A 115,343-nucleotide genomic window follows, 5' to 3' on the forward strand; every position below is an offset into this window, starting at 1 on the left:
AACGCTTTTCCGTCAGGCTTGCCGTAGAAGTCCCAACCGCTACCGGCTTTGGCATATGGATCTGAGCCTTCTTTGTAACGCCAAAGGGTCTCTTTACCGTCAACGACTGGCCAACGAAGACCACGTGTTTGGTGATACACTTCATACGGCGCAAGATCGTGTGCTTTGCCGCGTCCAAATGAGGCGTACTCTTCAAAAATGCCTTTTTGTACGTAGTAACCGAAGTGGTGCGCATCGTCGTTGAGTTCGCGCGCTTCCTCGATTGGGTATTTATTGATCACGCCATTCGCGAACAGCATGTCATACATGGTTTTGCCGCGATACTGAGGGGCTTTGGCGAGCATCTCTTCTGTCCACACTTCTTCCATCTTGAAGCGTTTAGAGAATTCCATAATTTGCCAAAGGTCAGATTTCGCTTCGCCAACCGTACCGACTTGTTGATACCAAGCCTGTGTACGACGCTCTGCGTTACCGTAGGCGCCTTCTTTTTCGATCCACATCGCTGTCGGTAGAATCAAATCTGCCGCTTGCGCAGTGGCCGTTGGGTAAGGGTCAGAACAGACGATAAAGTTTTCAGGGTTACGATAGCCCGGTAAACGCTCACCGTTAATATTCGGACCTGCTTGCATATTGTTGTTACACATCACCCAGTAAGCATTGAGCTTACCGTCTTTGAGCATGCGGTCTTGCAGGACGGCGTGGAAACCCGGTTTAGGAGGAATGACACCATCAGGAATGTTCCAGATTTTTTCTGCAATCGCGCGGTGTTTTGGATTCGCGACCACCATATCAGCGGGTAGACGGTGGGCAAAAGTGCCGACCTCACGAGCGGTACCACACGCAGAAGGTTGCCCTGTCAGAGAGAATGGGCTGTTGCCTGGAGTTGAGATTTTACCCGTGAGAAGGTGGATGTTGTAAATCAAGCTGTTCATCCATACGCCGCGGGTATGCTGGTTCATCCCCATCGTCCAAAGTGACATCACTTTAGTGTTCGGATCCGCGTATTGTTTCGCTAGAGTGATCAAGTCTTCTTCAGATACGCCCGACATTTCTGACGCTTTGGCCGCAGTGTAAGGCGCCACGGATTGCTTATATTCATCAAAAGAGATGCCCGACATATCGCCGCTGTTTGGGTTAGCCGCAGCTTGTTGAAGCGGGTTATCGTCACGCAGACCATAGCCAATGTCTGTGGTAGCTTGCTTGAATGTGGTGTGTTTGTTGACGAAATCCCAATTGACGGCGTCGTTTTCGATGATGTAATTGGCAATAAAGTTGGCAATGGCCAAATCGGTCTGTGGTTGGAAGATGTACCCAGTATCGGCCAACTCGAACGAGCGGTGATAGTAAGTAGATAGCACATTTACCTTAACATGGGGATGGCTGAGGCGACGGTCAGTGATGCGAGTCCACAATACAGGGTGCATCTCAGCCATGTTTGAGCCCCAAAGCACGAATGAATCTGCGTGCTCGAAATCGTCGTAACAACCCATTGGCTCGTCGATGCCAAACGTGCGCATAAAGCCAACCACGGCGGAAGCCATACAGTGACGCGCATTAGGATCGATGTTATTAGAGCGAAGCCCGGCTTTCATCATCTTGGCGGCGGCGTAACCTTCCATTACGGTCCACTGACCAGACCCAAACATACCCACACCCGATGGGCCTTGTTTTTTCAGTGCTTCTTTCCATTTGTCGGCCATGGTATCAAAGGCAACATCCCAAGACACCGGGGTAAAGTCACCGTTTTTGTCGTACTTGCCGTCTTTCATGCGCAACAAAGGCTGAGTGAGACGGTCTTGACCGTACATGATCTTTGAGAGGAAGTAGCCTTTGATACAATTCAAACCTTTGTTGACCGGCGCTTCAGGGTCACCCTGAGTCGCGACCACTTTGCCGTTTTGTGTACCAACCAACACAGAACACCCGGTCCCGCAGAAGCGACAAGGCGCTTTGTCCCAGGTAATCGCCGATTGCTCTGAACTGGCGATCAGGTTGGTCGCTGTGGCAGGTAGACTGATGCCGGCTACCGCGGCGGCAGAGGCTGCTGCGTTTGCTTTTACAAACGCTCGTCTTGTCATCTTCATACTTCACCCTCGAATTGGGAATGTTCTTTTCCAGTGTTAGTTGTCACGTCATCGCCTAGGTCCGTTTCTATCTGGTGGTAGACCAACACAGTACTTAAGACGTTAGGTAGGTTGTTGATTTCGTCGATGGTATCGGTGATAAACCCTTGGTTTTGAGTTTCGAGCACCACCACCAGCTTGCCCTCAGGGCTGTCTGCATAAATTTCTGCGTTGGGCATTGCACTGATCGACTCCTTGACCTCGTTTAGATGGCTAGGCGCGGCGTGAACCACCAAGCTTGATATATGCACTTCATTCAGTGACATGTTGTTGTCCATTTTTATAATCAATTGCTCACATTGATGGATGACGAAGGGCAAACGGCAACACAGGCACCACAACCGCTGCACTTATCGTGGCTTATGTGAGGCTGGGCGACTTTGCCTACCTCTAATTTGAACTGAATGGCCATTGGCTCACACAACTCACCACAACTCCGGCACTCCACATTTTGTTTGGCTAAACACGTTTCATTGATGCTTGCCTTTACATGCCAAGGCGTATCAGCCTCAGGTAAAAAAATCGGTTCCTGACAAACGTCGGCACATCGATAACAGAATGTGCATTCGTCGATAGAGAAGTCGACAGTAGGAAATCCTCCGTCACCGCTGACAATAATCTGCGTGTCACAGACACGGGCGCACTCTCCACATCGGGTACACAAATCGGTAAAGCTTTGTGCATCCGCAACCCAAGGCAGGCGAATCGTATTGTCTGCTTGGCGAGTAAAAAGACGGCGTTTACTGAAATCGACCACGTTGCTATCCGTTGTGAACTGCACTTATGTAAGCGTAGCTCACATTTCCTATTAATAACTTGTCATTAACACACACATAAATTGTAGTTTTTGACATATTTGTATAAATAACCCTTTGGGGGTAATCAGATTATGTTGTTGTTTTAGATCAATAAATTTGGTTTAGTTTGATCACATATTTAGCCGAAAGCGTGAATATGATGACTTGGTGTGATGGGGAATAGGTGAGTAATAACGTGGTGAATGCATGCCAAGAAGCGTAAAAAAATCCGTCACTCGCACGATAGCGAAAGCCATGGGCTTGATCTTAGCCCTATCGGTCGTGACGACCAGCTATGCGATCATCACATTAGCGTCTAGCCTCAATGATGCTGAGGCAGTGAACGTGTCTGGCTCAATGCGTATGCAGAGCTATCGACTGGCGCACGACATCCAATCGCAATCTCAAGACTATCTCCAGCACATCGAGATGTTTGAACGCTCTATCTACTCCCCTTCGATGAAGGCGTTGCAAGGCTGGGGTGTTCCTGATGACATTACTCACGATTACTACCGGTTGATCATGCGTTGGCATGAGTTGAAAGCCGTGCTTCAGAGCGAAGATCGAAGCCATTATTTAGAGATGGTCGCGGGCTTTGTGAATCAAATTGATACCTTTGTGTTCAAGCTGCAACACTTCTCTGAACAAAAAATGATTCGCTTGGCCTGGGTGGGTGGTGCAGGGCTCGGTGGTATCTTGTGTGTGGGGCTGTTCGTTATTCACTACTCCAGAAAGCAAATCGTGAAACCGCTGAACGCTATGATGTTGGCCAGCGAACAGATTCAATCACGCTCGTTTGATGTGAAGCTGGATGTTTCAAGTGAGAATGAACTTGGTGTTTTGACTCGTACATTCAATAGCATGGCCAGCGATTTGGGCAATTTCTATCGAGGATTAGAGCAAGCCGTCAATGAAAAGACGCTTAAGCTCCAACATGCCAATGACTCACTGCAAGTGTTGTACAATTCATCGCAAGAGCTGACCGCTTCGAGGATCACGCAGGAAAACTTCGAGGCGATACTGCAACACATCGTCTCTCTTGAAGGGATTGTAGCGGTCAAAATGGAAATCTTCAGTGACGGTGAGCGACCGCTCGTGTTGACCAAAGGTGACGTTTGCCTCAGCTGTGACAGTGATTGCCAAAGCAAACCGTTGGCCTTAGATGGGGAAGCACTAGGCACATTGTACTGGAAAACATCACTGCCTTGCCCTGATCAAGCCTTGATCGATAACTTTGTCCAAATCCTCTCGCGCGCGGTGTATTACAACCAAGCGCAGAAGCAAGCGGAGCATCTCCTTTTGATGGAAGAGCGCGCGACGATCGCCCGTGAACTGCATGACTCGCTTGCTCAGTCTTTATCCTATTTAAAAATTCAAGTCTCGTTACTCAAACGGGGTTTATCCGCTCTGTCTCCCGGCGAAGCATCGCCGCACACTCAGAGCGTACTGAAGGATCTCGACGGCGGGCTATCCGCCGCCTATACCCAATTACGCGAATTGCTGACCACGTTTCGACTGACGATCAAAGAAGGCAGTTTTGGCCAAGCACTAAAAGAGATGACGGAGCAATTGGCCGATCAATCGTCAATCCGCATAGAGGTCGATAATCAGCTCTCCTCTGTAGAGCTTGATGCCAGTGATCAGGTTCACTTACTGCAATTGATCCGTGAAGCGACCCTAAATGCGATCAAGCACGCCAAAGCGACGCAAATCGATATCGCCTGCCTTGAGACCGACAATAACGTTGTGGTGTCGGTCTCTGACGATGGCATCGGGTTTGAACAGGCCAACGAAAAGCTCAACCACTACGGCATGAGTATTATGCAAGAGCGAGCGTCCCGGTTAAACGGCACCTTGGTCATTGAAAGCAAACAAGAGCAGGGGTGCCGCGTCATCCTCACGTACCCAAGAAATAAGGAAACAAGCAGTGTCACAATGTAGAGTTTTGCTGGTGGATGATCACCCTCTAATGAGAAGAGGGATTCAGCAGCTACTGAGTTTTGAGCCGGAGTTTGATGTTATCGCCGAAGCCAGCAATGGGACTGAAGCGGTGGCGAAGAATCACGAATTAAAGCCAGATTTGATCTTGCTGGACTTAAATATGAAAGGGATGTCGGGGCTTGACACCCTGAATGCACTGCGCGCCGATGACTGTGACGCCACTATTGTTATTTTGACAGTATCAGACAGCCCAGCAGACATCGAAGCGATCATTCGAGCCGGAGCCGATGGCTATTTGCTCAAAGATACCGAGCCCGATGAGTTGGTGTCGCTGCTCAAACAATCCATTCGTGGTAACAAGGCTTACAGCCGAGAAGTGGCGAAATACCTGCTCAAGCGAGAACACACTACCGATGTGTTTGATGAACTGACCGATCGAGAGCGTCAGATTCTCAAAGAGGTTGCCAAAGGATTTCGCAACAAACAGATCGCAGATACGCTGTTTATTTCCGAATCGACGGTCAAGGTGCACATGAAAAGTTTGCTGAAAAAGCTGCGCGTTCCGTCGCGTACCGCCGCCACCATCTTGTATTTGGAACGTTATGGTGACATTAAGTAAGTGCGACTAGGAATGCTTTAGCTTCAACACGCTGTCAGGCATAGAGAGAAAATAGCCTTGATACATATTGAGATCTAAGGCGCGCATGGCATCGAGTTGTTCTTGGGTCTCGATGCCCTCGATCACTACCTGACAGCCCAACGTTTTTGCCAATTCGATACCTGAAATCATCGCGGCTTGATTGCCTTGCATGTAGTCGAGCATCAATGAGCGATCCATTTTTACGATGTCAGGACTGAGTGTTTCCACCCTGGCTCGATTGGAGGCTTCCACACCATAATCGTCCACCGCAATATGAAATCCAATATCGCTAAGCTTCTTCATTGCGGTCTTCAATAAGGCTTCGTTGGCATGTTCATGCTCAACCACTTCAATAACGATCTGATCCAGTGCGAGCCCGAGCTCTTTTATCCGTGTGGCCAGTAGGCTTTCCGTCATATCAATCACCGCCATCGCATCGCCTACGACAGGAAGGATGTTGAGGAACAATTTGCGGTCACGAAATTTTGATTGGGCGAAGTTTCGAATATGAATCACGCGACTCAAGCGCTCAACATTCACTTTGTCATCCAATGGGATGCTGTCTGAGGAAAAAAACAGATCGGGTCTCACGGAACTGCCGTCTTTGCGGGTGATGCGCAGCAGTGCCTCTAAACCAACCATGCTGGTGTGTTTGGTATAAATCGGCTGGTAGACACTAGAAAGTGTCAAAGACTTATAGTGCGCAATGTACTGGCCATCTTCTCGCTGTTCGAGACATCGAGTAAACTGCTCTCGGGTGGACAGAATCATAAAAACGCCTTACCTCAAAAATACCACATGGCGATACAATCAAACGACTAAGCATACTGGAAAGTACCGATTTTGTCGCACGTTGGAAGCCAACCTTTTGTCTCAATAAAGATACAAGCATTATCAAAGTTGCGCCAAGTTTTCTTTGTTTTAGAAATGAATAAATATCCATTTTAAGATAGAGGTCTCATCAACGCTCATCAAAAAAATCTTTATTGCGTATGTATTTAGACATCAAATGATAGGAAAACGGACGGATAAGCCAGGACACAACACTGCGACCAAAGCGTAACCAATTGGGTGTGTTTTCGTAAATACGACCATTGTAGAGCCACAGCATTTTTCCAACGTGCATATAGTAGAAAGGAATAGGGGGCAGGAAGGTGACGATGTCGAGATCGCAGCAGACGCGATAGGTTTTGTGCACTAGCAAGTAGTGTCGATAGAATCGATAACCACCGACCGATGGCTGACCAAAGGTTACGACTCGTTTGATAACCTTAGGATGGCAACGCTCAAGGCGGTCAGCAATGACTAAGCCGACAGCGCCGCCGGATGAGTGCCCCGTTACCGTGATTCGTTTACCCTGTTCTATCAATGGCACGAGTATCGTGAGCAATTTGTCAAACACACTCATACCTAAGGTGTCGCTCTTATGACTTGGCGTGCTTTCTTGATTGAGTAAGTCGAAGTAGCCGGCGTGAATCGCATAGGGTAATTGAAAAGGCGCGCAGCTTTTGTGCCAAAGTTTAAGGTTAAGTAGCCAATCCCAAACATTGTGGGAGCCTTTGATCACCACAATGACTTCGTCTTTATCGTGGCTCCACAGCACACGAATCATAGGTTTACCAAAACGGTTATGAATAACGCGCTGGCCGTTTGGGGCAAAGCCATAGCGTGTCTGTTTTAGGACGCGTTGATAAGCAAGATTACACAGCACCGCGTAGCGTTCATACTGATAACGCTTCAGTTTTTTCATCGAGTCATTAAATCAGTGAGGGGATCGCTTTAGTATGCGCGCGCAGAGTGACGCTTCTGTGACAGTGGCGGAGTGGGAAAGGGATTAACTAAGCTGAATAACTGAATATAAATGCAAATACTTGCGCACCAGTTGCTGATCCGTTGAGCGACGCAGTGGATGGGTGAACTTAACGTAGTAAGGACTCATGCCAAATTGCTCTTCTAGTGTCGCCGCTAATTGTGAATCGCTCTCATATAAGCTCACCCCTTGAATACGGTAATCGTCTAACTGGTCAGGCAGTTGCCCCGTCCACCAGTGTAACAACTCGCGGCTCTGTTTACTGCGAGTGATCCAATGGTCAGACAGCAGGAGCACAAGGTCGTTGGGCTGAATAGCGTAGCTGTATTCGGCGTGCCATAGAGCGATGGACTTAAATAACTTCTTACGGTGGGTGGAACCTGCGCTGACCAGGTGAGACGTCATAATCCAAACAGTGCCCAGCTCAGAGCTCACTCGATAGTGGTGAGGCATCTCTTTGTGGGTCAGGCATTCTTGGGCAGTGTAATCACACGCGTGGCCAAACTCGGTGAGTGTGCGAGAAAGACGCCGCGCAAACGCCAAGCCCAAATGGTGCTCACTCATGCCTTTATTATGAATGGTCGGGTAGTGCTTTTCACATAAGGCCATACAGTCGGCTTGAAACTCGTTCACGCTTTGAATTAGCACATCCAGTAGCAAGGTGGGTTCTCCATTACTCAAACTCGCCAAATTAGAGTAACACGCCACTTTTAAATTAAGTTACATTTAATTGGCTAAAATTCAGGGGAAATGAGGGGTTTATGTCTAAGATTGAATTTACATCACAACAAAAACACGCGATGGCGCAGTCACTCCAAGACTATTTACATGATGAGTTGGAGGTAGAAATTGGCCAATTCGATGCCGAATTTCTCACCGACTTTGTGATTAAACAGTTTTCTGCCACCTTTTATAACAAGGGGTTAAGTGATGCCCAAGCCGTGTTTGAGCGTAAAGTGATGGATGTTGCGGATGAAATATACGAGCTAGAACAGTGGGAGCCTAAGTAATCAGGGATAAGTTCCTTCAAATTTTTTGAATGACTTCATCAATGCGACGACATTTCCAAGTTTGCGAACCTGTCCGATAATCATTCACAACGCAATTGATTATAAAAACGTGCTCAACCATAACTTTTTTGCTTGGGCGTCAACCAAAGTTGGAAGTATACAAATGAACAGCAGCCAAAATCATCCGCATAGGGTAAAGAACTACAACGGCGTCGCGCGAGCCATCCATTGGGTGTCGGCACTGGTTGTGATTGGTATGTTTGCGGTGGGGCTATGGATGGTTGATCTGAGCTACTACAGTGAATGGTACAAAACCGCACCGCATTGGCACAAATCAGTGGGTATTTTATTAGCCCTTGTCACTCTATTCCGATTTGTATGGAAAAATGTGACAGCGTCACCGCAAGTCGAAGGTGCAAAGATTGAAGTCCTCGGCGCAAAGTTGGCGCACCTAGCCATGTATGCACTACTTCTGACGTTGTTTGTGTCGGGATATCTTATTTCAACGGAAGATGGGCGAGGTATCGAAGTCTTCGGTTGGTTCACCGTCCCTGGTATGGGCGCTTTCTTTGAAGGTCAAGCCGATACCGCAGGGCAAATACACTTTTACGCTGCTTGGGCGTTAATCTTATTAGCCGCTGTGCATGCACTGGCAGCACTAAAACACCACTTTATTAACAAAGACAACACGCTACGCAAAATGATAGGAGCTTCAAAATGAAAAAGACGTTACTTGCTACCGGACTAGCTATGGCAATGGTACTGCCATTAGGCGCAAGCGCGGCGGATTACGTAATTGACACCAAAGGTGCACACGCATCGGTCAACTTTAAAGTTAGCCATCTAGGATACAGCTTCATTAAGGGTCGTTTTAACACCTTTGATGGCGAGTTCTCTTACGATCCTAGCAATGTTGAAGCGTCGAAAGTGACCGTGAATGTCGACACTCGTAGCCTCGACTCAAATCACGCTGAACGTGATAAGCACATTCGTAGCGCTGATTTCATTGATGCCTCTAAATTCTCAACCGCAACCTTTACGAGCACCAGCGTTGTCGATAAAGGGGACGGCATGCTAGAAGTGAAGGGCGACTTGAACCTACATGGTGTCACTAAACCGATTACGATCGACGCTGAATTTGTCGGCGCAGGCCAAGACCCATGGGGTGGTGAGCGCGCAGGATTCGTGGGTACAACACGACTAGAGCTTGCTGATTTTGATATCGCGGTGATGGGCGCATCAAGCTACGTCGATATGGAACTGCATGTCGAAGGCGTTAAGAAGTAATCATTTCTAGATAGAATGACATAGCCCTCCAATCGGAGGGCTTTATTGTTTCTATGATTTATGCAAGACGCTTTTCGTCTTGCGCATCAGTCTCGTATGGTGATTTTGACTCAAGTTTAGTCGTTTGTTGTAAGGCACGAAGAACTTGTGCTCGGGTCACCACGCCAACAAGACGTCCATCAGCCAGTACCGGCAAGACTGATGGGCGATTAGGGGGCGAATGCTTTGCACGTGCGGTCAGTGACGCAGAGTTGAGTTGCGTTGCATACCCCATGCTCGATGTCGGAAACAGCGCCGCTTTGTCGAGGCAAAAGTATTCTAATACATCAAGCAAGGTATCGCTTACCGACACCGCGCTGATCTCATCGTTCATCACCGTCACGACGCTTTGTTCCATTTGAGTAGGGTGCTGATGGCTCCACACCTCAATCATAGCGTCGTGAATCGAAAAGAATCCGATCAATTCATTCTGTGTATTGACGACAGGTGCGCCGTCGATGTGCAGCTCAAGAAGCGTATCAATGGCTTTGCCGATCGGAGTGTTAGCAACGAACTGAACCGGATGCGTGTCCATAATTGTCTCGATGGTTACGGTGTCTTCGCCGCGATAAAGGGTGTGGGCGCTGATCTTTTCGGGTTGAGTGATCGCCTGATTGGCCGTCGCTTTAAGCTGAGGCCGACGATAGATAGACCAGTTCGCTAAACCAACCAACACCGCGCCACCCACGATGTTGCCGAGGGTGACTGGGATTAAGTTTGCTGTGATGAAATGGCCGACCGTCAAGTCGTAAAACTGCGAAGCAGGCACACCGATTTGTGACCAAAAAGGCTCTGGAGCAAAGCTGTGGATGGCGATGCCAAGTGGCACCATAAACATATTAGCCACACAGTGCTCAAAGCCGCTGGACACAAACATTGCCACCGGCATCACCGTCATGGCAGCTTTCGTCATGGTATTGGCACTGCTAAAGGTCAACCATATGGCCAAACACACGAGAAGATTACACAAAACGCCCAGTGCAAATGCCTGAACGGGCGTGTGATGCAGTTTATGCTGCGCGATGTTCAGCGCATTTAGTCCCCACTGGCCTTGATCTAAGCCGTACAAGCCTGCAAAAAACACAATAATCAGCAGCAGTGAGGCACCGATAAAGTTACCCAAGTAAACCTTACCCCAAATTGACAGCATCTTGGTGGCACTGATTTGTCGGTTCGCCCAGGAAATGCTCGACAACACCGAGCTGGTAAAGAGTTCGCCGCCACAAATGACGATCAAAATTAGTCCCATACTGAATGCCAAACCGCCGACTAAGCGACTCAATCCCCAACCGGCTCCGGCATTATCGGTGGTCACCGTAATATAGAAGACGAACGCTAAACCGATAAATGCACCAGCCATGATCGCGAGGCTCAGTGTCATCGTGCTGGTTTTGTTGGCTTTACTGAAAGCAAACTTTTCCGCTTCCGCCATCATCTCGGCGGGTGAAAAAGAGACCTTCTCGTTGTGTGTTTGTGTCATCGCTCCCCCCAAACTCCTTTCAATGCAGACTATGCATCCTATTGTCCTTGTGGATTCATTGTAGGGTAGGCAAAGATTCAGTAAAGATAAAATTGATTAATGTTTTAATTACCATCAATTAAATTGATATAGATAAATAAAATAGCGATTAAGGGAGGGGGCGAAAAGAGTATCAGAAACATTGATAGGGAGAAGGGGTAAAACAAAACCCTCCAAAAGAGGGCTTTGCGCTGGTTATTGGAACTCAGAATTTGTGGTTTTTAATCATCCGATGCGCTTCGCGCTTAATACAATCCAATAACGGGTGATCTTCCATGTCTGCACGCCAGATAAATGAAATCGCTCGATTCATTTTAAGCTCCGGTACGTTCAGCGCGGCAAGTTCACCGCGTTCAATATAGGGTGCGACATCGAGGTAGGGGAGACATGACAGGTATTTACCATTGGCGACAAGCCGACGAATGACCGGAATGTGCGCGTATTCACGCCATACGTCAAGGTCAGGGATCAACGGCAACATCGCCCCTTCAAACACAGAGCGAGTACCGGCGCCGCCTTCACGCAGCACCCATTGGGCTTGCTCTAATTGCGCCAAACTGACGCGTTCGTTTTTGGCGTATGGGTGATGCGCTGAACTGATCACAACGAGGTGATCTCGGAACCACTCTTCTTGATGTGTACGGTTATCGTCACATCGACCTTCGATAATGCCGAGGTCATATTTATAATCGAGTACGCCTTGGATGACCTGATTGGTACTTTTGACATCCAAAGCGGTGCGGATCTCTGGAAAATCATTATCAATGGTACTAATTAGCTCGGGGACGAGGTGCTCCGCGGGAGTTTGGCTAGCACCAATATTGATATTGCCACTGAACAAATGTTGGTCATAGAAACCGATTTCGATCTGTTCTGCATCCTGCAGGAGCCTTTTTGCTCTCGGTCTTAGCCAGTTGCCCCAGTGGCTAAGGCGCATGTATTTACCCTGACGAATAAACAGCTCTCTGCCGAGGAGCTTTTCCAACTGGCTCAAGGACATACTCGCAGCGGATTGGGTAATGGCCAGTTTATCAGCGGCTTGGCTGACGCTACCCAGTTCGGCCACGGCATCAAATACCGCGAGTTGTTTCAAAGAATACCGCACCGTTTCTCCTCTTTGTTTCTATTCAGGCAAAGCATAATTGAGGCGTAGTCGCTCAAAATTGGGTAAGATTGTATATCAGAAAATCTGATTCAGAAATGAAAATAAATCAATTTTTCAATTTATTCCTGCTCTGTCATAGTCAGTGTTTCAGCTCTTGAATACTATACTATCAGAGTGTTAGCCCAGCGCTTCGAGATCAAGCTCCCATTGATGATCGTTGTGGCTTCGTCAGTCTGAAACACCCTATCAATCCGATTGATAACCCTTCTCTTGCTATAACGAAAAGCCTAAATTTTATTTCATATCAATAAAATTGAATCTAAAAATAAATAAAATCAAATTTACTAATACAATTGCACTTTGTAACATGGCGTCCAGCAGTGAGGTATGGGCTGCTGAGTTATTGAATTTTTGTTGGATTGGCATGGGATGCCGACCGCTATTTTTTAGGAGAATGTTATGAGTGCATTGTTAACCGTAAGCGACATTGTCAATTCGAACGCACCAGTATTACGTCAAGATACGCCCCTTTACGCGGCGATCGACCAGTTTTTACAACACAACACCAACGGTGCTGCCGTTTGCGATGAGCAGGGTAAGTTAGTTGGCTTCTTTTCGGCACATGACGTAATGACTGAAATGTGGTGTCAGGATTACATCCCCGACACTCAAGTAACGATTGGTCAATTGATGAAAACCGATGTGGTCACGATTGGCTTTGAAGAGCGCCTCACTGATGTTATGGAGTTTCTCGCGCTTGATAAAGACCAGATTTATCCAACAACCGCGATGGGTATTGCGACGCGTTTGAGCACCCTCTCTCTGGAAGAACGCGTCAAAAGCATCAAGGTGAATCGCCCACAAATTCTGCCCGTTCTTAATGATGGCAAGTACGTGGGTGTGGTTTCGCGTACAGAAGTGCTGCGTGCACTGCGCACCTTATTTAAAGAAGCGCCAACGGCGATGTCGCCTGTCAGCACACCTCAAGCAGACACCAGTGTCGCTTAATTCGAGTTTATAGTTGGAGTTATAATGGAACAGTTTTCCCATCTAGCGGCGTTTAATCATTACGTGTTGGCGTTTGTCGCTCTTTCGATCATGGTACTGGTGGCTCGCACAATTGTTGCAGGTACTAAGTACTCTTCACTGTTGGTGATCGTCGTGTTTGGTTTAGGCCTTGGATCCTTGTTGGTTCAAAGTGGTATGGCTCAACCGGGATTAACCGATTTTCCTGTGGTCGTGATGATGAGTCAAACCACCGTCATCGCTTTGATTGCCTCTTTCTTCGTTGGAGGACAAGAGATTAAGCGCCTGTTGTCAAACCACGATATGTCGGACGACAATTATTTCACGCCATCGAACAAAGAGATGGTGCTGGGAACGAACACCACTCAGTTCATGTTTATTGTGCGTGCGTTTCTATTATTGCTCGGTATCGATATGGCGGACGCGCTGCTGTCTGGGCGCGCGAGCCATTACCAATTGGGCGATTCTTACTTGCTGTTGGCTTACATCAGCCTGGCGATCGCGTTCATCTTAGTGGATAGCAAAGCGATTTTCGCCTGTAAACAGTCTTACATTCGCAAAGGGGTGGTGGAAGCCGTTGCGATTGTACTGGTACTGAAGTTTTCGTTGATGCTGTCTAATATCGTGCAAGCCTACATCGGTCTACCTCAGATTTTCTTTGCGATGATTTTGTCATCGGGCCTTGGCGCTATGCTGCCAAAGTGGAAGTTAGGTCCAACCATGAACTCACTGCTGTTCGCTGGTATTCCACTTGTATTGGCCGGGAGCTTCTTGGTCGGCGGCTCACACATGCTTGAAGCGTTCGCAATTCCGGGTCTATCAAGCGTGATCGTTTACGGTTTTGCAGGACAAGTGTTCTGGATGTTTGGTGGCTTAGCGCTGTTGATCTTTGTTGGTCGTGCTAACCATCTGAGAAACTTGGCACCGGGTATGGCAGGCGGTTTGTCTCACTCAGGGCTAACGGGCGCATGTACGGCAGGCGATTTCGGTCGCACTGCGGCATCACGAGCGCCTATCATGATCAACATTCCGTTTGCAGGTCATATCTTTGTGTTTACGATTCTTGCGGCGAGTGCTGAGAGTGGTTCACTGCTCGTACAATGGACATTGCCACTGATTTTAGTGGGGGGAGCATTTGTTTTCTTTGCACTGAAAAACCTACGCAATGCCGCTGGTAGCGAGGCCAAAGAGGTGAAAGGGTTGATGCTATTCTCCCTGGGTTGGCAAATTATGGCAGTCTTCGGCAGCTTTACCCTCCTGAGTTTGGCGGGAATGTCGTTGGAGCATGCATCAATGGCAGCGTCTTCAGGCTTATCTCACTTTGGCCTATTTGCTGCGGTGCAAGAGGGCATGTTTGGTAGTGCGGCGGCCAGCTTGATCACCTTCACTTTCGCGATGACTTTCTTAGTCCATCCACTCGTCTTCGGTATGTTCGGCAAAGCGGCGGAACGTGAGGGTGTGATGACAGAAAAAGTGGTTGGCGTGTTAGCCACCTTGGGACTTGCTGGTGTGGTTTACTCGACTATGTTGATCTAGCCCCCACGTCATTTGTCGATACAAAACATGGCCAAGCGTTACGTTTGGCCATTTTTGCTTTCTGTTTACTAAATCTGTTTAAATATCGATTGCGTCACTAATTAATGTAACGAATGAAACTTCGTTGCGTAATAATGTGATCAATGTAACTTAACAAGGCTGAGCATAGCGATATGATGGCGGCAATTTCTAACGCTACCGATTTTCTCTGTGAGGCATTATGACGACATTACTCGCGATATCGCTGACCACCGGCTTACTTTCCGGCCTGTGGGGCTGGATTGCCATCTCACTCGGTTTGCTGACCTGGGCAGGATTTCTAGGCTGCACCAGTTACTTTGCTTCTCCGACTTCAGGCTTAAAAGGCTTAGCACAAAGCTTAGTCACCAACCTAAGCGGTGTGTTTTGGGCAATGGTGATCATTCACGCTAGCCAGTTTGCTTCGCTAGAAATACTTGGCTATGTCATTACTGCGATTGTCGCTTTTTTCATGTGTATTCAAGCGAAACAGTCCTGGCTGGCTTATATCCCAGGTACATTCATCGGTTCGTGCGCGACGTTTGCCGCAAATGGTGATTGGCAACTGATTGTTCCATCGCTGATGTTGGGCGGCGTGTTTGGTTATGCGATGAAAGCGTCTGGCCTATGGTTGCAACAAAAGTCTCAATCCAATGGCAAATCCGCGTCAGCGAGAAGCAGCCAAGCTGTGAGCCAGTAGTGCGTTATTTCTACTTCCCCCCGATTGAGTATCTTCTTCGCACTCTCAACCTGAATGAGTGAGCCTTTTGATACAACGGCATCTCTTTGTGATTTGCCGTTTTTTCGTTTGTTGGTCATGCCGATTTATAACCTTAGGGCGTGTTGCCGTTCGCCATCGTAATCACGCGCTTTAATGTCCATCTAAGCAGTATTGGAATGCACTCGACGCCTTGCTCTTCACAATGGTGGACCAGTGCGAGTGCTAAGTCGGGTTTGGCGTATTTCTTCAGCACCCTCGCGACCACCTTTTTCGCGGGAATAGGATGATCCAAAGGCACCTTGATTTTTTCCTTGAAGAAAGATTCAAAACCGTTGTTGTAAAGATAGTGTTCGATGTCTCGATCGGGCAGCTCGGTGAGACGATGTCTTTGCTGATCATGCCCCAATTGCGCTTTTACCGCCGCCGCGTACTTTTTGCCGGCGGCATCGCCATCCGTCACCACATGCCAATCGATACCAAAGGCTTTAGCCACTTTGATCAGAGATTTCAGCCCCGACTGCGCAAACTCGATAATTTGCACGCCCTCTGCGGCGAGGTTATAGCCGCATTGATTGGCCAGTTCATTAAACAGCCACACTTCCGTTTCTCCCTCCACCAACAACCAACAACGCGCAAACAGCGCTCCGGATCGGTGAAAGCGAATGTGGAAACCAATCCGTCGAAGCTCATCGCGGCTAAAACGTTGTTCTGGCAAGTAGTAGGTGATGGTTTTATCGGATTGTCGCACTAGACGTCGCAGGCTGCGCATTGGCACTTGACCAAGTAACTCTCCACTGTTGGTGGTGAGAATCTTTTGCATTGGCAGCAACTGCAACAGCCCCCACGCGCGAGCTAGGTGGGTGGGGTGTAAACGACCTTCGGGATCTTCAATGATCAGCAGAGGACGTGCGCAGCGACGAAGTTTGTTTGGCCCTTTAGCCTGTAAATAGGCGTTGAGGAGTGTCATAAACAGTAACCGCGTCTGCTTATTGTGCGTTTCCGCGACGACCTGCGTAATGCTCTTGTTGCTGCTTGGAGCATTAAAGAAGATGCCGTCACGCTGCTTCCGCGGATTCTTACGACTGCTGGATTTAAAGGAGAAATAGTGATCGACCAACACGTTCATCGAGTTGAGGCTACTGCGCATTTCGCCTTTGTTGACATGGCCAGGGATAGCCATCAAACGGCGGCAAGTGTTATCAATGCGTTTCTCTGATCGTTCATTGACGCCGTTACCGTTGCTGAAAGGGCGTTCAAATCGGCGGGAGTCTTTTAACCGAATCACGGGGTGAAGTGACATCAACTCCTGAGCAAGCTTCTCTGAGTGGTGTAACGGCAAAGGATCCCCTTGATCGTTGAGAAAAGCATAGCGGGTCGAGATGGAATGCCCGTCGCGTGAAGCACTTAAACGGTAAATAATCCTTTGTACACCTTCCTCGTCGGTGATCCAGATCGGTTTGATTTTTCGATAGCGCCCGGAGCGAACTTCATTTTTATCCGTCGCGATAAGGCTGAGCACAATTTGTAAGTGTTGGGTTTGCGGATGAGCAATGGAGTAATCAACATGAAAGTCCGTCATTTCAAATTGATACGGTGTGCCTTCAGACGGCAAGGCAACGCTCAGTGCGTCGAGCAGTGACGATTTACCCCAGGTGTTTTCGCCAATCAGCGTGGTGAGTTCATCAAATGCGATAGATAAGCGGCGGATACCGCGAAAGCCAGAAATTTCGATTCGCTCTAATCTCATAGAGTCACTCCGTTTTGGCTATAGACAGTTTAAGCATAATCGAAAAAGTGTGGTTTAGCAGATATTTACCTCACAAACAGGCAATTATGCACAAGTCACACTGAGCGATGTATATCAAATGGCATGTTCAATAAAAGTGTGAAATATAATGAATCTGTCATACCGATTGCGTTAGGATGACGGGAAAAGAGAGTAAAGAAGACAGATAAAAACTATAACATGACAAAATTACGTATAGCACACATTAACGATACCCATTCCTATTTTGAACCCTCCTCGTTACAGCTCACATTGAACGTGAAAGGTGACACACTCACACCTTACGTCAGCGCTGGGGGCTTTGCTCGCATCGCCACTCGCGCCAAACAGCTGAGAGACGAGGCGCAACAGGCCGGTGATGCCTTCCTCTTTCTCCACGCAGGAGATTGCTTTCAAGGCACGCTTTACTTTTCGCTGTTTAAAGGGGAAGCAAACGCCACCATGCTCAATGCGCTAGGCATAGATGCCATGGCGTTAGGCAATCATGAGCTTGATATGGGCAACTTACCCGTCGCGCAGTTTGCCCAGCGAATCGAGTTTCCACTGCTTGCAGGTAACTGGGATCTGAGCCAAGAGCGCCAAGACAAACCCACACGCCTATCCGATAACCCAAAGGTTATCGCCTATCAATCCCCAACACGTACGGCTGGTTGGATAGAGAAAACGGTCGGGCAAAGTAAAGTGGCGATTTTCTCCCTAGCGTTGGATAAGATGGAAGACATCTCTAATCCAGATGTTGATACGCCGTTTGTCTCCACCATTGAAACCGCGCGGGCCACCGTGGCTGCCATCCATCAAGCGGGGATCCGCAATATTATTTTGCTTAGCCATATGGGCTACGACGCAGACTTGGATATCGCCAATCATGTCGATGGGATTGGCTTGGTGATTGGCGGCCACAGCCATCGCCTGCAAGGCGACTTCTCGGCGCTCGGACTTGCGAAAGACGTCGAATACGGAGTGAAGGTCAACAATACCTATGTTGTGCAAGCAGGCTATCACGCACTGAGCATGGGTCATTGTGACATTGAGTTTGATGATCACGGACAGGTGATCGCATTTCACGGAAAAAATGAGCTATTACTAGGCCGACAACTGTTTATTGATGCTTCGCGAAGTCAGGCGCATACAGAAAGCCGTTATCAAGCCGCGAGACATTTTATTGATGCGTATCCTCAAGCGGTGGTCTGCAAAAAAGATCCCACGGTCTATCAACTTTTAGAGCGCCAATACAGCTGTCATGTCCGCAGCCTACAAAACACATACATTGCGGATGCGGGTCGCTATCTTCGCCATGTGAGGATCCCTGATACGCAAGGGCCGAGCGAACTCGCGCCTCTCGTCGCGCGCTCTTTTGTCCATTCGATGCGCAAGCGCGGTATGACAGTGGATTTTGCCATTCACAATGCCGGAGGAGTGAGAAACTCACTCAATATTGGCCAAGTGAGTGTGGCAGACATTGCTGGCAAACTTTTGCCCTTTGCCGTTCCTATTGGCGTATATGAAATTGAGGGGCAGCATCTTTATCGCGTGATAGAAGGCGCCATCAACAACGCGCTCAGCAATGGAGTTGAAGGGACAGGGGATGGTTCTTACCCATACACGTACAACTTGCGCTTTACCTACAATGAATCGTCACCCATCGGTGAACGAATCACGCGGCTAGAGGTGAGAAGCTCAGGCAACCAATGGGTGAAAGTTGAACAAAATCAAACCTATGTAGGCACATCATCGGCTTACACCATGAAAGGGAAAGAAGGCTACGACGCCATCTTGAACATGGCTGGCGAGGGAGTGGTGACCCCCATGTCGATGGCCGATTGTTTTATCGAAATGCTCCAAGACTGTCCCGACACCCTCAATGCCAAGCACGTAGGGACATCAAAATCCAAATTGGCATAGAGTATGCTAAGCCATCAATGTCAGCAGAGAGACCGAAACGGTTTACGATAAGCGAACTCAAAGGTAAGACATTATGTGGCGTAAAGACTGGATTGATGTCGTCGTGGTGATCAGTTGGATAAGCGTTTGGTCAGCATTGGTGTATTTCGTACCAATGGGCACGATTTAACAGTGATGCTCACCGACGTGATGATCCCATTAAACATATAAGAGCGCACATTCACCGTGCGCTCTTTTCATTTTTGAGGATTCGTCATACCACCGCTGCGGAAAATAAACATTAGCAATTGTTATGGCTTTAAGCCAAATAATTCGATAAGTTATGGTTCTAACCTGCAAATTTCTATCAATCTGGTGGTAAATGACGCTACCGAGCGCTCACACAGCGATCAAGACAGTAAAAACGCCACATCAGTAGCAACGAGACGACGACAAGATGGATATCAACAAGTTAATGACGAAAATTATGCACGACCAGGTGTAAAAGTTTTGTAAACGGCGCAAGAGAGAAGAAATGTCTGTAGAAAAACTATGCACATTAACGAGAACTCTACGCACTTTTTAACCCCTTTGACGCATAATCCGTTTTTTGTTCTGTTAACGACTTGTTTTATTAGAAAATCTAATTTGAATAGGGAAATTTTGTCATTTTTTGGCCAACATAAGTTTGTCTATTATTAGCCCAACAAAACGTACAGATTTATAGAGAGGCAATCATGGCACAAGCAATGCAAATGGGCACACTAAACCCAACTATCTCTATGGACAAAAAAACCTACGCGGTTTCTTTCAAAGGATTGATTGCTCACTTACTCGATATTCTATTTACCGACAACAGCCATCCCCGCGCGTACTATGCGGATCAGCTGTCAGGTCACATGCAAAAGGATATCGGTCTCTACCGTTAACACCAAACTTTAGTACGAAAACGCCAGCTCACATCGAGCTGGCGTTTTGCTTTCTTAACGGCTCATTACTTCTTACGAGTAAATTCAGCAATCACGTACATCGACTGACCGCCGTTTGCTTTACCAGAAACAAGCTTAGGATCGTCACCAATGCTGATGCCACGGATAACCGTACCTTGCTTAATGACTTGGTTGGTGCCTTTTACGGGAAGGTCTTTGATTACCGTTACGTCGTCACCTTTCTTTAGCTCAACGCCATTGCAATCAAGAGGTTTGTCATCAGCAGACATACCTTGCATCGCCCACGTTTTCTGATCTTCTTCCATGTACATCATGTCTAGCGCGTCTTGTGCCCAGCTCTCGCTGTTGAGGCGCGTTAACTGACGCCAAGCGGTCACTTGTACAGGTGGAACTTGACTCCACATGCTGTCATTGAGGCAGCGCCAGTGGTTAATGTCTTTTGGCTCATCAATTTCTGATAGACACTTGTCGCAAACCATAATCGCATGATCAACGGTCACGTGACTGTGAGGCGGCACTGCATAAGCCGTCAATGGTGCGTCACTGGCGCACAATTCACACTTAGATTCACAACGTTCTAGCATAGTAGCTTCTGAAGACATAAAGGACTCACATTTGATGGGTGTTTAATCTAGGCGGCTTATTATGCACACTATCGGGTAAAAATAAAGGGCGTGAACGATCGTTCAGTTGATATATATTAAGTGACAGCGTCACAGATAAGCTTTACCTGAGGTATTCAAGTCGGCATAATTCTCGGGTGAATTATGCGCATACCTAACCAAAGGAACCCTCTTGGAACTCTTTTCTATCGACTTTCTAGGCAAGCCGCTGCGGGGCGAAGCCTCTATGGCAGGCTGGCAACAGATCTATTGGGACAACCACTTAGTGTCACAACTCGATGCCAATGCCGAGCACGGACACGAATCAAGCCACCAATTTGAGTTACGCAAAGGGGATGAGCGCTTGGCCTGCAAAGTGGATTTGACGTTACATTGGCAGCCGTTTTCACTTGAGGTGAGAGTGATACTCAACGATCAACTCTATTCAACCACCACACGCACGGAAAAAGACATTGAACGTCAGCAGCCGACGCGACCACCAAAGGCAGAAAGACGATTTAGCCTGATCGGCTTAGTCTCTTTGGGTATGAAAGCGCTAAAAAGCGCCAAACTGATTAAGGTTGTACTGGCATCAGCCAGTTTAGCCGCCTATTCATGGCTGTTCTCGTTTCAGTTTGCCTTAGCACTACTGGCTTGCTTAATCTTTCATGAATATGGGCACGTCAAAGCAATGAAGTACTTTGGTATGAAAACCAAAGGCATCTATTTAGTTCCGTTTCTCGGTGGTCTCGCTCTCAGCGACGAAAAGATCAACACTCGCTGGCAAGACGTGGTGATCTCAATCATGGGGCCAATGTTTGGCTTCATCCTTTCATTACTGTTGACGTTAGTCTATCTGCTCACAGGGGAAGCCTTCTTTGCGGGGTTGGCGGTGTTTAATGCACTGCTGAATTTGTTTAATTTGCTGCCTATTTTGCCTCTCGACGGCGGCCATATTCTAAAAAGCATCAGCTTCTCAATGAACAGCGTCGCTGGCATCGTACTGTGCAGTGCGGCAGCTGGGGCAGGGGTCTTGCTCAGCTATTCGCTCGGTCTAACCTTGTTTGGCTTCTTGCTCATCATGGGCATGCTTGAGATCGTATTGGAGTGGCGTGGCCGCCATGCGAGCCATTTATTACCGCTCGACCGATATGGACAAGTTGTTTCATCCATATGGTATGTGGGCTTGGTAGCGGGGTTAGTCGCGATTATTGCCTTCTTTGCTAATACGGGCGATGAGTTGCTACGCCTACCTCTATTGATATTGGGCACCTAATTGACCCGATACGTACCGCGCTATCACACTTACAGCATGAACTAGGTAGAAACAACGGGAGCATGCTCCCGTTGGTCATTGTGTAGAGTATGCACACTCAGCATTGTGGTTTGCTTACGCTGCTCGCTGGCAGCGTTTTCATTTTCGCGCTGAGATCATCAATACGTGTACTGTGAGAGGGGTGGGTCGAGAGTAGCTCAGGCGGCGTATTGCCCCCGGAGGCTTTCGCCATATTTTGCCACAGCGCGACGCTTTGTTTAGGGTCAAAGCCGGCTTTGGCCATCAATTCTAACCCAACGATATCCGCCTCGGATTCTTGGGTACGCCCGTAGGGCAACAGCACGCCATATTGAACGCCAACGCCAAGTGCCGCCATTGTCATGTCGCGATACTCTGAACTGCCCAACGCAATGTTGGTGATTTGTAAGCCTGCATTGGCGATTTGAGATTGAGATAAGCGCTCGTTACTGTGATCGGCGAGTACGTGCGCAATTTCATGGCCAATCACCGTTGCTAGCTGATCTTGATTGACCGCGACGTTTAACAACCCGGTGTATACGCCAATTTTTCCTCCGGGGAGCGCAAAGGCGTTGACTTGGTCACTGTCGAATACCACCACTTCCCACTCGTCAAATCCCGCTTGCTTGGGCACATGAGCCGTAATGGTTTTGGCAACGCACTGCACGTACGCGTTCGTTTTGGCATCGGTACTGATCGGCTGTTCGCTTTTCATCTGTTCAAACGACTGGGCACCTAACGAGCTCATATCTTGATCGGAAAATAAAATCAGCTGTGATCGCCCCGTCGGCGATGAACTACAGGCAGACAACGCGAGGCTTGCAGCGATTAAGGATAGCGACAAGCCGCGCTTATAAGTGATGTGCATGACGTTCTCCATCTAGGTAACGAATGTGCCAGCGTCGGCATTGTGAGTCATGACGCTTGAGTTATTCCGCTTCATTATGCTACAACGCGACTCTGTTTCCTACGCACCAACCGCGCGACAACGCTTTTTATTACGACGGATCACAGAATGAAAATATGGAAAAAAGAGATCGATCTGGAAAAACTCAATCAAACCTCAAAAAACACTCTGATTGAGCATCTCAATATCGTCTATACCGATTTTGGTGATGACTCCCTAACGGCCACCATGCCCGTGTGTCATTTTACCCACCAACCACTCGGTATGCTTCATGGCGGCGCTTCAGTGGTGCTCGCAGAAACACTCGGTTCACTGGCCGCAAACTTCTGTGTTGATAACGAAAGCTATTGTGTTGGACTTGATATTAACGCCAACCACGTTCGCGCGATGCGGGAAGGGCATGTCATCGGTACAGCCAGACCCGTGCATTTAGGCGTTTCTACACAAGTGTGGCAAATTGATATCACCGACGAAAGGCAACGACTGGTGTGCACCAGTCGCTTGACCATCGCGGTTAAGAAACATCGTGGAACGAAAGCTCATGCTGATTGAGTTCAGTTTAGGGAAAATCATCGCGACCCCCAATGAAGTGGTGATTAAGTTAGCAGGGCCGGGTAGAGTCACGTTGCAAGCCCAAGCGGACGCCGTCATGCTCTATGGTGGCGGTAACGTGATTGCGGTAAGAGCGTCTGAAGCTAGCTGGTCAATCTCGCTCGATAACGCCCATCAATTAACCCAAGTTGCTGAGCAATTAGGTATCGCAATATCATAGAACTCGGTATTGGGGTGAGATATCAAAACTTGCATGTGAGCTCATAAATGAGGAAACTAGTTTGGAATCCAAAACCAACGAATTTCCCCTTTATGAGTAGCCCAAGATTACGCGTCCAGTTCGAAACTTTATTTGAGCACTACCAAGGCAAAGATTGTGGTGTCCAACTAGAAGAGATCACAGAGATCTTATTCTGCACACGGCGAAATGCGCGAATCGTGCTGAATAAAATGGAAGAAGAGGGGTGGCTTGAGTGGCACCCAGCACCGGGGCGCGGCAAGCTCTCCCAGTTGGTGTTCAAACGTAGCCGCAGTGACGTCAGCGAAACTCTAGCTCGCCGATATTTAGATGAGGGAAAAATCAGCCAAGCGCTCAAAGCGCTCGATCAAGATACCGCTAAGTTAGCTCAAGTGATTGAAAGCTACTTAGGCGTGGTCCACCAGCAAGGTGAGCAGGTGATTCGCTTACCCTACTATCGCCCCTTATCCACTCTCAATCCCGCTAAAAGGGTTCGCCGTTCAGAGCTGCACATCATCACGCAGATATTCAGCGGTTTAACTAAAATTGGCGATCAAGAGCGTATCGAGCCGGATATTGCGCACAATTGGGAGTTGGTGACACCGCAGCATTGGCGCTTTTACATTCGTAGCGGGGTACGCTTTCACAACGGAGAGTTGCTTACTATTGAGCACATTTTGTCCGTCCTGCGCCGATTGAGCCAAAACACGCTCTTTTCTCATATCGAATGCGTTGAGTGTCGTTACGCTAACACTATTGATGTATACCTTTCTAGGCCTGATTACCATTTGCCTGTTCTGTTAGCAGAGTCGAGTGCGAAGATCACGTTGCCAGAGCGAGACCAACAAGACGATTATGACGCGTTTCCCATTGGTACAGGACCGTTCAAAGTGGTTCAAAATGATGCCAAACGTCTGGTACTTCAAGCGCACGATGGGTATTTTGGCTACCGACCTTTACTCGATCGTGTGGAAGTATGGGTGATTGAGCGTGCGCTCTCTTCAATGATTTTTCCGAGCCTTTCACAGCCAATTGCGACTGGCATTGAGCGTGTCACAGATAATGTCGAGCTGGACCCGGGTTGTACCTTTTTACTCCTCAATCGTAAAACGGGACTGGCTAAAGAGTCACAATGGGCAAGCTATTTCCATGACCGCCTAGCCACGCTCAATTTATTTAAACAAATTCCTGATGAGAAATTAGTCGAGTTGGGCGCTCTGCCGGCACATGGACTCAAGCCAGGTTGGTATCACCACATAAAAACCGACGCTGTCGAGGCTCCCTCAACAGAGCGAGAGGTGACGGTTGCCTACCAATCGCAACACCCGATGTTTCCGACTTTGGTTAAGTGTATAGAGCGTGTTCTCAAACAAGACAAGGTATCAGTTCGCCTCATTCGTTATGAGCACGAGACACCTGATCTCGCCGATGTGGATATCTGGGTTAAAGCGATGGGCATCACTAACAATCGTGATGATGCATTGGCTGCTTGGTTACTCAGCTATAGCGATATTGAAGCGATGAGCCAGTCAGATGACTTTCAATATTGGCAGCAACTTGTGATGGATTGGCAAAGTGATCAAAACCGGCCTTTTCCCGCTAAAGCACTAGGGCAGTCTCTTGTGGAAAGAATGCAGTTAATTCCGATGTTCCACTGTTGGTTGGGAGTGAGTAAAGATCAATGCGGTTCATTGCAAAATGCGCAGTGTAACGCGTTGGGTTGGTTTGATTTTAGTTCAGTGTGGGTGAAACCAGAACTCGGACAGCTATAGTCTCAAGCACTCACTGCTCAATGTTAACTATTTGTAATAAAGGTATGTGTTATCTCAAAGATAAGACGGATTTATGTGTCAAAAATAAATCATAGCGCAGCTTTTTTGAACTGAGTCGATAAAACTGGCAAAAAAGTGAACATTTGGACTTTGCACGACGACGTAAACTGTTAGAATTACCGAAGTTTAAATTCGGTATTTTCAACAAGTCAACGAGGTTCATAATGGAACTAGGTTTAATCGTCGCTTTCATCGTCGCTGCTGCGCTTATGGTTAAGAAAGAGATGGCTAGCTCAAACGCTTAATGGATTCCAACCCTTTTTTATTCACTTTTATTGGAAACCAAAAAAAGCTCCCTTTATTTAAAAGGGAGCTTTTTTGTTTTTGACGTCGTCAATATTTAGAATTCGTACTTAGCCGTGATTGCCCAGTTACGACCCGGTTGAGTGAAATCTTTGTCCTCTTCTACAAAGCCTTTGACATCATTCCACTCGTAATACTCTTCGTCCGTTACGTTGAAGAGTCCGGCGCGTAGCGTCAGATCTTTCATTGGTACGTAGTAAGCCGTTAGGTCGACAATGGTCGCGGCATCAATACCGATGTAATCTCCACGAGTTGAGCCTTCAGAGTTGATGTCTTTGGCTTTCTTCTCCGCGTTATAGGTGACAGTCAACGCGCTACCCCAAGTACCAGCAGGTGCGTCGTAATTGAGGCCAACCACAGTGTTCCATGGTGTCACGTCGTTAAGTGGTTTACCTTCTCCATCTTCACCCTCGGTGTAAGCCGCGGCAACACGCGTACTGATCCCGTTAAGTGGCAACTGCTCATCCCAATAGAATGTGTTTGAGAGCTCTATACCTTTGATGGTTGCTTGATCAATGTTGATGTATTGAATAACGGCGGGATCCGCTGGCGTAAATGAACCGCTGACCGTATCGCTAGAGATAAAGTTGTCGTAGTCACTGTAGAACACGGCCAACTCTGTAGCTGAGTTCTCTGTGTTATGGCGCCAGCCTAACTCATACGAGACACTCTTCTCTGCCTCAAGATCAGGGTTAGGTTTATTGATGTAGCCATAATTAGGGTTGCCATAGGAGTAGTACAACTCTTGGAAATCAGGGGCTCTAAAACCTTGACTCACTTGAGCAAAGAGTTTGTGCTGCTTATTCAGTGCATACACCGCACCTAGACGTCCAGTGAGAGCAGAATCGGAGAACTTTTGGTAATCAGACGCTGGGTTTTCACTTGGGTTTTCCGAGCTGTCGCCAGGTTTTGTCTCAAAACTGTCAAAACGGACACCTGGAGTCAGCGTAAGTTGACCAATGGTGATCGTATCTTCGATAAATAAGCCGTAGTTTCGTTCAGAGGCAGAAGGAATGTAGAAAATCGTTTTGTCATCATCAATCGAGTTGTATTCGTTATTGATGTTTTTGATATCTTTATCGGCAAACGACAGTCCGTAGACGAGGAAGTGCTCCGTTGAACCTAGGTTAAATCCTTTATCAAACTGCGCGTCAAACTGGAAGCCTTCGTCCGAATAGAGGTAATCTTTACGCTGCACGTTACCGGCCGTCGGTAAGAACATTCCGCCATTTGAGGTACGATTGGTCACGCCATTTTCTTCTTTGCTCAACCAATCCAACTGCCAGGTCACCGTGTCTGCAATAGACGCGTCTGCATTCCAAATGTGTTTAATGCCGATCTGCTGCTTGTCGGTCGTATCATCACCGTTGTAATCACTGTAGCTGTCGCTAATAAACTGCGTGTCTACCGTATCGTGCAAGATATTACCCGTAAACTCGAAACGGTGATCATCTGACGCTTGGTATTGAAGCTTAACCAATAAACTGTTAGCCGTGGTGTCTTGCTCATCAGGCTCGCCAAAGTTATCGACTTCATTCCCATCCCTGCGCGTGTAGGCGACGAGACTTTCTAAATTGCCTGTTTTGTTGGCAAGTGCAATCGACTCACTGAACGTATTGTCAGAAGATGAGAAATTGAACTTAGCATGGCCACCAAAATTTCGACCTTTCAGTAAATCACTCGGGTCGATGGTCTGAAAAGCGACGATCCCACCGATAGCGCCTGAGCCATAAAGGGAAGAGGCGGCCCCCTTAACCACTTCAACCGATTTTAGCAGGTCAGTGTCTACATCAATACGTGAGGAGTTGATAAAGTTGTACGACTGACCACCGCTTGGCGCGAACTGATTGGTTTGGTTGACGCCATCCACCAAAACTTGAATTCTGTTGCCTTCCATGCCGCGAATGTTGATGCCTTGCACACCTTGACGTGAGTTTGTCTGTACACTCACACCCGGTGTGTACTTGAACAAATCCTCAAGACCTGTGGTCATATTGCTTTCGATTTCGTCGTTATCGATCACCGCAACCGATGCAGCAACATCACTAAGCTGTTGATCAGTACGCGTTGCCGATACCACAACTTCGTCAAATAGGGCATACTCTTGTGCATACGCACTCGTTGTTAGGGCTAAAACAATCGAAGCCGACAATAGTGATTTCTTATACATTTATGATTACCTTAAATCCATTAGGTTTGGTTGAACGGCCTGAATTTTATTGGATCTAAATGATAATTACTATCGTTATCAATATCACCTTTGATTTGAACTTTTGGAATTAGAATGAATCCCAACAACATTTCATATATAAAACAAAAACTTAAACTTGTAGAATAGTCAGCGTACTAGTAAAAACAAGACTTCATTAGTGAGATATAGGTCACAATAATGATTCTCATTTATAGGAATGTAAGCGATGCAAAGCCCGATAACGTTAGAAGCCTTACACATATTGGACGCGATTGATCGAAGAGGAAGCTTTGCGGCCGCCGCGAATGAATTGGATAAAGCGCCATCATCTTTGAGCTATCAAATTCAGAAACTCGAGCAAGACCTCGATATCACCATCTTTGATCGCTCTGGGCACAAAGCGAATTTCACTGAGGCAGGCAAACTGATTCTCGAACGCGGTAGGGCGATATTGGCGGCGACAGAGAAACTCGTCAATGACGCCAGTGTGATAGCCAATGGGTGGGAGCTCGATATTACACTCGCGTTCGATGGCATCATTCCTGTTCACAACTTTTTCCCCCTTGTCGATGCGCTTGGCAATGTCAGTTCAACTCGAGTCAAACTGCAAGAAGAGATTTTAGCCGGCAGTTGGGAGGCATTGAGTACGGGTCGAGCTGACCTGTTAGTGTGTCCGAAACTGGATGCGCTTCCCCATGACGTTAAGGCTGAAACTTTAGGGGAAATGAAAATGATTTGGGTCGCGGCCAGTGATCACTATGTACACAAACGTTCAGGCGCATTTAATGAGTCTGCGCGTGAGAAGTATCGTGTTATTGCGATTGCGGATACAGCAAGAGAGCAACCGGCGATCAGCATCAATGTGATGCAGCGCCAACCGCGTTTAACCGTCACGACCTTTGCTGCCAAAGTCGATGCTCTGCGCAGTGGCCTAGGCATAGGAACGCTGCCTGCCGAACTGGCGCAAAGCTTGATTGAAAAAGGGGAACTCAAACAGATCACCGATACCGAAGCTGTCACCATCGACATCGTCTTAGCTTGGAAGCGCAATAAAATGGGCGAAGCCAAGTCTTGGTGCATCCAATACCTGAAGAAAAACTGGAAGTCTCTGGCAAAAATCTAATATCAACTCACGGATTTCAACACTTGGCTCCTTAATTCAAGGGTAACACCATATCCGCGACGCCATCTTCAAACTGAATATCAAGGGTGAAGCCAAGTTTTTGCGCCAGCATTAGCATACCGCGGTTGGTAGGCATGGTCATACCGGACATTTGCTTGGTGCCCTTATGGTGGCAGTAATCAATGATCTTTTTCATCAACACCTTGCCTAAACCGATCCCCTTAAGATCGGAACGGATCAAAATCGCGAACTCGGCGTCGGTGTTGTCATGGTTGATTAGTGCGCGTGACACGCCAATGATTTGCGGCTGACCTTGCTCTTCACGCACTGCCACAAACGCCATCTCTCGGTCATAGTCAATTTGTGTTAGATTCGCCAGCGCTTCATGATTAAATTCACCCACATCCGTAAAGAAGCGTTTGTAGAGATCCTCCTTGCTGACGTTGTGAATAAAATCCGCATGAAGCGGCTCATCTTCAGGCAAGATTGGACGAAGGAGTAGGGAGTCACCGTTTTTCAATGTAATCGACTCTTCATACTCTACTGGATACGGTCGAATGGCCAAACGCTGCTGGGCGTCGCCTTGATAGCGTCGTAATGTAAGATCCGCATCGAGGATAGTAAATTGTGAGCCATTTGCTAGTACTGGATGTATATCCAGCTCATGAATTTGAGGGCAATCCACCACTAATTGAGACAAACGAACTAAAAACTCAGAGAGCCCTTGTATGTTCATCGGTTCTGGGAGTTTTTGCAGACGTATCTTGCCATTTTTAATCGCAATGACGATAAGATAACGCGCCAACACCATATTCAACGGCGGTAAAGCGGCGGCCGCGTCAATCGCCTCGTCCCATTCGGAGCCACCTTGACCTATAAGAATTACTGGTCCGAAGGTATTGTCATGTTTGATCTTAATACGAATCTCTTCACCGCCGGCCAATTTCGCCATGCCCTGCACAATCAAACCATGAACATTGGCGGAAGGGTAAGAAAGCTGCGTTCGGTCCAGTATCGCTTGCGCCGCATTTGCCACCTCTTGACTATTTCTTAGATTAAGCATTACACCTTGTACATCGGATTTATGCGCAATGTCAGGTGAGCGAAGCTTTACCGCAACAGGATAGCCAATGCTTTCGGCGATATGCACAGCTTCACTCGCATCGGACGCAAGCCATGTCGGCAGCACATTGAACCCATAGTGCTTGAGTAATGTCCCTATTTGATGAGTATCGAGGTGGCGGACATCATGTTGCTCTAAGCGCTCATTGATCCATACTTTTGCTTCATTTCTATCATTGATCTCGATAGGTTCTGCGGTGGTTGGCGTTTCCATCAGCTGTTTTTGATTTCGTCTGTACTCGACCAAATGCATGAAGGCCACCACAGCGCTCTCCGGTGTACGATAGGTAGGAATGCCCGCTTGGGTAAACAGCAATCGCGCAGGTTTGGCGGTTAACTCGCCAGACCAATTCGTCAAAATGTTGAAACGTCGATGACGAGGATGAGCTCTGACCGCTTCGACAATCGCTCGTGCGGTCTGCTCCGACTCCGCCACGGCTGAGGGACTGTGCATAATCAAAATGGCGTCCGCACAATCTGTATCCATCAAAGCGTTAAGCGTATTCACATAGCGCAAATGGTCTGCGTCGCCAACCATGTCAATGGGGTTACTTTGGCTCCAGCTGGGCGGCAACGCGGAGCTTAAACGCAACATCGTTTCTTCAGACAACTGCGCAAGTTTGCCGCCACGTTCGAGCAGCGTATCCACCGCCATAATCGCTGGGCCACCGCCATTGGTAATGATGGCCAATCGTTCGCCGCGCAAAGGGACGGAGTGAGTCAATGTCTCAACGGCTGCAAACAGTTCATGTGAATTATTGACGCGCAGCATACCTGTACGTCGAATCGCCGAATCATAGATAATATCAAGCGTGTCATCGCCGCCAGTGTGTGCTTTTGCAGCAGCACGTCCGGCTTTTGTTCGCCCACCTTTGAGCACCAGTATTCGACGGTTACGTGACGCCGCACGCGCGGCAGAAAGAAACCGCCTGGCATCTTTGATGGTATCGACATAGAGCAAGATCGCATCAGTGTTGGTGTCGGTGCTGAGGTGATCGAGAAGATCGGCAAAATCGACATCGCTGGCATTGCCAATCGAAATAAATGCCGAAAATCCGATGTCTTTGTCGTTGGCCCAGTCCAAAATGGTGGTGCACATGGCTGCAGACTGGGAAATGAATGCGATTTTGCCTTTTTGCGCCATCACAGGGGAAAACGAAGCATTAAAATGATGCCAAGGGAGGATGAGGCCCAAGCTATTAGGACCGAGCAGGCGCATGCCAGCGGCCCGCGCTATCTCTAAACAGCGTGATTGATTAGTGATACCGTCTTGATCAGGGAGGTGCATGTCCGCCGAAAGAATGATCGCGGCCTTGACTTGTTTGTCGGCAAGCTGACGTATCAGCTCGACATTGTACTTCGCACTAGTACATAAAATCGCGACGTCCGGTACAATCGGCAGCGAATCAATCGTCGGGTAGGCGAGCACGCCACAAACAGAGGAATAACGAGGTGTGACAGGCATGATTGCGCCCTCAAACCCACCTTGTAGTAGGTTTTTCATCACGATGTTGCCCGCTCTCATCGGTCGCGAAGAGGCGCCGATGACGGCGACTGACGAGGGCTTGAGTAACGCAGCGATACTGGACATAACGTGACACTCCTTGAATCTAACTCTCTTTATGGTATCCGAGGTTAGACCCATTCGCTGCGTGAGTTTGACGTAGTTTTAATCAGATCACTGTGTTGCTCACTGACTTTGTGTCATGTGTCACAAGAGTCTTAGTATATAATTTCATTGTTGGGTTGATTATACGATTATCTAACGGCATGATTTACAGTAATTTCTAGTTTAAGGCATTCGAATATCCCATGAAAAAAATCGCAATAGTAGGCCTGTCCGTCGTTCTCTCCGCTTGTGTATCCAGTGATTACGTCACCGATGTCAGCTCAGAGAGCTACCGTGAAGATTACCAAACGGCATCTGTCGCCAAACCTGTCGTCTCTGAGCAGGGCATGGCAAAAGATGTGACCGAAAGTAACGTCAAGCCTAATGTTGTGAAAATGTCACCAGAATCTAGCAAGCAAGTGGTGAAAAAGCAGCCACAAAGCAAGCCTGCTGTTGCAATCATACCGCCGACAGCTAAACAGAAAGCGATGAATCCACGTTTTGGTTTTACGATTCAAGTCGCGGCCGTAGGGTCACAAACGAAAGTTGACCAGTTTGCTCGACAACTACCTCAAGGTGATCAACCGATTTGGGAAAACTACAAAGTCGTGAACGGCACAAAGTGGTACACCGTACTTTATGGGGATTATGCGACGCGTGCGGATGCCAAAAAAGCAGTGAGTGAATTACCAGCCGAACTGCAAGCACTCAAGCCATTTGTTAAGAGCATCGATGATATTAAGAACTCTCAGTACCCGACGCTCAACAAACTAAACTGATAGAATGAAAGGGGCCAAGCGCCCCTTTTTTCATGACTCTTCTTATTATCCGCTTAGAAATTCAACAACTAACCAACTAACTCGATATGAATAGACGAAAAACGTGTAAACGCTCCCGAGTTTTCATTAAGATCGGATAAGCCTCTTTGTTGCATTACGGAAAGACCATCAATGACGACCAACATCTTATTACTCTGTGGCGGCGGCTCATCTGAGCACGAAGTCTCACTCGTTTCAGCCAATTACCTGCAAGAACAACTTACCTTGACGGATGGGTTCAACGTCGTACGCGTTGAAATGCGCTCTGATGGCTGGCATACCGAAGATGATGAGTTAGTCTATCTCGATACCAATGCAGGCACCTTAAATACCGCAACAGATGCCATCACGCTCGATTTTGTCGTACCGTGCATACACGGTTACCCAGGGGAAACGGGTGATATTCAATCAATGCTCGAGCTATCAGGGATTCCTTATCTAGGCTGTGGACCTGAGGCGAGCACCAACAGCTTCAATAAGATCACCTCTAAGCTTTGGTACGACGCATTAGGCATCCCCAACACACCTTACTTGTTTCTCACAGAAAACACAGAAGAAACTTATCAGCAGAGTAAGCAAGCCTTTGAAAACTGGGGTAGTGTGTTTGTCAAAGCGGCGAGACAGGGCTCTTCCGTTGGTTGTTACAAGGTCACTAATATCGATCAGCTGCGTACAGCGATTGCAGACGCGTTCACATTTTCCGATCAGGTTTTGGTCGAAAAAGCCGTGAAGCCACGAGAACTCGAAGTGGCGGCCTACGAAATGGATGGCCAACTGCACATTACCTTACCCGGTGAAGTAAAGGCGCCTGCGGATGCCTTTTACAGCTACGAAGAAAAATACAGCGCAACGAGCCATTCCACAACGGATATTGTCGCGTCTAATCTCACCGAGCAGCAACAACAGATGATTCGACTCAACGCTGAAAAGGTCTTTACCCACATGAAGCTGCGTCATCTCTCTCGGATCGATTTCTTTTTGACGCAAGAGGGTGAGCTTTACCTTAATGAAGTCAACACCTTCCCTGGGATGACCCCAATCTCAATGTTCCCTAAGATGGTGGTCAACGATGGTGTGCCATTCCATCAGTTTCTCGCCAATTGCGTGACAACGTCACTCAATCAATAGGGCGGATCACTTTATATTTGAGCCTTTCATGCGCTGCTCGCACTGTATTACCAACATAGTAATAGGGCATAGCAGCGCTCCTCCAACGACCGTAGGTCTGAATCTCACGCGTTTTTATACCTTGTTTAGCTAACTCGATCGCTCCACCTACACGCAAAGACTGACCAGAAAAATCCAGTGCCAAGCCAAGCTTGTCACTCGCTGAGCGCATGATTCGGTATATTGAGGAGTCATCCAAAGGTGCGGTACCAAACCGACCATGTTTGTCTATTGCGACAAAAAGAGGACCGGGAGCCACACCACGTAAAATCAACCAACGATTGAGCTTTTCTGTCGCACCTATACTTAATCGATAATACTCATTGTCTAAGCTCAAAATCCCCTGCGATGCCTCAATCGTCACATTGTTAACAGTAAGCGATTTGAGCTCTGAACGTTTTAACAAGCACTCAAACATCACATGATAAATCGCTAAATTTCGAACATCGATTGGCGTATTCGAACGCTCAAGCTTATCAGTTAGCGCATCGAGCGAGGATTTAGTAAAGGCATGGCTTGATGTTGCATCCCCACGTTTTTCGTTGCTAAGTTCAGACATCAAGCGCCGAACAGAGTGGGTGTTGACGGGATCGTCGTAGCCCAATATACGGTGCATTAAACTTATGGTGACGCTGTAACGACGAATGGAGGCGTACTTTCTGTTTCTCGATTCCGACTGCAGAAATAACCGTACCGCTGTCGAGGCGGCTGGCAGCGCGACAACATGGTGACTAAGACAAAAGTTGTAGAAACGATTCCAATCGTTACTCATCGCCAAGACGGAATTGTGCGAGTATTGCCCATCGGTAACAAGGTTAAGGTCTTGAATTGTCGTCTGTTTGTTGAGTGCACGAGTCAATGTTTGTCTCATGCTGTTATCGGTCACTATTCGAACATTTTTTCTCATGGGTTCACTATAAAAACGCACAAACTCATATCGAGATACTTGATAAACAAGGAATTACAATTATCATTAATTTAACTCATAACTAAGACAATAAATACTATGCCAGTAGCGACTTATCGAGGTTTTAACCTTAAAACTGCCGGGAACTCTACAGAGATTTGGCAAGTGCAAATCAAAAACCACCAACTGCAAGGCAGCATGGCGGCGGTAAAGAAGAGTATTGATTGGTTTTGCGATACTGCGACCATTATCGATCCCCGCGAGTTCAGTTCCATCAACTCGAAACGTGAAGGTTCAGGCCAGCCAGCACAAGAGAATTTTAATGGCTTCACCCTAAAGAATGATACAGGCGAACCCAACGCTTGGTATTGTTTTTTCAATGGCAGGTTACTTAAGGGCGGAAAACTTGCCATTCAGAAGCACATAGAGGCATACTTGGTCGCGAAACAAAAAGCAGAGCAACAGAAGAAGTAATATGTCTTTAGTGTATTCAACAGAAGTTGGCCGAATTAAGCCAGATGAAGAGAAAGTACAACGCCCAAAAGGCGACGGTATTGTGCGTATTCAACGTCAAACCAAAGGCCGCAAAGGCAAAGGCGTGAGTATTGTCACTGGCCTTGATTTGGATGACGCGCCATTGAAACTCCTCGCAGCAGAACTTAAGAAAGTGTGTGGCTGCGGCGGTTCAGTTAAAGATGGCAACATTGAGATTCAAGGCGACGGGCGAGATAAAATCAAAGCCCATCTAGAAAAGAAAGGCTTTACGGTAAAGCTCGCTGGCGGTTAATGCTAAGTAATAAGCGGTTTGGTAATCGCAGATTAACAAACTGATTATTAGGTATTTTATGGTAAATTTAGTTATGTTTAATCAATGCTGTATTTAACCGTAAAGATCGAATAGGGAGCGTGGCTCCCTATATTTGAACGACCATATTTAACATAAGATAGATAATACGCACTCATTAACACGTTGAAATAGACCATCTGAGCTAAGGCTAAACACCGCATAAGCACCTGATACGCTTGTAATTCCTAGCCCGTTAAACTTTTTTGCGATCTGATTCCATAAAGCCTACGCTTCGTGCGACTTGGCTTTATCGGCCGCCAAGTAAACCAACACCATTTCTTTGTCCGCACAAACTTTCTCTGTTGACGATACTGTGCGCGACTTAAAAACGGCGCTAACCAAATCGCCTTTAGTTGGACGCCGTAGCACCTTAAATATCATCCACGTTTAACTCTCGTCGTATTGATTGTATTTGATTAAGCCCAACTCACGTTACAACGTCACCAAGGTCCCGCGTCCAAATAACTATTCAAATTTATAGGTTACTGTAAATGACAAGGCGACATCGTTGGTCAAAGTCCGCATCAGTGACGGCATCACCCAGAAGCATGATTAACTGGCAATAGTGAGCGCTTACACCGACCGACTTTCAGTTGTGTAATTAAATTACACCATGAAGCGGGAAGAAGTTAACAGCAGAATAACAAACCAACATAACCCATTGTAATTAATAAACTTAATCTTGATATTATTGATTTCGACATAACTTTCAGTTTCTGTAACCACTTTGTTTTAGGCAAAAAAAAGAGAGCCATTGGCTCTCTTTAGGTGGGTTATTGTTTGTTTTCTGCTGCGGCTTTGCGTATGTCATCGGCAACGACTTTTATTGCCTGCGCGGTACTCATCCCGCCTGCCATTAGCTCTTGAATCCGCTCTACGGCTTTTTGCTGCTCTTCGTGTGTCAGCGGTGGTAAATCATCAAACATAAAAAAGGCTCCTTTTTATAGGAGCCCGACTATAGTACGAATTATTCGAGGTGGCTAGCGCTACCCTCGCCTTTAGTAACTACCTAAGAAATTAATAAAGGCGCCCATAGAATCTTCATTGGTGTAGCTTGCACCAATATCGAGTTGGAACAGGTTCAATGGCGATATGCCTATACCTGCTGTCAGCGTGTCATCTTGATTGTCATACGCAAGATTGCGTTTCCATCCAGCTCGCAGCTTTAACTGACGCATGATATCAATTTCGCCACCAATTCTGAGCATTTGTGTATTGTCTTCAAAGTCGGTGTAACGTTTGTCTTCATTAAGGTCGTAGTCAACACTGATTGTCGCGTAGTCGGCGACTAAACCAAAACCGACGGTGTATTGCGGTCCTAGTTGATATTGATACGTACGCCCAGAGATTGGAGTCGCGTTAGTTTCGATGTCGCGACTGATCAAGTTGGTCGCAGAGATGCCTGCTCGTAACGGGCCATGGAACCACAAGAAACCTGCATCCATATTGAACATGGTTTCGCCAGTTCCGTTTTCACGTACGTCTGTTATATCGTAGTCAGCTAGAGATGCTTCATACACGTATGTGTAAATACGCTGCAGTTTTGGTGAGACACCAAACGCGATGTGTTGTCCGAGAAATGTCTGATATTTAGCTAGAGAGATACCCGCTTCCGCAACTCCGATAGAAACAGCACTGACAGAGCTATTTTGCGCATTTTCTAAAATACGTTGCTCCTCCGTGCCTGCTGTACTATCCGTTGCAATATCAGGAGTTGCGTACGACTCGGTGTATAACTTGCCGAATACATTGGCAGCGATAAAACTATTCGGAATTGCAAATGCTACTACGCCACCCATTTCCAACTTAGCTTGATCGCCTTGCAGATCATCAAGCGCTTGTCCTAACTCGTTAATTCTACTAGGGTCATTGGTCTCTAATAGGTCCGCCACTGTATCAAGATCATTCACCATATTATCTTGATCACTATACGAGAGACCAAAAGAAGGCACGATCATACCGACATCATCATTGCGACGGTAAATAGCGGTAAGCGCGGGATTGTAGAACGGTGCAGTGAGAAAATTGGCGGATACCACCCCTACGCCACCCATGGCATCACCACGTGCTTCAATGGCATAGTTGGCGGCAGAGGCTGACGTGGCAGCCAGAGCAATAGAGAGGCTCAACAGTTTAATTTTATTATCCATAGCGATATAAATCTTTTCAGTTCCATTCATTTATATCGTCTTATTGTCTATGAACTTTAACTATTCCTCTACAGAAACATCATAGGTTTTGCTGATAATTTGGGATTGTTCAACAATTATTGGCCCCTGCCAACGTTGTTGATTGATGGAAACGGCCAACACGTAACGACCTGCTGGCACGACATTCGGTTTCAGCGCAGTCGGAAAATCGGAAACATGTACCTCTGTCCAAATTTGGTTGTATTTGCCATCCACATAGTCATAAATCCCCGTTTCTAGCTTAGGCAATGGGCAGTGCGGGTTGAGTAATGCGGTGCGATCGATACTCCACTCGTCCTTTGATTTCCAACGAACATCAATCGCAGCATTGGGTTCGCCAAGCAGCACCCAAGCACTCCAAGAGGATTGGTCGGCAGCAGTGACGTCCAATCGATAGAGCCCCATAGGTAAACGACTGTTCAAGTTGTATCGCTTAATGTATTTACTCAGGCCACTTTCGTTACCTGGTAACTTAGTCAAAGTGTTGTCAGTGGATATATTACGAGATACCCACTGGGTTAATGCGATATCTCGAATGGGCTTTTCTGAATCCACTTCGACGATGGCTCGAAACGCATCGCGCCCAGGGCTTTCAATGTTAGTACGGCGGATGACAACCGAGGATATCCACGAGGGCGTGGGATTGGTATCTAGGCCTTTTCCACAGTCCACTTCAAGCGATTGAAGGAGTAACGAATTGAGGTGGCTTGATAAATTTGAGGTTGACTCGAGTTGCCAAACTTCCACCAATGAAGAAAACATACCCGACAAGTTATTGTTGAGTAGATGCTTATGAGCTTGAGTCAACGGTGTGTTGTCCTCAAACCAAGGCGCGGTATCGCTGAGTGCAGGTGCACTCGCAATGAGTGCACCCCATAAGAGAGCCCGTATCTTCATATTAGGCTTTCATTTTGTATCCAACACCACGCAAGGTCTCGATTTCTAGACCTGGAAGTTTTTGACGTAACTGCAATACATGTGTGTCAACCGTACGTGTGGTAGGAAAATGATTGTATCCCCAAACATGATCAAGCAATTCGTCACGAGTAAACACGCGGCCTAAGTTACTGGCTAAGAACAACAAGAGATCAAACTCTGTACGTGTTAAGGTGATGGATTCCTCTTTGTAGAAAACTTCACGGGTCGCTTTATCGATCACCAAGTCGCTAGTCGTCACTTTCGAGTCATCTTGAGCCTCGGCGTCCGGAGAGCGCAGCTGCGCACGAATTCGAGCAAATAGTTCCGCTTCAGCGAAAGGTTTGGTTAAATAGTCATTCGCACCGGCATCTAAACCTGTGACTTTGTCTTTTACCGTTACCAGAGCCGTCAATAAGATCACTGGAACATCTTTGATTTTTTTCCAATCGGTTAAGTGCGCTACAGAATCACCATCAGGCAATTGGCGATCAAGCACCACCAAGTCTGCTTTATCCCAGTACTGTGCCACGTCCGCAATGGTTTCAGAGTGAAAACATTCGTAACCTGCTTGTTCAAGGCTAACTAGTAGGCCGTCAGCTAAATTTTTGTCGTCTTCAACGAGAAGCAGTGTCTGTTTCACAGGGTATCTCCAATATAAATGTTGTCGGTGGGCCGATGAGGTTCATAGTTCCGCCCATACGTCCGACCATCGATTCAACTATGGTTAATCCTAAGCCCAGGCCGCTTTTACTCACAAAGGGTTTGCGCAAATTGCGCCAGTCTTTATGGGTTAACTGGCCTTGGTCTTTGACCTTTAGCGTAATCATGTCCACTGAGGTTTCAACCTCAAGTTGAACAGGAGCAACGCCATATTTAATGGCATTGCGGATTAAGTTGTCGATGCAAGTCCCTAGCCAGTAGACATTAAGCTTTGCCGCGACATCTTGGTTAATTAAGAACTCAACTTTGTCGCCAAATTCTTCTTCTAATTTGAACTCAAGCCATTCGCTGACAGATGGTACCCAATCTGCGGCCAATGGTTTGTTATCTGATTGCAAATAATCTTTACTGGCTTCGGCCAGTTGGCGCAATCGTCTAGAATCTTCACATAATCGACGAAATTCGTCGTACACTGACTCTGGCAGCTTTTCAAACTCACGACGAAAGCCTTCAACCGTCAAGGATAAACTGGCGATTGGCGTACGCAGTTCGTGCGTTAAGATCTGCAAAATCAGCATACGGCTTTTCATTTCTTGGCGCTTGGTGTTCCAGCGATACGTCAACCAACCCAGTACCAGCAAAATGTTCGCGACAACCAAAACCGCCATGCTGATTCGTAAGATCTCTGATTGATCTTCAATATCCCAACACAAATTGCCCCGCTGTGCGAAACAACGTACCGCCGTGGATTTCGGCTCTACTTTTAGACCACTCTGATCGACATAGGTTTTCCAAACATTGTCTGGATACACCAAATATTCATCATTATTGCGAAGCCAGAGTGCATTTCGATCCAAAAACATGCTGGATCCTGCCAATAGTGCCAACATGGCAGACTCATCCATTCTCTGCAATCGCCCTAATAAGGTCGTTTCTGGATCGAGCGGACGCTCTTTGATGTGCATGTATTGCGATAGCTCATCCAGTTTTTCCGGATGCAGTGCCACATAACGACTTGCGTAGGTTCCGCCGCCAGGATGGATAAGCGCACTGCGCGCAAACCACTTGGTGCTCACGGTATTCCCTTTACATACAGAACGGGTAAACACCAACGGCTCCGTCACTAAAGGGCTCAGAGGGAGCTTACCTGTACAGTCTCTTGCGAGATCATACAAGCGCTGAATATCTTTGAGAGGATAATGCGCCGTTTGCGGCAGCATAGATTCAGGCGTAAGCAAACGTGTGGGGTAATCGGCCTGTAGTACGCGAATGTCGTAACTCACTACCGCCTCAGAGCGGTCAAACATATCAATAAATGTGTCGATACGCTCAGGCAAAGAGTTCGCGAACGCGCTCTTTGTGGCCAGAGTTATCAAAGCAGTTATCAGTATGTTTACGGGTTTAATCACTGTAAAAATTTATTAAATCAGTAAGTTAGAAATAGAATAAACCATTATGACAAAAATAGACATTTCAAATGTAATATTGATGTCAGGAATCATTACCACTAAAACGCATAAAGCCAGCATTACGCTGGCTTTATCGTACTGTGAGGGGAGATTACAACGCTTTGGAGATGGCGTCGACACTCTCTTTCGCATCACCAAACAGCATCTGAGTGTTCTCCTTAAAGAACAATGGGTTCTGAACGCCAGCGTAACCGGTGTTCATAGAGCGTTTGAAGACAATCACGTTTTGCGCATTCCACACTTCTAAAACGGGCATGCCAGCGATCGGGCTGTTTGGATCTTCCAGCGCGGCTGGGTTCACCGTGTCGTTCGCACCGATGACAAGCACGGTATCGGTCTCTGAGAAATCGTCATTGATTTCATCCATTTCCAATACGATGTCGTAAGGAACTTTCGCTTCCGCGAGCAATACGTTCATATGACCAGGTAGTCGGCCAGCAACAGGGTGAATACCAAATCGCACCTCCACACCTTGTGCACGAAGTTTTTCGGTAATTTCATGCACTGGGTACTGCGCTTGAGCAACGGCCATACCGTATCCTGGTGTGATGATCACAGACTTAGAGTTCTTGAGCATCTCGGCCACTTCTTCTGCTGTGGTCTCGCGGTGTTCACCTTGCTCAACATCTTCAGAGATCACCACTTCTTGACCAAAACCACCGGCGATCACACTAATGAACGAGCGGTTCATCGCTTTACACATGATGTAGGAGAGAATCGCACCGGAAGAACCTACAAGCGCACCGGTGACAATCAAGAGATCGTTGGCGAGCATGAAACCGGCCGCTGCCGCTGCCCAACCTGAGTAAGAGTTGAGCATCGAAACCACCACAGGCATGTCCGCCCCGCCGATGGACGCAACCAGGTGGTAACCAAACGCAAACGCAATCAACGTCATCACAAGCAGTGCGAACATACTGCCGTCAGCGTTGACAAAGTGCACCATCAAAAGCGTTGATATCACAATCGCCGCAAGGTTCATTTTGTGCTTATGCGGCAGATTTAACGGTGAAGATGACACAATACCGCGCAGCTTACCAAATGCGACCACGGAACCTGTAAAGGTAACCGCACCAATGAAGACACCTAGGAACACCTCAACCAAGTGGATAACGTGCTCGGCATGCGTTGCTGCCTCTGGTGCGTCGAGGTAGCTGTTGTAACCAACCAATACTGCCGCCATACCAACAAAACTGTGCAAAATTGCTACTAGTTCTGGCATTTCGGTCATTTCGACTTTCTTCGCATAGTGGATGCCGATACCCCCACCGATCACCATAGCAACGATGATCCACGCAAAGCCTTGCGATTCAGGACCAAAGATCGTGGCGATCAACGCGATCGACATACCAGCGATACCATAGTAGTTACCTGCGCGAGCAGACTCCTGCTTTGACAACCCGGCCAAACTTAAAATAAAGAATAATGCAGCAACAATGTAAGCTGCTTGTACTAATCCTGCAGACATCCTTGTTACTCCTTAGTCTTTACGGAACATTTCAAGCATACGCTTGGTGACGGTGAATCCACCGAAGATGTTAATACTGGCAATCAACACAGCGATGAACGCCAAAAATGATACCACTCCGTTGCCTTGGCCAATTTGTAACAAAGCGCCGACAACAATAATGCCAGAAATTGCATTGGTCACCGACATCAACGGTGTATGCAGAGCGTGTGTGACGTTCCAAACCACGTAGTAGCCAACGACACATGCAAGAACAAACACAGTAAAATGTGACAAGAAGGCCGCTGGCGCGACAGAGGCTATCCATGCAAACGCTCCGACACCCACAGCTAACGCCGCCAGTTTCTTAACTGGTGAAGTGGGCTCTTCAACTTTCGGCTCTGCTTTTACTGGCTGCGCTTTTTTCTGCTCTGGTTGAGCTGAGACTTTGATTGGTGGCGCAGGCCAGGTCACTTCACCCTCTTTAACTACAGTGACACCGCGGATAACAACATCATCAAAATCGATGGTGATGTTGCCATCTTTCTCTTTGCACAGCAGTTTGAGCAAGTTGACCAAGTTGGTTGAATAGAGCTGCGATGACTGTGTGGGCAATCGGCCGACCATATCGGTGTAGCCCACGACTTTGACACCATTGGCTGTGGTGATCACTTTGTCTGCTTCAGTGTATTCGCAGTTACCGCCGTTGGCCGCAGCCAAATCAACAATCACACTGCCCGCTTTCATGCTGTCGACCATCTCTTTGGTGATAAGCTTAGGTGCAGGGCGACCCGGGATCAGTGCCGTAGTGATGATGATGTCGACATCCTTCGCTTGCTCAGCGTAAAGCTCAGCCGCTTTTTTGTTAAACTCATCCGACATCTCTTTCGCATAACCATCGCCAGCGCCAGAATCTTCTTTGAAGTCGACTTCAAGGAACTCAGCGCCCATCGATTGCACTTGCTCTTTTACTTCTGGGCGCACGTCAAACGCACGAACGATCGCACCAAGACTGCCGGCTGCACCGATCGCAGCTAGACCAGCAACACCAGCACCAGCCACCAAAACTTTCGCTGGTGGCACCTTACCCGCGGCGGTAATTTGCCCAGTAAAGAATCGACCAAACTCATGCGCGGCTTCAACTACAGCACGATAACCGGCAATATTTGCCATTGATGAGAGCGCATCTAACGCTTGAGCACGTGAGATACGCGGCACAGCATCCATCGCCATAACATTAATGTTTTTGCTCGAAAGCTTCTCCATCAATTCTGGGTTTTGTGCTGGCCAAATAAAGCTAATCAGCGTGGCCCCTTCCTTGATCAAAGCCAACTCATCCAGCGTGTCATCGATAATCGGCGCATTGACCTTTAAAATGACGTCTGATTGCCACACGTCTTGCGTTGAGACGATGCTCGCCCCTGCGGCTTCAAACGCACCATTATCAAAACTGGCTTTCTCTCCTGCTCCTGATTCAACGGCAACGCTGAACCCCAATTTAATTAATTGCTCGACCGATTTGGGTGACGCAGCAACACGCGTCTCACCGGGGAGCGACTCTCTTGGCACACCAATCTGCATTAGCTATTCCTTGACTATTCGCAACACTGTTTGATTTGTTTTTATCCAACGTAAAAACAGACTGCAAGTCTTTTTAAAAACTTGCTGAAAAAATCATGAGTTATAACCGTTGGGAATGAAGGATTGTGCGTCTGAACGACAAAAAGGACAAGACAGAAACCATTGATAGGAGGTCAAACCAGTTGCGTCCAGTGCAAGCAAAAATTTCCTTTAAAACAACAAATTATCTTACTCACCAAAACAAAGAAGCCATCAGCATAACGGCTAATGGCTTCTTAGAGTATGATGTTCATCAAATTGAGGAGTTATCACAGCAAAATAATCAATCAGGCGAACTCTCTATGGGTTACTTTCCCATTACGCGTCTTATTACGTCACTGTTAACGAAAACTGTTAGTTAAAAATACTGTCACCCATTTGATCAATGAACATTTGTGATTTTTTCAGCATCAATTCATTGGCATCGTCTTTACTAGCGAGCACATCCGAGCGAATAAAACGGTGTGATAGGATCTCGCCCTCTTTTTCTTTCTCAATACGTCCTGCAATACGGTATTGACCGCCTTCTGCAATGGATTCTTGATAAATGAGATAACCTTTATATTCAACCGGCTCTACCGCGACGGCTTGTTGTGATTTTCCGCCACCAAATAGACGTGAAAACAATCCCATTTATAACTCCTTACTTACGACTTTTCATGGATACAATCGGCTTCTCAAACCATTCCAGCTCCAAGTCATCATCAAAACGTGGCTTGTTGATGATCACCGGAATCTCATCTTTACGATTTTTACGTCGGTCGTCAACGATCAGGCTCACAGCAGAGGAGACCGCTGTCTCAGCATACTCTTTTAACGCCACTAAACGTTCTTCTGGGAGTGCAGAGAGAAAGTCGACATCAAAACGAATGTAGACTGGCCTCAATTGGCTGAGCGCAAGACACGCTAAATCGGCCAATTGATCATGGTCGAATCTCTGAGTAAATTCTTCTCGCGCAAGCACGTGTCCAACTAAGGTTTCCATGTAATTGTGGACATCAACGCTAATCTGCATATCAATCACTCCTTTTCGTTATGCTTCTGGTATCAGTATGTGGAACATTACCTAAAATTGCCATGCAATAGAGTCATTTAGATATGATGGTGTTCAAACATTAAACATATGATCCAATTTGCTACTTAAGTTTAGTAAAAAGCTTGGATTTTCAGCAAATCAAAGTATTCTTATCTTTTGCTATTCAATGTGTCTTTTTCTGTGGGTTTGGTTGTTGCATGTCACTGTCAGTAGTTTCCGCTAATTGGTTTCGGTTGTCGTTTCCGCTACTGCTACTGATATTCATCGCGTCTGGTATGAACAATGTCATCACATTGACGCAAGCCAACCTGGATATCACCTCGAAACTGCCTTTTGTTCTGTTTATTTGTGCGATAGCGTTAGCGAACGCGTTCAAACAGAGCCGAATAGCCATGGTCGCTACGACCCTTCTGCTTGCCTACTGGTTGATACAGTCTCGACTACAATCTCCACTATCGACCGGCACAACGGTGCTTGAGTTGTCGTTGTTGGCCTTTTTGCTGCCTATTGCACTACTCAGTGTCTATCCCTACAAAGATTCGAGTTTAATGTCTCGCTCATTTGGGCTTTACCTGGTGACACTGTCACTTATTATCGTCTGGTGCTACCTCGTATTGGCTCACTTCTACGATGGTGGTTTCGACGACATCAACTCAACATTTTTATTTGTCGAACCCGTCGTATCGCGAATCCCACTGATTCTTGTGCTTTACATGTTTGCCATCACTTTAAGTGGCGCGATATTGGTCATGGCAAAAAATCGCATTATCGATGTGGTGATTTACTCATCAATACTGCTTGCATCTGTGACTTTTATCTTTTTCCATGTGCCTTTTATTTCGAGCACCATGTTCTCTCTTGCAGGCATATTGCTGCTGGTTTACTTACTGTCAGCCAGTTACGAAATGGCGTTTAACGATCGTTTGACCGATATCCCTGGACGATTGGCACTTGAGTCAGACTTAAAACACCTGGGTCGAAAATTTACGATTGCCATGCTCGATATTGATCACTTTAAGTCGTTCAATGACACCTATGGCCATGACACCGGCGACGATGTGCTACGCTTAGTCGCCAGTAAACTTCAGCAAGTGGGCGGTAGAGCCCGAGTGTATCGCTACGGGGGTGAGGAGTTCACCGTCATATTTAAAGGGCGGTACGCCGAGCAGGTAAAAGAGCATCTAGAGGCGTTGAGAGTGTCGATTGAAGAGTACGAAATGATGTTACGCGATCAATCTGCGCGGCCAAAAGACAACAAACAAGGCACGAAACAGCGCGGTTCGGCGAAAAACCCAGACTCGGTATGCGTGACCATCAGTATTGGTGTCTGCGACAGCCAGGAAACGCGCAAAGTGTCTCAAGTGATTAAAGAAGCGGACAACGCTTTGTATAAAGCGAAAAAGGCTGGGCGTAACCGAGTCGCTTACGCATAATAAACCCAATACGCGTAAATCAAGTGCAACATAAATAAAGAGTGCATAAATGAAGAGTGCAACCAGCGCTCACACAATCACGTATCGATTTCGGCCAGACGCCTTGGCTTGGTACAAAGCTTTATCCACTTTCTCAAATACCGACTCCAATGTCTCCTTTCCGCTAGGAACAAAGGAATAGACACCTTGTGACACGGTCACGTTTTGATGAATGGGTGAAGATTCGTGAGCGATAGCCAACGCTTCAACGGTATTGTGGATGCGCTGCGCATCTTGCTCAACCTTGTTTTCATCTGTATAGCCGAGCAGCACAATGAATTCTTCACCACCATAACGGCCCACCACTTCGCCATTACGAACAAACAAGCCCGACAATGCACTCGCAAGGGCAACAAGGCACTTGTCCCCTTCAATGTGGCCGTACGTGTCGTTGTAAAGTTTAAAGTGGTCTACATCCAGCAGTATGAACCCGAGGGGGAGATGATGGCGACCATGAAACGCAATCAGCTCAAGAGTTTTTTCATCGATTGAGCGACGGTTTGCGACTTTAGTAAGGCCATCTTCTGTCGCCAACTTTTCAAGCAGACGATTGGCCTCCTCAAGGGCGGCGGATTTCTTTTTATATTCACGACGCATGGCAGCGATGCGCTGCATGGCAATCAACTTAGAGTTAAGAACGATTTTATCCACGGGCTTGATCAAGTAGTCATCGCCGCCAGCTTCAATGGCTTTAGCAATGATCGCCGGCTCATCGTGACCGCTTAGGAAAATGATCGGCACCCATTCTTCATATAAATCACGAATTCGAGATGAGACTTCAAAGCCGTTCATATCCGGCATGCTGATATCGAGCAGTACCAAATCAGGTTCAAAGGTGGGATAGATATCCAAAGCACCGGCGCCAGAATCCGCCATTTCGACCGTATGGCCAAGCTGCTTAAGTCGAATGGCTAGCTGCATGCGTTCCATTTGCACGTCATCCACTAGCAAGATTTTCATCGAAGAACCTGCTTTATCCACGCTAACTGCCTTGATTTAATTCATGAATATCGTAATCCGTTATCTAAAAGCATATCTTACCACCCCATGTTCAGCCAACTTATGTTGACTTTTATGCGGTTTTTTTTACGATAGCGCCCTAATTTTAGTAATTAAAGAGAGCATCCTTATGTCTGACGAGAATCAAGCAGAACAAGCTGTCGTAGACCTGTCCACCGTTTCCGCTGAACTTCGTCAAGTGATTGAGTTTGATGGCGTACCAGAAGCTATGCACAACATGGTCGTCTCAATTCATGAAGTATCGGAAGAAGCCGTGCGCGAATCTTGGGAACAACTGCCAAACAGTGCGCAAAATGTTCTCGATAACTTTGAGCAGTTCCATGCGCTTGTGTCGGTAAGCCAAGCGTTTGCTGGGCTTAACGTAATGGAAGAGTTTCCAACGCTTAATCTGCCTAAAGAGATGACAGATGAGCAAAAAGAAGAGTACCGTGCGCAGCTTCTCGACCAAGTCCTGCACAACTGCGTAAAAGATATGGTTAAGCAGATTAAAAAAGCACGCCGCGACCCTATTCTGAAACGCGACTTTACGGATGTCTTTGCGAAGTAATGAGCGCAACACAACCGTTTTATTAAAAAAGCGCCGCAAGGCGCTTTTTTAATGGCTATCTGTCACCGTGGGCAAGCGCAATGTCTTTTTGAGTCACGCTCACGCCTTTGATCTGGGCGTAGACCGTCATCCCAGGTGTTAAATTCAACTCATCTTTGGCCCACTGAGTAATGGTCGCTTTGAGGGTTCGTCTTTCATCTAGGCGCAAATAGACCGTCACACTTTGCCGTTGATCACCATGACGCACCTCTTCCAATTCCTCAATCGTGACCTTAAGGCTATTACGAATCGAGGTTTGCTTTGGCGGCTCTAGAGCTAAAGAGACATCATTGGCGCGAATTTGCAGCCTTACTAAGTCGTCTTCACCGGCGTTGATTTTTTGCACCCAGAGCGAATGCAAAGGCGTTAAACTCACCTCAGTCAACGCATAGTGGTGATTGTGGCGCAGGACACGAGCTTCGAACAGCGAGCTTTGCTCCGAAAATGAGTGCCACGGGCGCATGACGTCCGAAGACCAGACCGCCTCAATATTATCGCAAGCCACCACCCGACCGTCATCGATCACCACCAGTTGATCAGCCAGACGCAATACTTCATTCAAGCTGTGGGAGACATAAAGAATAGGTACGTCGATATCGGCAGCAAGCTGCTCAAGATATGGCATCACTTCACGCTTTCTCGGCATGTCCAATGACGCAAGCGGCTCATCCATCAGGAGTATGTCTGGCTTGCGCAGCAATGCTCGTCCTATTGCGACGCGCTGTTTTTCTCCCCCAGACAACGCTTTAGGGTAACGACTCAACAGCGCGCCGAGATCGAGCGTGTCCACCACCTTATCGAAATGTGCCTTATCATCCCCCTTCACGCCATACAGCAAGTTACCTTCAACGCGATAATGGGGAAACAAGCGGGCTTCTTGAAACACATAACCCACATTGCGCTGATGTACCGGGACGTTGATCTTATTTTGTGAGCAAAACAACACACGGTCATTGAGTTGAATGCGTCCTTCTAAGGGCGTATAAAGACCAGCGACAGAATGAATCAAACTGGTTTTGCCCGCCCCCGAACGGCCAAAGATGGCGGTAATGCCGCGATTGGGCAACGCAAGGTCGATATCAAACGTTTGATCACCGAGTCGGGTGCGGTACTGAACGTTCAGCGCGTGCGAATTCGTCATTGCCCTAGCCTTTTTTGACTGACTCGGCTTAACCAGCCAGAGATAAACAGAGAGAGTAACGCAATCGCAATTGAGATGAGGCACAGCCTCATTGCCGCATACTCTGCGCCCGGGGTCTCGATAAAGGTATACATCGCCAAAGGAATGGTTTGCGTTTCGCCAGGAATGTTGGAGACAAAACTGATGGTGGCACCAAATTCACCTAAGCTGCGCGCAAAGGCGAGCATCGTACCGGTAATAATGCCCGGTAAGGTTAAAGGCAGTGTAATGGTGGTAAAGATTTTCAACGGGGAAGCACCCAATGTGGCCGCTGCCTCTTCAAGGCGTGGGTCAATGGACTCTAGACTCAAACGAACCGACCTGACCATCAATGGTAGAGAGACAATCATGCACGCGATTACCGCGCCTTTCCAACTAAAGGCGAAGACCAGCCCCCAATGCTCAAACAGATACTGACCAAGCCAGCCTTGGCGACCAAGGGAAATCAGCAGCAAATAGCCAATCACAACAGGGGGTAACACCAGTGGTAGGTGGATGAGGCTATCTAACACGCTACGTCCGAAAAACGACTTTCTAGCCAGCAACCACGCCAACAAGATACCAAGGGGGATCAGCCATAGCACCGCCACCCCCGCTATTTTCAAACTGAGTGATAAAGCTTGAATCTCGTAATCACTGAGCATCACTGACTAAAAATCCGTATTGTGTAAACAGCGCTCTTGAGTCACGCGTTTGCAAGTAATCAAGAAATTCGTTCGCCGTGACATTGTCACTCACAACAGCAGCAGGATATTGAATGGGGTCGTGGCTACGCTCCGAAAGCGTGGCTACCACTGTCACCTTCTCTGATTGCATCGCATCGGTTTTGTAGACAATCCCTAATGGCGTTTCACCTCGCTCCACTAACGCTAGAGCAGCACGAACACTTTTACTGGGCGCGAGCGACATCTCTACGCTCTGCCAGACGCCAAGCCAAGTCAGCGCTTGTTTCGCATAGATACCAGCGGGAACCGTGTCGGTTTGCCCAACCGCGAGTCTTTGTCTGTTTAGCGCTTGTTGCCAAGATTGAACGTCCCCGACAGCCAAAGCGATCTGCTTCTTGGCAATGACGACGAGTTGGTTTGCCGCTATCTGTTTCACCTGGTGTGGTTCTACAATGCCATTGTCGATCAAATACTGCACCCACTGATGGCTCGCTGAAATAAACACGTCTGCGGGAGCGCCATAGGCAATTTGCCGCGCTAGGGATGACGAGCCACCAAACACAGTGGTCACCGAAACATCACGCTGCTGCTCGAATTCATTCACGAGCTCTGAGACCACATTGATCATCGACGCTGCAGCATAAACCGTGAGTTTGTCTTGCGCCTGAGTGTGAAAAGTAAGGCCTAACCACATAGCGCAGAGAAGTGAAAATCGTTGTTTCATTGTTTGTTCTGTGTCTCTAGTTCTGGCCAGAGTAAATCCAGTTTCAAATGCTGCTCGATGGCATCAGCAATACGATCGATGGCATCAAGTTGGCGCGCATTATGGTCTATCGCGGCGATCTCCTCACCGGTTGCCCAACGCATAATCTGCGTCGTCGCCTCGGCCGAGTTAAAGATACCATGTAAATAGGTCCCAAAGACTTGATTGCACTCACTCAACGCACCATCCCTCTCACCCGAACTGAGCATAATGGGCGATACATCTGTGGTTTGAGTGCGACCAGCATGAATCTCATAGCCCGATACGGGCACCGTGCTGCCATTTAATGAGAGTTGGCCATCCACATTCGTTAGCGTTTTGGAGTCGGTGATCACCGTTTGAGCCTGCAAGTACCCTAGCCCTGCTGTGCTGCCTGCGTCACTTTCTAACCCCAAAGGATCATCAATTTTCTGACCCAGCATTTGGTATCCACCACAAATGCCAATCACTTTGCCGCCTAAACGAAGATGACGCTGGATATCGCGATCCCATCCCTGACTGCGCAAGTAGGCAAGATCGCTGCGGACCGATTTTGAGCCCGGCAAAATAATGACGTCTGCTCCCGACAGCGACTCCCCCTTACCTACGTATCTAAGGTGAATGTCTGGGTTGCTTCTTAACGCATCAAAATCGGTGTGATTGCTGATCCGAGTAAACACTGGCACCGCAACCTGAATCTTCGCGCTCGAATTGAGCGATTGCTGAGTATTGATGGCATCTTCCGCCTCTAACTCAAACCCGTGCAGATACGGCAACACGCCGATGACAGGCTTGCCGGTTTTTTCTTCCAGCCAATCAAGGCCAGGTTCGAGCAGTGAAATATCACCACGAAAGCGATTAATAATAAATCCTTTGACTCGCTGCTGCTCGCTCTCTGATAGCAGGGCCAGAGTGCCGTATAAGTGAGCAAACACGCCGCCCCGGTCAATATCGGCGACAATCACGACGGGCACATCCGCCTCCTCAGCAAAGCCCATATTGGCGATATCATTCTCACGTAGATTGATTTCTGCTGGGCTACCAGCACCTTCGATCACAATCGAATCATAGTGTTCGGTCAGTTGACTAAACGAGTCCATCACAAAAGGCAGCGCTAACTGTTTGTAGTTCTGGTAACCACACGCTTCCATATTACTCAGTGCCTTACCTTGCACGATCACCTGTGCGCCAGTATCGGAATTAGGCTTAAGTAACACTGGATTCATATGTACACTAGGCTCAACACCGGCGGCTAAAGCTTGCACCGCTTGGGCGCGACCAATTTCACCACCGTCAGCGGTCACGGCGCTGTTTAACGCCATATTCTGTGGTTTAAATGGGGCAACTCGCACACCACGGCGAGCCAACACTCGGCAAAGACCTGCCACGACAACGCTTTTTCCTGCGTCAGAGGTTGTACCCTGTACCATTAGGGCTTGAAGAGGCGTTTTCATATAAAGAAAAAACTACAATAAATCCATCCGTTATGTTGGCTGACGATACCACTCCCACCTTGCAATCGCTAATGTTTCGATAAAAAAGCCCGAGGTGGTAATACCTCGGGCTGTCAATCATTCTGCGAATTAGAACGCCGCTTCAATCGTGCTACCAAACTGCTTGGCTAGGAAGGCTTTCGTCTCTTGCGATTGGAAGATCTCAACAAACTGCTGATACTCAGGTTTAGTCTCTTCCCCTTTACGGGTCGCGATGACCATAACAGCAAGCGGAGCATCGGTCGATTCGAGATAAATACTCTGTTTCTGCGGATCAAGCCCTGATGACATCACATAGTTCATCGTGATTGCCGCAGCATCGACATCATCCAGAGTTCTGGGTAACTGCGCCGCATCGACCTCGATGAATTCGAACTGTTTAGGGTTGTCCACAACATCAGTGAGCATTGCCGCATATCCAACGCCCTCTTTCAGGGTGATCACTCCCGCATCAGCAAGCAATAGCAGACCGCGACCACCATTAGTCGGATCGTTTGGTATCGCGATACGCGCTTTCTCTGGTAACGCATCTAAAGTGCGATATTTATTTGAGTAAAGTCCCATACGCATGAGGATTGAACGGCCGATTGAGACAAGTTCTGTACCATGATTTTGATTAAAACTGTCTAAAAATGGTTGATGTTGATAACTATTGATATCGATACTGCCATCATCAAGCGCCGCGTTTGGTGTGACATAATCCGAAAACTCGATCACTTGCACCTTTAACCCATGCTGCTCGGCTTGTTTTGCTACCGCCTCGACAACCTGGGCGTGTGGGCCAACCGTCGCTCCAACTTTAATCACTGACTCTTCTTTTTCGCCGCACCCGGTAAGTCCGACTACCGTGATGAATGCTAACAACGACACCTTACTGACTAACTTCATATTTCCCTCTCATTGTTAATAAAAGCCTTTTAGATGGCTAGAGCTCCACTGTAAGCTTTCTATATAAAAAATCAATCAATTCGATTCGTAGGCGACAAATCATTTTAAATCATCAATAATGACACCCACCTCAAATGGCTGGCTTAAAACTTGCTAATATTTTTTCATTAGGCAAAAACGCCAAGCCAATGTGGCGCTTAGACGGAAAATTGACAATGTCGGAGACTGTTTTGAAAAAAATCCTACTTACCAGCGCGCTGGCTCTTGCGGCGACATCAGCACAAGCGAATAACTTCAGCTACAACTACTTTGAAGTGCGTGTAGGCGCCAATCCCTCGACATTAGGTGGTGAGTTCACCACTCTATTCACGGAAAACTCCCATTTGATCATTCGCGCCGATTCTCAGTTTGATGGCGATTATGACGTTGCCGGTGGTATCGGTTTTAATGGACCAGTAACACAATTTGCGGATGTGTATGGTCAAATGCTACTTCACCAAACAAAATATGTAGCAGGTGACAGTGACACGCAGATTGAAATGAACATCGGCGGTCGTCTTTGGTTGACTGAACAAGTCGAAGCGACGATGCGATTAGGCCGTTTGGATGATTCCTCTGTCTTTCACGCCGGACTTCGTTTTCACTCTACTCAGCAAATGTCGCTATCAGCCGAGACAAGAAACAACGGACTCTATGGTCCACAATTGACGATGAGCGTTCGTTTTCAGTACTGATGATCGTGCTGCTCTGATGTGAAAAAAGCGCCGTCCTGGCGCTTTTTAGTTCCGCGGTTTTAGTATCCCTGTTTTAGTATCCCTGTTTTAGTTAAAACGGTTAGCGAACAATCAACTCACGTGGAATCAACTCAATACCCGGATGGTAACGTTTTGCCGATGCGTTGAGTGCCAACGCCAACGCGCTGTCTGAAATCATTTCAAATTGTTGGGGTAAAGAGTTCACTTTAAAGGGAAGGAAATCAAGCAGACGGTTATCACCAAAGGTCCCCAGTTTGATGCCTTTGACCAACTCTGGTTGTTCGAGAAATACGTCTAATACCCCTTCCAACAATGTATACGAGGTGGTCACAATCGCATTGGGAAGCTCATCGTTGGCCAGCCAAGTACGCATCACCTTTTTCGCGTCAATACGGTTAAAGTGGTCACCATAGCCAATCACTACACTGCAACCTCGCTCTTCTGCCGCCGTCTTAAAACCCAACTCACGCTCTTTAGAGATATTGAGGTCTGGAAGTGCACCAATTAAGCCAATAGTTGTGACGGCGTCACTAATCACGGAGTGAGTGAGCTCATTCGCCGCGCCAAAGTCTTCACTGATCACGCATGAAAAAAACTCATCGTCTAAGGGACGGTCAATCGCGATAACCGGCGTGCCCTTGTGTTGGATGTCGAGATAAAATTCATTGGCGTCTGGCATCGCGCTTGCCACAAACAGCCCATCGACCTTACGACTGATCAACGCATTGACGACGTTTTTTTCCGTATCAGCGTCATCATCCGAACAGGCGATCAATATTTGATAGCCCGCTTTTCGAGAACTTTGTTCGAGAAGTTTTGCAAGCTTGGCGTAACTGGTGTTTTCTAAATCAGGGATCACCAACCCAAACGATCGACTTTGCCCTGCGCGCAGCGTACTGGCGGCAAGATCCGGGCGATAGTTATGCTCTTCCACCACCGCCATCACTTTGCGTTGTGTCTTTTCGCTGATCCTATATTTTTGTGCTTTACCGTTAATCACATAGCTTGCGGTTGTCTTGGACACACCGGCCAATTTGGCTACTTCATCTAGTGTCATATCTCTACCTTAATCTGTGCGCATGATCATAATAATTCATCAAAGATCTATCGCTGAGTTGAATTATAAGCTGAAACGTTTCAGTATAAAAGCTGAAAGGATTCAGCAAAGAATAAAACAAGAGTAAGGTCACTATTTTCAACCAAGTTGAACAGTATTGAGGCGGGAACCTCATCGATATTACTCCATTCTTTGCTAAAACTTTTTTGTGGCGCGAATTTGCTGAATCGATTCACTAAAGTGGTTGCTGGTCTCAAGCTATACTGACTGCCCAGTAAACAGATGAAAGTAAATAGCGAGAAGAGACAACAGAAGTTGCACTCCGCGCCCACAGACTGAGAACGAACTGTATGACTTTTATGCTGGAGAAGCGCCATGCTCAAGCTCACTAAAACTGATATCACCCTATCGCAACAGGCCGATGATAAATTTGCCGCTATTCAAAACATTGCATTGACACTAGCGAATAAAGGCTTAGTCGACGCGCAGTACGTCGAGGGCATGCTCAATCGCGAGAAGCAAAACTCGACGTTTTTAGGCAACGGCATAGCCATCCCACACGGAACCACCGACACCCGTCACATGGTCAAAGAGACAGGCGTTGCGATTCACCACTTCCCTGACGGTGTAGAATGGGGTGACAGTAACCGTGTCTACGTCGCCATTGGTATTGCGGCAAAATCGGACGAACACTTGGGCATTCTTAAGCAATTGACCAAAGTACTGAGCGCTGACGGCGTTGAAGAACGCCTAAAATCGGTAAAAACCGCGGATGAAATCGTCGCACTCCTGAATGGCGATGTTCAGTTAGAAGTGGATCTCGACGCGTCGTTAGTTCAAGTCGGCTTTCCAGCCAGTGATATGGTCCAGCTCAGCGCTGTCGCCTCTGGTTTGCTCAAAAATACCGGATGCGCAAACCACGATTTTGTTGCCGATATCGTATCAAAAACACCCACCCACCTTGGTCAAGGGCTGTGGTTAGTCGGCAGTGAAAAAGGTGTTCAGCGTAGCGGTGTCTCTTTTGTTTCCACGGCGAATCAATGCCAATTTGACGGTGAAAACGTCAAAGCATTGATAACCTTTGCAGCGTGCAACAATGCACACCAAGCAATCTTAGAAAACCTGACGCAGTTGATTTTTGAACAAAAACAAACCTCATTGCTTGATGGCAGTGGCGAACAAGTCATCGCGCTACTCAAAGGCGAACAAGCAGAGCAAGCCAGCGCTGATGGCAATACCGCAGTCTTCAAAATTCGAAACGCACATGGTTTACATGCAAGACCGGGCGCGATGTTGGTGGCGGAAGCGAAAAAGTTTGAGTCGAACATTCGCGTTGCAAACCTTGATGGCGACGGCAAAGCCGTTAACGCGAAAAGCCTAATGAAAGTGATTGCGCTTGGTGTTAAACACGGTCATCAGCTGCAATTCACCGCAGAAGGGGCAGATGCACCTCAGGCACTGGAAGCCATTGGCAGCGCGATTCAATCTGGCCTTGGTGAAGGTTAAGGGGCGACCATGTCTGAGATTGCAACCAATAAAGTCGTGACCATCACGTTGAATCCAGCGCTCGATCTGACCGGTAGTCTGGATACCCTCAATGTGGGTAGCGTGAGTCTTGTCAAAGAGAGCAACCTAAGAGCGGCGGGCAAAGGGGTCAACGTCGCTATGGTCCTACGCGATTTAGGTGCTGACGTCACTGTTACGGGTTTTTTAGGTAAAGATAACCCTGAACTGTTCCACCAACTGTTTTCAAACATCGGTGTGACGGATCGCTTTGTCGAAGTTGACGGTTCCACTCGTATCAACGTCAAGTTGGTGGAGAAAAATGGCGAGGTCAGCGACATCAATTTTCCTGGCGTCGAAGTAAACGATGCTCAAATCGCGCAATTTGAGCGAGTTCTGCACGAACTGGCGAACGATCATGACTACTTTGTCTTTGCTGGCAGCCTACCCGGTGGTGTCACACCGGCTCAGTGCGCAGCATGGATCGCGCAGTTGCGTGAACGTGGCAAAAAAGTCCTGTTTGACAGCAGTAAAGCCGCACTTGCCGCAGGGCTTGATGCCAAACCTTGGCTTATCAAACCTAACGAGGAAGAGTTGGGCGATTTCTTAGGTCAAACACTGGATACGCGAGAAGCGTGCCAAAACGCGGCACAAACCCTGTCTAACAAAGGCATCGACAACATTGTCGTTTCAATGGGCGCTGACGGTGTGATGTGGTTGCACGACGACCAATGGCTCCACGCCAAGCCGCCAAGAATGCAAGTGGTCAGCACAGTAGGCGCCGGCGATACGTTAGTCGCGGGTCTATGTTGGGGCCACATGCAACAGATGCCAAAAACCGAATTACTCCAATTTGCCACAGCCCTCTCTGCACTTGCAGTGAGTCAAGTCGGCGTTGGTGTGACCAGCCAACAAGAGCTGGATCAAATTAAGCTTAATACTCAAGTTAATGAGCTTGCCTAAGCGAATCCGTTCGCCAAAACGTAGAAGCAAACTAAGGAACAGAAGGTTATCATTATGAATATTGCCATCATTACTGCCTGCCCGAGCGGCGTGGCAAATAGCATTCTTGCTGCTGGACTGTTAGAAAAAGCAGCGAAGAAACTTGCATGGAACGCGACCATTGAATGCCAATCAAGCGTTGTCGACACCACTGTGCTCTCACAAGCGGACATTGATCAAGCGGATGTGATCGTCATTGCGGCGAATACTGAAGTTGACGACGCGCGCTTTGTCGGCAAAAAAGTGTTCCGCAGTGACATCAGCGCGGTGACCAAAGACGCCGTTGCATTCCTTCAGCAAGCAGCTAGCCAAGCACAACCCCTTTCCAGTGCGACACAATCGGTTGCTGCAGCTCCTGCCACCTCTTCTGCGAAGAAGATTGTGGCCATCACAGCGTGCCCAACAGGCGTGGCGCACACCTTTATGGCTGCTGAGGCACTCGAAGAAGAAGGCAAACGTCGTGGTCACCAAATCAAAGTAGAAACTCGCGGTTCGGTCGGTGCGAAAAACCAACTCACAGACCAAGAAATTGCTGACGCAGACTTGGTGATCATCGCCGCAGACATCGAAGTGCCACTGGATCGTTTCAACGGCAAAAAAATGTACCGTACTAAAACCGGCCCTGCTCTGAAGAAAACCGCCGAAGAGATGGATAAAGCCTTTGAACAAGCGACGGTTTACCAACATTCTGGTTCCGCTGATCAATCTTCCGCTCAAGATGAGAAAAAAGGGGCCTACAAACACCTAATGACCGGTGTATCACACATGCTCCCTGTCGTGGTTGCAGGTGGTTTGATTATCGCGCTTTCTTTTGTCTTTGGTATTGAAGCATTTAAAGAAGAAGGCACGCTTGCCGCAGCATTGATGACCATCGGTGGTGGTTCAGCATTCGCGCTGATGATCCCAGTGCTCGCCGGTTACATCGCCTTTTCTATTGCGGATCGTCCAGGACTGGCACCGGGCCTTGTCGGTGGTATGCTCGCAAGCTCAACAGGCGCAGGCTTCCTTGGTGGTATCGCCGCAGGTTTCATCGCTGGTTATGCCGCGAAATTCCTTGCAGATAAAGTACAACTTCCGCAATCGATGGAAGCACTCAAACCCATTTTGATCATCCCGTTTGTCGCGACCCTCTTTACTGGTTTGGTCATGATCTACATCGTCGGTGGTCCTGTTTCCGGCATTATGAACGGTCTAACAGACTTCCTAAACAACATGGGCTCTGACAGCGCAGTACTTCTCGGAATTATCCTTGGCGCTATGATGTGTTTCGACTTAGGTGGTCCAGTCAACAAAGCAGCGTATGCGTTTGGTGTTGGCCTATTGGCGTCACAAACTTACGCACCGATGGCAGCCATTATGGCGGCGGGCATGGTACCGGCTCTGGGTATGGGTTTGGCGACCTTTATCGCGAAAAACAAATTTGAGAAAAGCGAGCAAGAAGCAGGCAAAGCCTCTTTCGTACTTGGCCTATGCTTTATCTCGGAAGGTGCGATTCCTTTTGCAGCAAAAGATCCAATGCGCGTTATCCCGGCGTGTATGGCAGGCGGCGCGTTAACCGGTGCTCTGTCTATGCTGTTTGGCGCTAAACTGATGGCACCACACGGTGGTCTGTTCGTTCTTCTTATCCCGAACGCGATTACTCCAGTCGTCATGTATCTTGTCGCTATCGCAGCGGGTACAGCAGTAACAGGCTTTGGTTACGCGTTCCTAAAAGCACGCAGTGACGCAAAACAAGTTCAAGCACAAGCATAACACCCCCCAACCTTTTATTAGATCTATGCTTAATCTGCTCAGCGCTCCTCTCCGGGGCGCTTTTTTATTGCTTAGAGCGGCGCAATCAAATAACTTTATTGATATAAAACACAATACCCAAGAAAAACATTGGAACGGGTGTTAAGCTCAATAGAATCCCACCATCTTCACAGTATTGCATATCCCCCTGGGGTAAACTTTTCGATGAATAAATCCAGAAGATGACTCTAGACGCAATGCGCTACTACTCTCCGACCAAACTTTTGTTGCAATTTATCCTCGTGTTTAGCGCACTCTCTGTTGTCCCTGCGATTTATTTCTATGAGCGACTTGGTGATCTCGAGACTCATACTGCACAACAAGTCGCCATGATTGAGCAAGCCAAAGTCAATTACGCGGTGGCAGAGCTTGGTGCCATCAATCAAAAAATTCAACTCTCTGTTGTGGAACTGGCCAACAATGGCCTACTGCACCGTGCTATCGACTCTCCCTCTCCGCTCTCACGAAGTATAATTGAAGACTTTTGGGCCCTCGTCGCTCGAACCCAAGGCTACTACTCGCAACTGCGTTATTTGGACATCCATGGCCAAGAAAAAATTCGTATCAACCACAATGGTCGTACAACCCAAATCGTTGAAGATGAATTTTTGCAAGATAAATCCGGGCGCAACTATTTTTCTTATGCGCAGAGCTTGGAAGACGGCCAACTGGGGGTGTATGGCATTGATCTCGAGATTGAGCACGGTGAATACGCACGCCCGTACACGCCGGCGCTGCGCGTAATCGTGCCCGTTGCGACTTCTGGCGTCCGACAAGGCTACTTTATCGCTAATCTCAATCTGTCGATGATTTATGACGAGCTGGCGTATCGAGACAACAGCGGTTCGAAACCCATCGTTGCCAATGCAAACGGCTTTTATGTGCTGTCTCCCGATACAGCAACGCTGTTTGGTGATCTGCTCCCCGGCCGAGCCCAGCATTCTGTCGCCAATGACTTCCCATTGCTATGGCGACAGCAAGCGATAAACGCCTCAGGAACAGTGCACGAGTCGAATGCTTGGCTGACCTATCAAACCATCGATTTTACTCTCGGTCAGCATACTCAATCGCTTTTGCTCTTCGTGACTATGCCTGCGCAGCAGGCTAATCAGATCAGTCGCGCCGAACGCTTTGAGCTATTTGTTCAGTTGTGTTCTGTCTCGGCGGTGATTTTTCTGATTGCCCTATCCTTTGTCATTTGGAATGACAACCACCACAAAAACAGCTTGGAAAGCAAAATTGCCCGCGCGGCGATAAACGGTATGTCTGCTCTGATGATCACAGATAAAAACAATCGGATTATCAAGGTGAATGACGAGCTCTGCCGGATTAGTGGTTACACCTTTGAAGAGGTCAAAGGTCAACAGCCGTCGATGTTTGCCTCCGGAGAACATACGCAAAAGTTCTATCGTGAGATGTGGGAGTCTATTCATACAAGGGGAATTTGGCAGGGAGAAATCATCAATCGACGCAAAGATGCCACCCTTATCACTGAGTTGCTGCGCATCCAAACGGTCAAGAATCACGATGGCAGAATTCAGTTCTATGTCGCCTCATTTGTCGATATCTCCGAATTGAAGGCATTGGAGCAGCAACTGCGCCGATTGAGTGAAAAAGATGCCCTCACATCGCAATGGAACCGACGCAAGTTTGATATTGAATTGCAAAGCCTATGCATGCGTGTGAAGCGTTATCCGGAAGAGGAACAGGCAGCGCTCTGTTTATTCGACATCGACCATTTTAAGCAGGTGAACGACCAGTACGGTCACGATGTCGGTGATCACGTGATTAAAAGCGTGGCGCAGTTATTGAAAGGTGAGTTAAGAGAAACGGATTTGCTCGCCCGTGTCGGTGGTGAAGAGTTTTCTGTCATCATGCCTAACACCTCGGTTGAAGAGGCGGAAGCCGTCTCCAATCGCATACGCAATGTGGTTGAACAACACTCTATGCATAATGTGACGTTAAGTGGCGGTGTCAGTGATGTCTGCGCGAATCCAAGTCAGACCTACAAACGCACCGATATGGCGCTTTACGACTCTAAATATCTGGGCAGAAATCGTATTTCCGTGATCAAAAGTGATCAGGTGCAAGCCTTCGTCTAAATTGGTGCAAGATTATTTTGTTCACGCACCACGATAGCGCAGATAAACGCCCTATCGAACGCTATATTTAGGTAACACAATCACCTTCGGGTTGGCTCGGTTCTTGATACCCCAGTAGTACCCCCGCACTATTATGGAGAATAGTATGCAAGACGCTCTCACGGTCATTCTCGCTGGAGGAATGGGCTCTCGTCTTAGCCCCCTCACGGACGATCGCGCAAAACCTGCCGTTCCTTTTGGCGGAAAGTACCGTATTATTGATTTCACCCTAACCAATTGCCTACACTCTGGACTTCGGAAAATCCTCGTCCTTACCCAGTACAAGTCTCACTCATTACAAAAACATCTACGAGATGGCTGGTCGATTTTTAACCCTGAACTTGGCGAGTACATCACCGCCGTTCCACCTCAAATGCGCGGTGGTGGTAAGTGGTATGAAGGCACCGCTGACGCCATCTACCATAATCTATGGCTTTTGAGCCGAAGCGATGCCAAATATGTCATCGTCTTGTCGGGCGATCACATCTATCGCATGGATTACGCGGAGATGCTCAAAGAACATATTGATAAGAACGCGAAGCTGACGATTGCCTGTATGGACGTCCCGCGCAGTGAAGCCTCAGCCTTTGGCTGTGTCTCTGTGGGCGAAAGCGGCCGCATCGACGATTTTATTGAGAAGCCGCTAGATCCGCCATCACTGCCGGGCAATGATACGCGTAGTCTTGTGTCGATGGGCATCTATATCTTCGATATGGAAACCCTGACCCGCTCTCTAGAAGTGGATGCCAAAGATAGCCACTCTTCACACGATTTTGGCAAAGACGTCATTCCAAAACTCATCCAAGAGCAAGGCGTCTACGCTTATAACTTCTGCAACGACAAAGGTCGAGTTGACAGAGACTGCTACTGGCGAGATGTCGGTACTATCGACTCCTTCTATCAGGCCAATATGGATTTACTCGAACCCGTTCCCCCAATGAACCTCTATCAGGCAAACTGGCCAATTCGCACTTACGAGTCCCAGTTTCCTCCGGCACGGACCGTCTCCTCAGCCACAGGCAACGAGGGTATTTTCATTAATTCCATTATTGCCAATGGCGTGATCAACTCCGGTGGCTCAGTGCATCATTCCATTATCTCGCCCAACGTGCGTATTAACGACGGCGCCACCATCGCTGGCAGCATCTTGTTTGATGATGTCGAAGTGGGTGAAGGCTGCCGCTTGGTCAACTGCATCGTTGATAAGCACGTCCGAATCCCCGCCAACACTGAAATCGGCGTCGATGCGAAAGAAGATGCCAAGCGCTTTAAGATTTCCTCAGACGGCATCGTGGTGGTGCCAGAGAGTTACAGTTTTTCGTAAAAAAAAGCCTCTAACCTAAGTTAGAGGCTTCACTCAGAGATTGACTAGATCTCCTATAGGGGTAGGTGACAAATCTTCGATTTGTTGAGAGTTATTATCACCTATTTGCGATCGGATTAACACAGCAAATTGCGTGCGATTCACTTTCCCCTTTTTAGGAGATGGCTTGGTTACGCCGCTAAAGCGCCAGCACGAGGTGTTTCGTTAAAATGGCGCTTGTACTCCCGGGAGAATTGCGAGGTGCTGTTGTAACCCACTCGCCTTGCGGCTTCACTGACCTTCAATCCATCAAGATGAATCAACTCTTTCGCTTTGTTTAGGCGCACCTTTTTAATGTACTGAATAGGGGTTTCTAACGTCACGGAGCGAAATGCTTGATGAAAAGCGGAAATGCTCATGTTCGCCGTCTCAGCTAACCCTTGAACAGTGAGTGAGTCATGGTAGTGATGATGCACATACTCGAGCGCTTTGGCGACGCGCGCGTAATGCCCCTCATGCTTGGCTAAATCGAACAGCACATGCCCTTCGCTGCTAAGTAGTGCTCTCAGTGCCAACTCTTCAGTTAGAGACTCACCTAACAGAGCGCTCTCTACAGGATGACAAAGTGCCTTCATGATTCGACAACTCACGTCCATCATATCGTTGTCCATACTCACTGAAGAGAGCCCTTCACTGCGCGCAGGCGTCATCGCCTTTGGCTGAACGTTTAGCTCTTCAAGCTTATTGACTAAACGGTGCAGCACTTGAGGATCGACATCGACCGTTAACCCCATCAGTGGCTTTCCAGCATCAGCGATCGCTTCACATTCAAGGGGGAGCGGTACACCCACCACGAGATAATCATCACCACCATATTTAACGGGCTTGTCGCCTAGATAGATATGTTTTGTCCCCTGCCCCAATATGATCACGCCTGACTGGTAGACCAAAGGTTGGCGTTTATTCCCCTTGGAGCTTCGATAAAACCACACGCCTTCAATGGCGGTACCGACTACCCCTTCCAAATCGTCAAGGCCATTTTGCTCAACGTATTGCTCCATCCAATCCACCAGCGTCATCGCTTACCACCTATTCACCCAAGCAATATAAGTAGGATTAGGCAAAATAAATGCAGAATTTCGCCTTTATCCCGTCTCATTTGATTACTATTATGCACACATACAAAATCAATACTATCCCAATAACACAAGAGGGTAATGTCAATGCAATTCACCTATGTTAATCCAACCAAAATTTTATTCGGTCAAGGTCAGATCGCAAACATCGCTGCGCAAATTCCTTCAGACCAAAAAGTACTCGTGATCTACGGTGGTGGTTCCATCAAGAAAAACGGCGTGTATGACCAAGTGGTCACGGCACTCAACGCGCATTCTTGGGTTGAATTCTCCGGCGTTGAGCCAAACCCAACCAAAGAAACACTCGACAAAGCGGTAGCGATCGTTAAAGAGCAATCGGTCGATTTCATCTTAGCTGTGGGTGGTGGTTCAGTTATTGACGGCTCTAAATACGTCGCCGCTGCTGCACACGTTGATGGCGACGGCTGGGATATTCTGACAGGTAAACACCCTGTCACTTCCGCCACACCACTTGCTGCGATTCTGACCCTGCCAGCCACTGGCTCTGAATCAAACTCAGGCGCCGTGATCACTAAAGCGGAAACGCATGATAAATTGGCATTCATGTCACCTTTCGTGCAGCCTAAATTTGCTGTAATGGACCCAGACGTAATGAAAACCCTACCGGAAAAACAGTTGGTCAACGGTATTGTTGATGCTTGGGTACACGTCTGTGAGCAGTACATCACCTACCAACATGGCGCTATGGTTCAAGATGGCTACGCAGAAACATTGTTGAAAAATCTAAAACAGCTCGGTGAACAATTTGCTGACCGTGACAACGATCAGTGGCGCGCAAACCTGATGTGGACGGCCAACCAAGCGCTTAACGGCTTGATCGGTGCAGGTGTCCCGCAAGATTGGGCAACGCACATGATTGGTCATGAGTTTACGGCGCTTTGGGGTGTTGACCACGCACGTTCACTGGCGATTGTGCAACCTTCCCTACTGCGCAACCAGTTAGCGGCGAAAAAAGGCAAACTTGAGCAGATGGGCATCAACGTCTTTGGCCTAGCTGCCAGCGACAACCTTGCCGAAGAGACGATTCAGCACATTGAAGCCTTCTACCACTCACTCGGTGTGTCAACACAGTTTGATGAGTATCAGGCAGATAAAGGCGCGGCCGTTGACAGTGTCGTATCACAACTAGAGAGCCACGGCATGTCGGCGCTCGGTGAAAACCAAGCCATTGACCTTAAGGCCAGTCGTCAAATTCTTGAAGCGGCGATTGCCTAATCAAAACGCTTAATAACGCAAAGAGCAGCAAACGCTGCTCTTTTTAATGGCTGATAGTGTAACGAAACAGCAAATCATCGTAAGACTTACCGCCGATTTGATAAGCGTCTTTGTCTCTCGAAATAAACTCAAAACCCGACTTCTCAAGTACCTTACAAGAAGCAACATTACCATCTGTAACAATGGCGCTAACGTCCTTAACAGGAAAGTGCGCTTCAATATAATCCACCAAAGCGACTAACGACTCTGTACCGTACCCATGACCATGATGTTCTGGTAGAAGTAGATACCCTACCTCGACACAGCTCTGACAGCCATCTGGGATACACAATCCAGTTACTCCAATACTCTCTCCGCTGACCTTGTCTTCTATGACGAGACACAACCAATGCGTCGCACCCCACTTCCACTTTGGTAATCTTGATTCGAACCTCTGCCTGATTTCTTCGTCAGAAGGACGATCGAACGCGTATCGAATCACCTCTTCGTCCTGATGGAGTCGCTCAAACAGTGACCAATCATTTTCTTGAATTTGGCGCATATAGGTACGCTGGGTTTCAATCTTTATCATTCTGCGCTCTTTCCTTTAAATAGGCCTGCAATGCTTGCAAAGACTTATCGACCTCCTCGCGAAGTCCGGTGATGTCGTTGCCCACTTCGCTCGGCGAGTTTTCCCATTGGTGACAAAGTACTCTCAGTTGCTCCAGGCCCAAACTGGCAGCAGAGCCTTTCAATTTATGTGCGATGTCAGAGACTTCACTAGGATGATTTTCGACGAATGCCTGTTCCAGTTGAATTAACGATGTCTGGGTAGTGCGGGCAAAAAGATCGGCGAGTTCTTGTACTTGGCTAAAACCCAACACCTTAATGTCGGTGTCAATCAGTTGTGTATTCAACAGCGTGGAAGGCTCTGGACTTGGCTCGGGTTGGCGCGGCGCATCATCCATCGTTTCTCCCGTCATCAATGTATGAATCATGGCATCGAGGGCGTCTTTATCTAGCGGTTTGGGTAGATAGCCATCAAATCCCGCTTGCAGGTATCGCTCGACCTCTTGGTTGAACACGTGCGCGGACACCGCAATCATCTTTGTCTGGCAATGGGTATTACGCTTCATGCTTTGCATTAAATCCACACCACTGCCATCTGGAAGATTTATATCAATCAGCGCAATGTCATAAGTATGAGCCTTAAATCGCGCGGCTCCCTTAGCGAGGGTGTCGACTGCGTCGGTGTGATGCCCTAGCGCCGCCAAAAATCCCTCAGCGACAAAGCGATTGACTTCATTGTCCTCGACCAGCAATACGCGAGCAGACGGTGTTGTCACTGTATGATTGTGTGAATCTTTGCGTGATGTCGCCCCTACAGGCATCGGCAAAGAAAAGTAGAAGCGGCTGCCTTGATTCTGATCCGATTCAAGCGCAATCTCGCCGCCCATCGCCCGCACAATTTTTTGGCTGATCGCAAGCCCAAGACCTGTTCCACCCAGTTTGCCGTGTCCTTGATGCACTTGGGTAAACGCAGAGAAGAGCTCACTTTGATCTGGCTTGGCTATTCCTACGCCACTGTCACTCACATCGAACAAAACGTGCTCAGCTTTCGCTGGATCATTGGCGATGTACACATCAATGTAGCCACTGTCAGTAAACTTAACCGCATTCGCCACCAAATTATTCAGCACTTGGCTAAGACGCGTGCTGTCGGCAAATACGCTCTCGGCGACATCGCTTTCAACCGTATATGAGAGTGACAATCCTTTAGCCAACGCGTCAGCCTGATGCAGCGCCACGACATCTTCCACCATAGCGCGGATAGGGAATGACACCGGACGAATCTCCATATGCCCGGCCTCAATTTTACTGTAATCGAGCACATCATTAAGTATTGCCAGCAAGGTTCGCCCACTGTGGGTGATGATGTCGACGTAACGCTGCTGCTGTTGATCAAGCGGCGTTTCTGTCAGTAGCCTCGCGGTGCCGAGAACGCCGTTCATCGGCGTTCGAATTTCATGGCTCATGGTGGCTAAAAAGGCGGATTTCGCTTGGCTGGCTTGCTCAGCTTGTGAACGCGCATCAGCATGCTGCTCCACTTCTTGATTGAGACGTTGATTGGCCGTTTGCAGTTGCTCAGTGCGCAATTCAACCTGTTCTTCCAGGTGGCTTTTATGTGATTCAAGCGCTTGTTTGGCTTTCGCTTCGCTGTCAGCCACCACTTTCAGCACTTTGGCGGTGTCTCGGGCGGTCAGAATCGCGCGCCCCATCTCTGCTAACTCATCCTTACCACGCACCTCAAAATCCACATTAAGATCCCCTTTAGAGATCGTGAGCAGTGCGGTCGAGTAGTTATCCAAACGTTTGAGCACGGATTGATATACAACGCGCCAGACAATGAGTATGGCCACCGCTAAGCCAAGCGCGGTAATAATCGCCAAGAGCCACTGCGCATAGCTCAACGTGCCTTTAAGCCGTTCAACCGCTGTAGTAGTCGAGCGGTTGGATTGATCCACTAGATGCGTCACTGTCGAGTTGAGCTGAGAAAATTGATCAAAGGTAGCTTGGAGCAGCGCCTGCGCGGCAAGCTCATTTTGGTATCGCTCAAGCAATAGCGTAAATACCGACTGTCGCTGCGCCAATTGTTCCAGTAAGTCGGCCATTTGCTGTGAGCGAGTGGGATCTTCGACTCCCATAACCCGTCGCTGCATAATCTCGATGTTGTTCTGATAAGCGGATCTGACGACCTCAATACGCTGCGCATCATTCATGGTGCGCGACTCTTCAATTTGATTGAGCAATCGAAACGCCAGCAGATGCAGTTCGTGCAAGCGTTCAGACAAATCCATGTCCACTTCCACCAGCGCATCCAGCGCTTGGTAGGCATCCGTGAGCTTGTTTTCACCAAGCAGATTATAGATATGCGTTACGTTGGCCACCGCGATAGTACTGGTGTTTGCCACTTGGGTGCGGGTGAGCTCTTCTAGCTCCGTTGCAAATTGGCGCATCTCTCGCGTATCCGCAGAAAGTTGCTGGTTAAAGCTCAAACGCTTTTCCACCACAACGCCCAATTGAACTACGCTATCAATCACCTGCTCGACATCGATTTCTAACTGTTCCAATAAGGTTGAGTCAAACGCCTCTGCGCCAAGTTGTTTAATGTGCAATAACAAAGATTCGAGCTGTGTCAGTAGCGCTTGACCGGAGTCACGATGTTGCTGAGCGGTTTTCGCGTTCGATAAGGTATGGACAGATGAGAGAATACGCGCGCTGAGCTCCGAGACTTGACGCGCTTCCACCATGGAGGGAATCGCCGTATTGACCACGCCGCGCTCGGTTTTCGCCACCATAGAAAAGCCCGCCATGCCGATCAGCGCCGAGATGACAACCAGCAGCCCCATTGCGACAAAGGCGACTAAGAGCGTACGCCCAATGCTGGCCTTGGCTAGTAACATAACAAATCATCACTTCTGTACACCGAAATATTGGGTTATATTTTGCAAGGTTTATCACGACTTTACCAATGAATTGCTTAATGACTTTGATCCCAACACTGAAATCCTCTCTGCTGCTTGGTGCGCTGTTTGTATCATGGTCATCGGTGGCGATTGCCTCACCCGCGTTTAAGATCTGCGCGCTTTATCCGCATCTAAAAGACTCGTACTGGCTGTCGGTCAACTATGGCATGGTGCAAGAAGCCCAAGCGCAGAACGTGACACTGAAAGTACTGGAAGCGGGCGGCTACCCCAATCAAAGTAAACAGGCCGCTCAGTTGCAACGCTGTCGAGATTGGCAAGCCGATGCGATATTGCTCGGTACCGTTGCCCCAGACATCTATTTGGGCAAATTAGCGCAACTCTCTGCCGATATCCCGGTTTTTGCCACCATCAATCAGTTAGACAGTGCCGAACACGGCGATGACGTCTTGCTTGGCGAGGTCGGTGTTGATTGGTATGAGATGGGCTATTTCTCTGGCGAGTTTTTGGCAAAACGTCACCCGAAAGGCAGTGGTCATGTTAACGTCGCGGTGCTTCCCGGCCCCGTGGCAAGTGGTGGCACCAAACCTGTGATGCAAGGCATCGAGGCAGCCATTAAAGGCAGTGATGTCACTATCACCGGCGTGTATTGGGCAGACAACGATAAAGAACTGCAACGCAATTTAGTTCAGCGTGTAACAGAAAACCGCGATATCCATTACTTGATTGGCAGTGCGGTCGCGATTGAAGCGGCAATCAGTGAGTTGCGTCTCGGCGGAAAGAGCACGCATATCGGTCTTGTCTCTACCTACCTCAGTCATGGCGTCTATCGCGGTTTACTTCGCAATAAAGTGCTGTTTGCACCGAGCGATCAGATGGTGTTGCAAGGTCGTCTATCGGTTCGTCAAGCGGTTCAATCTCTCAAACAAGCGCCTTTTGACAGGCATATTGCGCCCGATATTGTTAAGCTAACGCCCAATCATTTACCACGTTCGGTTATCGAAGCCTCGCTGTCTCCATCCGAATACCGACCCATTTTTAATGTCTTAGCTAAAGAATAACGATTCATAATCAGGAAGAACATTCATGGAAAAAACAACACGTACCCTACCTGCACACAAACACATTGCGCTGGTCGCGCATGACAACTGCAAGCCAGAGTTGCTGCGCTGGGTAACGGAAAACAAAGAAAAATTACAGGGTCACTTTCTTTATGCCACTGGCACAACTGGCACCATGCTAAGTAAACAGACCGGCCTTGCCATTAAGAGTATGATCAGTGGCCCGATGGGCGGGGACCAGCAGATCGGCGCCCTCATTTCGGAAGGGAAAATCGACATGTTGATTTTCTTCTGGGATCCACTCAACGCGGTTCCACATGACCCAGATGTCAAAGCGCTATTGCGTATTGCGAGCGTCTGGAACATTCCCGTGGCTACCAACCGCGCAACGGCCAAGTTCCTTTTTGAGTCGAGCTTACTTGAGAAAGAAGTGGATATTGAGATCCCTGACTACCAAGCGTATCTGGCCAAGCGCACCTAACGCCTTACGCTTATCAAGTATTCAGCCTGCCACAGTCGCAGGCTGTTTTTGTCTATCGATCGCTTCACATCAAGGTGGTCAGTTCGCGTAAATCGTGAATTTTGGGCAGGGCGTGCTCATGCACTCGATTGTTGACGCCCAGATAGTGAACAGTTTTAATCCCCGCTCGAATCCCTGCCTCTAACCCTTTGACTGTGTCATCCACATAGACACAATTTTCTAAGCGAAATCCCATGGTCATGGCAGTATATAAAATCAGATCCGGTTCAGGTTTCCAACTGTTGGTATCGAACGCAGAGAAAATCTTATTCTCGAAATGAGGGTAAAGTCCTGTCAGCTCAAGCGATCGGCGGATTTTACTTTTTGGGCCATTTGAGGCCACACAGTACTCAATCCCTTTCGCTTCGAGCTGCTTCAAAAGCTCGGTGGCACCGGCCGAGGGCTTTAAATGACGTTCAAACAAGTCATCTAGCCGCTCACGGTAAAAAGGTTCTAGTTGATCAATTGAAATTCGACAGCCAAGGCGCTCATTCGTTGCAGCTAAAATGTCAGCCAACTTCCCACCTTCAAAATGGGCCAAAGCATCTTGAGTAGAAAGCCCAGCACCAAAATGATGAAACGTCTCACTCAGCGCTTGGCAACATAGCTTCTCGCTGTCGATTAGCGTTCCATCACAATCAAATATCACGCATTGGGTTTCTGACATAGCCGCACACTCTGTTAATTCGTTAAACAAAATAGTAAACGAGCGGCCACGATTTGAAATGCGTCACTTAACACTTTAAGTGACAAAGGAAGGGTTTTACTGAGAACCCTCGCACGCGTCACGAATGGTGGGCAAAATAAATGATGAAGATAATGACTAGCTTGGGCGCTTAATGTGCGCTGTGTTCAACATATACAGCATCACATTGATGGAGTTCAAGTTTACTCACTATCGCTGCAATCAGATCAAAACACTTGTATTCCGGTTCCACCACGACATCTGAAACCAAAGCAGCACCTTGATGCGTGGTCACCAACGCTGCGCCAACGGGTTGATTACCTTTAAACGCAACGATCAATTGGCAAGGTGCTGAGTAGATGATCTGAGTGAAAAACTCAACAATCCACTCCCTGTCTTGTTGGCTTTGCCACTGTTTGGCCTGTTGCAAGGCAAACATCACGGTCATGCGATGAAAATCCGCCACAAACACATCTTGCTCACTGAATTCGTCGAGAGACAACTCACTGAGATCAAGCAAGTGTGTCTCTCGCTCTGAACCGCGTGCTTGATAAAGTTCGTGCCCTTTGAGGCTCTCTGGCGTTGGAAATTCTACGTCCACTTGGCTGGCAAGCCATTGGTTTTTCATCTCGGTGATGGCAGAGGCGGTATTGGGCATGGGCTGTCTTTTTGAGGTCATGAATCTTATCGTCATGAGCTTAACGATAAGATCATGATGCGACAAGTTTTTCATTGAACTATTGGCTGCTTGAGCATAAAACAGATAAGCTTGGTTCATAGTTAGCTCGACAATCACAAAGCTCAACCATAATTTAAGAAGGGATAGCGGCCATGCGGATAAAATTACTTGGCGTTGCCATGGCTTCACTGCTGCTCACCGCGTGTGATAGCAACGAAGTGGGTGACGTTTCACTCGGTCTATTTACATTGAAAGACATTAAGATCACCTCACTGCAAGATGAGGTAGTGACAGGCGTGACCTGCCACATCGCATCCATTGAAGCGAATCTTAGCCTCTCCGATCCAAGCGACAGTTCCATTTCATGCCGTCAAACCGGCGAAATCACCACGGATATGATTGCAAAAATCGATAAGAGCGCGTCGGGTGAAGTGGTGTTCAAAAAGTCAAAAAGCATCTTCTTCAAAACCATGAAAGTGCGCCGCATCTACGATGCCGACACGCAGTCCCTACTCTATCTTTCGTACACAACCAAAGAAACCGAAGGTAGCTTCAAACACAGTCTGTCGACCGTGCCACTGTGGGGTACCGATGCGTATGTGGAGTCCCCCGTCACTGCACAGTAATTGCGCTAATCACACGCAGACTAACCCGCCCCATATCCAAATCATGCTAGGGGTGGGTAGAATTAAAGCGAGCTGTTTTGGCTCGCCTTAACTCTTAAATCAATAGCCGATTTTAAGCCAATCTCGACTGTCTCCCTGTCCGACACGTTTCTTTGATCAAAATCTCATTGTTATGTAATTTTTATGAAATTTGAAAGACACTTCTATGTTAGACTGGCGAAAATTTTTTACTGTCCTTTTTGAGCATGAAATTTCCTGGCCAACGTAAATCTAAGCACTACTTTCCTACTGACAATCGCGATCCATTGATCAATCAGATGAAGCAAGCACCGAAGCTCTACCGCCCTATCGTGGTCGGTGTCGGTCAAACCATCGTTGATATTGAAGCGCGCGTCGATGACGATTTCCTCGCTAAATACGAGCTGAGCAAAGGACACTCACTCGTACTCGAAGAGGACAAAGCAGATGCGCTATATCAAGAGCTGGTGGAACGCGAGCTGATCACACACCAATACCCCGGTGATACCATTGGCAATACCCTACACAACTACTCCGTGCTTGCGGACAGCAAATCGGTGCTGCTGGGTGTGATGTCGAAGAACATTGAGGTTGGATCCTTCGCCTATCGCTATTTGTGTCGCACGTCCTCTCGTATGAATCTCAATCATTTGCAAATGGTCGAGGGATCGATTGGCCGCTGCTATACCTTGATCTCTGAAAATGGTGAACGTACGTTTGCTATCAATGAAGGTCACATGAATCAGCTGCGCCCGGAAAGTATTCCTGAAGAGGTGTTTGATAAAGCCTCAGCACTAGTGGTCTCTTCTTACCTAATGCGCGGTAAGCCAGAAGATCCGATGCCAAAAGCGGTCGCACGTGCAATCGAAATCGCCAAGCAAAAACAGGTTCCTGTTGTGCTGACCTTGGGTACCAAGTGGGTGATTGAAGGCAACGCGGCGTGGTGGCAAGAGTACATCAAAGAGAACATTTCAGTGATCGCGATGAACGAGGAAGAAGGCGAAGCGCTTACCGGTGAGAAAGATCCTCTGCTCGCGGCTGATAAAGCGCTAGAATGGGTCGACCTGGTGCTGTGTACTGCGGGGCCTATTGGCCTTTACATGGCGGGCTATACCGATGAGTCAGCAAAGCGTGATACGGAACTGCCGCTATTGCCGGGCAACATCGCCGAGTTTAATAAGTATGAATTTAGCCGCGCGATGCGCAAACAAGACTGTCAGTCACCTTTGAAAGTTTACTCACATATTGGCCCGTACCTTGGTGGTCCACTCGAGATCAAAAACACCAACGGCGCAGGCGATGCGGCATTATCAGCCTTGCTCCATGACATGGCAGCCAACAGCCACCACAAGATGAATGTGCCTAACTCGTCTAAACATGACTTGCCGTTTTTGACTTACTCATCATTATCACAGATCTGTAAGTACGCGAACCGAGTAAGCTACGAGGTGCTCACGCAACACTCGCCGAGATTAGGTCGAGCGTTACCAGAGCGCGAAGACAGTCTGGAAGAAGCCTACTGGGATCGATAATGTCGCGCTAAGTACGACTTAAAGTTGCGATAAACCTGCTTTAAATACGTAATAAACGCGCAAGAGCTTCTTTAAATACGTAATAAACGCGAAATACTTATGAACGCGGTAGTGACAAGCTATCGCGTTTTTTATTGATCGCCTTTAACCGGCGCAGGGTAAAAGACCAAGGCGTCCCCTTCCACCATGACACAATCCATTCCGCCTGCGTGCGCGGCTTGACGGCCGAGATGCGTATCTTCAAACACCACACACTGAGACGGCGCTAACTTGAGCTGCTCCGCTGCCAGTAAAAACGTATCCGGGTTCGGTTTGTGATGCTCAACATCACTGGCAGTGACAATCGCATCGAGTTTCTCGATGAGGTTCGCTTTTTCCAGCAAGCGCATCGCACTCTGCCTTTGACTGCCTGTCCCTACCGCCAGTGGCTTTTTACCGTAGAAGTGGTCGAGAATCGCCATCGTGGCTTGTATCGGCTCTCCATGATCATCAAGGCTGCTAAATGTCGCCATCTTAAATTGCGCCACTTCGTTGGGATCTAACGTCAAGCCGTACTTGCTGTTCACTTCAGCGACGATTTTAAAACTCGGCATGCCACCTAAGCCGTGCAGCCATTCGCGCGTAAAGGGAAACTGGAAATGTTCGGCCGTCTTTTCCCACGCCAACAAGTGTGCGGGCATGGTATCAATCAGGGTGCCATCCATGTCAAAAATGAGACCTTGATACGAATGTAATAATTCCTTCATATAAAATTCACAAAGCTAAATGGGTTAAGAAACTAGTTTTTTAGTAGTAGTCATGAATGTAATTGACAAACATTTCACTAGTGAACTAGCTTGAGAGTATGCACATTACTATAACAACAATAATGAGTTACACCTTTTTTAGGACGCAATTATGAACATAAAGAGTAAGCTCTATTCTCTAGGGGCAGTCGCCATTGTCGGTATCGGCGTGTTGTTGCTCTCCACCACCCAATTTGCCAAAGTGACCAACGAACTCAATCAAGCGAATCTACTCGTCGCTCAGCTTGAAGTCCGCTTGCTCAATTTGCGTCGTAACGAGAAAGATTTCCTGCTCAGAAAAGACGCCAAGTACCTCACTTCGTTCAATGACAATATTGATAAGTTTTTAGCCAAAGAGGCAACGCTATCGACTCTCTTAAAGGCTCATGAACTGCCATCTTCTAAACAATTACGCACAGACATCCTCGCCTATCAAAAAGGGTTTTCTAGCTTGGTGTCCGCCTTTCAGGCCTATGGTCTCAATGATGAAGACCAACTGCTTGGTCGCTACAACCAAGCGTTAGACGCCATTCGCCCATCACTCGACAGTGACCAGTTGGTTCAGCTCGCCGATTTTAATGAGAAAGTGCGAGAAGGTGAATTCGACTCTTCCTTGCTACCGCCGAATGCCTCATCACTGCTCAATGCGGCGCAAGCGCTGGTCGTTCAACACAAAAAGGTCGGCCTAATATACAATGAGGGGCTACTGGGGCAGACACGCGGCCTGTCTCACACGGTCGAGGAGCAATTTAAAAGCTTCTCTTCAGCGCTCAGTGAAAACTCGGCGCAAGCCCAATCTCGCTTAGCGACCCTCAAGTTAAGTGTTACCGTGATCGTCTCTTTGGTGATCATTGGCTTCATCTGGCAAATCGCTCGCTCGATCAACACCCAAGTGTCCACCTTGCTCTCTCTGATTCAAGAGATCTCACGGACTAATAATGTCGCACTGCGTGCCAACCTCAAAGGTAAAGATGAGTTGGTCGCCATCAGTCAATATTTCAACCGACTCCTTGATAAACTTGAAGGGCTGATTTCAGGAACACAAGAGAAATCGGCGCATCTGTCGTCCACAACTGGCAACATGCACCAAGAGCTGGAAAATGTCATTGTTCAGTTTAATGTCCAAGCGGATCACACCTCCACAATGGCCACATCGGTTCAAGAGATGGTGTCGACCATCAATGAGATTTCCGAAAGTACCTCAGTGGCGGTAGAAGGTGTTCATCAAGCGTCAATCAATGCGCACAAAGGTCGTGAGGTGGTGGAATCCACGGTGCGTAATATTGATCAGCTGTCGAGCATTCTAGGCGAGAGCCAGACCTCTATCCAATCGCTCAACCATCACGTCGACAAGATTGGTGATGCGGTCAACATCATTCAAGGTATTGCTGAACAGACCAACCTACTTGCGCTCAACGCGGCGATAGAGGCTGCACGTGCCGGTGAGCAAGGACGCGGATTTGCCGTGGTGGCCGATGAAGTCCGCGCATTGGCAAGCCGAACGCATCAATCGACCGAAGACATCACCAAAGTGGTGAGCGCGATTCAGTCACAAATGTCCGAAGTGGTCACCAATATCGATAAGTGTAACGAGCAAGGCGCTGAGACCTTGAAAGCATCGGAAACATTGGATGCAAGTTTGGAGCAAATCATCTCCGATATGGACAACATCCAAGCCAACTCTGAGCGCATCGCCTCGGCGATTGAAGAGCAAGGGATTGTGATGAATCAAGTCAGCGAATCCATTACCGAGCTCAATTCGATTTCCGAGGGTAATATGGAGTCGGCGAAACTCTGTTTGCTCGAAGTCGATAATGTTTCGGCTCAAGCGATTGAGATGGACAAAGCGGTGGCGGAGTTTAAAACCAAGTAACGTACCTATTAGAGCTATGAGGAAAAAAGGCGCGCTCAACGATTGGGCGCGCCTTTTTATTTCGCTCTATTGAGTGACGTTGGCATTTTGCTTACTTCTGAGTTCATCAATGACATAGCTTGGGGCGACTTGACTTAACTCATCCATACATGGCTCGGATTTATCATGATCGTAGCGGATATAAATATCACACAGAGCATACAACTGTTCTGGAGCACCTGATATAAGGTAAGCAGTCTCAAAAGACTGAGTCGATTTTTCAATATCCAACGCCTCTTGCAACACACCGTTTAAATACCAGTAGTAACTATTATCTTTCGCAAGGTTTGCGGCGATGTCCATGTCTTTCGCTGCCTGCTTTCTCTCATCTGTGCGAACCAAGGCTAACGACTTCGAATAGTACAACGCGGCGGCTTCGGGATTCAGTTCCAGTGCCTGATCCAAGATCGCGATAGCCTTATCATTCAGTTGCTGTGCACGATAGTTGTCTGCATAAGCGAGCCAAAGCTCTGTCGAGTATTGATCATTCTCTAACAAATTCACATAGATAGGCTCAGCGAGAGTCCATCGCTCTGTCCAACGGTACACGTTTGCCAGCAACAATAAAGACTCTGGATCATTTTGTTCAGCGAGACTTGTCTCAAGCTCTTTGAGCGATTCAGACAGTTGCTCTCTCTGCGATTGACTTAACGCATTGAAGTCTTGAACCAGGTTCGCACTCGCTCGTACGCGAACTATCTGCTCGGCATCGGTAAGCAAAGGAGAAACCATGCGCCAGCGATGCTCAATCGGGTATACCTGAGAGCCGACAATCGCACCATGACGAATCACAGCGCTCTCATCTTTTAAGCCACGAGCAACGGCAACGAGTGCGTTCTCACTCGGGTAACTCGCAAGCGCCATCAATGCCATTGCTCTTTCTTCATCGTCCAAACGCGTGTCTTGAGCATTGTAGGCCAATTGAACCGGATTGATAGCTTGGGTTTCCACCTGTGGCATGAGTGGGCTCGGTGCCACTGCATTCGTTTGATTAGGCGCAGCAACCACAGTGGAAACGCTCAGCGCTGCAACAAGCAATGCGATAGTTGAAAATGGACGAGTCATAATATTACCCCTTATTCAATTCATTGCGTTGTTGCATCATTTCGCGAACAACGGAGTCACTATACTTACCATGAGCGACAGGATGACGTGTTGCACGCAAGATGTACGCGATACTGCGATCGACATGTGAGAAGAACTTTTTCCAACCTGCACACAAATAATTCAAGCCAGGTTCACCTTGTGCGGTTCGAATAAAGCGATTTTTGGGACATTCACCGTAGCAAGCAAACTGGTAATCACATTGCTGGCACTGTGTCGTCAACGTACGCGATTTAGCGAAACCAAATTTTTGTTGTTCGGCGCTGTAAGCAACATCATCGAGTTTTTGATGATGTATATTACCAATTTTATACTCTGGATAGACATAATGGTCGCAGGTGTAAAGATCGCCGTTAGGCTCCATTGCGAGGCCTTTGCCACACAACTCACCCAGTGTACACAGTGGGTTCTTACGCCCCATCCAAGTTTCGATACTCGCTTCAAAATATTGGACGAACACTTTACCAATGTCGTGCTTGACCCACTCATCGAATACTGCAATCAAAAAGTTACCCCATGCCATATCCGACACACACCAAGGCTCCATCACCGAATCTTTGTGGCCCGGAATCAGGCGTTTATCACCCTGCTTAGGTTGATCTTCAGCGGGCCAAGTTTGCGGCGCCGTAGTGCGGAACGTCTTTTGTTCCACAATTGGAATGAATTGGATTTGCGGTGAACGCACTTCATCACGTAGGAAGCGGTAGACCTCAAGCGGGTTTTGGCTGGTGAGATTATTCACGCAGGTCAAGGTGGCAAAATTCACCTTGTGTTTGTGCAGCAGGTCAACCGCCGCCATTACTTGCTTAAACGTACCACGCCCCGCTCGGTTGGTGCGGTACGCATTGTGTAGCATCTCTGGGCCATCAATACTTAGGCCAATCAGGAAGTTGTTTTTGGCAAGGAACGCACACCACTCGTCGTTTAACAAGGTACCGTTGGTTTGCAAATCGTTAGAAATCACAATGCCATCTGGCTTGTATTTATTCTGTAGCTCAACGATTTTTTCAAAGTATTCGAGTCCGAGCATCGTCGGCTCACCACCTTGCCAAGAAAAGATGATTTCAGGGGTATTTTGCCCTTCAATGTACGTCTTGATGTAGTGCTCTAGCGTCTCATCAGACATTCGCGGCGAGCAGCCTTTTTTATACTCAAGCAAGTCCTGTTTGCTGAGGTAGTAACAGTATTGGCAATCAATATTGCAAGCTGCACCGATGGGTTTCGCCATCACATGCATGCGCTTAGACGCCTTACCTTGAAACTGAGGACCTTGAGTAATTTGCATACATCACCTTTCATCTTTTTGTGTACCGTTAGTGTACTGCGGCTATTCCGTGAGTTCATGTTATAGGGGTTATAACCAAAGCTTATGGTGTAAAGTGCTATTATCAACACACTCACATTACCAGAGAACAGATGATGAAAACGAGTCTATCCCTTCTTTCTATACCTCTATTTGTGTTTACTCTTGCCGGTTGTGCGAGTAAACCTGCACATCCACTCGCTGAAAAAATAAATCAAGATATGGTCTGGGTTGAAGGCGGTGAGTTTGTCATGGGGAGTGACTCAGAAACAACAACCAAAGCAGAGCGCCCCGCAAGAAGCGTGAAGGTCGATGGTTTTTACTTATCTAAATTTGAGGTAACTCAAGAGCTATTTGAGTCTGTGATGGGCTCATCATTAAGTTTTTTCAAAGACCCTCAGGTACCAGTAAACAACTTAAGTTGGCAGCAAGCCACGTACTTTGTGGAGCAGCTCAACGAAATGACGGGAGAGAACTATCGCTTACCGACCGAGGCTGAATGGGAGTTTGCCGCTCAAGGCGGTATCCACAGTCAAGGTTATACCTACTCCGGTTCTAATAATATTGATGATGTGGCTTGGTACGATGCAAACTCTAACAACCGTGCCCATCCAGTAGGTCTAAAGCAACCGAACGAGCTTGGCTTATACGATATGACAGGTAATGTCGGTGAATTTGTTATTGATGCCTTCGACGATACCTTTTATCGATTTGGTCCAACCGATAACCCTAACAACGCTCAACACAGTGACCTCGGTCTTGCACATAAATCCGTCCGTGGTGGCAGTTTCGCCTACAGCGCAAACGAGTCAGAAAACTTCCGCCGCGACTTCGCTAGTCAAACCATCATTATGTCGGACATGGGTTTGAGATTGGCGAAAGATTAACCCTACGATAAAAGGAATGGTATGAAAACAGTATGGCTTGGTGCCGCCAGTGCACTTTTGATTTCTGCACCGTTTACGGTATTGGCCGAAGAGGCTAAGCCAAAGTTGGTGTTACAAGTCACCGTTGATGGTTTACGTGGTGACCTCTTAGAGCGCTACAAACAGAACTTTGGTGAGGGTGGCTTCCGCTACCTAATGGATCAAGGTACACATTATACCAACGCCCATTACCAACATGGCAACACGGAGACGATTGTGGGGCACGTGTCACTCGCGACCGGTGCACCGCCTTCTGTTCATGGTATGGTAGGTAACGTTTGGTATGATCGACAATTAGAGCGACTGGTGTACAACGTCGAAGACGCGAACTACTCCATGCTCTCTGCTGGTGCTGGCGTCGATAAATCCACTGAAATAGATCCCACACAGAAAACTGCGCTGCAGGACGGTCGATCTCCCGCGCCTATCCTCGCGAGCTCTTTCAGTGATGAACTGACTGTAGCATCAAACGGGCAAGCAAAAGTTTTTTCTGTCTCGATTAAAGACCGTGGTGCGATTTCTTTAGCAGGTCACACCGGGAAAGCATTTTGGTTCTCTAAATCGCAGTCTGAGTTTGTCACCAGCGACTACTACTACGATCAATACCCAAACTGGGTGTCACGCTGGAACGAAAAACAGATCCCGAACCAGTATAGTGGTCAACGCTGGGAGCTCAGCCTAGAGCGCGATCAATACACACTGGATGAAATCAGCCAAGAGAACAAACTCGATTTGGCAGGATTCGCTCGCACCTTCCCTCACCCATACGGGCCGTCAAGCTTTAAATATTTTTCTACCATGCTAACAGTGAGTCCAGCAGGTGATGAAATTACGGGCGATTTTGCCCAGACGCTGCTGCGTCAAGAGCGCCTTGGTCAAAGTGGCTTTACCGATTATCTCGCAGTGAGTTTTTCTTCGAACGACTACGTAGTCCACCTGTACGGACCTGACAGCCTAGAAACCGAAGACAACTTGATTCGTTTAGATCGCACTCTGGCAAAACTATTTAAAACCGTCGATGACCACATTGGTCTGGAGAACACACTGATTGTCCTTTCAGCTGACCACGGTGTGCCTGAAGTGTCACCAAACGCTAGCCAACTCGGTTTTCGTCAAGCAAGCTACTTTGATGTTAACAACATCATCAATGACAACGTGTTAGCAAGATTAAAGAACGAGTTCGGTTTAGGTAAAGAAGCCGTACGCCTTTACGCGCAACCATACGTCTATCTTGATCACGACGTGATTGCGAAGAAGAAAATCGCACTGGCGGACGTACAAACCGCTATTGCTGAAGAAGTTCGCAAAGTGGAAGGCGTTGCTTATGCGGTCACATCAAGTGACGTAGCAGCGAACCGCCTACCCAATACGCGTGTCTTTGATATGGTGAAAAACAACTACCACCCAGATCGCTCTGGTGATGTGTACCTGGTGTTCGCACCGCGTACTTACATCAACGACATGGATGGCCTCACCATCGCATCAACCCACGGTTCACCTTGGCGTTACGACACTCACGTTCCGGTGATCTTTGCTGGCCATCAGGTACCTGCTCAAGTCGTCAACCGAGACGTAACACCTTACGACATCGCACCAACGCTATCTAACTACTTAGGCATCACCCTACCGAGCGGCGCCACTGGGCATGTGCTAACGGAAGTGAAGAAGTAACCGTTCAAGAACTCTAAGGAAAAGGGCTTGCATTGAAGCCCTTTTAAATTTGGCATAAAGCACTAATACCCTAACGCCTTCACCGCCTGTTTCAACTGCGTTCTTAACCATTCGTGTCCGCTTTCTTGAGTGCGGCTCGGGTGCCAGATCATACTGAGTTTCTGCTCAGCGTTACTAAAAGGTAATGGGATCGCCTTCAACTGATACTGCTCAGTAAAGCTTTTTAACGCGCGACACGGCCAGATACCAATGTACTCGCCGCCACTGATGACAGGCAGCATTTCAAAAGCGCCTGACGCGCGGTACGCCACCTTGCGCTTTGCTAACTCGGTAATGTGCTCGCCGAGCAAACTGGTGCGGCTTTGCCAGCGCGAGACCACAACGTGCTCCTCCTCCAAAAATCCTTCGAGCGAAATGGTATCGCCAATGCGCGGGTGATCCTTCGCACAAACCACGATCATCTCTTCACTGTAAAGTCGCTCATACTTGAGTTTCGTGCGGTCTCTAGGCTCAATATCAATAATCAAATCATAGCGTTGCAGACGCAAATCACTTTCGTAGTCTTCGGTAAAGAGAGGGTGAATCTCGAGTGCGATGTTTGGCGCATGCTGTCTGATCTGCTTAAGCAGCAAGGGCAACAACTGGTAACTCGGGACAGAAACAGAGGCAATCGAAAAGGTGCGATTGGTGACTTTCGGGTCAAATTCGCGCGACGCTGAGAGCGTCGAGGTGTAGTTTTTTAGCGCGGCCGACATCGCAGGATAGATATCAATGGCAAAACTGGTAGGCTCTACCCCACTGGTACTACGATGGAACAGGGGCTCGTCGTAAATATCTCGCAAGCGCGCCAACGCTTTGCTCACCGCAGGTTGGCTGATATCCAAGCGTGTGGCCGCACGAGATAAATTCTGTTCTTCGAAGATCGCAACAAAAATGGGGATAAGATTAAGTTCTGTGGTTTTCATATCGATACAGGCTGGGCAGGAAAGGCGTTATTGTAACGAAAATGCCGCTCGGTATCGAAATGAAAACACACAAAATGCTGTCTATATGGCGAAAATCACCCACAAAAAGCGTGTTTCCATCAAGAATCACGCTTGATCTTAGCAAGAACAGGAAGTGCTTTAGGTAAGGCGACGTGATTGAGTCTCGCGCTAAAACGTCCTGAGCCTTGACGGATAAGGCGCCATAGCGATTGATAGACATTGAGCGATTCGCTCCCCGCTTGCAAAGCGCGGCTTTGCATCTGCCACTCGTCGTCCTGTTTCGCGTCAGAAAGCGGCTGACTAGAAAGCAGTGTGCGTCGGCCCGTTCGTGCGCGGTGTTCGCGATAAATCAATGCTCTAGCAGCGCCCCACTCTTTTGCTTTCAGCGTGCGCCTAAACACGAGCCAAGTGGGCGTTGGGTGCGTGCGATAGTAACGCAGCGTTAGCTGAGCAAACACAGTAACGCTCAACAAGACAACAAGCAGCGCAATCAACCAAGGCGCGTAAACTTTAAGCCAAGAGCTCAGCGTATGTTTAATCACAAAGCTCTGCCCCTCAATCGTTATATGCTCAAGTTGCTTCGTCTCACTGTTCCACCACTGGAAATCAATATCGGGCAAAGTAAAGGTTCCACCTCTCTGCAAGACATACACCACCTCTTCTTTTCGCTCTGAACGATAGTTGCCTCGCTGCTGCGTATCGTCTAGGGCACTGGGTTGTGAGTAGGCTTGGTAAAAATCCGATCGCGACCCATCGAGAAGTTCAGGCAGCAAAACGGAGAGGCTATCATTGGCCGTGATACTTACCGTTCTCGTGATGCTATCCCCGACATGAAGCGTCTCATTGGAGCGTTGCCACTGTTGGGAAACCTCAACCTCACTGGCGCTAAACCAGCTCTTTTGCGTGTTTATCAGACCAGAAGGCAATATAACCTGAAAAGGTAACGGTGGTGTTTGCAGCGTCCCCGACAACGGCTTGCCATCTTCCGCCGAGACAGTGATAGCCAAAGCCAACGGTGGTACGACATAATCACCCGACGCTTGAGGATAGAGCGTGATCTCCCAACGTTGATGTGACCAGGTTTCGCCATTACGACGCTCCGTGTAGTTGGTGGCTCTCGGGTTACGCTGCATCGCAATCACATTTGCCAACTCCACGTTTTGAATGCGCGTCCCTGCCGTAAACCAACGCGGCGTACTGACATCAATCGTCATGACAATCTGTTCGTTGACTGTAAACTGTGGCGTTGCGCTTGGCGCTTGTTCGTCACCTAGCCAAGCGCGGATTTCGACTTGTGCGCTGCGCTGTTTACCGCCAAACGTCTGGGCATGCACGTTCGTCGACATTAAAGCGGCGAAACAGGCACACGTTAGCCAAACCATGATGGATTTCATTGAGACTCTCCCTGCGCCGATTGCTGCTGAAGATAAAATTTCGTGCGTAAGAAACGTTTGGGGTCCGCTTCCACCCGTTTTAGCCACTTATCCGCAAGCTCATCACTGCCTAAAATCTCGCGGGCGTTTAAGCTCTCTTTGTTGAGCAGCTCTTCAACGGTATTCTCTTCGGCGCCATCGGCGGTTTGAGGATTATCAGACAACTCATACGAGTCTTCCAACCCATCCGACACACTGGTCTGGCTCTCACTTAAGCGGTTGATCTCTTCAACGATCCCAGCCAACACATTGCGGTTATTGAGCACGTCTTTTCTTAGCGCTTCGGGCAGATTCTTGTCATCAAGCAAACTATTGAGCAAGTTGCGCGCGGCTAAATATTCCCGTTGACGCGCCAAGGCACTGGCGGCGTTATACAAACCGAGATAGTGCGATTCATCACGCTGATCATTTTGCATCGAAAGAAACGCCGTGTGGGCGAGCTTGTACTCAGCGGCGTAGTAATAGGCGACGCCTTTATGCAACGGGCTTTGATAATGTTTGGCTGCACGTAAATAGTCGCCGCGGTTAAACCAGCGCTGACCTTGCTGATCTGGGGTTAACCAGAGATCCCACCAACACTGCGCCGCCTCATCAAGCATCGTCGGTACTTCAACGTTTACGGGTGATTTGGCATGTGTCGAAACAGTTTGTGCTAGCACTGGCGATGGCAAGCCTACCGAGCCAAGCAATGTTAGGGCCAAACACCACTGGACCAGCCAGCCTTTTCTAAACCACAACAACATCAACAACATCACGGGAATCAATAGCCAATACCCCATATCTTGCCAAGGCATCGCCGAATCGCCGTTCATTTGCATATTACGCTCAACGTAACGGTTGATCCGCTCGACATCGCTATCATCAATGCTCATTTCAACCACTCTTCCGCCGACAGCATCCGCCAACTGATTGAGTGACTGAAGGTCGAGGGAGGATTTTGCCTGACTGGTGCTCGCCACTTGCTCATTGCCCGCCGCCAGAATGACAAGCTGATAAGGACGCTCAGCAAAAAAGCGTTGATAGGCATCAATGGCACTCGGCGTGACGCCATCACTGACCAGTAGCACTGTTGAGCCCGGTTGCTGATTGAGCTGATCGTCGATAAGCGCCAACACGGTATCGGCGTTCTTGCCCGATTCGGGCATGATGCTTGGTTCGATCGCGGCTAAAAATGGCGCAAATACCGCGACATCTTGTGTCAAGGGCATAGCAGTGTGACCACTACCCGCAAACACGAGCAGTCCGGTGCTGCCACCACTTCGTAGGGCTAACAAGTCACGAATTTTATGTTTCGCACGTTCCAGTCGACTTGGCGCAACATCGGTTTCCAACATGGTACCACTGCTATCGAGTACCACCAGCATCGCTGCTCGATCTTCGCCAAACGGCGACGCCTCGCGCTGCCATGAAGGGCCTGCGCACACCACTATCGCCAAAGTGACGATCATCACCAACAGTTTGAGCGGTAGCTGCTTGCGCCACCCAGCATCACCAATGGTTAGCGCCTTTCTAAGGTGCGCCGGTAAGATCTCCTGCCAACTCGGTTGACTCTCTTCTCGCCAACGCAGCCAAAGCAGCAGCAACATCGGAACGAGTGCTAACAACCAAAAAGGACGAATAAAATGAAACTGGGTAAAAAACTGTACCCACAGCTGGCTATCGAACACCTTGACCTCCTGACTGTGAGCGGCGCGCCCGATGAATGCGCTTGCTTGTCGCCAGCGCAAACGCGAGTAAATAGATCACCACAACCACGGCGATGAGCTGATGATGAATGCTCTGTTTCGGCCGATAGGTCAGGCTTTCAAACAGTTCGGGTTCGATGTCTGAAATGATCTGATAGGCATCACTAAGCGCCGCCCTGTCAAGCGCTTCAAACGCACGTCCACCGGATTCACTGGCGATCCGTTCGATCACCTCCATATCCAGCGCAGTTTCACCCACCGTTTGCGGATCGCCCATCGCAATAACGTGGATACGAACCCCTTTCGCTTTGGCGACTTTTGCCGCGTCTATGGGTTCAACAAAGCTGCCAGTGTCGTTCCCGTCGGTGAGGACGATCGCCACTTTTTCGCGTGCGCGAGCCTCGTCGGCTGTTTGCGTGTTATTGTAACTTTGTTCAAACACTTTGATTGCCAAACCGATCGCATCGCCAAGGTGGGTGCTCTGCCCAGCCATCGCCACATCGGTCTGCGACAAGAGTTCAAGCCACACGTCATGGTCAACGGTAAACGGTGTTTGCACAAACGCTGCGTCACCAAACAGAATCAAGCCTAGTCGATCCCCTTGGCGCGATTGCGCGAACTCTTCCAGAACTTCTTTTGCGGCATCAAGACGGGAGACTTTTTGACCTGAGGCACTGGTAAAGTCGGTTTCAGCCATCGACCCGGATAAATCGACCACCACCATCACATCACGGCCGATACTTTCTCTCACTTGTGGTTCGCCCAATACTGTCGGTTTAGCGAGTGCCATCACCACCAACACCCATGAGAGCAGCAACGTCGCACGCTGCCACCAAGTCGGTTTAAGCTGGCTTGCCCCTTGACTTGGCGCCTCGCCCATCGATTCAACCAAAAGGGTAAAAAACGGCACTTTGGTCGCCATCTGCTTGGTGCGATAAGCCGGTGCCCACCAATAGATCAACAGTGGCAGCGGCAACACCACAAACCAAGCGGGATAAGAGAACTCAAAGCCACTCATGGATAAAAGACTTTGCCAACTATTCATCGTGCGCGCTCCTGATGACGACTCAGCCACTGTTTCGATTGCGCAATCAGCGCTTGTTTGTCGTGATCGCTAAGTGGCGCAGCGGGATTAACTAAATGATTCATCCAACGCTCAGCAAGCGAGGCGTCAAACGGCGAATCCAAGCAAATGGCATTGAGCTTATCCGTAAAGGGGGCGCCAAATAACGGACTGTTGCGGCTATCTAGATAGACCAGCACCACTTTGATGATGTGAAAGAGCTGCGTAGCAAACTGGGGATCGTTCAGTTCAAGCCTTTCAATGGCGTTCAGCGCTTCTTGGCGGTAGCGATTGCGCCACCAAAAGCGCGCATAGCGGTAGCCGCCATACAGCGCAGCGAGCAGGATAAATAGCGCGACGAGTTTCCAACCTAAGGTTTGTGGCCACCAGCTGATGCTCGCGGGCACGGCGACGTCGTGCAAATCACGCAAAATGTAGGTGCTTGGTGGCGTATGTGTCATACTCATCCTCGCCCTCCTACACGGCGCTGAAACTGCGCAATGTGTTCACCGTCGGTGGTCAATTCAATGTACGGCAAGGTTTTCGACACCATCAAACGACTGAGCGATTGACGTTGATTCTTCATCCTTTGCTCTAACTCTACATTGGCTTGAGAAAGCTTACTGCGACTATCGAGATTCAACTGGTATTCGCCATCGCCGACCACCCAATTCATTGTCGCCAATCGGGACGGGAGTGATTGCTCTAGGGGATCACTGACCATCACCGCCAGCACATCATTGTGTTGTTGGAGCTGCTTAAGACGATCAACATCATGATCTTGGCAATCGTGCCAATCACTGATCATGATAATAGTGGTCTGTTTTAAGCGCATACGTTGCAGTTGCTCCATCCAATCGGAAAAGCTCACGGACGCAGTGTCGGCACTGTCGACATTCAGCGCTTGGTTGGCCTTAACCAACTGTTTGAGCTGACCAAGCAGTTGATTTTGGCTGCGCTGAGATTTGCTGTGCACAATAGACTGGCTCGAGGCGAGCGAAAAACCGACCCGATCGCCATCTTTAAGGACGCGCCAAGCGCACAAGGCAGCCACTTCCGCGGCCACCACAGATTTCATCACCTGCACAGAAGAGAAATACATCGCACTGCGTTGGTCAACACAGATCATCACGTTGCGATCTTTCTCTTCGGTATAGCTTCGCACATGAGGCTTGCCGGTGCGCAGGGTCACTTTCCAATCTAAGTTGCGAATGTCATCACCTAACTGATAGTGGCGCAGCTCTTCAAAGTTGAGCCCACGCCCTCGAAACAGTGACGTATTGCGCCCCGCCAATACGCTGGCCGATTTTAAATGCGGCAGCAGCGTGAAGGATTGTGCTTGAGCTTGCAGGCGTACTAACGTGGCGTAGTCACTGTAGAGCCTTGAATCGAGCCCTTGTGATTTCGGTGCTAATGTCGGCTTAGCCATCACTGCCCCTTACTTATCCAATCGCTACACAATCAAGCAGTTCATTGACCACGCGTTGATGATCAACACCATCGGCCAACGCATCATAAGTCAAGGTAAAGCGGTGACCGAGCACCGCAGGTGCAACGCCGCGCACATCGTCTGGCGTGACGTGGTCACGTCCTGCGAGCCAAGCGCTTGCGCGCGCGCACTTATCAAGCGCAATTGACGCACGTGGGCTCGCGCCCACCTCGATCCACTGAGCGAGGTTTGATTCACCGTAGCGCTCGGGCTTACGCGTTGCCATCACCAGTGCTACTATATAGTTTTCGACCATCTCGCTGACAGTAATAGTGGGCAGTTGTTTGCGCGCGTCCAATACATGTTCGACTTCAATCGTGCGTAACTCTGGTTTGGTGCGATTTGCTGAGCCTAACTCCTCGCTGCGTACAAGGCGGATAATGTCTCGCTCCGCTTGATCTTCTGGATAGTCAACCGTCACTTTCATGATAAAGCGGTCCATTTGCGCTTCTGGCAAGGGGTAGGTCCCCTCTTGCTCGACGGGGTTTTGTGTCGCGAGCACCATAAACAGCTCAGGTAAGGTGTGGGTTTTATCGCCGACCGTGATCGTGCCCTCGGCCATTGCCTCAAGTAGCGCGGCCTGCACTTTTGCTGGCGCGCGGTTCACTTCATCAGCCAAAACAATCGAATTGAAAATCGGACCCGGTTGGAAGTGGAGTTGGTGATGGCCATCGATTTCTTGATACACCTCAGTGCCCGTCACATCGGAAGGCAACAAGTCTGGCGTAAATTGGATGCGGCCAAAGCGTGTATTAAGAAGGTTCGCCAGCGATTTGACCGAGCGTGTTTTCGCCGTACCCGGTAAGCCTTCTAACAAGATGTGACCATTGGTCAGTAAACCAATCACCAATGCTCGCACGACGTGGCTTTGCCCGATGACACTCTTCTCTGTTTGTTCAATCAGGGCGGCAATGGCCTGCTGTGCTTGATTCATATTGTGCTCCACTCTATTTAACCGCAATGTTGCTACTACTCGCTCGTCTCCAATGAGACCGTATGGCATCTGCCCTATCCTAGCGATTTACCCTATAACTATTGGTTATACCAGTCATACTTCGCCCTTTACTTAGGGGCTAATCCAAGCCGCGCGCGCAGTTGACCCACCACCTCTGGGGGGACCACTTGCGCCAATGTACCCAGACACGCCTTGAGGACTTCGTCTACCTCAGCGCTGTGTCGGTTGCGCGCTAAGACTTCACACTGGGCATAAAGATGTTGAGGGTTTCCGCCCACTTGATACGCTTGATTGAGCGCCTGACTGGCCGCCATCACATCGCTGCCCTCCAGAGCAAGACCATACACGTACCAGTATTGGGCATTGGTTTGCGCGCCTTTGGCTGCGATGGCCAGGTAATCATTGGCCTTTGCTCGATCGCCGCTGCGAAGCAAGGATAACCCTAGGCTGTAAGGGATGATCGAGGAGTTGGGCTGCGCAGTAAGACCACTCAGCAGCACCTCACGTGCTTTACTCTCGTCGCCTTGGGTGCGGTAAAGATCGGCTAAGTTGATGTAACTGTTCTCAAAATAGGGCTCAATTTGGATGGCTTGCTGATACAAACGTTCGGCCTGAACACTGTCGCCCATCTGACGGTGCACATTGCCAAGATTAACGCGACCAAAGCCGCGATCGGCGTTAAAGCGTTGAATCTCGATATACTCCTCAAGCGCCGGTTTCAATTGCGCTTTTTGTTCCGCACTCATCGACAAATAGCCACTGACTAACGCGGCGGCGGTTTCGGTTCGCACGGCAAGGACTGGATCACTAAGCAGCGGTGAGAGTATTTTCCACTGATCAACAAACTCGTACCCCGACGCCCCTTCAATGGCGCCAAGGCGAATCATCTCATTGTCGTGTTTGACTGCTCGGGCGAGCGAAATCAACGTATTTTGACTATGATTTCCCGCCATACGCTCTAGTGCAGAGGCGCGAATAATTGGCGCCAACGAGGCATCTTGCGCGCTGTAAACAAGTGCATCGGCGCTGCCTTGATGCCCAATCTCATCGGCGTAAAAAGCCACGGCAAAATGTTGCTGATTTCGATAAGGAGAGTCTGGGAACCACGCGCCGACTTGCTCGTCCGCCCACTGCGCACTTTGATCTGTGTGACAAGCAGTACACACATTGGGTGTACCAATATGTTTGGCGATATCCGCACGTGGCACATGCCAACTATGATCGCGCCGTGGATCGACCTGCATGTAGGTAGTCTCGGGCATATGGCACGTGGTGCATTTCGATGCCTCACTGTCTGGAGCATGGAAGGTGTGCTTTTCTGGCGTATAATCCGATGCTAAGTGACATTGTGCACACACGGCCTCTTCGGCCACTTTCAACTTAGCACTGTGTGGATCATGGCAATTGCTGCACGTTACACCTTTTCTCGCCATCTCCGATTGCAAGAACGAACCGTAAACATAATCTTCATCGTAAATTTGGCCATCATGGTGATAAAGCTCTGGCGTGATCAAGCTTAAGCGGTATTTGTCAAAAAATGAGCCATTCACATGATCGCCCGTCTCATTCAACTGGGTTCGGCGACTGTGGCACTGGGCACAAGTTTGCACTTGCGCTGTCGGTACGATTGCCTCTGGCCGCAAGGTCGAATGCCCTTCTTGATAGACCCAATTAGCGACCGATTGGCCTAAATCACGGTCAAAGCCAAGGTGGGCACTCTGCTTTGACCATTCACTGATCGGCTGATGTGCATACTGCTTTGCTTGCTCAACGTGTTCACTTCCCGGGCCGTGGCACGCTTCACAGCCGACATTGATCTCAGACCAAGTCGTGTTGTATTGATTGCTCTCGGCGTCATAATTTTTCTTGAGGTTAGTAGAGTGACAATCAGCGCACATAAAGTTCCAGTTTTGGCCACTATTGGTCCAATAGAATTCATCGGTGGGCGTCGTATCTGGGTAAAGATGAAACCAGCGCTGTCCACCATCTGATTTAGGTCTTGAATCCCATGCATAGGGAATCAGTTGTACTCGGCCATCATCAAAGGCAACCATGTACTGCTGCAGGGGGTCAAAACCGAAGGTATAAAGAATCTGATGATCTTGCATTTCACCGTTTGGTCCTTCCAAGGTGACCCAATATTCTTCGTCTTGTTTGTAGAACCGAGACTTTTTCCCATTGTGAGTCATGCTCGCATCTTGGAAATCACCGAGCACTGAATCGGATTTAGCATGGCGCATCGCCATATCATGGTGAGACCCCTGCCATGCAGTGTAAGGCTCTTGGTGACAATCAATACAAGCCTCAGAACCAACGTATTTGAACTCTGCGTTGGAGGGAAATGAGAGAACGCCAGTCATCATGAGCCCCAAATGGGTCAAACATTGTAAAAAACATCTCAGTTTGTTGCTTACTGATATCCCTATGGACATAGTTTCTCCAACCTCAAATAAATCTATTTAAATCATACGCGTTAAGGTTGTTCCACTTCACTTCATCACCTAAATAATTGAACCTGCTCTCACATCTCACGATTAACTTTACAGAACGAAAGGCCAATCAATCATTTAATGACGTCAAATCAACAACTTAAAAAATGCGCATAACCTTAGGTTATATTAACTATAAAGAGACTTTCACAAATTTGGCTACTATTGTATGGCGATAAGAGCAAAGTCTTTGTTCTACACAACTCACATAACTATTGGAGTCCTTATGGCTAACCATCTAAGCAAACTGGCTATGGGTGTCGCAGCAATCGCTACGTCTACCATGGCTGTCGCTGCGGATAAACCGAACATCCTAGCGATCTGGGGTGACGATGTTGGTATCTTCAACATCGGTGCATACAACAACGGCATGATGGGTTACGAAACCCCAAACATCGACCGTATCGCTAACGAAGGTGCACTGTTTACTGACCACTACGGTCAGCAATCTTGTACTGCAGGTCGTGCTGCCTTCTTGACAGGTCAAGAACCATTCCGTACTGGTCTTCTGACTATCGGTATGCCAGGTTCAGATCACGGTATTCCTGATTGGGCTCCAACCATTGCAGATCTTCTTAAAGAACAGGGCTACATGACTGCTCAGTTCGGTAAGAACCACATGGGTGACCAAGACAAACACCTTCCTACTGCGCACGGTTTTGACGAATTCTTCGGTAACCTTTACCACCTAAACGCAGAAGAAGAGCCAGAGACCTACTACTACCCGAAAGATCCTGAGTTCCGCGCAAAATACGCTCCACGTGGCGTTATTAAGTCAACGGCTGACGGTAAGATTGAAGATACCGGCCCAATGACGCGTAAGCGTATGGAAACGGCAGACGAAGAGTTCCTAGAAGCATCATTGAACTTCATGGAGCGTGCAGTGAAGGCGGACAAACCTTTCTTCATCTGGCACAACACCACACGTATGCACGTTTGGACTCGTCTACAAGAGAAATACCAAGGCGCATCAGGCATCTCTATCTACGCTGACGGTATGTTAGAGCACGATGATCACGTTGGTGTGCTACTAGATAAGCTCGATCAACTGGGTGTTGCTGACAACACGATCGTTATCTACTCAACCGACAACGGTGCGGAAACAGGCACATGGCCAGACGGCGGTGCAACTTTCTTCCACGGTGAAAAAGGCACCACTTGGGAAGGTGGTTTCCGTGTACCTCAATTGGTTCGTTGGCCTGGTGTGATCGAACCTGGTACTAAGATCAACGACATCATGTCTCACAAAGACTGGATCCCAACGCTACTTGCAGCGGCTGGCGATGACAAAGTCGTAGATAAACTAAAATCAGATAAGGGTGCGAAATACAACGGTAAAAACTGGCGTGTACACCTAGATGGCTACAACTTCCTACCTTACTTTGAAGGTAAAGAAGAGAAAGGTCCTCGTGAGTCTCTACTTTACTTCTCAGCTAACAGTGACTTAGATGCTGTTCGTTGGAATGACTTTAAAGTTCAGTTTGCGCATATGGAAGGTAACATCGCTGACGGCGTACGTTTCCAAACTAACTGGCCTTCAATTGTTCACCTACGTGCTGACCCATTTGAAAAAGCACCACACGAATCTGGTCTGTACCTACGTTGGATGGCAGATAACATGTGGTTGTTTGTTCCGGTACAACAGCAGATCGCACCATTCTTGGCAACAATCAACCAGTACCCGTTCCAAGCAAGCCAAGTGTTGAACCCAGGTAACTTCAACCAAAACGTTATGATGCTTCAAGGAAAACTGAAGCAGCTTGAAGCGGCGACAGCTAAGTAATTAGCCTTACTCGTTAAGTTCATTCAAAGCAAAACGCTCTGCCACATGGCAGAGCGTTTTTTTATGCATTCAACCGTATGTAAAATCCAAGTTATTCATCATCCAGCGGAATTAATTTCGTCGGACCACCATGTACTTTTTCCCTCTGCCTCTGCACCAAAGCGTAGAAACCTGGGATTAAGAAAGTACCTGCGAGTAGAACACACAACAGCCCGCCGATAAGAGAAACACCTAACGAGTTTTGACTGATGTGGCCCGCGCCATTGGCAAAGATCAATGGGAAGATCCCTAAGATAAACGACCAAGACGTCATATTAACGGCGCGAAAACGCAGCTTACCGCCCTGAACTGCCGCCTCATCGATTGGTGATTCTTTCTCTTCGCGCTCGACCTTAGCGAACTCGACAATCAAAATGGCGTTTTTCGCCGCCAAGGCAATCAGCAGCACCAGTCCGATTTGCGCATAAAGATTGAGTGGCATTCCGGCAAGGTTTAACGCCAAGAAAGATCCGAGCGTTGCGACTGGCACAACCAAGATGATCGCCAGTGGAATACTCCAGCTTTCATACTGCGCCACCATGAATAAGTAAATAAAAATCAACGCCAGCGCGAACGCAAAGATCGCTTGGTTACCGGCTAAGACTTCTTGGTAGGCCATGCCTGTCCACTCGTATTGGTAGCCTTGTGGTAACACTTCCGCCGCGACGCGCTCCATCGCTTCAATCGCATCGCCACTGGAGTAACCCGGTGCCGGTTGACCTTGAATAATGGCGCTGCGGTACATGTTGTAACGCCATGCCACATCGGGCTCAAACACCTGCTCGTAGCTGACCAAAGTGCTCAGCGGCACCATCTCTCCCGACTGACTACGCACATGGAAACGTTGCAAATCGTCCATGCCGCGGCGGTGCTCGCCATCGGCTTGCATCGTGACGCGGAAGTTTTTTCCAAATAGGGTGAAGTCATTGACATAGAGTGAACCCAGGTTGCCTTGCAGCGTCTGGAATACGGACGACAACGGCACACCCAATTGCTGCGCTTTCTCGCGATCAATATCGATGTAATAGTGCGGAACGTTCGCCCTAAAGGTACTGAAGGTATACGCGATCTCAGGTTGCTGATTGGCCGCTGCAATCATCTGCCCCATGACCAGCGCCAGATCGGTTCGGCTACGTCCCAACGTGTCTTCGAGTACGAACTCAAACCCAGACGCGGCGCCCATGCCTGGCACGGCGGGCGGTCCCATTGCGAATACAACCGCCTGCGGCAGTGTCATCGCTGCGTTGCCGTTGATCCGTTGGGCAATCGCGTTGGCACTGTGATCACCTGTGAGCGCATTGCGCGTATCCCAATCATGCAATTTAACGAACAGAGATGCACCGTTTGACGCTGCGGCACCGGTCATAAAGGAGTAGCCATTCGCTACCGTCACGCCATCTACGCCCGGCTCCTGGCTGACCAAATCAATCAGCGAACCCGTGACCGCCTCGGTCCTCGACAAAGATGCAGAGTCAGGCAACTGGACATTGATCAACATGATCCCTTTGTCCTCTTGGGGAACAAACGCGGTAGAGGTCGTTTTAGCGAAAAAGCCGACCGCTACCACGGCCACTACAAAGAATCCAGTCAATAAAACGGTCTTTTTCACCAAGAAACCCGCGATTTGACCATAGCGATGCGTCACTTTATCTAACCCGCGGTTGAACACGTTAAACCAACGGGCGGTATTGCCTCCGCCTTGTTTTAGCACCAAAGAACAGAGTGCCGGCGAGAGGGTCAGCGCGTTGATCGACGAAATCACCACAGAGATACAGATGGTTAACGCGAACTGACGGTACATAATGCCGGTAATACCCGGCAACATAGCAACAGGTAAGAACACCGCCAGCAACACCAGTGTCGAGGTAATGATCGGCCCTGTCACCTCTTTCATCGCCAGCAAAGTGGCTTTACGCGGGGAAATGGTCGGGTCTTTCGCCATCGTGGTATCCACGTTTTCGATGACCAAAATCGCGTCATCAACCACAATACCGATGGCCAGAATCAAACCAAACAAGGTGACGGTGTTAATCGTAAAGCCCGTCGCTTGCATGATGGCAAAAGTACCAATCAAGGAGACCGGAATGGCAAAGACCGGAATCAAGGTCGCTCGCGCGCTGCCTAAGAACAGGTAGGTCACCGCAATCACCAACAAAATCGCCTCAATGAGGGTTTTGACCACCCCTTTGATCGATTCAGCGACAAACACTGTGGTGTCATAACTGGTCTCATACGCCATGCCTTCTGGGAAGTTGGCGCTCATGCGTTCAAGCAAATCCATCACCGCTTGACCACTTTCCAGCGCATTGGCATCCGATTGCAGTGATAACGCGACGATCGATGCATCGCGGCCACGGAACTGACCACTGCCGTCGTAAAACTTTTTGCCCAGTTCCACTCTTGCCACATCTTTCAGATAGACAGTCGACCCATCCTGGTTAGCGCGCAGCACCACGTGCTCAAACTCTTCAACGCTCTCCAAGCGCCCTTTGGTGACCAAGTTAAACTGCACTTCCTGAGTTTCGCTATACGGAGCAGCGCCCACTCGACCGGCAGCTACTTGCACATTTTGCTCACTGAGCGCGGCGTAGACATCTGATGTGGTCAGTTTCAGGTTCGCCATCTTGTCTGGATCGAGCCAAACACGCATTGCGTATTCGCCTCCTCCAATAACGTTCACTTCACTGATGCCTTTCACTCGCGCGAGCTGATCTTTGACGTTGAGGTTAATGTAGTTGATCAAAAACTGATCGTCATACTTACCATCGGGTGAGTAGAAGTTAAGTACCATCAGCAAATCGGGCGAGCGCTTTTTCACCGTCACCCCAACCATACGGACTTCTTGGGGCAACTTGGACTCAATCTGCGAGACACGGTTTTGCACGTTCACCTGCGCCATGTCTGGATCGGTTCCGACATCGAAGGTGACATTGAGGCTGTACGAACCATCGTTAGCGCTTTTTGATGACATGTAGATCATGTTCTCAACGCCGTTAACCGAGGTTTCTATCGGATCGGCAATGGCTTGCTCAACGACTTCGGCACTCGCCCCGGTGTAAAACGCGCTCACGCTGACCGAAGGAGGACTAATTTTCGGGTACTCAGCCACCGGCAAGATGGCCAATGCAATCGCCCCAGCTAAGGTTAATATGATCGAGATGACCAGCGCGAACTTAGGGCGCTGGATAAAGAAACGACTCAGCATCCTGCCCCCTTACGATTGCGTCGCATTTGTCGACGTTTCATCTTGCGGTGAAACATGGACAGGCACGCCATTACGGACACGTTGCAGACCTTGGGTAATCACCTGCTCGCCAGCCCTCACGCCATCTCGAATGATGACCCCTTGCGGCGTTTGCTGACCAAGCGTCACGTTGCGGCGCTCAGCAATATCCCCCTTTGCTAGGATCATAACAAAGTGCCCTTCTAAGTCGGTTTGTACTGCACGTCTTGCGACCACTACCGCCGGCTTTGCTTGCTTCTCTCGCAACTCAACACGCACATGTTGCCCGGGAAGCAAGCGATAATCAGGGTTTGGCACACGCGCGCGCATCGCGATGGTGCCCGTATTGAGATCGATACGATTCCCTAGATAGTCCAGCTCGCCAAAGTGGTCGAAAGGTTGACCGTTTTCAAGCACCACCTGAACTTCGACAGAGTGGGCCCCTTCACGGCCATCGCCTTTAATTGAATCCATCCCGAGGGCTAAACGTTCACGTTCACTGACGCTAAACGCCGTGTGGACAGGGTCAAGACTGACGAGCGTTGTCAGCACACCACTTTGCGGAGAGACCAGATCGCCGGTGCTGAAGTGGCTCTCGCTGATACGACCCGAAAAAGGTGCGCGAATTTGGGTATACGAGAGATTGACCTCAGCCAAGTTGACTTGCGCTTTGCCTGCTTCAACTTGCGCTTGTGCGCCAAGCAAGTTGGCATTCAAATTGTCAAATTCTGACTGCGAGATGCTGCCTTTGGGTAACAGGTTTTTCCCACGTTCGAAATCGAGTTGCGCCTTTTTCAGCGCGGCGTTGGCCTGCGCCAAGCTTGCTTTAGCACTCGCCAATTGCGCTTCAAATGAAGAAGGTTCGATAGAGAAAAGCAGTTGACCTTTTGCCACCATCTGCCCTTCGTCAAAATGGCGCGCTTTAAGGTAGCCTGTCACTTGTGCCGTGATGTTGGTGTCTTCCAGCGCCTCCACGCGGCCAATGTAGGATTTGCTTTCTTGGTAGGAAATTTCAGTGACAGGTTCAACGACCACTAACGGCGATGATCCACCTTGGGCAGCCGTAGAAGAATCGTTGCAACCTGTAATAAAAAGCGCACTGGTGAGCGCAGTGATGATTAACGTCTTTTTCATGATAAACCGCTAATGAAATGAAATAGGTTCATCATGAACATAAACACAATTCACATCGCTTCTGTCCGAGAAGTATCAGAGCGATACCGCATTGTGTATCAGTTTGTAACTAAACGCCTTTGCAGTAGGTTATCAACTTGTTGATACAAAACGTCGGGCGATGGCCAGGTATAAACCAGCTCTGGAACTTGAGTACCACATGGGGCATTCCATAGCCTCTCTTGTGCTAACTGACCACCAATATGCTCATAGAAATCAATCGCCTGCTGGTTCCCCTTGAGTACTTCAAGATACACCCCGTTATCAGGGAAATACTGGCGTGCCCAATCGGCGATCGCTTTGAGTAGTGTCAGGCCAATACCGCGACCGCGAAAGTAGTCATCCACATGAAGGGCATCAATGATGGTGCCGCGCTCAAAATCATGATTACCAAAACCACACACAAAGCCGCACAATAGCCCACCTTCTTCAATCACATACACCGCTTGATTGAACGGTGGATTGGTTAAGCGCGTTTGCCAGATGATTTTACGTTCGGATTGCACCTCTTCTCCGAGATACGCTTTAGATAGGATGCCAGAATAGAAGCGTTGCCAACTTTTTGCATGCAATCCTGCTATACGCTCGAAGTCGCTATATTCCGCTACTTTTATTTCCATTTATAGTTCCTTATTACTTCCTGTAAGGATGAATCACACATTCATACTATTGAACATTTAACAAAAAGCCAAACATCCTGTCAAAGATAAGCAATAAATCCGAGCCTATTTGGTTCACTTTGCTAACAAAACAGTGAATTACTCTGTTACAGATTTAGCTCTCAGTCCTTTCAACTTTCGTTTGACTTACACGTGTACGCTGACTATTCTAGCGAACACGTGTTAGCTGAAGGTTTGCATCATGTCGATTAAAGAAAAGCCGCCTCTCATTTGGGTCAATGTTTTACTGTTTATTTCTACCTTTTTAGTCGCTGCGATTGCCGCTCCGTGGTATGGCATCGAGTTTGGTTATCAGTGGCAACACTGGTTCTGGCTGGTGGTGACGTACTCGTTTTGTAATCTCTCCATTACTGCAGGCTATCATCGCTTGTGGTCGCACAAAACCTACCAAGGTCACTGGTCAATCCGATTGCTGTTTGCGCTCGGTGGTGCCTTTGCTCTGCAAAACAGTATCCTCCATTGGAGTTCTGACCATCGCGTCCACCACAAACACGTCGACAACAATGACAAAGATCCCTACTCGGCTAAACGCGGGTTTTGGTTTTCTCACATTGGCTGGATGCTAAGAAACTACAATCAAGAGACCTACGCCGATTACGCCAACTGCCGCGACTTACAGAAAGATAAGATCGTGATGTGGCAACACAAACACTATCTCTTACTCGCATTGCTGACCAACCTTGGTATTCCTGGGGCCCTTGGCCTTCTATATGGCGATGTTTGGGGCATGGTGTTGATGGTGGGCGTCGTGCGTTTGGTGCTGAGCCACCACTCCACCTTCTTCATTAATTCATTGGCGCACATCTGGGGTGCTCAACCTTACACGGATAAGAACACCGCACGTGACAACGGGATTCTCGCGTTCTTCACGTTTGGCGAGGGGTACCACAACTACCACCACATCTTTGAAAATGACTACCGCAATGGTATTCATTGGTGGCAGTACGATCCGACTAAGTGGCTAATCAAAAGTTGTGAATGGGTAGGATTGGCGGAGAAACTTCGCGTGACTCCCAAGATTAAGATAGAGAAAGCGCGCGCAAAAATGACGCTAGAGCGAGCCAAATCTAACATTCGCTCTATGCCAAATGCGAGCCTCATCAGCGATACGCTCAACAAAGAGTTTGAGCAGTTGATGAGCAAAATGACCGACTACTACGAGGTGAAGAAGCAGGTCCTCGAAGCGAAGAAAAGCAACATGGTTGAGCGCTACGAGCAATCCCTCTTAAAACTGCGCTATCAACAGTTGAAACAGGATCTCGCCGCACAAAAACGTCGCTGGGAAGGACAGATCGCTCAATACGCCTAATCAGAGCACATTGTTCAGTCTAAAGTATCTAAAGTAAAAGCCTTAAATGATCAAAGGGAGCTGACGCTCCCTTTGTTGTATTCATGTTTCGATAATGGCTTGTCTTGATTAGAGTGCCGCTCTAGCCGCACTCTTGCTATTAGCCAATCATACGCTCGTCTTGTACACGATGCTCGTTGATCAACACCGTCGTCGCACGTTTGAAAAAGTTGAAGTCGGTCGCGGTCGCACTGGTGTACGCACCCATCATTCGGCCCACGACCAAGTCACCATTTTCGAGCATCGGTAGCATGATGTTTTCCGCAATCACGTCAATACTGTCACAGGTTGGACCTGCCAGTACGCTTGGCATCATCTCGCCACCTTGCTTCAGTACCGCCATTGGGTAAGGCGCATCATCAAACATGAGACCACTGAACGAGCCATAGATACCATCGTCTAGGTAGTACCACATCTGACCTTCACGCTCCGCTTGGCCCATTACCGATGCCACACTGGTTACTGCCTCTGCCACAATAAAACGTCCTGGCTCAGCAATCACCTGCACTGTTTCTGGTAGGGTAGCAAGCGCTTGCTTGATCGGTTGGCAAAACTCATCAATCGGCATCACTTTTTGTGTATAGCACACTGGGAAACCTCCGCCGATATCTAAGGTACTCAGTGCAGGAAGCCCTTTCGCCACCACTTTGTCCATAACATCACGGCAGGCGTGAATCGCGTCGACGTATTTCTGCGGGTTCATCGTTTGTGATCCCACGTGGAAAGAGAGCCCTTTAATGCGAATATTCCACATTTGCGCTGTCTCGATGATCACGAGCGCTTGCTCTGGCGTGCAACCAAATTTCTTCGACAAATCGGCAAACGCTTCATTGTTGCGAAAACTCAAGCGCACTAGCAGCTCAACTTCATCTTGATAAGGCTTAAACTTCGCCAATTCGTTCAAGTTGTCGACCACAAACACGTTGCAACCGTACGCTAAGGCATCACGGATATCGGCATCACGTTTGATTGGGTGAGTATGAATCGTGCGCTCAGCAGGCACGCCCTGCTCGGCCACCAATTCCACTTCGCCGGTAGTGGCAAGGTCAAAACTCGCCCCTTCTTCAAGCAGAGTGCGAACAACAGCAGGGTGTGGCAGTGGCTTAAGTGCGAAGTGCAAGGTGACATTCGGCAGTGCACGGCTTAGCGCTTGGTAGCGTTCACGAATGATGTCGCAATCGAGGAGCATCAAAGGTGCCCCATATTGGCTCACCGCTGATTCGATGAATTGCGCTTCACTCGCTGCCATCGCAGGGGAAGCAAAAGATTGAAAACCAAGTACTGAGTGTGTGTTAGCCATGATAGCTTTCTCCAACAATTTAGGCATTGCTCGTCGCGCTGCCCTATTGGAGGGGTAAGCAAATCGATGAACAATGGAGCGTCAATAAAGCGCAATACGCGCAGTCAAAGTCACTCTTGGATAGTTGCTCTATCGCCTTGCCACAAAACAGAATGTGATGTACTCGGATTGGCTATCATCAAGAAGCAGGGCGATAGTAAGGTCATGAGTCGGTCAGTGCAATAGGAAATGAGCAAAAGAAAAGAGACTTATTTTTATCGTCTAGATAAGGATTCTTTATTCACTCCACACGATGACCTAACGCCTGTGATCAGCCTTTTTTCTTACCGCGTCCCGCATGAATTTTCAGCTTGGCTTTCATTTTACGCTTTTCCGATGAACGGCTTTTTTTCCTTGGCGCACGATCAGGTTCCATCTCTTCAATCAGACTCGGTTCGAAGCCCGCCAGCCACTCTTGTGGCAAGCGCTGATCAAGCAAACGCTCAATCGCCTCAAGCAGATACTCTTCGTCTTTTGCCATCAAAGAGACCGCTAGCCCGGCTTGACCCGCGCGACCCGTACGGCCAATCCGGTGGATGTAGTCTTCCGCTTTGTAAGGTAAATCGAAGTTCACCACCTGCTCTAATTGCGCAATGTCTAAGCCTCGCGCGGCGACATCCGTGGCAATCAACGCACGTACTTTACCTGATTTGAAATCGTCGAGCGCTTGTTGGCGTGCCCCTTGGCTTTTATCACCGTTGATAGAAGCAGCCTTAATGCCATCTAACTTTAACTCTTTGGCCAACGCATCACTGCCCTGCTTGGTTTTGGTAAAGACCAACACCTGCTGCCAGTTTTTAGATCCAATCAAATAGGCCAACAATTCCGCTTTGCGTTTTTTGTCGACCGGATAGACCATCTGCTCCACTTTCTCAGCGGTACTGTTGGCCGGAGACACTTGCACGACTTGCGGATCATTGAGCATTTTGTGCGCCAGCGTTTTAATGCGTTTATCAAAGGTGGCAGAGAAAAACAGCGTTTGGCGATCTGGGTTTGTCACTTTGAGAATGCGCTGAATATCCTGCATAAAGCCCATATCCAACATGCGATCCGCTTCATCCAACACCAAGTAACGTGTTTTCTTAAGTTGGATGTGTTTGCAGTAGAGGTGATCAAGCAGGCGCCCAGGCGTTGCGATCAAAATATCACAGCCATTGGCGAGGTGACGCGTTTGTACATTGATGCTTGTGCCGCCATACGCGGTGACAATGTGCAACTCACTGGTCTGATTGTACGCGCTGAGATTGTCGTACACTTGCTGCGCTAACTCACGCGTGGGCACCACGATCAACGCCAACACATCGTTGCTTTGTGGATCGCGCTTTAACGCCGCTTGGCTCAAAAGTTGGATAATCGGCAAACCAAACGCGGCGGTTTTCCCCGTACCGGTTTGCGCACCGGCCAACAAATCGACTCCTTGCAGTACTTTTGGAATGGCCTGCTCTTGTATGGCTGTGGGCGTATCGAAACCCAAACGTTCCACCGCTGCGACAAGCGAAGAATCAAGACCAAGTTGAGTAAATAGAGACATTGTGCAATTCCAAATAGAGTCGGGTCGGCGATTCTATCAGAAACTCTGCGCAGCGTTGAGTACGTCTGAATACAATTGGTCGAAAATCGCCATTAAATGAGCAGATTCTCGGCTTAAATCCTCACCGCAATGCGCCAATGGCGTCATTCTAGGCGAGCGCTGAGCAATTCGGCTCAGTGCAAAGCGGATGTTGTCGAGGTCTTGATACGAGCTCAACCATTGACCTTGGTGCATTGCGTTAGCAACACGCATAAAACGTTCAGGTAGTGGCTGCTCTGTCTGCTGAGCTTGGCGTAGAACGGTGCGCATCGCAGATTGACTGAATTGCTCAAGCGAGACGGGATGATACTCATCAAAGCGGCAGGCTAACGCATGGTCCCAGAACATATCTAACGCGATGGGCGCATAACGCCTTTTTTCACGGGCGAAAAGCAACTTTGCCTGCGCGGTTAATGGGTGGCGATCGGTGTACGAATCGACAAATCGGTGCAACTTAATGCCATCCACCACTGAAGGATGAAAACGCCCCTCGGGATTGCCTTTAACAAAATCCCCGAGCAAGTTTCCCATTAGGTTTGACTCACGCGCGGTCGCGATATGTAGGTGAGCGAGGTAGTTCATAAAACACAAAGCCAGCGCATCCGCACTGGCTATTCTCTAAAAGAGGGTTGGGTAACACTTACTGACCAAAGAGTTCTTTGGCGAGTTCTAGTGTTTCTTCATCGTAGTTCGATAAATCAAACCCGATTTCCATCGCATCGAGGAGTTCAAGATTCTCTTCGTTGATTGCTTGGTCACTCATAGGACCTCCTTATTCTTCATTTCCCCTGCTCGAGCCTCGAGCAGGTCTCCTTTATACGTCTGTTATATGACACTTTTTTGAAAAGTAAAACCCCTTGGCACTGGATAGCGCACCGAGATCCAGTGCAAAACGTTTGCATGACTGCCAGAATAGGCATTACACAGCCAACTGTAAACAATGGTGCACAGCTGTGGAGTTTTATCTGTACATTTCTCTTGATTTCAAGGGAAAGCTCCAACATAATCGCCATCAAGATAAATAAAGCACTAACCCTGCCCTTATTAACGCCATTATTCTCTAACCAAACACCAACAACACGTAAAGAATTTAATACATGTCTAAATCAAAGGTTTTCGGTAGTACTTTGATCATTGCTGGTACCACCATAGGTGCGGGTATGCTTGCCCTGCCACTTGCGTCCGCTGGAATCGGATTTTCCACCTCTCTACTCATCATGCTCGTGTTGTGGGCGCTGATGGCATACACCGCGCTATTGATGGTCGAGTTGCATCAACACGCCGACGCCAAAGCGACACTGCACACATTGGCCGAGCAATTTCTCGGTAAGCGAGGCAAGTGGCTCGCCAGTTTTGCCATGATGTTTCTCTTCTATGCACTCTGCGCTGCTTACATCGCAGGGGGTGGCGCGCAGTTTGGTGAGCGTATAACGCAAATTGCCGCAATTGAGGTCTCACCTGCCATCGCCACCATCGTATTTACACTCATTGTTGCTGTCGTCGTGACCATTGGCACAAGCACCGTGGATAAAGTCAATCGCGTACTCTTTAGCGTGAAGCTGCTCGCGATGGCGTTGGTGCTGACCTTCCTAGCACCCAATGTGACACAATCTTACCTACTGAGCCTTCCGATTGAGCAAGGTTTGATCATCGCCGCTATTCCCGTGATTTTCACCTCATTCGGTTTTCACGGCAGTATTCCCGCCATTGTGAATTACTTGGAGGGCCACACGACCTCACTGCGCCGAGCGATTATGATTGGCTCGGCGATCCCCTTGGTGATTTACCTATTTTGGCAGTTGGTGACTCTGGGCGTCGTCAGTCAAAGTACGCTGATGGACAACCAAGGCCTGAGCGCACTCATTCGCACTTTAGGCGAACAGGTCCATCAATCTAACTTGGCGCAAACTATCGGCCTGTTTGCTGACCTTGCGCTGCTGACTTCCTTCCTCGGTGTCAGTTTGGGCTTGTTCGAGTTCCTCGGCGATTCGCTGACGACATCGACGCGCCGCCCGAATCGTTGGGTTATTGGCCTCGTGACCTTCTTGCCGCCGATGGGCTTTGCGCTTTTCTATCCTGAAGGTTTTATTATGGCACTCGGTTACGCTGCGATTGCCTTGGCGGTATTGGCGATATTCCTACCTGTATGGATGGTGAAGCGCTCAAGACAAACTCACCAGAGCGCAGGCTATCAAGTCATCGGTGGCAACATAGCGCTGAACATATGTGGGCTGACTGGGCTTATCATTGTCGGCGCGCAAGTGCTCATCACTGCAGGTTGGCTCCCGGCTCTGGGGTAAGCGACATTAATCACAAGCGAGTATGAAATTTGGAAAGGCAGCGTGGCTGCCTTTTTTGCGTTATGGGTTGTGGGTTGTGGGTTGTGGGTTGTGGGAGAGAGTTTGATCGTTGGGGGTGGAATAGGAGTATAGGGAGACGATTTTATGTGAAAGTTTTTCGTAACTGGCTCTGTCTTGTGTAGAGATAGTCAAATTCAACGAGGTTGATATGAAACTGAACAGTCACGTGACCTTAGCCCTTATTGCCATTGCGGCAGTGGCGACGTCTTTTCTTGGTCATACACAAAGCGCGGAAGTTAGCCCCTCAACGAGCGCCGCTCAGAATACCGCTCAGATAGAAACCGCAACGCTCGCCGGCGGATGTTTCTGGTGCACGGAATCGGATCTGGAAAAGTTGAACGGTGTGATTGATGTAGTGTCCGGCTATTCCGGTGGTGAGCTCGACAATCCGACCTATAAACAAGTCTCTTCAGGCAAAACCGGGCATATCGAAGTGATTCAGGTGACCTTCGATGCCTCTCAAGTAAGCTATGAGCAAGTGCTCGATCAGCTGCTGCGAAATATTGATCCTACCGATGACCAGGGCTCGTTTGTTGACCGAGGTCGTCACTATCGCCCCGCTATTTTCTATCACAATTCACAACAGCGCGATATTGCCAGCCAATTCCTCGCCGATGTGGACAAGTTAGGCGTGTTTAAAAAGCCACTGAAAGTGGAGCTCATTGCGTTTGATACCTTCTGGCCTGCAGAGGAGTACCATCAGGACTACTACAAAAAGAGTAAAGTGCGTTACAACTACTATCGTTACGCATCTGGACGCGACCAATATCTGGACTCGATTTTTGGTGAAGACCGCAACGAAAACCCAGTGACGTTACGTGAGATGATCGACCAAAGTTCCGGTCAAGCCAGAGGCTCGACGTCAGAGGTGAAGACCTATGTGAAACCGAGCGATGACGAACTCAAAGCTCGCCTAACCGATCTGCAATACTACGTAACCCAAGAGGAAGGGACTGAGCGCCCATTTGACAACGAATATTGGGACAACAAACAAGCTGGCATCTACGTGGACATCGTCACTGGCGAACCGCTGTTTTCATCAACGGATAAATATAAATCGGGCACAGGCTGGCCGAGCTTTACCAAGCCGATCGATGAGCGTTACATTGTCACTAAAACCGACTTTAAGCTCATCTACCCAAGAACGGAAGTACGCAGTCGATTCGCTGACTCTCACCTAGGCCACGTCTTTAAAGATGGTCCGGCGCCAACAGGGTTACGCTACTGCATGAACTCAGCGGCGATGAAATTTGTTCCGCTTGAGGAGATGGCTAAACAGGGCTACGAGCACTATCTCTATTTGTTCGAAGGCTGATTGAATTGCCATAAAAATAGCCAGCGTCATTGCTGGCTATTTTTGGCTTTCCATCGGGTGTAATAACGATTATTTCATCACACGCGCTTTGAAGGTGCGGCCTTTCATCTTACCGGTTTGCAGCTGTTTTAATGCCGTTTTGACGGCATCATGCGTCACCGCGACATACGACACCATAGGTAGGATGTTGATTTTGCCAATCTTACTGCCATCAATGCCCGCTTGTTTGGTCAACGCTCCTAAGATATCGCCCGCGCGCACTTTTTGCTTCTTACCGCCGAGGATTTGGATGGTTTGCATCGCTGGATAATAGGGTCTTTCCATCGGCTTTTCCGGCACCGATTGTGGCGTGATCTCTATGTCCATGTACTCTTCAATTCGCGCTACGCGGTACTGCTCTTTTTCACTGAAAAAGCTCAATGCCATCCCTTTTGCGCCCGCACGACCGGTACGGCCAATTCGGTGAACATGCACTTCAGGATCGCGTGACAGCTCAAAGTTGACCACCGCATCAAGGTTATCGACATCTAATCCGCGCGCCGCCACATCGGTGGCAACCAAAATAGAAATGCTCTTGTTGGCAAAGCGAGTCAAAGCTTGTTCACGTTCACGCTGTTCCATATCGCCGTGTAACTCGACCACGCTAAAACCGCGCTGAGACAACTCATCCGTCACGTTTTGCACTTCTCGCTTGGTGTTACAAAACACCACAGACGACTCCGGTTTATGCGTCAGCAGCAATGCCTCCAGAGCATCGTCTCTTTGCTCGGTACTCTCCAGTTGGAAAAACTGCTGAGTAATGGTGCTGCTTTGGTGGGTTGACTCGACTTTGACGATCTTAGGCTCGCGCATCACTTTGTGCGCTAAGCTGTCGATGTTGGTTGGGAAAGTAGCACTAAACAGCAAGGTTTGACGATCTGTTGGCGCCTCAGCCAAAATGGCATCAATGGCCTCTTCAAAACCCATGTCCAGCATTCGGTCCGCTTCGTCTAATACGAGAGTGTTCAGCTCATCAAGATTGATACGACCTTTGCTGAGGTGATCCAACAAACGCCCCGGTGTACCGACCAATATATGCGCGCCATGCTCTAATGAGCCAATTTGAGGGCCCATTGGCATGCCGCCACACAGCGTCAGTACCTTAATGTTGTGAATGCCTCGCGCTAGCGTGCGGATCTCGGTCGCCACTTGGTCAGCCAGCTCTCGAGTAGGACACAGCACCAATGATTGAACACGAAAACGACCGACATTCAGATTGTTCAGCACGCCAAGAGAAAAGGTCGCGGTTTTACCAGAGCCCGTCTTCCCCTGACCAATGACATCCTGCCCGTCGAGAATAAGCGGCAACGCCTGCTGCTGAATGGCCGTCATCTCAGTGTAGCCCATCGAATCTAGGGTCTGCTTGAGTTCGGTTTTGAGGTTAAGTTGGTCAAATGAAAGGTTCACTCTGGTGTCCTTGTTGTTTCAATATGGGTTCGCGCGGTGGCGACTGCAACAAGCGCTTGGTCTGCGCTCGTAACGCTTAAAATGGGTAAAACGAAAAACCGCTTCACAAGAAGCGGTTTTTACTTATCTATCGAATACCGTGTAAAAACTCATGTCGGGTCGCGGGGTTCGATTTGAAAATCCCCCCCAACGCCGTGGTGGTGGTTTCGCTGGTCGCGTCCATTACGCCACGAGATTTGACACAATAGTGAGTGGCATCGATCGTTACCGCGACATCGTCCGACTCCAATAAGGTTTGCAAGGCCACCAAGATCTGCTGAGTCATTCGCTCTTGGACCTGTGGACGCTGAGCAAAAAAGCGCACGATGCGGTTAATTTTGGACAACCCAATGATTTTACCACGCGGGATGTACGCCACCGCGGCACGACCATCGATCGTCACTAAGTGGTGCTCGCAAGTACTCGTCACGGTGATGTCTTTAACACGGACCATCTCACTAACGTTCATCTTATTTTCGATCACGGTGATCTTAGGGAAGTTGGCGTAATCCAAACCAGAGAAAATCTCATCCACGTACATTTTGGCGATGCGATGCGGCGTCTCTTCCAAACTGTCGTCACTTAGGTCTAACTCAAGCAGGGCGAGGATCTCACGCATGTGATGCTCGATCTTCTGCTTCTTTTCGTCTCGGCTAAATTCGTTGGGCACCATCGGGGTTTCTAACCCGCGACGTTCTAGCGCCTCTTTTACTAACTTCGCGGACTCGCTAAGACCTGACATTCGACTTCCTCTTAATACTCTAACTGCCGTCAAATCGGGGTATTTACCCCTTTCGGATGGCTGACAAGGATACTCGGATTTTTGAATAATTACATCCACATTTTACTGACGGGGATTGATTTGTGCTGCTTTTTGTATGGTAGAGTGTCAACCATTACGTCAACCCCAAAAGCCTGTGGTTATTTGGGGTGAATAATAATCAAACAACGGAATTTACTCTATGGGATGCTGTGACGCACCGGGCCTAATGCCCATTGAAGAAGCGATGGAAAAAATGCTATCGCCGATTAAGCCGATTCAAACCACCCTACGCTTACCGCTCGCCGACGCGATCGGTTTTGTCCTTGCACAAGATATTCTCTCGCCTATTAATGTGCCCCCTTTTGATAACTCTGCGATGGATGGCTATGCCATCAGGCGTGCGGATCTGTCCAAGCAAGCGATCTTGCCACTGGCGGGTAAATCTTTCGCAGGCCAACCGTTTGAAGGTGAATGGCCAGCAGGAAGCTGCATTCGCATCATGACTGGTGCGAAAATTCCTGACGGTGCCGACGCCGTGGTCATGCAAGAAAACACCGAAGTGAGTGATGAGGGTATCCGCTTTCTGCAAACCGATGTCAAACCCAACAACAATATTCGCCCGACTGGAGATGATATTCGCCAAGGCGATGTGGTGTTACCCAAAGGAGCGAGACTGACGGCCCGCGATATTCCCATGATCGCAACCTTGGGGGTAAGTCATGTTGACGTGGTACGTAAGCCTCGCGTGGCGTTTTTCTCCACAGGGGATGAATTGAAGCCGCTCGGCGAGCCTCTACTTGACGGACAAATCTACGACAGCAATCGCTACGGCATCAAACCGCTGATTGAAAATTTTGGCTGTGAGCCGATTGATTTAGGCATAGTGCCCGATTGCCCTGAAACGCTGGCCGCGACATTTGAACAGGCGCAAAGACTGGCCGACGTGGTGGTGACCTCGGGGGGCGTCAGTGTCGGTGAAGCGGACTACACCAAAGACATCCTCGAACAGCTCGGCGAAATTGGTTTTTGGAAGCTGGCGATCAAGCCGGGCAAACCGTTCGCGTTTGGTCAACTCTCCAGTGCGTGGTTTTGTGGGCTGCCGGGTAACCCCGTCTCTGCGGTTTTGACCATGTACGTGCTGGTGCAACCCATGTTGGCAAAATTAGCCGGACACACGCAGTGGCAGGCGCCGCCAATGATTCCAGCCGTGACCCACACCGCCTTCAAAAAATCGCCGGGGCGTACCGATTATCAACGTGGGATCTACCGAATTGAAAACGGGCAATTTGTGGTTGAAACGACGGGTAATCAGAGCTCTGGCGCCTTTCGTTCTATGAGCCTTGCCAACTGTTTCGTGATTTTGGAGCGCGAACGGGGCAATGTTGCTGAAGGCGAAACCGTTCACATTCAGCTCTTTAATTCAACCTTGTACTAATAAGGGGGGGGAACTTGGTGATGTTATCTGATCAAGAAATGCTCCGTTACAATCGCCAAATTATCTTGCGCGATTTTGATTTTGACGGTCAAGAAGCGCTCAAAGAGGCCTCTGTCCTCATTCTGGGCGCTGGGGGCCTTGGCTGCGCGGCCAGTCAATATCTCGCCGCCGCAGGCATCGGTACCTTGACCTTGGTTGACGATGATGAGGTTGAGCTATCGAACCTTCAGCGCCAAGTGCTCCATCATGACCAAGACATTGGCAAGAAAAAGGTCCAATCTGCGGCGGTGTCTCTACGCCAATTGAATCCGCACGTCGTCGTGCATACCGTCGAGTCGCGTTTGGACGACATTCGTCTCTCCCAGCTGATTGGCGTTCATTCTCTTGTGATCGATGCCAGTGACAACGTAGAAACACGCAATCAGCTAAACCGCCTTTGCTTTACTCATCAAGTCCCGCTTGTTTCTGGCGCAGCGATCCGCATGGAAGGACAAGTGAGCGTATTCACCTACCAAGACGCGCGTAAACCCTGTTACCAATGCTTGAGCGCACTATTTGGCGCCAATGCGCTGAGCTGCGTGGAGGCCGGCGTTATGTCTCCAGTGGTTGGTATTATCGGCGCGATGCAGGCACTCGAGGCGATCAAAGTCATCACCCACTTTGGTCAACCTTGTGAAGGTAAACTCCTCATGTTTGACGCCCTGACGCTCAACTGGCGTGAAATGGCACTCATGAAACAACCTGATTGTCAGGTCTGCGGCTCACAGCAGTAACCGCCTGTCTGGACGTCGCTCAAATCACATCTAACAGGCGCACCTAAATCAGCACCGAAAACGAATAAGGAAAGTCAATGTCAGCACTCGTTAACGCCCACTGGCTCCATGAGCACCTTCATCGCCCTGAGCTGGTGGTATTGGATGCCAGTATTTCATTCCAGATCCCCAATACCCCTGCGCCAGTGCTTGATCAGGTGATCCCCGGGGCACTGCGCTTTAACTATGATGATTTTCACGATCCAAGTTATGGCTTACCGCATATGATGCCTAGTGAAAGCGCCTTTAACCGTCAAGCCCAAGCATTGGGTTTAAACAAAGACAGTGTGATTGTGGTGTACGACAATACGGGCACTTTCGCATCGCCGCGTGCGTGGTGGATGCTAAAATGCATGGGCCACGAGCAGGTCTCTGTGCTTAATGGCGGCCTACCAGCTTGGATAGCGCAAAGTTATGCGACACAACCAACCCACAATGCACCCAAAGGGTTGGGTAACTTCGAGGGCCAACGTAGCCAAGCTGGATTTATTCATGCGGATGCTGTCCTAGAGTTTGCTAACGCAAAATGCGCCACTATACTTGACGCCCGCTCACAAGCCCGATTTGATGCCCAAGTACCGGAACCCAGAGAAGGGATACGTAGTGGTCATATTCCCCACTCTCAATGCTTGCCTTTTTCTTTACTCATCGACAACGGGCAAATGAAAGGCCGTGATGCTCTCGCTTCGGCATTTGCCTCACGCCTTGCGTCGCACAAGGACAACCAACCGTTAGTATTCAGCTGTGGCTCGGGCGTCACTGCGTGCATTTTAGCCCTCGCGGCGTATGAGCTAGGCCATCGCCAACTGCAGGTCTATGACGGTTCATGGACGGAATGGGGAAGTCGCCCTGACCTGCCTATCGAGTGCTAACCCACTCACTATTTAGTGGTAATTCGCTTCTAAACTAAAGTTTTATTTGTTCAAACATGGCGCTTCTCCTATTTGCGTATACGCTTAATTGAGGTTTAACGGATTAATGCGGAGAAGCGGCATGATCAACCTGACGATCGCAAACAAACTAAGGCTTGCGTTTGCCACTTGTTTAATATTTTTCGCCATATCAGGCTGGTACAGCTATCAGGGTATGACGGGCGCCAGTCAAAACTTCAAACAGTACGGTCACCTTGCCAAAGAAACGACACTGGCCGGTGAGATACAAGCCAATTTTCTCAAAGTCCGTTTAAGCGCCCTGCAATACGCCAACACGCTCTCCCCCAAGCAACTTGATATCTACAACCAACGCTACAACAAATTGAACAGCATCATCTCAGACGATTTGAAGCTCACCGATGATCCACTGCGTACCAAGCACCTCAATGCGGTGCTCGACGAGGCAAAACAATTCCATCAAGCGTTTGATGTGGTTAAGCGCTCCGCCGAGCAAGTGGAGCAGAAAGTGTTCGTTGACATGGTGGAGTTGGAGAAAAAGGCCCTATACGACCTCGAATCCATGATTGAATCTGCGCACAGCAACGGCGATGCCGATATTGAGTATTACTCGTCGATGGTGATGGAGAAATTCTTACTCGCTAATATCGAAGTGCTCAATTACCTTCACAAAGAGAAGCCCGAAACCATCGAGACCATTCGTGCCTATTTTAAAACTGAAATCCCAGCGCTTGAAAAACGTTTCGCCGATCTCATTACCTCTAGCCAAGATAAGGCGCTGCTCGCTGAGTTCATTGTGCAGCGCCAAGCCTATGAACAAGGTTTTGAGCGAGTCATTACCCTGAGAGACACTCAGCATCAAGCAGAAAAGAGCATGCTTGAGTTGGGCGAAGACATCTCTCATGAGCTCGAAGCGATCAAGCTTGAATCGATGGACCAGCAAGTCACACTTACAGAGGTGCTAAGTGAACACAAAGCACAAACCATTGAAATGATTGTGATTCTTACTCTGCTTGCCATTCTGGTGTCACTTACAGCAGCAGTCATGATCACGCGAGCGATTCGACAAGGGTTGATGAAGGTGCAAGAGGTCTCAACCTCCCTTGCGGAGGGCGATCTATCGATAGAGGTCGAGGTCAAAGGTAAAGATGAAATTGCGCAGCTATTACGCAATATGCGCAACACCATTGAATCACTGCGCGATATTGTTGCGACGGTCGCGGACTCGTGTATCAAAGTCGGACACATGTCAGAAGAGTTGCAGGCGATCACGCACACCACAGACCAATCCGCGGATCGTCTTCGTGCCGAAATGGATCAAATTGCCTCCGCCGTGCAGCAGCTTTCCACCAGCACGACCGAAATATCGCAAAGCGCCACAGACGGAGCCAATTTCACTCAGCGCGCGGGTCAAGACATCAGTGAAACCCTAGGTGACGTAGAGAAAACGTTGCAGGCCATTGAAAGTGCAGATGAAGCCATGTCTATTGGCTCTGAACAAGTGCTCGCGCTTTATGATCAATCCATGAACATCGGCTCGATATTGGAAGTGATTCACGGCGTTGCAGAGCAAACCAACTTACTCGCCCTGAACGCGGCGATTGAAGCGGCTCGTGCTGGTGAACAAGGACGTGGTTTTGCTGTCGTAGCTGATGAAGTAAGAACACTTGCCAAACGTACTCAAGATGCGACGGGCCAGATCGAGGCCATGATTCGTGAATTGCAATCTGGGGCGGAATCGGCTCGAAAATCCATCGATTCGAGCCACGATAAAGTCACACACGTCAATACCCAAGCGCAGGTCACATCCGGTAAGCTCAATGCGATTCATGGCACCATCGGTGAACTCGAAGACTCCAATCTGCAAATTGCTGCGGCAGTCGAAGAGCAGTGCATGGTCACCAATTCTGTAAGCGAAAACATCACTGAAACCGCCAACATCACTCGAGATAACAGCGAAACCATCAAACACATTGCGATTTCCGCTACTGAACTGGCAGAAGTGGCGCAATACCTCGACATGCAAATGAAACGGTTTAAGACCGCTTAATCCAGTTCACAAACACGTAAAACACCACCGCGCCCTGACGCGGTGGTGCTAGTTTGAATCCCCCGCTGGGTTCATTTGTTCATCCAAGTTCAATACGGTCAAAGCATTGCTGACACTGGTCGCGATAACATCGATAACGCCGGTTCGCAATGCGCCCAGCAGAGCCAAAGGCTTACTGTTTTCTGCCGCTATGGCAATCACCTGCGAAATGGGCCTAAATTCTTCTATGCCCAGCCCTATCACCCTGTCGCTCATCACTGTGGTCGCACTTACGCCGTGGATGTCAAAAAAGTCATAGCCAGCAAAATCCCCGACGATCCCCTGCTGCATACGCGCCTGAACGACTTCTTCCGCACTGAACCAGCCCAAATCGACCATATAGCTGTTTTCACTCATGTCACCGATCCCCACTAGGGCGACATCGGCTTTGCGCGCGAGATCTAACGTCTGCTTTACCGTACCGTTTTGCATAAACGCCAGTTTTTGTTCGCGGTTCTCTGCATAAGCGGGGGCGTAGAGGGTTTCTGAACTGCCGCCATAACTTTTGGCAAACTGACGGCAAATGTGGTCAGCATTAAACATCCCACCGCGCGGGTGTATACCGCCAATCCCACAAACAAATTTCACCTCGCGTTGTGGGATCACACCGACATGGTGAGCGACCGCTGAGACGTTGCGCCCTTGCCCGACCGTCACCACAGTGCCATTTTGTAACGTGCTCGCCATATAGCGCGAGACCAACCCCGCCACTTGCTGGCGCTGCAACTCTTCACTGGGCTGATCGAGCGCGACGAGTGCCCGCTTCACGCCAAAGCGCTCTATCAAGCGTTGCTCAATTTTGGCGCTGAACACTGGGTGATATTTGACGGTAATTTCAACGATGCCCTCGTCACGGGCCTGCTTTAACATCCGTCCGACTTTGGCGCGCGAGACGGCAAATTTTTTGGATATTTCTTCCTGGGTTGCCCCATCTTGATAGTAAGCCACCGAGATTTCTGTCAATAGATCAGTGCTATCAACCGAGACCTCTTGCTGTGTTTTACTCATGCTTCACCTTTATTGTCCTTGTAATTCAATCAGGACTTACCGAGTTAGATGGAATGTATATCCGTCTGTAACAAACGCTCAAGCTCGTAGCATATGTCACCCTCGCATTAAATGCCAACATTTGCTCAGAGCCGATACATTTTCTCACAAGAATTTTGACCCAGTTCAACCCAGTGTTCTTACTAGCTTTGGCTGCGCAAACGTTTCATCAATTTTTGGCGTCATGTCAAGACAAATAAAGCTTGATAAAGCTCACTGAACATCAGGATCTAGCATTGACTTTAACCCCAGATCAGATAATTATGGACCCATCATTTACTCAACGTTAGAGCAAATGTTCACAACAACTGCTCAGACGCTGGAAACATTGTGGTCGTGGTTCGCCTTTTTATGACACTAACGCATCAAATTTATAAGACGATCCGCGCACTCGCTTGCCAATGCACCGCACACATCTTAGGTAAGGATGTGGACACCCAAGAAATAGGATGATCGAAATGAGCAACAAACTCGCACAACTTCGTAAACTGACAACTGTCGTCGCTGACACTGGTGAACTTGAAGCGATAAAAAAATACCAACCAGAAGACGCCACTACGAACCCATCTTTGATTCTTAAAGCGGCACAAATTGCT

101 protein-coding genes and 1 pseudogene (1 of these 102 running past the window's edge) are annotated in these 115,343 nt (G+C 48.6%); 45 read left to right on the plus strand and 57 right to left on the minus strand.

Going from position 1 to position 115,343, the window contains the following annotated elements; translation table 11 throughout:
- The 3 genes from napA to napF all read right to left on the minus strand — a co-directional run.
- The coding region (gene napA, locus AC6R0R_RS14270; RefSeq protein WP_500627156.1) for a periplasmic nitrate reductase subunit alpha at nucleotides 1-2,084 on the minus strand (2,084 nt) is incomplete at its 3' end.
- Complete coding sequence (locus AC6R0R_RS14275; protein WP_500627157.1) at nucleotides 2,081-2,389, minus strand: chaperone NapD; 309 nt, start codon at nucleotides 2,387-2,389, stop codon at nucleotides 2,081-2,083. The genes napA and AC6R0R_RS14275, both read right to left, overlap by 4 nt.
- Nucleotides 2,390-2,409: 20 nt before the next feature.
- Nucleotides 2,410-2,880, minus strand: coding sequence for a ferredoxin-type protein NapF (gene napF, locus AC6R0R_RS14280; RefSeq protein ID WP_500627158.1), 471 nt, complete (start codon nucleotides 2,878-2,880; stop codon nucleotides 2,410-2,412).
- A 247-nt stretch (nucleotides 2,881-3,127) separates the two neighbouring features.
- On the opposite strand from napF, the gene narQ reads away from it, so the two are divergent.
- Nucleotides 3,128-4,861 carry a nitrate/nitrite two-component system sensor histidine kinase NarQ gene (gene narQ / locus AC6R0R_RS14285; RefSeq protein ID WP_500627159.1) on the plus strand — a complete coding sequence of 578 codons (1,734 nt, stop codon included), beginning with the start codon at nucleotides 3,128-3,130 and terminating at the stop codon, nucleotides 4,859-4,861.
- Complete coding sequence (locus AC6R0R_RS14290) at nucleotides 4,848-5,480, plus strand: response regulator (RefSeq protein WP_500627160.1); 633 nt, start codon at nucleotides 4,848-4,850, stop codon at nucleotides 5,478-5,480. Before narQ ends, AC6R0R_RS14290 begins: the two co-directional genes overlap by 14 nt.
- A gap of 6 nt (nucleotides 5,481-5,486) precedes the next feature.
- On the opposite strand, the gene AC6R0R_RS14295 is transcribed toward AC6R0R_RS14290, so the two are convergent.
- From AC6R0R_RS14295 to AC6R0R_RS14305, 3 genes are all read right to left on the minus strand, one after another.
- A complete protein-coding gene (locus AC6R0R_RS14295) occupies nucleotides 5,487-6,272 on the minus strand; it encodes an EAL domain-containing protein (protein WP_500627161.1) in 786 nt (261 codons plus the stop codon).
- 190 nt (nucleotides 6,273-6,462) lie between these two features.
- Nucleotides 6,463-7,251 carry a lipase family protein gene (locus AC6R0R_RS14300; protein ID WP_500627162.1) on the minus strand — a complete coding sequence of 263 codons (789 nt, stop codon included), beginning with the start codon at nucleotides 7,249-7,251 and terminating at the stop codon, nucleotides 6,463-6,465.
- An 84-nt stretch (nucleotides 7,252-7,335) separates the two neighbouring features.
- The gene (locus AC6R0R_RS14305; protein WP_334551852.1) at nucleotides 7,336-7,971 is read right to left on the minus strand and encodes a hypothetical protein; all 636 of its coding nucleotides are present in this window, start codon (nucleotides 7,969-7,971) and stop codon (nucleotides 7,336-7,338) included.
- 101 nt (nucleotides 7,972-8,072) lie between these two features.
- Here AC6R0R_RS14305 and AC6R0R_RS14310 point away from each other — a divergent pair, with 101 nt between their 5' ends.
- The 3 genes from AC6R0R_RS14310 (at nucleotide 8,073) to AC6R0R_RS14320 (ending at nucleotide 9,608) form a co-directional block, all read left to right on the plus strand.
- Nucleotides 8,073-8,321 (plus strand): DUF2164 domain-containing protein, encoded by a 249-nt coding sequence (locus tag AC6R0R_RS14310; RefSeq protein WP_334551853.1) that lies wholly within the window; start codon nucleotides 8,073-8,075, stop codon nucleotides 8,319-8,321.
- A 163-nt stretch (nucleotides 8,322-8,484) separates the two neighbouring features.
- A complete protein-coding gene (locus AC6R0R_RS14315; RefSeq protein WP_500627163.1) occupies nucleotides 8,485-9,042 on the plus strand; it encodes a cytochrome b in 558 nt (185 codons plus the stop codon).
- Nucleotides 9,039-9,608: a YceI family protein gene (locus AC6R0R_RS14320; RefSeq protein ID WP_334551855.1), complete on the plus strand. Its 570-nt coding sequence runs from the start codon at nucleotides 9,039-9,041 to the stop codon at nucleotides 9,606-9,608. The genes AC6R0R_RS14315 and AC6R0R_RS14320 overlap by 4 nt, the downstream gene beginning before the upstream one ends.
- Nucleotides 9,609-9,666: 58 nt before the next feature.
- On the opposite strand, the gene focA is transcribed toward AC6R0R_RS14320, so the two are convergent.
- Both focA and AC6R0R_RS14330 read right to left on the minus strand, forming a co-directional pair.
- Nucleotides 9,667-11,127: a formate transporter FocA gene (gene focA, locus AC6R0R_RS14325; RefSeq protein ID WP_500627164.1), complete on the minus strand. Its 1,461-nt coding sequence runs from the start codon at nucleotides 11,125-11,127 to the stop codon at nucleotides 9,667-9,669.
- Between the two features lie 244 nt (nucleotides 11,128-11,371).
- A complete protein-coding gene (locus AC6R0R_RS14330) occupies nucleotides 11,372-12,271 on the minus strand; it encodes a LysR substrate-binding domain-containing protein (protein ID WP_487901515.1) in 900 nt (299 codons plus the stop codon).
- Between the two features lie 459 nt (nucleotides 12,272-12,730).
- Here AC6R0R_RS14330 and AC6R0R_RS14335 point away from each other — a divergent pair, with 459 nt between their 5' ends.
- The 3 genes from AC6R0R_RS14335 (at nucleotide 12,731) to AC6R0R_RS14345 (ending at nucleotide 15,551) form a co-directional block, all read left to right on the plus strand.
- Nucleotides 12,731-13,279 carry a CBS domain-containing protein gene (locus tag AC6R0R_RS14335; protein ID WP_500627165.1) on the plus strand — a complete coding sequence of 183 codons (549 nt, stop codon included), beginning with the start codon at nucleotides 12,731-12,733 and terminating at the stop codon, nucleotides 13,277-13,279.
- A 24-nt stretch (nucleotides 13,280-13,303) separates the two neighbouring features.
- Nucleotides 13,304-14,833, plus strand: a complete 1,530-nt coding sequence (locus AC6R0R_RS14340; RefSeq protein WP_500627166.1) for a hypothetical protein — start codon at nucleotides 13,304-13,306, stop codon at nucleotides 14,831-14,833.
- A gap of 220 nt (nucleotides 14,834-15,053) precedes the next feature.
- A complete protein-coding gene (locus tag AC6R0R_RS14345; RefSeq protein ID WP_500627167.1) occupies nucleotides 15,054-15,551 on the plus strand; it encodes a DUF1097 domain-containing protein in 498 nt (165 codons plus the stop codon).
- 133 nt (nucleotides 15,552-15,684) lie between these two features.
- Here the strand turns inward: AC6R0R_RS14345 and AC6R0R_RS14350 are convergent, their stop codons facing one another.
- A complete protein-coding gene (locus AC6R0R_RS14350; RefSeq protein WP_487901511.1) occupies nucleotides 15,685-17,319 on the minus strand; it encodes an ATP-dependent endonuclease in 1,635 nt (544 codons plus the stop codon).
- A 219-nt stretch (nucleotides 17,320-17,538) separates the two neighbouring features.
- Between AC6R0R_RS14350 and AC6R0R_RS14355 the strand changes: the two genes are divergently transcribed.
- Together AC6R0R_RS14355 and AC6R0R_RS14360 are read left to right on the plus strand one after the other, a co-directional pair.
- Complete coding sequence (locus AC6R0R_RS14355) at nucleotides 17,539-19,260, plus strand: bifunctional metallophosphatase/5'-nucleotidase (protein WP_500627168.1); 1,722 nt, start codon at nucleotides 17,539-17,541, stop codon at nucleotides 19,258-19,260.
- 716 nt (nucleotides 19,261-19,976) lie between these two features.
- Complete coding sequence (locus AC6R0R_RS14360) at nucleotides 19,977-20,168, plus strand: hypothetical protein (protein WP_500627169.1); 192 nt, start codon at nucleotides 19,977-19,979, stop codon at nucleotides 20,166-20,168.
- A gap of 65 nt (nucleotides 20,169-20,233) precedes the next feature.
- On the opposite strand, the gene AC6R0R_RS14365 is transcribed toward AC6R0R_RS14360, so the two are convergent.
- Nucleotides 20,234-20,791 carry a PhnA domain-containing protein gene (locus tag AC6R0R_RS14365; protein WP_334551864.1) on the minus strand — a complete coding sequence of 186 codons (558 nt, stop codon included), beginning with the start codon at nucleotides 20,789-20,791 and terminating at the stop codon, nucleotides 20,234-20,236.
- A gap of 193 nt (nucleotides 20,792-20,984) precedes the next feature.
- Between AC6R0R_RS14365 and AC6R0R_RS14370 the strand changes: the two genes are divergently transcribed.
- Nucleotides 20,985-22,067 carry a site-2 protease family protein gene (locus AC6R0R_RS14370; protein ID WP_500627170.1) on the plus strand — a complete coding sequence of 361 codons (1,083 nt, stop codon included), beginning with the start codon at nucleotides 20,985-20,987 and terminating at the stop codon, nucleotides 22,065-22,067.
- 97 nt (nucleotides 22,068-22,164) lie between these two features.
- Here the strand turns inward: AC6R0R_RS14370 and AC6R0R_RS14375 are convergent, their stop codons facing one another.
- Nucleotides 22,165-22,953, minus strand: coding sequence for a M48 family metallopeptidase (locus AC6R0R_RS14375; protein ID WP_487901506.1), 789 nt, complete (start codon nucleotides 22,951-22,953; stop codon nucleotides 22,165-22,167).
- Nucleotides 22,954-23,100: 147 nt separating this feature from the next.
- Between AC6R0R_RS14375 and AC6R0R_RS14380 the strand changes: the two genes are divergently transcribed.
- The 3 genes from AC6R0R_RS14380 (at nucleotide 23,101) to AC6R0R_RS14390 (ending at nucleotide 25,554) form a co-directional block, all read left to right on the plus strand.
- Entirely contained in the window at nucleotides 23,101-23,544 is a 444-nt protein-coding gene (locus tag AC6R0R_RS14380; protein ID WP_500627171.1) for a hotdog fold thioesterase, read from the plus strand.
- Entirely contained in the window at nucleotides 23,534-23,764 is a 231-nt protein-coding gene (locus AC6R0R_RS14385) for a DUF3389 family protein (protein WP_487901547.1), read from the plus strand. Before AC6R0R_RS14380 ends, AC6R0R_RS14385 begins: the two co-directional genes overlap by 11 nt.
- A gap of 92 nt (nucleotides 23,765-23,856) precedes the next feature.
- Nucleotides 23,857-25,554, plus strand: coding sequence for an SgrR family transcriptional regulator (locus tag AC6R0R_RS14390; protein ID WP_500627172.1), 1,698 nt, complete (start codon nucleotides 23,857-23,859; stop codon nucleotides 25,552-25,554).
- A gap of 400 nt (nucleotides 25,555-25,954) precedes the next feature.
- Here the strand turns inward: AC6R0R_RS14390 and AC6R0R_RS14395 are convergent, their stop codons facing one another.
- On the minus strand, nucleotides 25,955-28,087 hold the full coding sequence (locus AC6R0R_RS14395) for a TonB-dependent hemoglobin/transferrin/lactoferrin family receptor (protein ID WP_500627173.1): 2,133 nt from the start codon (nucleotides 28,085-28,087) through the stop codon (nucleotides 25,955-25,957).
- Nucleotides 28,088-28,334: 247 nt separating this feature from the next.
- On the opposite strand from AC6R0R_RS14395, the gene AC6R0R_RS14400 reads away from it, so the two are divergent.
- The gene (locus tag AC6R0R_RS14400; protein ID WP_500627174.1) at nucleotides 28,335-29,231 is read left to right on the plus strand and encodes a LysR family transcriptional regulator; all 897 of its coding nucleotides are present in this window, start codon (nucleotides 28,335-28,337) and stop codon (nucleotides 29,229-29,231) included.
- Nucleotides 29,232-29,262: 31 nt separating this feature from the next.
- On the opposite strand, the gene AC6R0R_RS14405 is transcribed toward AC6R0R_RS14400, so the two are convergent.
- Entirely contained in the window at nucleotides 29,263-31,944 is a 2,682-nt protein-coding gene (locus AC6R0R_RS14405) for a bifunctional acetate--CoA ligase family protein/GNAT family N-acetyltransferase (protein WP_500627175.1), read from the minus strand.
- Between the two features lie 221 nt (nucleotides 31,945-32,165).
- Between AC6R0R_RS14405 and AC6R0R_RS14410 the strand changes: the two genes are divergently transcribed.
- Both AC6R0R_RS14410 and AC6R0R_RS14415 read left to right on the plus strand, forming a co-directional pair.
- Complete coding sequence (locus tag AC6R0R_RS14410; protein ID WP_334551873.1) at nucleotides 32,166-32,741, plus strand: SPOR domain-containing protein; 576 nt, start codon at nucleotides 32,166-32,168, stop codon at nucleotides 32,739-32,741.
- Between the two features lie 171 nt (nucleotides 32,742-32,912).
- A complete protein-coding gene (locus AC6R0R_RS14415) occupies nucleotides 32,913-33,908 on the plus strand; it encodes a D-alanine--D-alanine ligase (protein WP_487901499.1) in 996 nt (331 codons plus the stop codon).
- Here AC6R0R_RS14415 and AC6R0R_RS14420 read toward each other — a convergent pair.
- Nucleotides 33,898-34,818 (minus strand): tyrosine-type recombinase/integrase, encoded by a 921-nt coding sequence (locus AC6R0R_RS14420; protein ID WP_500627176.1) that lies wholly within the window; start codon nucleotides 34,816-34,818, stop codon nucleotides 33,898-33,900. The two genes, AC6R0R_RS14415 and AC6R0R_RS14420, sit on opposite strands and share 11 nt — an antisense overlap.
- Before the next feature lie 135 nt (nucleotides 34,819-34,953).
- Here AC6R0R_RS14420 and AC6R0R_RS14425 point away from each other — a divergent pair, with 135 nt between their 5' ends.
- Nucleotides 34,954-35,328 carry a DUF3319 domain-containing protein gene (locus AC6R0R_RS14425; protein WP_487901497.1) on the plus strand — a complete coding sequence of 125 codons (375 nt, stop codon included), beginning with the start codon at nucleotides 34,954-34,956 and terminating at the stop codon, nucleotides 35,326-35,328.
- 1 nt (nucleotide 35,329) lies between these two features.
- Entirely contained in the window at nucleotides 35,330-35,641 is a 312-nt protein-coding gene (gene yciH, locus AC6R0R_RS14430; protein WP_500627177.1) for a stress response translation initiation inhibitor YciH, read from the plus strand.
- 147 nt (nucleotides 35,642-35,788) lie between these two features.
- On the opposite strand, the pseudogene AC6R0R_RS14435 reads toward yciH, so the two are convergent.
- The 8 genes and pseudogenes from AC6R0R_RS14435 to pntA form a co-directional block, all read right to left on the minus strand.
- Nucleotides 35,789-35,914, minus strand: a pseudogene (locus AC6R0R_RS14435) (DUF3693 domain-containing protein); the annotation flags it as partial.
- Between the two features lie 560 nt (nucleotides 35,915-36,474).
- Entirely contained in the window at nucleotides 36,475-36,627 is a 153-nt protein-coding gene (locus tag AC6R0R_RS14440) for a YoaH family protein (protein ID WP_500627178.1), read from the minus strand.
- A 72-nt stretch (nucleotides 36,628-36,699) separates the two neighbouring features.
- Nucleotides 36,700-37,851, minus strand: a complete 1,152-nt coding sequence (locus AC6R0R_RS14445) for a conjugal transfer protein TraF (protein ID WP_500627284.1) — start codon at nucleotides 37,849-37,851, stop codon at nucleotides 36,700-36,702.
- A 60-nt stretch (nucleotides 37,852-37,911) separates the two neighbouring features.
- The gene (locus AC6R0R_RS14450; RefSeq protein ID WP_500627179.1) at nucleotides 37,912-38,787 is read right to left on the minus strand and encodes a DUF2861 family protein; all 876 of its coding nucleotides are present in this window, start codon (nucleotides 38,785-38,787) and stop codon (nucleotides 37,912-37,914) included.
- A 1-nt stretch (nucleotide 38,788) separates the two neighbouring features.
- Nucleotides 38,789-39,448, minus strand: coding sequence for a response regulator transcription factor VxrB (vxrB, locus tag AC6R0R_RS14455; protein ID WP_334551881.1), 660 nt, complete (start codon nucleotides 39,446-39,448; stop codon nucleotides 38,789-38,791).
- Nucleotides 39,423-40,853 carry a sensor histidine kinase VxrA gene (gene vxrA / locus AC6R0R_RS14460; RefSeq protein ID WP_500627285.1) on the minus strand — a complete coding sequence of 477 codons (1,431 nt, stop codon included), beginning with the start codon at nucleotides 40,851-40,853 and terminating at the stop codon, nucleotides 39,423-39,425. Before vxrA ends, vxrB begins: the two co-directional genes overlap by 26 nt.
- Nucleotides 40,854-41,028: 175 nt before the next feature.
- Nucleotides 41,029-42,405, minus strand: a complete 1,377-nt coding sequence (gene pntB, locus AC6R0R_RS14465; RefSeq protein ID WP_500627180.1) for a Re/Si-specific NAD(P)(+) transhydrogenase subunit beta — start codon at nucleotides 42,403-42,405, stop codon at nucleotides 41,029-41,031.
- A 12-nt stretch (nucleotides 42,406-42,417) separates the two neighbouring features.
- Nucleotides 42,418-43,965, minus strand: a complete 1,548-nt coding sequence (gene pntA, locus AC6R0R_RS14470; RefSeq protein ID WP_334551883.1) for a Re/Si-specific NAD(P)(+) transhydrogenase subunit alpha — start codon at nucleotides 43,963-43,965, stop codon at nucleotides 42,418-42,420.
- 125 nt (nucleotides 43,966-44,090) lie between these two features.
- Here pntA and AC6R0R_RS14475 point away from each other — a divergent pair, with 125 nt between their 5' ends.
- Nucleotides 44,091-44,366, plus strand: a complete 276-nt coding sequence (locus AC6R0R_RS14475) for a hypothetical protein (RefSeq protein ID WP_500627181.1) — start codon at nucleotides 44,091-44,093, stop codon at nucleotides 44,364-44,366.
- On the opposite strand, the gene AC6R0R_RS14480 is transcribed toward AC6R0R_RS14475, so the two are convergent.
- Nucleotides 44,359-44,637: an HlyU family transcriptional regulator gene (locus AC6R0R_RS14480; protein WP_334551885.1), complete on the minus strand. Its 279-nt coding sequence runs from the start codon at nucleotides 44,635-44,637 to the stop codon at nucleotides 44,359-44,361. The genes AC6R0R_RS14475 and AC6R0R_RS14480 overlap by 8 nt on opposite strands.
- A gap of 10 nt (nucleotides 44,638-44,647) precedes the next feature.
- Nucleotides 44,648-45,019, minus strand: coding sequence for a late competence development ComFB family protein (locus tag AC6R0R_RS14485; RefSeq protein WP_334551886.1), 372 nt, complete (start codon nucleotides 45,017-45,019; stop codon nucleotides 44,648-44,650).
- 218 nt (nucleotides 45,020-45,237) lie between these two features.
- Here AC6R0R_RS14485 and AC6R0R_RS14490 point away from each other — a divergent pair, with 218 nt between their 5' ends.
- A complete protein-coding gene (locus AC6R0R_RS14490) occupies nucleotides 45,238-46,473 on the plus strand; it encodes a GGDEF domain-containing protein (RefSeq protein WP_500627182.1) in 1,236 nt (411 codons plus the stop codon).
- A gap of 69 nt (nucleotides 46,474-46,542) precedes the next feature.
- Here the strand turns inward: AC6R0R_RS14490 and AC6R0R_RS14495 are convergent, their stop codons facing one another.
- Complete coding sequence (locus AC6R0R_RS14495; RefSeq protein ID WP_500627183.1) at nucleotides 46,543-47,472, minus strand: GGDEF domain-containing response regulator; 930 nt, start codon at nucleotides 47,470-47,472, stop codon at nucleotides 46,543-46,545.
- Between the two features lie 169 nt (nucleotides 47,473-47,641).
- Between AC6R0R_RS14495 and AC6R0R_RS14500 the strand changes: the two genes are divergently transcribed.
- Nucleotides 47,642-48,079, plus strand: a complete 438-nt coding sequence (locus AC6R0R_RS14500) for a DUF3069 domain-containing protein (RefSeq protein ID WP_334551889.1) — start codon at nucleotides 47,642-47,644, stop codon at nucleotides 48,077-48,079.
- 55 nt (nucleotides 48,080-48,134) lie between these two features.
- On the opposite strand, the gene modC is transcribed toward AC6R0R_RS14500, so the two are convergent.
- The 5 genes from modC to AC6R0R_RS14525 all read right to left on the minus strand — a co-directional run bounded on the left by modC (nucleotide 48,135) and on the right by AC6R0R_RS14525 (nucleotide 53,086).
- Nucleotides 48,135-49,259 carry a molybdenum ABC transporter ATP-binding protein ModC gene (modC, locus tag AC6R0R_RS14505; protein ID WP_500627184.1) on the minus strand — a complete coding sequence of 375 codons (1,125 nt, stop codon included), beginning with the start codon at nucleotides 49,257-49,259 and terminating at the stop codon, nucleotides 48,135-48,137.
- Nucleotides 49,256-49,942, minus strand: a complete 687-nt coding sequence (gene modB, locus AC6R0R_RS14510; RefSeq protein ID WP_500627185.1) for a molybdate ABC transporter permease subunit — start codon at nucleotides 49,940-49,942, stop codon at nucleotides 49,256-49,258. Before modB ends, modC begins: the two co-directional genes overlap by 4 nt.
- Nucleotides 49,932-50,687 (minus strand): molybdate ABC transporter substrate-binding protein, encoded by a 756-nt coding sequence (gene modA, locus AC6R0R_RS14515; RefSeq protein WP_500627186.1) that lies wholly within the window; start codon nucleotides 50,685-50,687, stop codon nucleotides 49,932-49,934. The genes modB and modA overlap by 11 nt, the downstream gene beginning before the upstream one ends.
- Nucleotides 50,684-52,159, minus strand: a complete 1,476-nt coding sequence (locus AC6R0R_RS14520) for a cobyric acid synthase (protein ID WP_500627187.1) — start codon at nucleotides 52,157-52,159, stop codon at nucleotides 50,684-50,686. Before AC6R0R_RS14520 ends, modA begins: the two co-directional genes overlap by 4 nt.
- A gap of 129 nt (nucleotides 52,160-52,288) precedes the next feature.
- Nucleotides 52,289-53,086 (minus strand): MetQ/NlpA family ABC transporter substrate-binding protein, encoded by a 798-nt coding sequence (locus tag AC6R0R_RS14525; RefSeq protein WP_500627188.1) that lies wholly within the window; start codon nucleotides 53,084-53,086, stop codon nucleotides 52,289-52,291.
- 215 nt (nucleotides 53,087-53,301) lie between these two features.
- Here AC6R0R_RS14525 and AC6R0R_RS14530 point away from each other — a divergent pair, with 215 nt between their 5' ends.
- A complete protein-coding gene (locus AC6R0R_RS14530; RefSeq protein ID WP_487901486.1) occupies nucleotides 53,302-53,820 on the plus strand; it encodes a hypothetical protein in 519 nt (172 codons plus the stop codon).
- Nucleotides 53,821-53,920: 100 nt separating this feature from the next.
- Here AC6R0R_RS14530 and cra read toward each other — a convergent pair whose 3' ends face one another.
- The gene (gene cra / locus AC6R0R_RS14535; protein WP_487901485.1) at nucleotides 53,921-54,898 is read right to left on the minus strand and encodes a catabolite repressor/activator; all 978 of its coding nucleotides are present in this window, start codon (nucleotides 54,896-54,898) and stop codon (nucleotides 53,921-53,923) included.
- A gap of 375 nt (nucleotides 54,899-55,273) precedes the next feature.
- Here cra and fruB point away from each other — a divergent pair, with 375 nt between their 5' ends.
- From fruB to glgC, 5 genes are all read left to right on the plus strand, one after another.
- Nucleotides 55,274-56,404 carry a fused PTS fructose transporter subunit IIA/HPr protein gene (gene fruB, locus AC6R0R_RS14540; protein ID WP_500627189.1) on the plus strand — a complete coding sequence of 377 codons (1,131 nt, stop codon included), beginning with the start codon at nucleotides 55,274-55,276 and terminating at the stop codon, nucleotides 56,402-56,404.
- A gap of 9 nt (nucleotides 56,405-56,413) precedes the next feature.
- Complete coding sequence (pfkB, locus tag AC6R0R_RS14545) at nucleotides 56,414-57,364, plus strand: 1-phosphofructokinase (RefSeq protein WP_487901483.1); 951 nt, start codon at nucleotides 56,414-56,416, stop codon at nucleotides 57,362-57,364.
- Nucleotides 57,365-57,418: 54 nt separating this feature from the next.
- Nucleotides 57,419-59,155: a PTS fructose transporter subunit IIBC gene (gene fruA / locus AC6R0R_RS14550; protein WP_500627190.1), complete on the plus strand. Its 1,737-nt coding sequence runs from the start codon at nucleotides 57,419-57,421 to the stop codon at nucleotides 59,153-59,155.
- Nucleotides 59,156-59,376: 221 nt separating this feature from the next.
- A complete protein-coding gene (locus tag AC6R0R_RS14555) occupies nucleotides 59,377-61,296 on the plus strand; it encodes a GGDEF domain-containing protein (RefSeq protein WP_500627191.1) in 1,920 nt (639 codons plus the stop codon).
- A gap of 145 nt (nucleotides 61,297-61,441) precedes the next feature.
- Nucleotides 61,442-62,659 (plus strand): glucose-1-phosphate adenylyltransferase, encoded by a 1,218-nt coding sequence (gene glgC / locus AC6R0R_RS14560; RefSeq protein WP_500627192.1) that lies wholly within the window; start codon nucleotides 61,442-61,444, stop codon nucleotides 62,657-62,659.
- A gap of 170 nt (nucleotides 62,660-62,829) precedes the next feature.
- On the opposite strand, the gene AC6R0R_RS14565 is transcribed toward glgC, so the two are convergent.
- A complete protein-coding gene (locus tag AC6R0R_RS14565) occupies nucleotides 62,830-63,717 on the minus strand; it encodes an AraC family transcriptional regulator (RefSeq protein WP_500627193.1) in 888 nt (295 codons plus the stop codon).
- Nucleotides 63,718-63,861: 144 nt separating this feature from the next.
- Between AC6R0R_RS14565 and AC6R0R_RS14570 the strand changes: the two genes are divergently transcribed.
- A complete protein-coding gene (locus AC6R0R_RS14570; RefSeq protein ID WP_487901478.1) occupies nucleotides 63,862-65,010 on the plus strand; it encodes an iron-containing alcohol dehydrogenase in 1,149 nt (382 codons plus the stop codon).
- A gap of 43 nt (nucleotides 65,011-65,053) precedes the next feature.
- Here the strand turns inward: AC6R0R_RS14570 and AC6R0R_RS14575 are convergent, their stop codons facing one another.
- Nucleotides 65,054-65,581, minus strand: coding sequence for a GNAT family N-acetyltransferase (locus tag AC6R0R_RS14575; protein WP_500627194.1), 528 nt, complete (start codon nucleotides 65,579-65,581; stop codon nucleotides 65,054-65,056).
- Nucleotides 65,568-68,453, minus strand: coding sequence for a TMAO reductase system sensor histidine kinase/response regulator TorS (torS, locus tag AC6R0R_RS14580; protein WP_500627195.1), 2,886 nt, complete (start codon nucleotides 68,451-68,453; stop codon nucleotides 65,568-65,570). The genes AC6R0R_RS14575 and torS overlap by 14 nt, the downstream gene beginning before the upstream one ends.
- Nucleotides 68,454-68,542: 89 nt before the next feature.
- Here torS and torT point away from each other — a divergent pair, with 89 nt between their 5' ends.
- Nucleotides 68,543-69,535: a TMAO reductase system periplasmic protein TorT gene (torT, locus tag AC6R0R_RS14585; protein WP_500627286.1), complete on the plus strand. Its 993-nt coding sequence runs from the start codon at nucleotides 68,543-68,545 to the stop codon at nucleotides 69,533-69,535.
- A gap of 25 nt (nucleotides 69,536-69,560) precedes the next feature.
- Entirely contained in the window at nucleotides 69,561-70,016 is a 456-nt protein-coding gene (locus AC6R0R_RS14590) for a methylglyoxal synthase (RefSeq protein WP_500627196.1), read from the plus strand.
- A 64-nt stretch (nucleotides 70,017-70,080) separates the two neighbouring features.
- On the opposite strand, the gene AC6R0R_RS14595 is transcribed toward AC6R0R_RS14590, so the two are convergent.
- Nucleotides 70,081-70,722, minus strand: a complete 642-nt coding sequence (locus AC6R0R_RS14595; protein WP_500627197.1) for an HAD-IA family hydrolase — start codon at nucleotides 70,720-70,722, stop codon at nucleotides 70,081-70,083.
- A gap of 169 nt (nucleotides 70,723-70,891) precedes the next feature.
- On the minus strand, nucleotides 70,892-71,419 hold the full coding sequence (locus tag AC6R0R_RS14600; RefSeq protein WP_500627198.1) for a GNAT family N-acetyltransferase: 528 nt from the start codon (nucleotides 71,417-71,419) through the stop codon (nucleotides 70,892-70,894).
- A gap of 152 nt (nucleotides 71,420-71,571) precedes the next feature.
- Here AC6R0R_RS14600 and AC6R0R_RS14605 point away from each other — a divergent pair, with 152 nt between their 5' ends.
- Together AC6R0R_RS14605 and AC6R0R_RS14610 are read left to right on the plus strand one after the other, a co-directional pair.
- On the plus strand, nucleotides 71,572-72,045 hold the full coding sequence (locus AC6R0R_RS14605; RefSeq protein WP_500627199.1) for a CreA family protein: 474 nt from the start codon (nucleotides 71,572-71,574) through the stop codon (nucleotides 72,043-72,045).
- A 245-nt stretch (nucleotides 72,046-72,290) separates the two neighbouring features.
- On the plus strand, nucleotides 72,291-73,595 hold the full coding sequence (locus tag AC6R0R_RS14610; RefSeq protein ID WP_500627200.1) for an inosine/guanosine kinase: 1,305 nt from the start codon (nucleotides 72,291-72,293) through the stop codon (nucleotides 73,593-73,595).
- A 131-nt stretch (nucleotides 73,596-73,726) separates the two neighbouring features.
- On the opposite strand, the gene AC6R0R_RS14615 is transcribed toward AC6R0R_RS14610, so the two are convergent.
- Nucleotides 73,727-74,341, minus strand: a complete 615-nt coding sequence (locus AC6R0R_RS14615) for a beta-phosphoglucomutase family hydrolase (RefSeq protein ID WP_500627201.1) — start codon at nucleotides 74,339-74,341, stop codon at nucleotides 73,727-73,729.
- A 151-nt stretch (nucleotides 74,342-74,492) separates the two neighbouring features.
- On the opposite strand from AC6R0R_RS14615, the gene AC6R0R_RS14620 reads away from it, so the two are divergent.
- Entirely contained in the window at nucleotides 74,493-76,253 is a 1,761-nt protein-coding gene (locus AC6R0R_RS14620) for a methyl-accepting chemotaxis protein (protein ID WP_500627202.1), read from the plus strand.
- A gap of 66 nt (nucleotides 76,254-76,319) precedes the next feature.
- Here AC6R0R_RS14620 and AC6R0R_RS14625 read toward each other — a convergent pair whose 3' ends face one another.
- Together AC6R0R_RS14625 and AC6R0R_RS14630 are read right to left on the minus strand one after the other, a co-directional pair.
- Nucleotides 76,320-77,357 (minus strand): tetratricopeptide repeat protein, encoded by a 1,038-nt coding sequence (locus tag AC6R0R_RS14625; RefSeq protein WP_500627203.1) that lies wholly within the window; start codon nucleotides 77,355-77,357, stop codon nucleotides 76,320-76,322.
- Between the two features lie 4 nt (nucleotides 77,358-77,361).
- Entirely contained in the window at nucleotides 77,362-78,681 is a 1,320-nt protein-coding gene (locus AC6R0R_RS14630; protein ID WP_500627204.1) for an anaerobic sulfatase maturase, read from the minus strand.
- Nucleotides 78,682-78,812: 131 nt separating this feature from the next.
- Between AC6R0R_RS14630 and AC6R0R_RS14635 the strand changes: the two genes are divergently transcribed.
- A complete protein-coding gene (locus AC6R0R_RS14635; RefSeq protein ID WP_500627205.1) occupies nucleotides 78,813-79,586 on the plus strand; it encodes a formylglycine-generating enzyme family protein in 774 nt (257 codons plus the stop codon).
- Between the two features lie 21 nt (nucleotides 79,587-79,607).
- Nucleotides 79,608-81,296, plus strand: a complete 1,689-nt coding sequence (locus AC6R0R_RS14640; protein ID WP_500627206.1) for an alkaline phosphatase family protein — start codon at nucleotides 79,608-79,610, stop codon at nucleotides 81,294-81,296.
- A gap of 62 nt (nucleotides 81,297-81,358) precedes the next feature.
- Here the strand turns inward: AC6R0R_RS14640 and AC6R0R_RS14645 are convergent, their stop codons facing one another.
- The 8 genes from AC6R0R_RS14645 to AC6R0R_RS14680 all read right to left on the minus strand — a co-directional run bounded on the left by AC6R0R_RS14645 (nucleotide 81,359) and on the right by AC6R0R_RS14680 (nucleotide 91,270).
- Nucleotides 81,359-82,261 (minus strand): LysR family transcriptional regulator, encoded by a 903-nt coding sequence (locus AC6R0R_RS14645; RefSeq protein WP_500627207.1) that lies wholly within the window; start codon nucleotides 82,259-82,261, stop codon nucleotides 81,359-81,361.
- Between the two features lie 119 nt (nucleotides 82,262-82,380).
- Nucleotides 82,381-83,676, minus strand: coding sequence for a BatD family protein (locus AC6R0R_RS14650; protein ID WP_500627208.1), 1,296 nt, complete (start codon nucleotides 83,674-83,676; stop codon nucleotides 82,381-82,383).
- Nucleotides 83,673-85,382 carry a VWA domain-containing protein gene (locus tag AC6R0R_RS14655; protein ID WP_500627209.1) on the minus strand — a complete coding sequence of 570 codons (1,710 nt, stop codon included), beginning with the start codon at nucleotides 85,380-85,382 and terminating at the stop codon, nucleotides 83,673-83,675. Before AC6R0R_RS14655 ends, AC6R0R_RS14650 begins: the two co-directional genes overlap by 4 nt.
- Nucleotides 85,372-86,445, minus strand: coding sequence for a vWA domain-containing protein (locus AC6R0R_RS14660; protein ID WP_500627210.1), 1,074 nt, complete (start codon nucleotides 86,443-86,445; stop codon nucleotides 85,372-85,374). Before AC6R0R_RS14660 ends, AC6R0R_RS14655 begins: the two co-directional genes overlap by 11 nt.
- On the minus strand, nucleotides 86,442-86,930 hold the full coding sequence (locus AC6R0R_RS14665; protein ID WP_500627211.1) for a DUF4381 domain-containing protein: 489 nt from the start codon (nucleotides 86,928-86,930) through the stop codon (nucleotides 86,442-86,444). The genes AC6R0R_RS14660 and AC6R0R_RS14665 overlap by 4 nt, the downstream gene beginning before the upstream one ends.
- Nucleotides 86,927-87,892 carry a DUF58 domain-containing protein gene (locus AC6R0R_RS14670; protein WP_500627212.1) on the minus strand — a complete coding sequence of 322 codons (966 nt, stop codon included), beginning with the start codon at nucleotides 87,890-87,892 and terminating at the stop codon, nucleotides 86,927-86,929. Before AC6R0R_RS14670 ends, AC6R0R_RS14665 begins: the two co-directional genes overlap by 4 nt.
- Nucleotides 87,893-87,905: 13 nt before the next feature.
- The gene (locus AC6R0R_RS14675) at nucleotides 87,906-88,886 is read right to left on the minus strand and encodes an AAA family ATPase (RefSeq protein WP_500627213.1); all 981 of its coding nucleotides are present in this window, start codon (nucleotides 88,884-88,886) and stop codon (nucleotides 87,906-87,908) included.
- A 128-nt stretch (nucleotides 88,887-89,014) separates the two neighbouring features.
- A complete protein-coding gene (locus tag AC6R0R_RS14680; protein ID WP_500627214.1) occupies nucleotides 89,015-91,270 on the minus strand; it encodes a multiheme c-type cytochrome in 2,256 nt (751 codons plus the stop codon).
- 352 nt (nucleotides 91,271-91,622) lie between these two features.
- Between AC6R0R_RS14680 and AC6R0R_RS14685 the strand changes: the two genes are divergently transcribed.
- Nucleotides 91,623-93,179, plus strand: a complete 1,557-nt coding sequence (locus AC6R0R_RS14685; protein ID WP_487901459.1) for an arylsulfatase — start codon at nucleotides 91,623-91,625, stop codon at nucleotides 93,177-93,179.
- 91 nt (nucleotides 93,180-93,270) lie between these two features.
- Here the strand turns inward: AC6R0R_RS14685 and AC6R0R_RS14690 are convergent, their stop codons facing one another.
- From AC6R0R_RS14690 to AC6R0R_RS14700, 3 genes are all read right to left on the minus strand, one after another.
- Nucleotides 93,271-96,423, minus strand: a complete 3,153-nt coding sequence (locus AC6R0R_RS14690; protein WP_500627215.1) for an efflux RND transporter permease subunit — start codon at nucleotides 96,421-96,423, stop codon at nucleotides 93,271-93,273.
- Nucleotides 96,424-96,432: 9 nt separating this feature from the next.
- On the minus strand, nucleotides 96,433-97,575 hold the full coding sequence (locus AC6R0R_RS14695) for an efflux RND transporter periplasmic adaptor subunit (RefSeq protein ID WP_500627216.1): 1,143 nt from the start codon (nucleotides 97,573-97,575) through the stop codon (nucleotides 96,433-96,435).
- A 98-nt stretch (nucleotides 97,576-97,673) separates the two neighbouring features.
- On the minus strand, nucleotides 97,674-98,234 hold the full coding sequence (locus tag AC6R0R_RS14700) for a GNAT family N-acetyltransferase (protein WP_487901456.1): 561 nt from the start codon (nucleotides 98,232-98,234) through the stop codon (nucleotides 97,674-97,676).
- A 241-nt stretch (nucleotides 98,235-98,475) separates the two neighbouring features.
- Between AC6R0R_RS14700 and AC6R0R_RS14705 the strand changes: the two genes are divergently transcribed.
- Nucleotides 98,476-99,603, plus strand: a complete 1,128-nt coding sequence (locus tag AC6R0R_RS14705) for an acyl-CoA desaturase (protein WP_500627217.1) — start codon at nucleotides 98,476-98,478, stop codon at nucleotides 99,601-99,603.
- Between the two features lie 139 nt (nucleotides 99,604-99,742).
- On the opposite strand, the gene AC6R0R_RS14710 is transcribed toward AC6R0R_RS14705, so the two are convergent.
- The 4 genes from AC6R0R_RS14710 to AC6R0R_RS14725 all read right to left on the minus strand — a co-directional run bounded on the left by AC6R0R_RS14710 (nucleotide 99,743) and on the right by AC6R0R_RS14725 (nucleotide 103,314).
- Complete coding sequence (locus AC6R0R_RS14710) at nucleotides 99,743-100,942, minus strand: type III PLP-dependent enzyme (protein ID WP_500627218.1); 1,200 nt, start codon at nucleotides 100,940-100,942, stop codon at nucleotides 99,743-99,745.
- 310 nt (nucleotides 100,943-101,252) lie between these two features.
- On the minus strand, nucleotides 101,253-102,512 hold the full coding sequence (locus tag AC6R0R_RS14715; protein WP_500627219.1) for a DEAD/DEAH box helicase: 1,260 nt from the start codon (nucleotides 102,510-102,512) through the stop codon (nucleotides 101,253-101,255).
- Nucleotides 102,513-102,548: 36 nt separating this feature from the next.
- Entirely contained in the window at nucleotides 102,549-103,133 is a 585-nt protein-coding gene (locus tag AC6R0R_RS14720) for an acyl carrier protein phosphodiesterase (protein WP_500627220.1), read from the minus strand.
- Between the two features lie 58 nt (nucleotides 103,134-103,191).
- Nucleotides 103,192-103,314, minus strand: coding sequence for a hypothetical protein (locus AC6R0R_RS14725; protein ID WP_334551932.1), 123 nt, complete (start codon nucleotides 103,312-103,314; stop codon nucleotides 103,192-103,194).
- Between the two features lie 334 nt (nucleotides 103,315-103,648).
- On the opposite strand from AC6R0R_RS14725, the gene AC6R0R_RS14730 reads away from it, so the two are divergent.
- Nucleotides 103,649-104,851, plus strand: coding sequence for an aromatic amino acid transport family protein (locus AC6R0R_RS14730; protein ID WP_500627221.1), 1,203 nt, complete (start codon nucleotides 103,649-103,651; stop codon nucleotides 104,849-104,851).
- Nucleotides 104,852-105,059: 208 nt separating this feature from the next.
- On the plus strand, nucleotides 105,060-106,226 hold the full coding sequence (gene msrB / locus AC6R0R_RS14735) for a peptide-methionine (R)-S-oxide reductase MsrB (protein WP_500627222.1): 1,167 nt from the start codon (nucleotides 105,060-105,062) through the stop codon (nucleotides 106,224-106,226).
- A 69-nt stretch (nucleotides 106,227-106,295) separates the two neighbouring features.
- Here the strand turns inward: msrB and dbpA are convergent, their stop codons facing one another.
- Together dbpA and folE are read right to left on the minus strand one after the other, a co-directional pair.
- Nucleotides 106,296-107,612, minus strand: a complete 1,317-nt coding sequence (gene dbpA / locus AC6R0R_RS14740; RefSeq protein ID WP_487901541.1) for an ATP-dependent RNA helicase DbpA — start codon at nucleotides 107,610-107,612, stop codon at nucleotides 106,296-106,298.
- Nucleotides 107,613-107,799: 187 nt separating this feature from the next.
- On the minus strand, nucleotides 107,800-108,453 hold the full coding sequence (gene folE, locus AC6R0R_RS14745; protein WP_334551936.1) for a GTP cyclohydrolase I FolE: 654 nt from the start codon (nucleotides 108,451-108,453) through the stop codon (nucleotides 107,800-107,802).
- A 220-nt stretch (nucleotides 108,454-108,673) separates the two neighbouring features.
- Here folE and moeA point away from each other — a divergent pair, with 220 nt between their 5' ends.
- The 4 genes from moeA (at nucleotide 108,674) to AC6R0R_RS14765 (ending at nucleotide 113,661) form a co-directional block, all read left to right on the plus strand.
- Nucleotides 108,674-109,909, plus strand: a complete 1,236-nt coding sequence (gene moeA, locus AC6R0R_RS14750) for a molybdopterin molybdotransferase MoeA (RefSeq protein WP_500627223.1) — start codon at nucleotides 108,674-108,676, stop codon at nucleotides 109,907-109,909.
- Between the two features lie 14 nt (nucleotides 109,910-109,923).
- Entirely contained in the window at nucleotides 109,924-110,682 is a 759-nt protein-coding gene (moeB, locus tag AC6R0R_RS14755) for a molybdopterin-synthase adenylyltransferase MoeB (RefSeq protein ID WP_500627224.1), read from the plus strand.
- Nucleotides 110,683-110,759: 77 nt separating this feature from the next.
- Nucleotides 110,760-111,593 (plus strand): sulfurtransferase, encoded by an 834-nt coding sequence (locus AC6R0R_RS14760; protein WP_500627225.1) that lies wholly within the window; start codon nucleotides 110,760-110,762, stop codon nucleotides 111,591-111,593.
- A gap of 121 nt (nucleotides 111,594-111,714) precedes the next feature.
- Nucleotides 111,715-113,661 carry a methyl-accepting chemotaxis protein gene (locus AC6R0R_RS14765; RefSeq protein ID WP_500627226.1) on the plus strand — a complete coding sequence of 649 codons (1,947 nt, stop codon included), beginning with the start codon at nucleotides 111,715-111,717 and terminating at the stop codon, nucleotides 113,659-113,661.
- A gap of 48 nt (nucleotides 113,662-113,709) precedes the next feature.
- On the opposite strand, the gene AC6R0R_RS14770 is transcribed toward AC6R0R_RS14765, so the two are convergent.
- Nucleotides 113,710-114,708 (minus strand): sugar-binding transcriptional regulator, encoded by a 999-nt coding sequence (locus AC6R0R_RS14770; protein WP_334551941.1) that lies wholly within the window; start codon nucleotides 114,706-114,708, stop codon nucleotides 113,710-113,712.
- A gap of 497 nt (nucleotides 114,709-115,205) precedes the next feature.
- On the opposite strand from AC6R0R_RS14770, the gene tal reads away from it, so the two are divergent.
- A protein-coding gene (tal, locus tag AC6R0R_RS14775) for a transaldolase (RefSeq protein WP_500627227.1) crosses the window boundary here: on the plus strand, nucleotides 115,206-115,343 show its start. The gene runs 813 nt beyond the window's last position; 138 of the gene's 951 nt are visible here — the first part of the coding sequence; it begins with the start codon at nucleotides 115,206-115,208; its stop codon lies off the right edge, out of view.

This window comes from Vibrio sp. R12-SW3-ISO1 (assembly GCF_059834005.1).

Coding starts and splice junctions, on each gene's coding strand:
- AC6R0R_RS14725 (WP_334551932.1), bottom strand. CDS start 103,314: ATGAGTGACCAAGCAATCAACGAAGAGAATCTTGAACTCCTCGATGCG.
- AC6R0R_RS14610 (WP_500627200.1), top strand. CDS start 72,291: ATGAAATTTCCTGGCCAACGTAAATCTAAGCACTACTTTCCTACTGAC.
- AC6R0R_RS14450 (WP_500627179.1), bottom strand. CDS start 38,787: ATGAAGATACGGGCTCTCTTATGGGGTGCACTCATTGCGAGTGCACCT.
- AC6R0R_RS14635 (WP_500627205.1), top strand. CDS start 78,813: ATGATGAAAACGAGTCTATCCCTTCTTTCTATACCTCTATTTGTGTTT.
- AC6R0R_RS14300 (WP_500627162.1), bottom strand. CDS start 7,251: ATGAAAAAACTGAAGCGTTATCAGTATGAACGCTACGCGGTGCTGTGT.
- AC6R0R_RS14320 (WP_334551855.1), top strand. CDS start 9,039: ATGAAAAAGACGTTACTTGCTACCGGACTAGCTATGGCAATGGTACTG.
- AC6R0R_RS14690 (WP_500627215.1), bottom strand. CDS start 96,423: ATGCTGAGTCGTTTCTTTATCCAGCGCCCTAAGTTCGCGCTGGTCATC.
- AC6R0R_RS14410 (WP_334551873.1), top strand. CDS start 32,166: ATGAAAAAAATCGCAATAGTAGGCCTGTCCGTCGTTCTCTCCGCTTGT.
- AC6R0R_RS14345 (WP_500627167.1), top strand. CDS start 15,054: ATGACGACATTACTCGCGATATCGCTGACCACCGGCTTACTTTCCGGC.
- moeA (WP_500627223.1), top strand. CDS start 108,674: ATGGGATGCTGTGACGCACCGGGCCTAATGCCCATTGAAGAAGCGATG.
- AC6R0R_RS14425 (WP_487901497.1), top strand. CDS start 34,954: ATGCCAGTAGCGACTTATCGAGGTTTTAACCTTAAAACTGCCGGGAAC.
- AC6R0R_RS14415 (WP_487901499.1), top strand. CDS start 32,913: ATGACGACCAACATCTTATTACTCTGTGGCGGCGGCTCATCTGAGCAC.
- pntB (WP_500627180.1), bottom strand. CDS start 42,405: ATGTCTGCAGGATTAGTACAAGCAGCTTACATTGTTGCTGCATTATTC.
- AC6R0R_RS14630 (WP_500627204.1), bottom strand. CDS start 78,681: ATGCAAATTACTCAAGGTCCTCAGTTTCAAGGTAAGGCGTCTAAGCGC.
- AC6R0R_RS14625 (WP_500627203.1), bottom strand. CDS start 77,357: ATGACTCGTCCATTTTCAACTATCGCATTGCTTGTTGCAGCGCTGAGC.
- AC6R0R_RS14595 (WP_500627197.1), bottom strand. CDS start 70,722: ATGTCAGAAACCCAATGCGTGATATTTGATTGTGATGGAACGCTAATC.
- fruA (WP_500627190.1), top strand. CDS start 57,419: ATGAATATTGCCATCATTACTGCCTGCCCGAGCGGCGTGGCAAATAGC.
- AC6R0R_RS14615 (WP_500627201.1), bottom strand. CDS start 74,341: ATGAAGGAATTATTACATTCGTATCAAGGTCTCATTTTTGACATGGAT.
- AC6R0R_RS14770 (WP_334551941.1), bottom strand. CDS start 114,708: ATGAGTAAAACACAGCAAGAGGTCTCGGTTGATAGCACTGATCTATTG.
- AC6R0R_RS14705 (WP_500627217.1), top strand. CDS start 98,476: ATGTCGATTAAAGAAAAGCCGCCTCTCATTTGGGTCAATGTTTTACTG.
- cra (WP_487901485.1), bottom strand. CDS start 54,898: ATGACACTAGATGAAGTAGCCAAATTGGCCGGTGTGTCCAAGACAACC.
- AC6R0R_RS14350 (WP_487901511.1), bottom strand. CDS start 17,319: ATGAGATTAGAGCGAATCGAAATTTCTGGCTTTCGCGGTATCCGCCGC.
- AC6R0R_RS14405 (WP_500627175.1), bottom strand. CDS start 31,944: ATGTCCAGTATCGCTGCGTTACTCAAGCCCTCGTCAGTCGCCGTCATC.
- AC6R0R_RS14575 (WP_500627194.1), bottom strand. CDS start 65,581: ATGATAAAGATTGAAACCCAGCGTACCTATATGCGCCAAATTCAAGAA.
- pfkB (WP_487901483.1), top strand. CDS start 56,414: ATGTCTGAGATTGCAACCAATAAAGTCGTGACCATCACGTTGAATCCA.
- AC6R0R_RS14360 (WP_500627169.1), top strand. CDS start 19,977: ATGGCACAAGCAATGCAAATGGGCACACTAAACCCAACTATCTCTATG.
- AC6R0R_RS14665 (WP_500627211.1), bottom strand. CDS start 86,930: ATGAGTATGACACATACGCCACCAAGCACCTACATTTTGCGTGATTTG.
- AC6R0R_RS14565 (WP_500627193.1), bottom strand. CDS start 63,717: ATGACGCTGGTGGATTGGATGGAGCAATACGTTGAGCAAAATGGCCTT.
- AC6R0R_RS14385 (WP_487901547.1), top strand. CDS start 23,534: ATGCTGATTGAGTTCAGTTTAGGGAAAATCATCGCGACCCCCAATGAA.
- AC6R0R_RS14480 (WP_334551885.1), bottom strand. CDS start 44,637: ATGGGATTGTTTTCACGTCTATTTGGTGGCGGAAAATCACAACAAGCC.
- AC6R0R_RS14380 (WP_500627171.1), top strand. CDS start 23,101: ATGAAAATATGGAAAAAAGAGATCGATCTGGAAAAACTCAATCAAACC.
- folE (WP_334551936.1), bottom strand. CDS start 108,453: ATGTCAGGTCTTAGCGAGTCCGCGAAGTTAGTAAAAGAGGCGCTAGAA.
- modB (WP_500627185.1), bottom strand. CDS start 49,942: ATGCTCAGTGATTACGAGATTCAAGCTTTATCACTCAGTTTGAAAATA.
- AC6R0R_RS14310 (WP_334551853.1), top strand. CDS start 8,073: ATGTCTAAGATTGAATTTACATCACAACAAAAACACGCGATGGCGCAG.
- AC6R0R_RS14355 (WP_500627168.1), top strand. CDS start 17,539: ATGACAAAATTACGTATAGCACACATTAACGATACCCATTCCTATTTT.
- AC6R0R_RS14375 (WP_487901506.1), bottom strand. CDS start 22,953: ATGCACATCACTTATAAGCGCGGCTTGTCGCTATCCTTAATCGCTGCA.
- AC6R0R_RS14365 (WP_334551864.1), bottom strand. CDS start 20,791: ATGTCTTCAGAAGCTACTATGCTAGAACGTTGTGAATCTAAGTGTGAA.
- AC6R0R_RS14340 (WP_500627166.1), top strand. CDS start 13,304: ATGGAACAGTTTTCCCATCTAGCGGCGTTTAATCATTACGTGTTGGCG.
- AC6R0R_RS14485 (WP_334551886.1), bottom strand. CDS start 45,019: ATGCAGATTAGCGTTGATGTCCACAATTACATGGAAACCTTAGTTGGA.
- AC6R0R_RS14500 (WP_334551889.1), top strand. CDS start 47,642: ATGTCTGACGAGAATCAAGCAGAACAAGCTGTCGTAGACCTGTCCACC.
- AC6R0R_RS14555 (WP_500627191.1), top strand. CDS start 59,377: ATGACTCTAGACGCAATGCGCTACTACTCTCCGACCAAACTTTTGTTG.
- fruB (WP_500627189.1), top strand. CDS start 55,274: ATGCTCAAGCTCACTAAAACTGATATCACCCTATCGCAACAGGCCGAT.
- pntA (WP_334551883.1), bottom strand. CDS start 43,965: ATGCAGATTGGTGTGCCAAGAGAGTCGCTCCCCGGTGAGACGCGTGTT.
- AC6R0R_RS14530 (WP_487901486.1), top strand. CDS start 53,302: ATGTCGGAGACTGTTTTGAAAAAAATCCTACTTACCAGCGCGCTGGCT.
- AC6R0R_RS14600 (WP_500627198.1), bottom strand. CDS start 71,419: ATGACCTCAAAAAGACAGCCCATGCCCAATACCGCCTCTGCCATCACC.
- AC6R0R_RS14590 (WP_500627196.1), top strand. CDS start 69,561: ATGGAAAAAACAACACGTACCCTACCTGCACACAAACACATTGCGCTG.
- AC6R0R_RS14720 (WP_500627220.1), bottom strand. CDS start 103,133: ATGAACTACCTCGCTCACCTACATATCGCGACCGCGCGTGAGTCAAAC.
- modA (WP_500627186.1), bottom strand. CDS start 50,687: ATGAAACAACGATTTTCACTTCTCTGCGCTATGTGGTTAGGCCTTACT.
- narQ (WP_500627159.1), top strand. CDS start 3,128: ATGCCAAGAAGCGTAAAAAAATCCGTCACTCGCACGATAGCGAAAGCC.
- AC6R0R_RS14660 (WP_500627210.1), bottom strand. CDS start 86,445: ATGAATAGTTGGCAAAGTCTTTTATCCATGAGTGGCTTTGAGTTCTCT.
- AC6R0R_RS14685 (WP_487901459.1), top strand. CDS start 91,623: ATGGCTAACCATCTAAGCAAACTGGCTATGGGTGTCGCAGCAATCGCT.
- AC6R0R_RS14440 (WP_500627178.1), bottom strand. CDS start 36,627: ATGTTTGATGATTTACCACCGCTGACACACGAAGAGCAGCAAAAAGCC.
- AC6R0R_RS14390 (WP_500627172.1), top strand. CDS start 23,857: ATGAGTAGCCCAAGATTACGCGTCCAGTTCGAAACTTTATTTGAGCAC.
- AC6R0R_RS14715 (WP_500627219.1), bottom strand. CDS start 102,512: ATGTCTCTATTTACTCAACTTGGTCTTGATTCTTCGCTTGTCGCAGCG.
- AC6R0R_RS14295 (WP_500627161.1), bottom strand. CDS start 6,272: ATGATTCTGTCCACCCGAGAGCAGTTTACTCGATGTCTCGAACAGCGA.
- AC6R0R_RS14520 (WP_500627187.1), bottom strand. CDS start 52,159: ATGAAAACGCCTCTTCAAGCCCTAATGGTACAGGGTACAACCTCTGAC.
- AC6R0R_RS14700 (WP_487901456.1), bottom strand. CDS start 98,234: ATGGAAATAAAAGTAGCGGAATATAGCGACTTCGAGCGTATAGCAGGA.
- AC6R0R_RS14420 (WP_500627176.1), bottom strand. CDS start 34,818: ATGAGACAAACATTGACTCGTGCACTCAACAAACAGACGACAATTCAA.
- AC6R0R_RS14335 (WP_500627165.1), top strand. CDS start 12,731: ATGAGTGCATTGTTAACCGTAAGCGACATTGTCAATTCGAACGCACCA.
- AC6R0R_RS14395 (WP_500627173.1), bottom strand. CDS start 28,087: ATGTATAAGAAATCACTATTGTCGGCTTCGATTGTTTTAGCCCTAACA.
- AC6R0R_RS14605 (WP_500627199.1), top strand. CDS start 71,572: ATGCGGATAAAATTACTTGGCGTTGCCATGGCTTCACTGCTGCTCACC.
- AC6R0R_RS14490 (WP_500627182.1), top strand. CDS start 45,238: ATGTCACTGTCAGTAGTTTCCGCTAATTGGTTTCGGTTGTCGTTTCCG.
- AC6R0R_RS14675 (WP_500627213.1), bottom strand. CDS start 88,886: ATGAATCAAGCACAGCAGGCCATTGCCGCCCTGATTGAACAAACAGAG.
- glgC (WP_500627192.1), top strand. CDS start 61,442: ATGCAAGACGCTCTCACGGTCATTCTCGCTGGAGGAATGGGCTCTCGT.
- AC6R0R_RS14710 (WP_500627218.1), bottom strand. CDS start 100,942: ATGGCTAACACACACTCAGTACTTGGTTTTCAATCTTTTGCTTCCCCT.
- AC6R0R_RS14645 (WP_500627207.1), bottom strand. CDS start 82,261: ATGAAAACCACAGAACTTAATCTTATCCCCATTTTTGTTGCGATCTTC.
- focA (WP_500627164.1), bottom strand. CDS start 11,127: ATGACACAAACACACAACGAGAAGGTCTCTTTTTCACCCGCCGAGATG.
- AC6R0R_RS14620 (WP_500627202.1), top strand. CDS start 74,493: ATGAACATAAAGAGTAAGCTCTATTCTCTAGGGGCAGTCGCCATTGTC.
- AC6R0R_RS14680 (WP_500627214.1), bottom strand. CDS start 91,270: ATGATGACTGGCGTTCTCTCATTTCCCTCCAACGCAGAGTTCAAATAC.
- AC6R0R_RS14640 (WP_500627206.1), top strand. CDS start 79,608: ATGAAAACAGTATGGCTTGGTGCCGCCAGTGCACTTTTGATTTCTGCA.
- AC6R0R_RS14525 (WP_500627188.1), bottom strand. CDS start 53,086: ATGAAGTTAGTCAGTAAGGTGTCGTTGTTAGCATTCATCACGGTAGTC.
- AC6R0R_RS14695 (WP_500627216.1), bottom strand. CDS start 97,575: ATGAAAAAGACGTTAATCATCACTGCGCTCACCAGTGCGCTTTTTATT.
- AC6R0R_RS14570 (WP_487901478.1), top strand. CDS start 63,862: ATGCAATTCACCTATGTTAATCCAACCAAAATTTTATTCGGTCAAGGT.
- AC6R0R_RS14275 (WP_500627157.1), bottom strand. CDS start 2,389: ATGTCACTGAATGAAGTGCATATATCAAGCTTGGTGGTTCACGCCGCG.
- AC6R0R_RS14445 (WP_500627284.1), bottom strand. CDS start 37,851: ATGGATAATAAAATTAAACTGTTGAGCCTCTCTATTGCTCTGGCTGCC.
- msrB (WP_500627222.1), top strand. CDS start 105,060: ATGAAACTGAACAGTCACGTGACCTTAGCCCTTATTGCCATTGCGGCA.
- AC6R0R_RS14670 (WP_500627212.1), bottom strand. CDS start 87,892: ATGGCTAAGCCGACATTAGCACCGAAATCACAAGGGCTCGATTCAAGG.
- AC6R0R_RS14650 (WP_500627208.1), bottom strand. CDS start 83,676: ATGAAATCCATCATGGTTTGGCTAACGTGTGCCTGTTTCGCCGCTTTA.
- yciH (WP_500627177.1), top strand. CDS start 35,330: ATGTCTTTAGTGTATTCAACAGAAGTTGGCCGAATTAAGCCAGATGAA.
- AC6R0R_RS14765 (WP_500627226.1), top strand. CDS start 111,715: ATGATCAACCTGACGATCGCAAACAAACTAAGGCTTGCGTTTGCCACT.
- modC (WP_500627184.1), bottom strand. CDS start 49,259: ATGACGAATTCGCACGCGCTGAACGTTCAGTACCGCACCCGACTCGGT.
- AC6R0R_RS14315 (WP_500627163.1), top strand. CDS start 8,485: ATGAACAGCAGCCAAAATCATCCGCATAGGGTAAAGAACTACAACGGC.
- dbpA (WP_487901541.1), bottom strand. CDS start 107,612: ATGGGCTACACTGAGATGACGGCCATTCAGCAGCAGGCGTTGCCGCTT.
- AC6R0R_RS14495 (WP_500627183.1), bottom strand. CDS start 47,472: ATGAAAATCTTGCTAGTGGATGACGTGCAAATGGAACGCATGCAGCTA.
- AC6R0R_RS14730 (WP_500627221.1), top strand. CDS start 103,649: ATGTCTAAATCAAAGGTTTTCGGTAGTACTTTGATCATTGCTGGTACC.
- AC6R0R_RS14400 (WP_500627174.1), top strand. CDS start 28,335: ATGCAAAGCCCGATAACGTTAGAAGCCTTACACATATTGGACGCGATT.
- torS (WP_500627195.1), bottom strand. CDS start 68,453: ATGTTACTAGCCAAGGCCAGCATTGGGCGTACGCTCTTAGTCGCCTTT.
- AC6R0R_RS14760 (WP_500627225.1), top strand. CDS start 110,760: ATGTCAGCACTCGTTAACGCCCACTGGCTCCATGAGCACCTTCATCGC.